This is a genomic window from Pseudomonas sp. NY15374 (assembly GCF_048068255.1).
GTDB classification, from domain to species: Bacteria; Pseudomonadota; Gammaproteobacteria; order Pseudomonadales; family Pseudomonadaceae; genus Aquipseudomonas; species Aquipseudomonas machongensis.
Map to the genome: position 1 here is coordinate 159503 of NZ_JBLUPZ010000001.1, position 115343 is coordinate 274845.

Sequence of the window (115343 nt, forward strand, 5' to 3'; positions counted from 1 at the left end):
GTCCGGACATACAAATCATTGCCAGGCAATGGCTGGTATAGCCTGGCAACGAGACTTTAGAGCCGCGACGCTTGATCTAAATGACGCCGAGCTTCGGCAAATTTCCGATCAAGGGTGCGCTTGCTGAGGCCTGGAGTTTTAGGGAATCCCAGTGTGATCGCTTCGACAATGGCGGTTTGGTTTTTATAGATGGACCGTACTCGTCCGCTCGCAGATTTGCCCACGCTTACCGCCAGAAGTGATCCGATTATTATATAGAGTACGGTAGTATCGGTTTCGCGAGAGGTGTTCACATTGGTGCCGTCTCCTCTATTTGTGTTGTTCATGTCTCTGCAGGCTGAGAGCTCTTGCTCAAGTTGTATCAAATGCTGGCGCAGGCTGTTGAGTTCGGCTGAAGTGGCGTCTAGCCTCGCTTTCTGTGTCAAAAAAATAGCTAGCGGGATGCACGATGCGTGCTTGTCAGAATTATTAAGCAGGAATATTGGTATATCGTCTGGATAGAAACTATCAATCCAAATTCGGAAATCAGCGTGCCGAATGGTTATGTAGGGTTTAATAGCTTCATGGAAACTCTCAACAGGCTTGCCCAAGAAGCTGGCTGGCAGCTCCTGGCGCGCAATGGCATCATATATCCTTTCGACGTAAGTATGTAGTGCAGGCCATTGTGGAAAGTGTGTTTTGAGTTCTTGAGGGTTATAGAGTGCTAAGTCAGTTATCTGGGAGTAGTGCTCCTGCAAATTACTCCAGAGGATGGCTGCATCAAGGGGGCGGTAGAAATTTTTTGAAATCATGGGCTTGGACCCCGCAGCTCTTCCATGAAGTAAACACGCTACCTCGTCCATGACTCTTCCCAATGAGAGGAGGTGTGGTTTTTCGAGGTTACGGAGTCAGTGACATCTACTTGTCGCTAAGGTTCGAGTTGGATTGTAATAAATTAGCCTAAGCTTAGATTTGCTGGTCATGAAGTGTCATCTGTGGGTTTTGTATCCGGCTTTAGTCTATATTTTGCACTGGTGCTGAAAGGCCCGATTTTCAACCGCTGATTATTGGATAACCAAGTCAATGCCTCGGTTATCTGCCCTCACGGGCGCACCTCACCTGCAGCAGGCAATAATTGCCGGCGTACCATCCACAGATTCGATAGGGCAAACAGCGTGGTCAATTGCGCCGTGTTCTTGGCCAAGCCACGGAAGCGGGTTTTCACATAGCCGAATTGGCGCTTGATCACACGAAAAGGGTGTTCGACCTTTGCTCGCGCCCGCGTTTTGATCTTCTCGATCTTGCGGCTGGCTTTGTAGAGCACGCTGCGTTTGTTCTAGCGCTTGTAAGTGCTGCGACGAGTTGAAATCTGCCAAATCACCGGCCAGCCGTCATGCTCCGGCCGCTTTTCCACGCCGGTATAATCCGCGTCGGCAGAGATAGCATTTTCATCGCCATAGTGCAGGGGAGCGACCTGCGTTACATCGGCCACATTCGCCGCTGTGGCATGGACGTTGTGCACCAAGCCCGACTCAGCGTCGGCATCGATATGCGCCTTCATGCCAAAGAAATATTGATTACCTTTCTGCGCCTGATGCATCTCGGGATCGCGTTTGGCTTCCTTGTTCCTGGTTGAACTGGGAGCGTGGATGATGGTGACGTCGACAATGGCACCCTTGCGCAACGATAGACCCTCGTCTCGCAGGTAATTGTTGATGGTTTCCAGAATCCCTGAAGCCAGTTCGTGCTTCTCCAGCAGGTGCTGGGAGACATGATTGTCGTGTCTTCGAGGATCGGAGCACTGAGCGTCAGGCGAGCAAACTCGCGCATCGAAGTGATCTCATACAGCGCCGCGTCCATGGCCGAGTAGCTCAGCGAGAACCAGTTCTGCAGCAGATGAATACGCAGCATGGTGTCCAGTGGGTACGGCTTGCGACCACCGCCGGCCTTTGGATAATGCGGCTCGATCAATGCCACCAAACCGCTCCACGGCACCACCTGTTCAATCTCGGCCTGAAGAACCTCCCGACGGGTTTGATTGCGCTTCCCGGCGCACTCGAAATCGGAAAATCTCATCTGACTTATGGGATGGTGGGCTTGTAGAGGGCAGTTGGACGCAGGGCAATTTCAGCGCGGGTCAGATGGCCTGTGCTGACTTGATCGGAAAATTCTTAGGGGCATCCTATGAAAAATAATTTGCATGTTTGGCCACAAATAAGCGCGCTTCTTCCCTAAGCCAATTTTTGACCATCACGACGGCGGAATGTTCACAGGAACCCAAAGCCGAGAGTAGATAGAAATCACGCCCATCCAAGGCTGGGCCGAACGGTACGCGTAGCAGTCCTTCGTTGAGGTCATCCGCAACAAGAGCAACACTTGAAAGTGCAACCCCTTGGCCGGCAATTGCGGCTTGGATGGTATGAGCTTCATCAGAAAAACCAAGCTCTGGGCCAGACGGGTGTCCCGCCATAGTTGATATAGCCAGCCACTGCGGCCAATCCGGAATGCACTCGTCATTTTTACTGGAACGGAAACGCAATCTCGCAATATTGGAGAAATCATCGCGAGTCTCGGCACTAAGTGAGGGAGCGCAAACTGGCACATATCTGCCAGGAAGCAATACCTCGCTTTCAACACTTGGATCGGGCGGTGTGCAAAATCTAATAGCAAGGTCTGCACTGCCAGCTTTGAGTTGAACTGGCGAATCAGAAGAATGTAGGTGCAAATCGACGTTAGGAATAGCCGCTGCGAGGGCAGGAAGACGGGGCAAAAGCCAACGAGCGGCAAAACCGCAGGTTGTGCTTAATGTAACGGATGGCCTCCGGTCTCGACGTTGCAGCTCCTCGATCGCACTCACGATGCCGGTAAACGCTGTGTGGACAGCAGGATACAAAAGTTGGCCAGCATCGGTGAGGCTGACGCTGCGTACCTCACGCGCGAATAAACGGATATCAAGAGCATCCTCTAACTGTTTGATGCGATGACTTACTGCTGTTGGAGTGATCGACAGCTCTGTAGCCGCTTCCTTGAAGCTCTGCAGTCGTGCCGCGGCTTCAAAAGCGCGGAGCGCGCTAAGAGGTATGTTCCCGAAAATGTGCTGATGCATGAATTTCTATCACCTATCAACTGAGAAAAGATCGTTTGTCGTAAAGCTTTGTCCCGCAGATCATACGCCTATTGGCTGTTCCATGCCTGCAATTGAGAGGGATAGATGAATTATGATTAACGTTCTTTTCCTGGATGGAAGCGCCCGCCCTGGCTCCTCCGCTGAGCATGCTCACGGGTCGCACACCAGGCGGTTAACGTCGCGCTTCGTGTCTAAATGGCACGGCATCCGGCCCCAAGATTCTGTCGTTTACCGAGATCTTGGAAAAGCTCCTCCGGACCAAGTTGACGCGGCGTGGATTCATGCCGCATTTACACCAGATGAGCAGCGAGAGCCTTGGATGGTTGAGCGACTTGCTGAGAGCGACGCATTGATTGACGAACTTCTGCGAAGCGATTTGATAGTGCTCGGTGTACCCATGTACAACTTTGGCGTGCCAACACAGGTGAAGGCTTGGCTCGATAACCTCATCCGCGTGGGTCGTACATTCGGTTTTGATCTGGCTCGTGGCGATGTACCTTATTGGCCGCTCTTGGCCGATCAAGGTCGTCGGGCTGTGCTCCTAAGTTCGCGCGGAGACTATGGCTACGACGCAGGGGGGCGTTTATCTGCTGACAACCATGTCGAGGGTGCCGTAATGGCCGCTCTGCGCTATATCGGAATCAAGGACTTCGATTCAATCGCTATCGAGTTCGATGAGTTTAGGGATGCGCGAGTCGTCGAGTCTATCGAGAAGGCCGAGTTGGCTGTTGATAACCTGGTCGAGAATCTGACCGGCTGGGCTAATACTCAGGAAAGCCTTAATTCCAAAAAGTAAGCACTGGCATATTGGAACTTTCGGTGGTCACTTGATCGACGGACGGAACTAGACACTACTTCCTAGCGGTGAGTGTCTAGTCCCCATATTTTCGTCTCTAATTCTGTTAGCGCTTGAGAACGCCGGTTGACTAGAATCACTAGCGTAAGGCTCGATTTGTCTGCCATCACATTTTTGGTAATTGAGGCGGCCTATTTAAATAAGCCTAATTGCTCCGTAGGTGCCCCCTCAATGCAAGCATAGCGACAGGGTTGACTTAGGAAAGTCCACTTCCTTGGTTTTACAGGGAGCTGTTTTTTTGATGATTTAAGAGGATCTGATGCCAATTGCATTGTTTGCCTTAACGATATGTTCTTTTGCAATCGGCACTGCCGAATTTGTCATTGTGGGATTGATTCCAATCGTAGCAACGGACCTAGGCGTTAGCCTGCCATCCGCAGGCCTGCTCGTCAGCCTTTATGCAATGGGCGTCGCGGTCGGCGCCCCTTTGCTCACTGCGGCCACGGGGAAGGTCCACCGGAAGATTCTGCTTATTTCATTGATGGCGATTTTCACTGCGAGCAACATGTTGGCATGGGCATCGCCGAGTTTTGAGACATTAGTCGCTGCTCGGGTTTTGACAGGATTAGCTCACGGAGTCTTTTACTCAATCGCGACCATCATTGCCGCAGGGCTTGTGCCAAAGGAAAAAGCCGCCAGCGCTATTGCAATCATGTTTACAGGGCTGACCGTAGCGCTTGTCACTGGTGTGCCGATTGGAACCTCTATTGGGCAGATGTTTGGATGGCGCTCGACCTTCCTTGTTGTGGCTGCTTTAGGTGCAATCGCAATATTGGGAACACTTTTATTCGTTCCTAGCAGTATCCCCAGTAGCAAGCCTGCAACATTGAGGCAACTTGCCAACGTGCTAACGCACCCACGCCTGATACTGGCCTATGCAATTACCGCTATCGGCTACGGAGGGTCTTTCGTAGCCTTTACCTACCTCGCGCCAATTCTTGAAGAAATCTCGGGCTTCTCGGCAGCAGCAGTGAGTGGCGTGATGCTTTTGTATGGCGTGTCTGTTGCAGTCGGAAATCTCTATGGTGGAAAGCTTGTAGATCGCTATGGTGCGGTGCCTGCGCTTCGTTCGATATTCTTGGCATTGATAGTTGTCCTTATCGCATTGGCATTCACTGCATCAAGCAAATGGATGATGCTCATCACCGTTCTGATATGGGGTGCTGTCGCCTTCGGAAACGTTCCAGGTCTTCAATTTTATGCCGTTAAACAAGCCGAGCGTTATGTGCCGTCTGCCGTGGATGTCGCTTCCGGGCTGAACATCGCGGCATTCAATTTGGGGATCGCCGGAGGCGCTTCTATAGGGGGGATGATCGTGGCAAGGGGAAGTTTGACATCCACACCTTTGATCGCTGCGATATTCGTATTTTTGGCATTCGGTCTGACGGTATGGGCGGGCTTTCTCGATAGAAGAAAGCGAGCTGATCATTTAGCGGAATGCTGATCCTTTATGCGTGGTCATGTATACAGTCAGAAACCAGCTAAAGCTTAGAACTGAGGCTGGTACTGGGTTATAGCTCGGTTGATATTGTTACGGCTGCTGGGAGCAACTGATTCGTCTTGGGCAGCGTAAGCGCAGTGCGGCGTTGTCCAGGCCGTAGGGAATACGGAGAACGCACCTGTGGCAATTCGTCCGAATCCACAGTATGCAAATGCTGAGATGTGGATGCTATTGCCTCAATGGGCGTAGCAACGCAATACGGAGGCAACGCAATCATTGCGGGGCACAGCATTTTGCACTCCTGCAAATTCGGAAGAAACCACGATATCAGTCGACATTATGAAGAACGAAATAGCGAAAAATCACGGGGTTGTAAGTGTTCGCGGGGCACGGCTTTCGGCACCTTATATGCCGAGTCGCAGCGTCGCTACTTGGAATCAGTTGCGCCTTATGCACGTCGGCTGATCGACCAAGCGGGTACGCCGGATGTGGACGCTATCGACGGTCTGCCACCCGCCGTGGCGCTGCAACAGCGTCGGGGTACACCTACCGCTCGGTCCTCTATTGGGAGTCTGAGCGGCATTTCCAATTTGGTGCGGCTCCTTTACTCCCGTGCGGGCCGGTATCCCGTGGGGCACCCCATGCTGTATGCGGAAGACTTTTCGCCCAACACACCGGAAGGTGCATGCCCGCATTGCCACGGCATGGGCAAAGTCTATGAAGTTACCGAACAGTCGATGGTTCCGGATGACGGCCTGACGATTCGCGAGCGCGCTGTAGCGGCCTGGCCCACTGCGTGGGGTGGGGAGAATCTGCGGGACATCCTCGTCATGCTGGGACACGACGTCGATGTGCCATGGCGAAAGCTTCCCAAGAAATTGCGCGACTGGATTCTTTTTACAGAAGAGCAGCCTACCGTCCCGGTGTATGCCGGAGCCAGCCATGAGGAAGCCAAGGCCGCGCAAAAGACTGGTTTGTCGCCAAGCTACATGGGCACATTCAGCAGTGCGAAGCGGCATGTCTTGCACACCTTCGCACACAGCAAGAGCGCGCGTATGCGCGAGCGGGCCGCGGCATTCATGGCCAGTAGCGACTGCCATGTTTGTGGTGGAAAGCGCATCAAGCCTGAGGCTTTGACGGTCACCTTCTCGGGTCTCGACATCGTTGAGCTCGGGCGGTTGACGCTCGACGAGATGGCAGTGCTCCTTACTCCGGCGGCGGAAGGCAGGCTCGGACAGAAGATCCCAGCAGCCAGCATTCATGCGGGTCTTCCCACCACGGCTGGCGGTAAACGCCGCTCGGGATCGACGACAAAGCCCGTACCTGAATATGCCCAGGAGCAGGTGCTTGCTGCCCAGCGATTAGCCCAGGAAATTATCTCGCGCATCAGCGCGATGACACAGCTCGGGCTTGGGTATCTGTCGCTCGACCGCGCGACGCCATCGCTGTCCTCGGGCGAGCTGCAACGCCTGCGTCTGGCCACGCAACTGGTATCACAGCTTTTCGGCGTCGTGTACGTACTCGATGAACCGTCTGCAGGATTACACCCCGCAGACGGCGAAGCACTGATTGCTGCACTGCATCGGCTCAAAAGAGTTGGCAATTCCTTGTTTGTGGTGGAGCACGATCTGGCCACCATGGGCGAAGCGGACTGGTTGGTAGACGTCGGACCCGACGCTGGCGCCCATGGAGGAGAAGTTCTCTATAGCGGCCCTCCTGCTGGGCTAGCGAAAGTTAGTCGATCCAAAACGGCGCGCTACCTGTTCCCGGCCAAGAGCGACAGAAAGGTTCAAGTTCGCCGGGATGCCCTTGAGTGGCTACGCCTTGAAGGCGTTGTGCGCCATAACCTTAAAGATGTGGACGCCGCGTTTCCGACAGGGTGTCTGACGGCGGTGACCGGAATTTCTGGCTCTGGGAAGTCGAGTCTGGTCAGTCATGCACTGGTCGAACTTGTAGCGCAGGAGCTCGGCACGCCTTTGGTTGACGCCGAGCACAACGATGGCGATAGCTCGCCCAGTAGCGCGCAATCCTTCAGCTACCTGCAAGACGATGATCCGGGTGCTGCCAGCAATAGTGCGGGCGTCGTGACGGCGGGCCGCTTGGCGGGATTGGTCGGTATCAAACGACTGGTTCGGGTTGATCAAAAGCCCATCGGCCGCACGCCACGGTCCAACCTGGCAACTTACACCGGCTTGTTCGACGGCGTACGCAAGCTGTTCGCGGCCACACCTGCAGCACAGCGGCGCCGCTATGGGCCCGGGCGTTTTTCCTTCAACGTCGCACAGGGACGATGCCCAAAGTGCGAAGGCGAAGGCTTTGTGAGCGTGGAGTTGCTGTTCCTCCCGAGCGTGTACGCACCGTGCCCGGAATGCCACGGTGCTCGTTACAACCCGGCAACGCTTGAGATCAAGTGGAAGGATCTGACGATTGCGCAGGTGCTTGACCTCACAGTGAAGGATGCCTGCGAGGTGTTTTCGGATGAGCCTGCCGTACTGCGACCACTGATGCTGTTGCACGACATCGGCCTGGGCTATCTGCGACTGGGGCAGCCTGCGACCGAGTTGAGCGGGGGTGAGGCGCAACGCATCAAGCTCGTCACCGAGTTGCAGCGGCTGCAGCATGGCAACACCCTTTACGTCCTGGACGAGCCCACCACTGGACTGCACCCGGCGGATGTCGATCGCTTGCTCCTGCAACTCGATGGATTGGTCCAGGCAGGCAACACAGTTGTGGTGGTCGAGCACGACATGCGCGTGGTCGCGGCGTGTGATTGGGTCATCGACATGGGACCAGGGGCTGGCAATTCGGGAGGCCGAGTGGTGGTCAGTGGGCCTCCAGAGGTAGTGGCTGCCGTAAAGGCAAGCCGGACAGCGCCTTATCTCTCCAATGAACTGGTAGGCAAACAAACGGCTCGCTTCGTCAGATCAACCAGCAAGGCCTAAGGCCTCCTGCAACCAAGAATGAATGTGAATACTGAAAACGCAAGATTGCTCAAAACGCGCCGGGCATTATTCGGATGTTTCCTCGTGCTCGGCTTTGTCATGGCCTCCTGGATCGTGCGCACGCCCTCTATCCGCGACGCTCTGAGCGCATCCACAGCAGAGATGGGTCTGATCCTTTTCGGGTTCTCGCTTGGCTCGATGGGCGGGATTCTGCTGGCCGGCAACATCGTGGCCCGTATTGGTGCAGATCGTGCAGTCTGCGCTGGCATGACGCTCGCTCTGGCGGGCCTGATCGTGCTGTCGAGCGGTACTCACCTCGCTTTGGCTTGGATGACAGGCTTTGGCTTGGGCCTGGTTGGTTTTGGAATGGCCCAGGCCGAAGTGGCCGTCAACGTGTTGGGGGCGCATGTGGAACGTGGGCTGGGGCGACCCGTGCTGACGCTGGTACACGGCTGCTTCAGCCTGGGTACGACGCTCGGTGCCGTGTGTGGTCTGCTACTGGTTGCAAAAGGCTTGTCCGTTACCTCGCACATGCTCGTCGTCTGTGCGCTGCTGTGTCCGATGCTGGTCTATGTCGCCTACGGTGTGGTCGGATCACACGGCGCACGCGTGACTGATTCCGCAAATAAGCGAGGCTTCATCACGACCATCAAGGATGATCCGAAGCTCATCCTCATCGGTGCAATTGTGCTGGCTGTGGCGCTGGCCGAAGGCTCCGCCAACGACTGGCTACCACTGCTGATTGTGGACGCGCACGAAACCTCTGAAGCCATTGGTTCGCTTCTGTTCGTCGCTTTCGCTGCGACGATGACATTGGGACGGTTCTTGGGAACCGGGGTGCTGAGCCGTTTCGGACCCGTCAACGTAATTCGCGCCAGTGCGCTTATCGGCGCAGTCGGAATACTAATAGTAGTTCTGGCCCCAACCTTGTCTGTGGCAGGTATCGGCGTATTCCTTTGGGGAATCGGTGCATCACTGGGCTTTCCTGTAGCGATGTCAGCCGGTGCCTCCGTTGGACATGATCCATCCGCGCGCATCGCGGTTCTGGCCACGCTAGGCTACACGGCCTTTCTTGTCGGACCTCCGCTACTCGGCTTCATCGGCGAGCACATCGGCCTTCGGCTCACCATGCTTGTCGTTCTAACGCTGTTGGCTCTGCCGTTGCTGTTGGCTCCTACCCTGCAGAGGCATAAGTCATAAGCTTTTGGCACGCTTTGAGCGTTACCTTGACTGTGGTTCTTGTGGTGAGTGGGACTGTTAAATAACCAAGGCTCTTATAGGGACTAACTGGGAAGAGGGGAGACTATGGAACTGCGGCACTTACGGTGCTTCCTCGCTGTTGCGGAAGAGCTTCTCTTTGCCCGAGCTGCGGAAAAGCTGCATACAGAGCAGTCGTCTTTATCGCGCACAATCAGGGAATTGGAGGAAAACCTGAGCGAGCAGTTATTCGTACTCACCAGCCGTAGCACACGACTGACACGGGCACCCGGGACGCTCCGCGACCAGATCACCCATCATCGGTCTATCGCTGTGTCAGTCAAACCATAAGGAACCACTGGCCGGTGCATTTTTACTCTCGGGGTGAATCATCACTTCTTGTTAGGGTTTACGCCGCCACCCGGCGACCAACATCGCTTCGATAGCCAGTTCACTGCTCATCTTGGACTTCACTGACCAACCGATGTCTTGACGAGAAAACAGGTCCAGCACTACCGCCAGGTGTAGCCATTCTTCGTGAGTGTGGATATAGATGATGTCTGTCCCCCAGAGCTTGTTCGGCTCACTGACCTTGAACTGCCGGGCAAGGTGATTGGGCGAGGTCAACAAGCTCGGCCGGTGCAATACCTCCTGACCGTTCGAGCATATCTGCCAGATAGGTGTAGGCACCAAATATGGCTGTGAACACTGCTAGCGATAGTAAAAGGTTGGCGAGGAAGAAGCGGTTTGCTAACGTGGAAATCTGCGCTTTTAAACTCTCCTGGGGACCGGGAAGCAGCTCGGGCATGACCTTGCGCAAGAGAACAGCCATTGCGAGAGACAGCACAGTTAGTGCCCAGAAAGCGCCGCGCCAACCAAAGCATCACCCAGCACTGTGCCCAGTGGAAGACCGAATAGCAAAGCAGAGGTGACACCGAAATATACTTGAGAAATGGCTTTACCTGCTTTTTCCTTTGCGACTAATTTTCCTGCCGCGTCACTCCCTACACCCCAGAATACGGGCAACAATGCTGCTGGGACAATTCTTGCAATAAGTACAGTCCAATAGTTCGGCGCGAGCGCAACCGCGACATTACTCGCCGCAAATGCAACCAGTATCCAAGTGAACAAAAAACGCCGCTCGATACGAGCGAAAGCTGCTGTAAGCGGTGGTCCGGCAAAAACTACAGTAATTGCAAATGCGGTGACCAATTGGCCGGCCATTGGAATTGAAATGCTCAAGTCCCTAGCTAGGGTGGGCATCAGGCCAATAATAAACTCTGTCGTTACGATGACGAACGCTGCCAATGAGAGAATAGCTATTGCCCAATTCTCTACTTCAGTCGGCTTAGTGCTGTGGGTGCTTCCGCATTCGATTGAGTATTTGCTCATGTCGCACCAAAAATTTAGACTTCCTTTGTTCGCTCGACCGCTTAGGTTAGCTTGATTCAGTCATTTCAACCTTGATGCCGATCGCTGTAAATTCGTTTACTGCTGTGTGAGGTAGGTTGTTCTCCACAATTAAGATGTCGATATCGCTGGCTTCGCAGATCTTGAATGGGGCGGCTGTACCAATTTTGTTAGAAGTTATAGGTACTACTATAAGCGAGCTTTGATCTATTAGACATCGTTTGAGCTCGGCTTCTTCAGGGTCGAATGCTGTGATGCCTATAGTCTTGTCTACCCCACAAGCACCAAGAACTAAAATGTCTGCATAGATTTTTTTTGCTTCTTGGATTGCCTGATAACCTAAGCATGCACCCTTGGTTGGGTTGAAGGTTCCGCCCAACACAATGATCTTGCAAAGTGCGTGATCACTTAACGCGACGGCGATTGCAGGTGCATTAGTGATGACCGTAGTTTTGATATTCTTTGGAAGTTCACGGGCGACAGCAATATTCGTAGAGCTGGCATCTATAAAGATTGTTGCTCCATCATTAACATAGGTTGCAACGCGCCTCGCCAACTGATTCTTATTATCAATTGATTCACTCTCGCGCTCTTGAATATTGCCAAAATCTGGAGCTGGAAGGAGTGCGCCGCCGTAAACCCTCCGGCAGAAACCTAGACGAGCCAGTTCGCGTAAATCGCGTCTTATCGCATCTTCCGATACTCCAAAATCCTTTGCCAGCTCTGCAGCAATGACCCTCCCATTCAAGGACAAACGTGTACGAATTCGATCCTGCCTCTCCTGATTCAACATTTATGGCTCACCGATCTATCTTGTTTTAATGTGATTATGCGTATTTTTGCACGTTTATTGGGGTTTCTCAATGCGGTGCGCTTGAATGCCGTGCTGGTGCCGGTTCGGTAGGGACTGCGTAGTCGGCAGGTGTGACGTTGAGGACGTTGAGCCTGATGGTTCACATTTTCCCAAGCGGAAAGGGTTGTGGATCCGGATGGGAGGCAACAAGCCTTGCTTAAAATATACTGATATATTAGTGTACTGAGACGATTTGAACCAAGCGCTGCAGCACCCCTAGTGGCAGCGCTCCATCGACGGGGTCTAGACCCGTAACTTAATAGGTGATTGCATGAGCAGCAGTTCTACCCATCCCGAGACGTTCGGTTCGATTGGGCATTTCATCGATGGCGAGGTCGTTTCGTTCGAGGGCGAGCGGCAGGCCGATGTATTCAACCCGGCGCTCGGCCAGGTACAGGCGCAGGTTGCGCTGGCCTCGACGATGACTGTCAATGAAGCCGTGGCTGCGGCCCGGACGGCGTTCCCGGCCTGGTCGGAACTGTCGCCGCTGCGTCGCTCGCGCATCCTGTTCCGTTTCAAGGAACTGCTCGACCAGCACCATGAGGATTTGGCCCGACTGATTACAGCCGAGCACGGCAAGGTGCTCTCCGACGCCATGGGCGAAGTGACTCGCGGCATCGAAATCGTCGAGTTCGCCTGCGGCGCGCCGTACCTATTGAAAACCGCGTTCACCGACAATATCGGTGGCGGTATCGACAACTGGAACCTGCGCCAGGCCCTGGGCGTGTGCGCCGGCATTACGCCATTCAACTTCCCGGTGATGGTGCCGCTGTGGATGATCCCGATGGCCCTGGCCACCGGTAATACCTTCGTCCTCAAGCCTTCCGAACGCGCTCCGTCGGCCAGTCTGCTGATGGCCCGCCTGCTCAAGGAAGCCGGCCTGCCGGACGGTGTGTTCAACGTGGTCCAGGGCGACAAGGAAGCAGTCGACGCACTGCTCCAGCATGAAGACGTCGAGGCGATTTCCTTCGTGGGTTCGACGCCGATCGCCGAGTACATCCACCGCGAGGCGACCTCTCGTGGCAAGCGGGTACAGGCCCTGGGCGGGGCCAAGAACCATATGATCGTCATGCCGGATGCCGACCTCGACCAGGCCGCGGACGCGCTGATCGGTGCGGCCTACGGCTCGGCCGGCGAGCGCTGCATGGCGATCTCCATCGCCGTGGCGGTAGGCGATGTTGCCGATGAGCTGATCGCCCGGCTGCTGCCGCGTATCGATGCCCTGCGGGTGCGCAACGGTGTCGACCCGCAGGCCGATATGGGCCCGTTGGTCACGGCACTGCACAAGGGCAAGGTGGAGGGCTATATCGACAGCGGCGTCACGGAAGGGGCGAAGTTGATCGTCGATGGTCGCGGCCTGCAGGTGCCGGGGGCGGAGCAGGGCTTCTTCGTCGGCGCGACCCTGTTCGACCAGGTCACCCCGGAAATGACTATCTACAAGGAAGAAATCTTCGGCCCGGTGCTGGGTATCGTCCGGGTGCCGGACTTCGCCAGTGCGGTGAAGCTGATCAACGCCCACGAGTTCGGCAACGGCGTGTCCTGCTTCACCCGCGACGGCAGTGTGGCCCGGGCCTTTGCCCGCAGCATCCAGGTCGGCATGGTCGGTATCAACGTGCCGATCCCGGTGCCCATGGCCTGGCATTCCTTCGGCGGCTGGAAGCGCTCGCTGTTCGGTGAACACCACGCCTACGGCGAAGAAGCACTGCGCTTCTACACCCGCTACAAGAGCGTCATGCAGCGCTGGCCAGACAGCATCGCCAAGGGCCCCGAGTTCAGCATGCCCACCGCCAAGTGATGACCCGGCACGCCGGCGGCTGTCGGCGTGCCTTCCAACAACAAGACAGCGAGCACTGCCATGAGCAAACCCAAGCTGCTGATTACCGGCGCAGCGGGCCGGGTCGGGACCCTGTTGCGTCCGATCCTGCTCGACGACTACGACCTGCGCCTGTGTGACCTGAATCCCATCGAGGACCTGCGCGACGGCGAGCAGGCCCTGGTCGGTGACCTGGCCGATCCGGCCATCGCCAATGCCGCCGTGAGCGGCACCGTGGGCGTGGTCCACCTGGCTGCCGCGGTGTCGCCGGATATCGCCTTTGCCGCGACCCTGGCGCCCAATTACGTCGCCGTTCTCAACCTGCTGGAGGCCTGCCGCGAGTTCGGTGTGGGGCGCTTCATCTTTGCCAGCAGCCATCACGCGGTGGGGCTGCACCCGGTCAGCGACGAGCCCTGGACGGCCAGCGCCGCGATCGCTCCGGACGGTTTCTACGGCCTGAGCAAGGCCTTCGGCGAGGCGGCCTGCGCCCTGTACGCCCACCGCTTCGGTATCGAATGCCTGGCCATCCGCATCGGTAACGCCGACCCGCAGGTGGTGGACGGTCGCCGTGAACGCCTGTGGGTTAGCGCCGCCGACCTGGTGCAGATGATTCGTCTCGGCCTGGAAGGCCAGGGCGAGCCGTTCCGGGTGGTCTACGGCATTTCCAATTGCCCGCAGCCGCTGCTGAAGAACGATGAAGCCTTCGAGCGCCGCTATCGCCCGGTGGACCACTCGCCGCGCAACCACAGCGCCACGTACCGCCCGTTCACCTACCTGACCGAGGAGGAGGGCGCCAGTTTTGTCGGCGGCTTCTTCGCCAAGAGTTCGCTCCCTGATCCGAGGAAAAACTGATGAAGATCGTCAAGGCTGAAGTCTCCATCGTCGAGATTCCCTTCCATCTGCGTGGTACCGGGGTCGGGATCATGCCCACCGCCTGGAAGAGCCTGGAGTTCGCACTGATCCGTCTCGAGGACGAACTGGGCAATGTCGGCTGGGGCGAAGGGTTCGGCTACTTCACCGTGGATGCCACCAAGGCGATCATCGACCGCCTGATCCTGCCCAGCCTGATCGGCAGCACCATCGACGACATCCCGGCGTGGAACCGGAAGATGCAGCGCTCGATCCACATGTTCGGGCGCTACGGCATCACCATCTTCGCCATCGGCGGGGTGGATATCGCCCTATGGGACCTGGCCGCCAAGCGCGCCGGCAAACCGCTTTACCAGCTGCTCGGCGAGGGCCGCCGCGAACAGATCCCGTTCTACGCTAGCATGGTGCGCTACGGCACCGAGGAACTGGCGACCATGACCTGTCGCGAGGTGATCGCCGCCGGGTTCAACAGTATCAAGCTGCACGAGATCGACCTCGACATCATCGAGGCCTGCCGCCGGGTCGCCGGGCCGGACAAGAATATCTGCGTCGACGTGAACTGCGCCTGGTCGGTGGAGTTCGTCGAGCGCAACCGGGAGCGTCTCGAAGCCCTCAACCTGACCTGGGTGGAGGAGCCGGTGTACCCGCCGGAGGACTTCGCCGCGCTGTCCAGCCTGCGTGGTTCGCTGCCGATCGCCGCCGGGGAGAACTGGACCACTTCGTTCCAGTTCGCCCAGGCCTTCCAGGCGGGCGCGGTGGATATCGTGCAACCCAGCGTGACCAAGGTCGGCGGCATTTCCGAATTCCTCGCCATCATCGAGCAGGCGGGCAAGGCCGGTAGCCAGTTGATGCCCCATTCGCCGTATTTCGGCCCGGGCTTCTTCGCCAGCCTGCACCTGGCGGCGGCCAACGCCTCGGTCCAGGCCCTGGAATACAACTTCGTGCAGCCCGACGCCTGGCTGGCGGATGTGGAAGGGCTGCGCAGCGGCGATCTGATCAAGGTACCGCAGGTCCCGGGCCTGGGTTTCGAGCCGGACTACGACGTGATGAACAAGTACCGCCGCGGATGAGCCCGCGGCGCAACGGGAGATACGACTATGCAGCCCAACAAGATCAAGGCGCTCTGGCGCGACGGTCAGCCGGTGGTCAACGGTTTCCTGTCGATTCCCTGTGCGTTCGTCAGCGAGCTGATGGCCGAGCAGGGCTATGACGCGCTGACCATCGACCTGCAGCACGGCGTGGTGGACTACCAGACTGCCGTCGGCATGCTCCAGGCCTTGCGCGCCAGTGGCGTGACGCCCATGGTGCGGGTGCCCTGGCTGGAGCCGGCGAGCATCATGAAAGCCCTGGATGCCGGGGCCTACGGGGTGGTCTGCCCGATGATCAACACGGCGGAACAGGCGGCGCGGCTGGTCTCCTACATGCGCTATCCGCCGGCCGGTGTGCGCAGTTTCGGGCCGACCCGGGCAAGCATTTCCGCCGGCGCCGACTATGGCCGCGAAGCCGATGACAACATGCTCTGCTTCGCCATGATCGAGACCCGCGAGGCGCTGGACAACCTCGCCGAAATCGCTGCGACCCCGGGTCTGGACGGGCTGTACATCGGCCCGGCGGACCTGACCATCGGCCTGACCGGCATGCGTTATCCCACCGGCTTCGACCGCGAGGAGCCGGAAATCCTCGAGGCCATCCAGCATATTCTCGCCACCGCCCATGCCCATGGCATCAAGGCTGCGCTGCATTGCGGTTCGCCGGCCTATGCGCTGCGGGCGCTGCAGTGGGGCTTCGATATGGTCACCCTGGCCAATGACGTGCGCATGTTGACCAACGCCGCCGGCGCTGCCCTGAAACAGGTGCGCAGCGGACTTGGCGATCTGGCCGGAACGGGACAGCCGTTCGGGAGCCAGTACTGATGAGCCTGCTGGAGACCTTGCACCAAGTCGGCCACGGGCCGCACAAGGTGATCGTGGTGCACGGCTGGATGGCCGGTGCCGCGCTGTTCGATCCGTTGCACGGCTGGCTCGACCCTGAGCGTTTCACCTATGCCTTCATGGATTGTCGCGGCTACGGCGCGCGGCGCGAGGCGCCAGGGCCATTCACCGTGGAGCAGATCGCCCGGGATATGCTGGCCCTGGCCGACCTGCTGGACTGGTCGCGCTTCAGCGTGGTCGGCCATTCCATGGCAGGCATGGCAGCGCAATGGCTGCAGGCCCATGCTGCCGAGCGGCTGGTGTCGGTGGTGCTGCTGGCCTCGGTACCGGCCAGTGGCGCGACGCTTTCCCCGGAGCGCAGGGCCTTGCTGGGTGACGCCTTGCACGAGCCGCTGGCGCGTCAGTTGCTGATCTCGGCCAACGTCGGGCATTGCCAGGACGAGGAATGGCTGCGCGGCATGCTGCAACTGAGCCTGCGCACGACCTGGGTGGAAGCGATGAGCCGGTACCTTGAGTCCTGGAGCGGTGATGATTTCGCCGAGGCAGTGAAGGGGGCGAGGGTGCCCACGCTGGTATTGGTGGGCGAACGCGACCCGGGGTGCACCGTGGCCTCGATGAACGACACGCTGATGCGCTGGTTGCCGACGGCCCGGCTGGAGATTCTGCCGGCGGTCGGTCACTATCCGATGCGTGAGGCGCCTGCGGAACTGGCGCGTGTCATCGAGACCTGGCTGTTGGCTCGTGCAGAAAGGTGCTAAAGGACGAAGCGGACACTGTCGGCGGGTTTATCCGCGATTACGAAGGTGGGCTCACTACCGCTATCGCGGGTAAACCCGCACAAGGTCCGCGTAAATCAAAGCGTCATGTCTTGTTCCAGGAGCGTATTCAGAGGGCCCTGTCACGGCATAAAACTGCTGTTCCCCATTCCAAAAAAGAAACCTGAAACACCCTTGATAAGCTGCCAAATCCTGTTATCGTCATTCGCATACCAATATATTGGTATGCAGGAATACCGGAATTCGAGGAAAACCAACAATGAATAGCTCGAAATACCTCGCCTGTGCGGCTGTGGTCCTGACCCTTCTTTTCGGTGCCGGTGCGCACGCGGAGCAGAAGTCGCTGCGTATCGCCACCGAGGGCACTTATCCTCCTTTCAGTTACCTTGAAAACGGTCAGTTGACCGGCTTCGACGTGGATATCGCCAAGGCTCTCTGCGAGCGCATCCAGGCCCGTTGCGAGATCGTTTCCCAAGGCTGGGACGGCATGATCCCCGGGCTGATGTCCGGCAAATACGATGCCGTCGTCGCCTCCATGGCGATCACCGAGGAGCGCAAGCAGAAGATCGATTTCACCGACAAGTATTACGCCACTCCGGCCCGCTTCATCGCCGAGAAGAGCGCCGGCATCAGCGATACCTCGGTCGCCGGCATGGCCGGCAAGGTCATCGGCGTGCAGGGCTCCACCACCCAGGGCAGCTATCTGGAGGACTTCTACAAGGACTCCGAGATCAAGGTCTACAAGACCGTCGACGATGCTGCGATGGACCTGGCCAACGGCCGTCTCGATGCGGTGTTCTCCGACTCGGCGATCCTCTATCCCTGGCTGCAGACCAGCCTGGGTGCGTGCTGTGACTTCGTCGGCCAGGAAGTGCGCGACGACAAGTACTTCGGGGTCGGCAAGGGTATCGGCGTGCGCAAGGAGGATCAGGCCTTGCGTGGCGAGCTGGATACGGCGATCAAGGCCCTGCTGGCCGATGGCACCTACCAGCGCATCAACCAGAAGTACTTCCCTTTCGCTATCTATTAAGAACGCGCCCCCGACGCGTCTCTCAACCCACTGATAGCCCCGTGCGCCGAGCACGGGGGAGGGCCTGATCATGAGCGAATACCTGCAGTTGCTTTCCTTTTCACCCGAAGGCTGGGGTGCGGCCTTGCTGTCCGGCGCCATCCTGACCCTGCAACTGGCCCTGGCCACCTTGCCCCTGGGCCTGGCGCTGGGCCTGACCCTGGCGCTGTGCATGGACAGCAAGCGCCGTTTTCCCAGCCGTGCAGCCACGGTGTTCGTCACCGTATTCCGCGGTCTGCCGGAGCTGCTGACCATCTTCATCATCTATTACGGCGTCCAGTTGCTGGTCAAGGAAGCCTCCGAGGCCATGGGCTTCAAGCCTTTCCAGGTCAACGGCTTCTTCGCCGGGATGCTGGCCCTGGGGCTGGTGTTCGGCGCCTTTTCCAGCGAGGTGTTCCTGACCGCCATCCGCGCCATCGCCAAGGGGCAGCGTGAGGCGGCATTCGCCCTGGGGCTGTCGCGGGTCGACATGTTCCGCTTCGTCACCGCACCGCAGCTCTGGCGCATCGCCTTGCCGGGCCTGGGCAACCTCTGGTTGGTGCTGCTCAAGGAGACCTCGCTGCTCTCGGTGATCGCCCTGACCGACCTGATGCGCCAGACCTACCTGGCGGTGAGCAACACCAAGGAACCGTTCTTCTTCTATGCCGTGGCCTGCAGCATCTACCTGCTGTTCTCCATCGTCTCCGGCCAGGTGCTGCACCTGATGGAGAAGCGCGCCAACCGATTCTACGTGCGGAGCTGAGCATGGAACTGGAACTGCTTTCGACCTACGGCCCGCGCATGCTCGCCGGCCTGGGCATGACCCTGAAGATCGTCCTGCTCTCGGTGGCCCTCGGCGCGCTGCTGTCGCTGCCGCTGGCGGCGGCGCGGATGAGCCGGATCGGCTGGTTGCGGCGCCTGGCGTTCTGCTACACCTACCTGTTCCGCGGCACGCCGCTGCTGGCCCAGACCTTCCTGGTCTACTACGGCGCCGGCCAGTTGCGCCCCGAACTGCAGGAGTTGGGTGTCTGGTGGTTCTTCCGCGATGCCTACTGGTGCACCGTGCTGACCTTCACCCTCAATACCGCAGCCTATCAGGCCGAGATCTGGCGAGGTGCGGTCCAGGCGGTGCCCCAGGGGCAGTGGGAAGTGGCGCATGCCCTGGGCCTGTCGCGACTGTCCGGGATCAAGGACGTGATCGTGCCCCAGGCCTTCGTCGTGGCCCTGCGTCCGCTGAGCAACGAGCTGATCCTGATGCTCAAGTCCTCGGCCATTGCCAGCGTCATTGCCGTGCCCGAGCTGATGGGCATGACCAGCCTGGCGTTCTCGCGCTCCTTCGATTTCCAGGTCTACCTGTGGGCGGCGGTGCTGTACCTGAGCCTGGTGGAGAGCATTCGCCGGCTGTGTGGCTGGATCAGCAACCGTATCACCCGACACATTACTCATTGAGGGCCGCGCGATGATGCGATCACTCCCCATCGACAACAACCTGAACAAGCAAGCGGAGGCGCGAAGCATGGGCGCAGAACAACAGGTCGGAACGGGCAGCGCGCCCGCAGCGCAGGCCGCGACCGGACAACCCGTGGTGGTGATGCGTGACCTGAAGAAGTGGTACGCCGATTTCGCCGTACTCAACGGCATCGATCTCGAGGTGCGCAAGGGCGAGCGCATCGTGGTCTGCGGGCCGTCCGGCAGCGGCAAATCGACCCTGATCCGCTGCATCAACGGCCTGGAGGAATACCAGGCCGGCAAGCTGATCGTGAACGGCACCGAGATCGGCACCAACGGCAGCGGCGTGGACACGGTGCGCAAGGAAACCGGCATGGTGTTTCAGGGCTTCCACCTGTTTCCCCATCTCACCGCCCTGGAGAACTGCATGCTGGCGCCCATGCGCGTGCTGAAAAAGAACAAGGCCCAGGCCCGTGAGCAGGCCCAGGCCTTGCTGGAACGGGTCGGCATGGCGGCCAAGGCCGGGCATTACCCAAGCCAGTTGTCCGGTGGCCAGCAGCAGCGGGTGGCGATTGCCCGGGCGCTGTGCATGAACCCGCAGATCATGCTGCTCGACGAGCCGACCTCGGCGCTCGACCCGGAAATGGTCAAGGAAGTGCTCGACGTGGTCCTGGGCCTGGCCGAAAGCGGCATCACCCTGTTGTGCGTGACCCACGAGATGGGTTTCGCCCGCCAGGCGGCGGACCGGGTGATCTTCATGGACCGCGGGCAGATCGTCGAACAGGCAGCGCCGGACGAGTTCTTCAAGGCGCCGAAGAGCGAGCGGGCACGGCAGTTCCTGAGCCAGATACTGCACTGATCGGGCGCAACGGCGTGCGGAGCGGGGCAGGGTATGCGAGGCATCTTTCATCAGGACATGATCGACCAGGGGCGGCCGAAAGCGGCCCAGGTCTATCAACTGCTGCGCTCGGCCATCGTCGGGTTGCAGTACACCCCGGGCGACGTGCTCGGCGAAAAGGACATCTGCGAGGCACTGGGTGTTTCGCGGACACCGGTTCGCGAAGCGATCCTGCGTCTGGTCGGCGAGCAGATGCTGGTGGTGCGGCCCAACGCCGGGACCTATGTCAGCGCGATCCGCTTGCGCGACGTGCTGGAAGGCCAACTGGTGCGCGAGACCCTGGAAACCCGCTGCGTACGATTGGCCGCGAGGTTCTTCAAGCCGCGTTACGAGGATGAGTTCGAAACCCTGTTCCTGCGCAAGCAAAAAGCCTACGAGCGCATGGAGTGCAACGAGTTCTACGCCTTGGACGAGGCCTTCCACCGGCTGATCTGCGAGTGCGCGGGGTATGCGCACCTGTGGCAGGTGATGCAGGGTGCCATGGGCCCGCTGGATCGGGTGCGGCGCCTGGCGTTTCCGGTGCAGGAACATTTCGACGAGGTGATCGACGAGCATCGGCAGATGTACCGGGCGATCCGGGCGCATGACGAGGAGGGCGCCGAACGCCTGATGACCTTGCATGTGAACAGCATCTTCGAGTCGCTCGAACACCTGGTGAAGGATCAGCGCGGGCTGTTTATCGAAGGCCTGGCCCAGGAGGGCGAGCAGTCTTTGCGGGAACTGGGCCATCGTGTCCGTTGAGGTGCTTGTTTTTTTTTCTGGCAACTAATATATTAGTATTTCGAAGGCGAGGATTTCCTCTTATGAGCAATGAACACAAGCCAGGCGACAGCCATGCCAGCCTGACCACCGAAGCGGGGGAGATCAGCTGCGAGCAGGCCAGGCAGATCGCCGCCACCTGGTTCGGGGTCGAGGCCGGGGCGGTCAAGCGCCTGATCAGCGAGCGCGACCACAACTTCCACCTGCAGGCTGCCGAGGGCGCCTTCGTGCTAAAGATCGCCCACCCGGCGGAAGACCGCCTGCTGGCCAATTTCCAGAGCGAGGCCTTGCTGCATGTCGAGCAGCGCGATCCCGGCCTGCACGTGCAGCGGGTCATCCGGGCGCTGGGCGGCCAGAGCGAACTGGCCCTGGAGTTCGACGGGCAGACCCGCATCGTGCGTATGGTCAGCTACCTGGAAGGCACCTTGCTACGCCACGCCCCGGTCTCGCCCGAGCAGCAGTTCAACCTCGGTGTCGAGCTGGCCCGCCTGGGCGTGGCCCTGCGCGATTTTGAGCACCCTTCGGCCGATCACATGCTGCTGTGGGACATCCAGCACGTCGAGCGCTTGCGTCCGATGTTCGATGTTTTCGAGCCGCTGCACCGGGCCTGGGTCGAGGAGGCCCTGGCGCGGTACGTGGAGCATGCCAAGCCGGTCCTTTCCGGCTTGCGCCGGCAGGTGGTGCACAACGACCTGAACTCCGACAACGCCCTGGTCGATCCGCAGGATCCCTCCCGCGTGGCGGCGATCCTCGATTTCGGCGACATGGTGCGCACCGCGCTGGTCATCGATGTGGTGGTGGCGGTGGCCTATGCCCTGGGCGATGGCGAGCAATTGCTGGACGCGCCGCGGGCGTTCGTCGATGGCTACCAGTCGGTCACGCCGCTGACCGATGACGAGTTGGAGATCTTCCACGACCTGCTCATGGTGCGCATGGCCCAGCGCCTGACCCTGACCGAGTGGCGTGCCAGCCGCTTCCCGGAAAACCGCGACTACATCCTGCGCAACACCCCGCGCACCTGGACCCAGTTCGAGCAACTGCGCGGCCTGTCCCGCGAGCAGGTCGAAAGCGCCCTGTTCGGCGAGCGCGGGCTCAGCGCCCGGGCCATCGAATGGCGCGCCTGAAGCCACCCGCCGACACCGTTTCGTGACACCCGGATACCAGGCCGCCAAGGCCCTACAACAATCGATTTTCTGGAGGTTGAGATGTCTGAGAACTATTCCGCCACTGCCGGCATGCAAAACGGCTTCGACCTGGCCCTGCTGCCCAACCTGAGCGCCCACGAGCAAGCCCTTGTCCAGCGCCGCCAGCGCCTGCTGGGCCCTTGCTACAAGCTGATGTACCAGCACCCGGTGGAGTTCGTGCGTGCCGAGGGTGCCTATATGTACGGCCCGAACGGCGAGCAGTACCTGGACTGCTACAACAACGTTCCGTCGGTGGGGCATTGCCACCCGCGTGTGGTCGAGGCCGTGTCACGCCAGTTGGCGACCCTCAACACCCATACCCGCTACATGGACGAGAAGATCCTCAACTACTCCGAGCAACTGGTGGAGACCTTCGGCGGTGGCATCGGCAGCGTGATGTACACCTGCACCGGCTCCGAGGCGGTCGACCTGGCTCTGCGCATCGCCAAGTTCCATACCGGTGGCACCGGTATCATCGTCACCGACTTCGCCTACCACGGCATCACCACCACGGTCGCCGCCATTTCCACCACCATGGGCAAGTACGTGCCGGTGGACCAGCACGTGCGTACCGTGCGCGCACCGGATGCCTACCATGCCGGCGAGGGCGTGGATGTGGGTGAGCGCCTGGCGGCGGATATCGAGGCGGCGATTGCCGACATGCAGCGCCACGGGATCCGCTTCGCCGGCTTCATCGCCGACAGCATTTTCTCCACCGACGGCCTGCTGCCGGGCACTGCCGGCATGCTGAAGAAGGCCATCGAGGTGGTGCACAAGCACGGCGGCCTGTACATCGCCGACGAGGTCCAGCCGGGCTTTGCCCGCACTGGCCTGAACTTCTGGGGCTACCAGCGCCATGGTATCCAGCCGGACATGGTGGTCATGGGCAAGCCCATGGGCAACGGCCTGCCGATCGCGGGTGTGGCGGTCAAGCCCGAACTGCTCGCCGACTTCGGGCCCAAGGTGCGCTACTTCAATACCTTCGGCGGCAACGCCGTGTGCATCTCGGCGGCCCAGGCGGTGCTCGACGTGATCCGCGACGAGGGCCTGCAGCAGAACTGCCATGACCTGGGCAACTACCTGCTCGACGGCTTCAAGACCATCGCCCGGGAATACCCGCAGATCGGCGATGTGCGCGGCGCCGGTCTCTATCACGCCGTGGAGTTCGTCACCGATCCCGAGAGCAAGGCCCCCGACGCTGCTATGACCAGCAAGGTGGTCAGCGGCCTGCGCGAGCGCAAGGTGCTGATCAGTACCACCGGCGTGGGCGAAAACTCGCTGAAGATCCGGCCATTGCTGTGCTTCAAACAGGCCCAGGCCGACCAGTTGCTCGAAACCTTCGCCGAGACCATGGCGGCGATCCGGGGCTGAGTGTACGGGGCCGCGTTGCAGCCCTTCGCCAAGCCGGTTCCCGGACGGTTCCACGCAAACCGTCGACTGTGGGTGTTGGCTCGCGAAGGGCCGCAACGCGGTCCCAACCCGCCACCTCGCACTCAAGGAGCACACATTGAATATCTGCATGATCGGCCACGGCATGATGGGCACCTGGCATTCGCAGAGCCTGCGCGATGCCGACTGCGTGCTGCACAGCCTGGTCGGCCGCGAGCCGGCTGCCACCGAAGCCTTTGCCCGTGAATACGGCTACCGCCACTGGTACGTGGATTACCGCGAAGCGCTGCGCTCGTCGGAAATCGACATCGTCATTGTCGCCGGCCCCAGCCAGAGCCACGCGGAAATGGCCCTGGCCGCCCTGGAGCAGGGCAAGCACGTGCTGGTGGAAATCCCCCTGGCGCTGAACCTGGAAGACTGCGAACGCATCGTCGACACCGCCGCGCGATGTGGCCTGACGGTGGGCGTGGTGCACCCGATGCGCTTTCGCCGCGAACACCGGCAGTTGCTGGAGCGCCTGCAATCCGGTGCGGAAACCCTGCTCCAGGTGCACTCGCGGCTGTTCCTCCACCGCCGGGAAAACATCGGCTCCACTGGGCTCAAGCGCTGCTGGACCGACAACCTGCTTTGGCATCACGGCGCGCACCTGGTGGATGTCGCGCTGTGGCTGGCCGGCAAGGGTGATCCGACTGCCGCGCAGGTGGCGACGCTGAACGCTTCGCTGCCGGCCGTCGACCCGGTCACCGGCATTCCCATGGAGCTGGCGCTGCTGATGCACACCGAACAACGCCAGGCCCTGGTCTGCACCGGGTCGTACAACTCGCCGGAACGGATCTTCGACATCTTCGTCGTCACCGATCGCGATTCCTATCGCCTGGACATCCTCGCCGGCACCCTCAGGCAGGGTACGCAACTGCTGGAGGTGGACAGCGAACAGGACAACAACGCCCAGGTCACCCAGGACTTCGTCGCGGCGTTGCGCGAAGGACGCGAGCCGCAGGTGCCGGCGCGTTCCGTACTGCCGGCGATGCGCCTGCTGCAGCAGGTAGAACAGGCGCAACTTCCCTAGCCATCAACAGGACAACCCTAATGGCCGAGCACTCTTCAGACGATACCCGCGTCAGCATTCTCCGGGTCGTGCACCAGCGCCCCGAGATCACCATTCCGCCCGGTGCCTGCGACTGCCATGTCCATGTGTTCGGCCCCACCGAGCGTTTTCCGTATTCGTCGTCGCGGCCCTACACCCCGGCGCCAGCGCTGGTCGAGGACCTGATGGCGCACCAGCGCATCCTCGGCCTGGAACGGGTGGTGGTGGTGCAGCCGAGCGTGTACGGCAGCGACAACCGCTGCACCCTGGACGCCATCGCTCGTCTCGGCGAGGGCGCCCGGGGCGTGGCGGTGATCGACCCGCAGACCTCCCTCGGCGACCTGGAAACCCTGGCCCGTTCCGGTATCCGCGGTATCCGCCTGAACCTGGCCGCGGCGGCGGCGGATGCCGCTGCCGCGCTGCGGGTGCTCAAGCATGCCAACGAGGTGGCGGTGCAGTTCGGCTGGCACATCCAGGTGTTCGCGCCCATCGAGGTGATCCAGGCCCTGCGTCGTGAGCTGCGGCAACTGGACGTGCCCCTGGTGCTCGACCACTTCGCCGGGGTGCATGCCAGCGCCGGGGTCAAGAGCGAGGGCTTCAAGGTGCTGGTCGGCCTGCTCGATGGCGGCCACTGCCATGTGAAGGTCTCGGCGCCTTACCTGGTTTCGGAGCAGCCGTCCCTGGACGAAGTCGCGCCGTTGCTGCGTGGCCTGGTGACGGTGGCACCGCAGCGTCTGCTGTGGGGCTCGAACTGGCCGCATCCGCTGGGTGGCGTCGGTGACATCACCCGCGGGCCGGTCTCGATGTTCCGTGAGATCGACGACGGCGCAGCCCTGCAGCGCCTGGCCCGCTGGCTGGAGGACGACACCCTGTTCGCCCGGATCCTGGTGGACAACCCGGCCGCGCTCTATGGATTCAACAACCCGACGTGATGCCCAACGCCTGACGGATGAACACCATGAACAAGAAGAAAGCCGAAGACCTGAGAAGCGCGCGCTGGTTCGCACCTGACAACCTGCGCGGCTTCGGCCACCGCTCCCGGATCATGCAGATGGGCTATGCCCCGGCCGACTGGGCGGGGAAACCCGTGATCGCGATTCTCAACACCTGGTCGGACATCAACCCGTGCCATGCCCACTTCAAGACCCGGGTCGATGACGTCAAGCGCGGCATTCTCCAGGCCGGCGGCTTCCCGGTGGAATTGCCGGCGCTGTCGCTGTCGGAGAACTTCGTCAAACCCACCACCATGCTCTACCGCAACATGCTGGCCATGGAAGCGGAGGAACTGCTGCGCTCCCACCCGGTGGATGGGGTGGTGCTGATGGGCGGTTGCGACAAGACCACGCCCGGCCTGCTGATGGGCGCCACCAGCGCCGGGCTGCCGGCGATCTACGTGCCTGCCGGGCCGATGTTGCGTGGCAACTGGAAAGGTAAGATTCTCGGCTCGGGTTCGGATGCCTGGAAATACTGGGACGAGCGCCGCGCCGGCATGATCAGCGACAAGGACTGGCAGGACATCGAGGGCGGCATTGCCCGCAGTCATGGCCACTGCATGACCATGGGCACCGCCTCGACCATGACCGCCATCGCCGAGGCCATCGGCATGACCTTGCCGGGGGCGTCATCGATTCCCGCCGCAGACGTCAACCATATCCGCATGTGTGCCGAAGCCGGGCGCCGCGCGGTGGAGATGGTCTGGGAGGACCTGGTGCCGGCCCGGGTGCAGACCCGCGGCGCCTACGACAACGCGATCGCCGTGGCCATGGCCATGGGGTGCTCGACCAATGCGGTGATCCACCTGGTTGCCATGGCGCGCAGGGCAGGGCATGACCTGACCCTCGACGACCTCGATGCGGTGAGCCGCTATGTGCCGGTGATCGCCAACGTGCGCCCCAGTGGCAGCCAGTACCTGATGGAGGACTTCTTCTACGCGGGCGGCCTGCCGGCGCTGATGCGGGTGATCGGCAAGTACCTGTCCCTCGACGAGATGACCGTCAATGGTCGTACCCTCGGGCAGAACATCGCCGAGGCCGAGGTGTACAACGACGATGTGATCCGGCCGCTGGACAACCCGATCTACGCGGAGGGCGCCCTGGCGGTGCTCAAGGGCAACCTGGCCAGCGCCGGTTGCGTGATCAAGCCGTGCGCCATGGAATCGCGTCTGCTCCGGCACACCGGGCCGGCCATCGTCTTCGACGACTACCCGGCGCTGAAGGCGGTGATCGACAGCGATGACTTCGAGGTCACTGCCGACCATGTGCTGATCCTGCGCAACGCCGGCCCGCAAGGCGGCCCGGGCATGCCGGAGTGGGGCATGCTGCCGATCCCCGGCAAGCTGGTGAAGCAGGGCGTGCGCGACATGCTGCGGATCTCCGATTCGCGCATGAGCGGGACCAGTTATGGGGCGTGCATCCTGCATGTTGCACCGGAAAGTTACGTAGGTGGCACCCTGGCCCTGGTGCGCAACGGCGACCTGATCCGCGTCGACGTGGACCAACGCAGCATCGAGCTGCTGGTCAGCGATGCCGAACTGGCGGCACGCCGCGAGGCCTTGCCACCACCGCCACCGCGCTTCGGTCGCGGCTATGGCTGGATGTTCGCGCAACACATCCTCCAGGCCGACAAGGGCTGCGACTTCGATTTCCTCGAGACCGGCTTCGGCGAAGCCAGCGGCGAGCCGGCGATCTTCTGATGTCCAACCACTGTCCAAGGGAGTAACCCCCGCACCTGACCAGCATTCGAACAATGGCCTGTATGTTGCAACAAGACTAATATATTAATGTACGGCAAATAAGGTGGTGTCTATGAAACTTGCTAAATGTGTTCTCTTCGTGGCCCTCGGCCTGGGCTCTGCCCTGATGGCGGGGATTGCTTCGGCCGATGAGCTCAAGGAAATCCGCATCGCCACGGAAGGGACCTATCCGCCCTTCAGCTACCTGGACAAGGGCAAGCTGACCGGCTTCGACGTGGATATCGCCAATGCACTGTGCGAACGGATGAAGATCAAGTGCGAGATCGTCGCCCAGGAATGGGACGGCATGATTCCCGGCCTGGTCGCCGGCAAGTACGACGCCATCGTCGCCTCGATGAACATCACCGAGGAGCGCAAGAAGAAGATCGATTTCAGCAATAAGTACTACGCCACCCCGGCGCGCTTCATCACCGTCAAGGATGGCGGCGTGAGCGCCATCACCCCGGCCGACCTGGTGGGCAAGAGCATTGGCGTGCAGGTCTCCACCACCCAGTCCAACTACCTTGAAGAGAACTACAAGGGCTCGGATATCAAGCAGTACAAGACGGTCGACGACGCGGCCATGGACCTGGCCAACGGTCGCATAGACACGGTGTTCTCCGATGCTGCGCTGCTCTACGTCTGGATGAAGACCAAGGATGGCGCCTGCTGCGCCTTCGTTGGTGGTGATGTGGTCAACGAGAAGTACTTCGGGGTCGGCAAGGGGGTCGGTGTGCGCCAGGGCGAAGTTGCATTGCGCGAGCAGTTCAACAAGGCCATCGCCGAACTGCGGGCCGACGGCACCTACGAGAAGATCAACCAGAAGTACTTCCCGTTCTCGATCTACTGAGTGCACCAGGAAACGCCAGCCGGATTGCTCCGCCTGGCGTTTTTCGGCTCAGGCGTAGAGACGCTTGAAGTCTTCCAGGGAGTCGCAGTTGGTGATGGTCGCCGAGTCTTCGGCGAAGAAATCCGGATGCTTCACCGAGAGGACTTTCAGGGTCTCGTAGATGCTGTCGATATGTACGCGCATGGCTTCAACTGCGGCTTCCTCGTCGCTGGCGCGGATCGCATCGGCAATGCGCTCGTGCTCCTCGATCACCTCGGCAAACTGGTTCTGCGCCGGGAAGGCCATGCGCCGTACCCGGTCCAGTTGCCCCTTGGCGCCGTTGAGCAGACGCCACAGGTTGGGGTAGCCGGAGCATTCGCAGATGATCCGGTGAAACTCCTCATCCAGGGCGTAGAACTCATCGACGCTGCGGTGCTCGGAGGCGAACTTCTGGCGCATCAGCAAGGTGGTGAAAGGGTCGATGCGGTCCTTCTCATAGAAGCGCGCAGCCAGGCGCACGGTGCGGTACTCGATGCTCTCGCGCACGATCTGGCCTTCGATCACGTCCTTGAGCTTGATCAGGCTGACGCTGGTGCTGGAGTTGGGCTTGATGGTGATCAGCTTCTGGTTGGCCAGTTGCAAGACCGCTTCACGCAGCGGCGTCCTGGAGATGTCCAGTTGCGCGCACAGCTCCTTTTCGCTGATCACGTCCCCCGGTTGCAGGCGCAGGGAAATGATCGCCGAGCGCAGCAACTCGTAGACCTGGGCTGTCTTGGGCAGGCGGTGGTCGAGCAGCTCGGGATGGAAAACGGGGGCATTCAATGAGAGGACTCCGCGGAGAGGCTGGAAAGATGTACTCGTATATTAGCGAAAGTGCAGGCATTCGTTGAGGGGTTAGTTTCCCTGGGCGGTGCCGATTGTTCAGGCGCGGGTCGTAGGTTCCCGGGAAATCCGCACGCCGAATCCGCCTTGTGTGCCAGCGGCAACCTCCAGCAGGTCCTCCTGGACCCGCGTGGTTTCGATGCACAGCATGCCGCGCCAGGCCTCGGGGTGGAACTGGTCCAGGCTGGCGGCGCGTTCCGGCCCCGGGTTCCAGAGGACGGCGGAGCGGCTATCACGGGGTTGGATCACGATGCGCCGTTGCCAGGCCGGGTCCTCGACGGTCAGGCGATCCGGCAGGCCCTGATAGACCCGTTCGGTCAGGCCGGCGATAGGCGGTTCATCAATCTGCCTGCACAGGGCGCGGTCCTTGAGATTGTCCTGGTAGCGGGTACCGGCGAAGCCCTGAAGGCTGACTTCGCGGACATCGCTGACCGCGTAGTAGCTGTGCAGCGCGGCGGCCATGGCGATGCTCCGGGGCCCCTTGTTGCTGATCTCCAGGTGCAGTTCGAGTGCCTGGGGTTCCAGGCTCAAGTGAAGGCGGGTGGTCAGACTGTGGTGATCGACCGGGGATCGCAGGGTGAGGCGCAGGGCCTGTGGCTCCAGTGAGGTGTGTTCGAGCCGCCAATCGACTTGCCGGACCAGGCCGTGGAAGGGTGGCTCGGCACATTGCCAGGCGTCGCGCACTGCCTGCGGGTTGGTTTCCACGGCAGTGAACCAGGGCCAGCACACCGGTACCCCGCCACGGATTGGCTGGCCCGGGATAAATCTGGCATGCGCGTTGTTCCAGATCACTGCGGGTTCGCCGTGAAAGCCGTATTCGAGCAACTGCGCGCCCTGAGCGCTGATCAACGCGAAGGCGTCGCCCAGCTCCAGGCGCCAGGCGGGGAGGCCATTGATCTCGACGGCATGAATGGCTGCGGTGGCTGGCATGGATAAGGCTCCGGGGCAGTTGTCAGGAAGGACTGAAATTGCTACTAATATATTAGTATAACGATAACAATGCAAAAGTCTGCGCAAGGCACGGAGCGAACCGATGAAAGTGTTGCAATGGGGTATTTCCGCGACGGAACGGCTGTCGTTCTCGCGCAAGTTCCAGGTGCTCATGCTGGTGTTCCTGATCCCTCTGGGATACGGCTTGTGGGCGTTGTGCAGCGGTTACCGCAGCGAATTGAGCGGCATCGAGGCGGAGCGCCGGGGAGTGGCCTTGCTGGCGACCCTGGGTGCCGGACACGCCGGGGCGGCCTCCGGGCGCAACCTGGCGGCGCGCTGGCGTGCCACGGATGTAGCCGCACGTGGTGACGGTGCATCGCTGAGCGACATGACGCTGTGGCTAGGCGATCAGGACGAGCGCCGCGAGCAACTGCAGGCGCTGCTGGACCAAGGGTCATTCGAGGCGTCCGGGAGATTGGAGCGGGCGCTGGCCAGCGAAGTCGAGTCGCTGTCCAGCGAGCACCAGCGGCTGGAGCGTGCCCGCCAGGATCCACAAGCGCTGGCCAGTTGGTGGGCCGATGCCCACAACGCCGCGACCCGTTCGCTGCAGGCCATGGGCAAGCTGATCGAACTCGCCGCCAGTGACCATGGCTTGCGGCGCGATCCCTGGGCGGACACCTCGGAACTGATCGATATCATCACCTTCCAGGTGCCGGGCCTCACCCGCCAGTTGAACGCAGTGGGCAGCACCGGACAGGGGGTGATCGGCTCCGGCGGTTTCAACCTGCTGACCCGCTCGCAACTTCGGGAAGCGCTCGCCGCGACCCAGGCGACGCTCGACACGCTGGCACAGAGCACGGCCAGTACCGCCATTGCACAGGCGCAGGGGGAGGACTGGCAGCACGCCACTCAGGCCGGGCTGGCGCAGATAACCGAGGTGGTCAGGCAACTGGAGCAGGCGTTCTTCCGCCGCGATATCGCCTCATTGCAGCCGATGGCCGTCAGCAGTCAGATCGCGCAGGCACTGACGCTGGCGAACAGCTTGCAGGCCAGCACGCAGCGTTACCTTGACCAACGCTTGAGCCTTTATCAGGCGCGAGCCTGGCAGAGTGGATTGCTGGCACTGTCGCTGTTCAGCGTGATGACGCTCCTGGCCTTGTACGGATTGCTGTGTGTGCAGGTCTCGATCCGGCGAACCACCGCAGGCATCACCCGGATGGCGCGTTCGCTCAGCGAGGGCGATCTGCGTTCCCGGGTGAGTGTGCTCGGCAAGGACGAACTGGCTACTATCGGGCATGGACTCAATGCCGCCCAGGAGCAGTTGCAGAGTGCGATCCACGGGATCATCCAGCAGACCCATGGCGTCACTGCCACGGTCTCGGTGCTGGATGAGCAGGCCGGCGCCTCGCTGCAGGCGGCGGACAATCAGCGTCAGCAGGTGGCGTTGATCGCCGCTGCGGCCGTGGAGCTGGCCAGCACCGCGCGCAGCGTGGCGCAGACGTGTAGCGAGGCGGTCGTTCACTCCGCCGAGGCGCGCAACCTGGCTAGTGCCGGCCAGTTGCGCAGCCAGCAGACCACCCAGGGCATGCAGCAACTGACCGGGCGCCTTGACGAAGCGGCGGTGGCCCTTAAGCAACTGCGCGAGCGGACCCAGCGGATTGACGTGGTGGTCGCGGTGATCAGGAACATTGCCGAGCAGACCAACCTGCTTGCGCTCAACGCCAGCATCGAGGCGGCCCGGGCGGGGGAGCACGGGCGGGGCTTTGCGGTGGTGGCCGACCAGGTCCGCGAGCTGTCGGCGCAGACCCAGGCCTCGACTGCCGAGATCGGCAGCACGGTGGCGGCGTTGCAGGAAGGCGTACGGGTGACGGCCAACTTCATGCAAAGCGCATGCGAGCAATCCAAGGGCGATGCTGGTGAGGTGATTCGTTTGGGCGAGCAATTGCAATTGATCGCCGGCGCGTCGCGACAAGTTGGGGATATGCTTGAACAGATCGCGGCAGCGGCGGATGAGCAGGCCGGCACGGCGCAAGCGGTCACTGCGAATATCATGCAAGTCGACGAGGCTTCAACGCTGATCCTAGAGAGCGCCCGTGAAGTATACGGCGTAGCATTGGGATTGAAATCCGGGTGTGCATCTTTGAAGGACAATACTCAGCGTTTCCGTCTTGATGTAGCGGGCTGAAATCGCGACTTCGACTCTGCGTGTCAGTAGCAGCGATGTTCGCCCAGTTGCCGGGCGAACATCGCTGCTACGCACATCGGACCCACGGTGTGCGAGCTTGAAGGGCCGATGCCGACCTTGAACAGGTCAAATACGCTTATTATCATGTCAAATCCTATGCAGGCGTCTTTTTAGGAGGGCGGTCCTGTTGCAGAACCGCGATGCCCACTGGTCATTCAATCCGCGCGCCAAGTGGGCCTCAGTGGACGTCATTTTTCGCGGAGCCTTGTAGAGCCAGGCTTTGACAGGGGCCAAAAGGTCCGGTGCATAGCGCTTGAGCGTCCCTTTCTCACCCATGCGATGATGCCGGCTCAGTCCTGAGAAGCGCATGACCGAGCCGTCGCTGTCACGATCACGTCCGGAAGCTGGACATCAGCCGCTGCTGTTCATTGGCCAGTTCATTGAGGCTGGTGCCAATGGCGGCGGCATGCTCCGACTGCGTCGCCAGCTCCTTGGTCACGTCCCTGATCGCGATGACCGTCTTGCTGACCTCCTCGGACACTGCACTCTGTTCCTCAGCGGCGCTGGCGATTTGCAGGTTCATGTCGTTGATGACGGCCACCGCGCCATTGATCTCTTCCAGCACTTTGCTCGCCCGCCGCACCTCTTCCACACTGCTAGTGGCCTGGGCGTGACTGCGTTGCATGGCTTTGACCACTACATGCGTACCGGCTTGCAATTGTTCGATCACGCCGCGGATCTCGCTGACTGAATCCTGGGTGCGTCGCGCCAGGTTGCGAACCTCGTCGGCCACCACGGCAAACCCGCGACCGGACTCTCCAGCTCTCGCAGCCTCGATCGCTGCGTTGAGGGCCAGCAGGTTGGTCTGCTCGGCGATCGAGCGAATGACCTCCAGTACGCCACCAATCTCGTCGCTGCTGGTCGCCAGCCCCGAGACATCCTGCTGCGCCTGGTCGATATGTCCGGCAAGTTGGACAATCACGTCGTTGGTATGGCTGATGGCGCGCAACCCCTCCTGCGCCGCTGCATCCACATCCGCCACGGCGTTGGCGGCCTGGGCGGCGCTTCGCGTCACTTCGTGGGAGGTAGCGGTCATTTCCTGAGAGGCCGTCGCGACCAGGTCGATCTCCCTGAACTGTTGTTGCATACCGGACAACCCCGTGGCCGCTACCGAGGCCGCCTGGTCAGCGGTAGCCCGGGTGTCATTCACCGAGCGGGTGACGGCGGCGATGACCGGTTGCAACTTGTCGAGGAAGCGGTTGAACGCACTGACCAGCCGTCCAATTTCATCGTTTTGGTGATGCCTCAGCCTGTGTGTGAGGTCACCGTCGCCGTCGGCGATATCACCGAGTGCAACCGCCACCCGCGTGATTGGCTGGCTGATCGCATGACCCAGCCAGGCGATCAACAGCAGGGCAGCCAGTGCTACGCCGCTGCCAACCAGCAACTGGATCTGCATGCTATGTGTGGAAACGCTGTCAAGCTGCGCTCCCAATTCCCGGGAAGGTGCAAGGAGATGGCTCATGGGGACGGAGACAAGCGACGTCCACCAAGTGCCATCGGGCGCCTGGAAGGGTGTGACGGCAAGCATGTTGTCGCCTAGCTGGAGGACCTTGGCCCCTCCAGGGCCCGGGGCAGCTTCCAGTAATGTGCCGAAATCCGCTTCCACCGTCGTCAGGGGCTTGCCCAGGTGTTCTCGGGAAAGACTGTCGGCGGCCACCTGGCCATCCGGGCTTGCCAGCAACACTCTGCCATGTCCGCCATACAGCTGGTCGGAAGCCGTCATGACGCGGCTTTGCAGGCTGGCCAGGCTGATATCGACGCTCATCACGCCTTCGGCCGGCCCGGTGATGCGCAGCGGTACGGCGATCGTGGCCATCAGGGTGCTGACACCTGAAGCGTCGGTATAGGTATAGGGGTTGGTGAGGCAGACGACCGAGCGCTGCATGGCGCAGGTGTACCAGTAGGTCGCTGTCGTTCCGTCGTCGATGATTTCTTTTTCAGGGATGGTGTAGCTGGGTATATGAGTCGAGCGGTAGACCGCGAAGCGGCCACGTTCGTTGCCTTCGGCGCCCTTGTTGATGAAGGCCTGATCCTGGTCGGCCGGTTGCAGCGCTACTCCCACGCCAAAGGGCAGCGGGTTTTCCTTCACCTGCATGGCCAGGGCTTTACCGATAGCGATGCGGGTCTCGCTTTCGCTCGCTTGCAAGGTTTTTTTGTTCTCGCGCTCCAGCATGAGCTGGCGACTCAAGGTCTGGCCGAACTCCGCTGCCTGGAGAAAGAACGCTTCGGTTTGCCTGGCCTGGGCGCGCCCGACCTCGCTCAGGTAGGTTTGCGCATCCTGCTGGAGCATGTCGGCGCTGGCTTGTTTGACCATGAGTACCGAGCGGTTGGAAAGATACAAGGCGCTGCCAATCAGGGCGGCAACGGTCGCGGTGATGCACAGGCCGGCCAACAGACAGATCCGTGCTCTGATCGAAAGACTGCTGAAAACTTCCATGAGCGTGTTCCATCGAGCCCGTCGGGCTCTCATCAATGTGACGACTGGCGAGCATGAAAAAGGCCGCAATCGCGGCCTTCTTCATCAATGGCGAGAAATCACTGAGCTTTGCATTCAGCCCAGAGGTAAGGCGCGATGGCCGCCTGATCCAGGGTGACGCCCAGCCCGGGCTCGGCGGTGATGCCAAGCTTGCCATCGGCGATTCGCTCTTCCGGAGCACCCTGCACAACCTGCACGTACTTCGGTGAATCGCTGAAGTACGGGTAGATCTCCATGGTCATGAAGTTTGGCAGCGTCACAGCCACCTGCATGGTCGCCGCAGTGCACAGCGAGCTTGCGCAGTTATGCGGGGCGACGCGCATGTTGTAGGCCTCGGCCATGGCCGCGATCTTCTTCGTTTCGCCCAGGCCACCGGTGTTGCCGACATCTGGCTGGACGATATCGACGATCTGCTTCTCGATCAGGCGGCGGAAGCCCTGGCGGGTGTACAGTCGCTCGCCGGCCGCCATCGAGGCCTGGGTGGCGTTGGCGATCTTTTCCATGGCGCCGACGTCGAAGGCATCGCACGGCTCCTCGATCCAGGTGATGCCCAGATCCTCGTAGCGCTTGCACAGGCGGATGGTTTCGGCAGTGGTCATGCCGCCGCTGAGGTCGATGTACACCTCGGCTGCGTCACCGGTGACTTCCACCAGTTGCTTGACCCGCTGATAGGCCAGCTCGGTGAAATCACGATCATGTGCCCGACGCTGCACATGCTGCAGGCGGCCTTTGTCGTCCTGTGTAGCCAGCGGATAGCACTTGAGTGCTTTGTAACCGTCCTTCATCGGCCGCTCGGCAGCCTGTGCCCAGGACGCGGCGTCGAAGCAGTGATAGTTCCAGCCGTTGGCGTAGACCGGTACTTCATCGAAGACCTTGCCGCCGAAGAATTCGTAGATCGGCAGGTTGGTTGCTTTGGCCTTGATGTCCCACAGGGCGGTCTCGATGGCACTGATCCCGGCAAAGACGATGGCGCCGCCGCCCTTGGCCCAGAAGGAATTGTCGTACATCTTCGAGTACAGCTCTTCGATGCGGAACGGGTCGGCACCGATGATGACGCGCTCGCACAGGTCCTTGATCATGCCGGCGGCGGCGGTGGCACCCAGACCGTAGGCGATGGCCGCTTCACCGATACCGGTGATGCCCTGGTCGGTGGTCAGTTCGACGATGATCGGTTTGACGTAGCCGCTTTCTACCAGGAAGACTTTTGCTGCGATGACTTTCATGTGAGCTCCAGTGTTGTTGTGCTCTGCAAGACCGGGCTTGCAAGGGGGGTTATTGGAGAAGCAGGTGATCCATGGCACTGAGCAAGGGCGGATGGTCGGCGCACAGCCGATCCACGCTGGCGATGGCCAGGGTTACGGTTTTCAGGTCGTGGCGTTGTTGCAATGTGCTGCCGATGGCGCTGGCCAGGTGGGCGCACGCCTGGGGACCCATGCCGCGTGCGCTGACCGGCAGGGTGCAGAGCAACAGGCTTGTGGTTTCGAGATCTGAGCGTCGTTCCAGGCTGATGCCCAGGCGGCCCAGCGCTACGTTGGCCTGGCGGCCGGTCAACCCGAGGGCAGCGGAGTCCAGCACCACGGCCTGGATGTCGGTTCCGCCGAATAGCACGTGCAGCTTCTGGTTGTTGAAGACCTCGGCCATGGCACGGGCGTTATCCAGTGCCAACTGTTGCTGGGCGATCTGCAGTGGCGATCTCGCCAGTTGCAGGCAGCGCAGCAACCCCAGTTGCACCCGTTGCGGCATGACGGTACCGAAACGCTGGTCGAAGACTGTCTGGAATCGCCGGAACAGCGCCTCGTCCCGGGTCATGAAGAAGCCGCCGCGCGGCCCTTGCAGGGATTTGTGAGTAGCGCCGGTCAGCACGTCTGCCCAGGCCAATGGACTGGGATGCAAGCCTGCGGCGACCAGGCCCGCGACCCTCGAAATGTCGATGACCAGGAGCGCGCCGACCCGATCGGCCAGTGCGCGCAACGCCCGGTAGTCGTGATGACGGGTGTAGCTTGAATATCCGGCGACAATGCAGCGTGGCGGGTCGGCCAGCACCTGATCGATCAGGGCTGGGTAGTCCACCAGGCCATTGGCAAGACGCACTGCGCGCTGGCGTACCAGGCGAGGCGTGGTGGCCGAAACGTAGAGCGCGTCCAGCGTGGCTTCCAGTTCGGCATCGGGCAGGCACAGCACCCGATCTCCCGGTTGCAGCAGCGTCCGGAATACCGCCTGGTTGGCCTGGGTCGCGCTGCAGGCTGCGAAGCTGGCGAACGGTGCTTCGAACAGGCGCCGGGCCAGGGCTCGCAGGTCGCGAGCCACTTCTTCAGGCCCCAGGCGGTAGACCCGCTGTCCAGGCATGCAGCGAACATCGCTGACCAGCCCGCGCTGGGCCAGGCTGTCGGACGGGCCGAGGTTGAGCCGACCGCGTTCGGCGCGCCAGCCGATCTTTACGGTCGACAGCAACTCCTGCATCAGCCCGGGCAGCGGGGTGGCCATCAAGGTCATGCTCAGTGCTCCCAGGCGCTCAACGATTGGCCACATACTCGACCGCCTGGTGCAGGCCGCGGCCTTTCCAGAGCAGGCACTCGTTGAGGTCCGCCTCGCACAGCGCGATCGACTCGATCAGGCCGACGAAGATGGTGTGGGAAAAGCCGTCGAAGCAGTTGCCGATGCGGCACACCAGGCCGACAGGGGCGTTGTTCAGCACCGGTGCCTTGCCGTTGTCCAGGACCCAGTCGTCGAGGTCGAAGCGCTCGGCACCCTTGGCACTGTTGAAGCGGCTGACCACGTGGGCATGGGCCGGAGCCAGCAGGCTGACGCCGAAATAGCCATTGTTGAGGATCAGGTCGTGGGCCGAAGCCGTCTTGTTCACGCACACGATCACCGAAGGCGGTTCGCACGACAGGCTGCACACGGCCGTGGCGATCAAGCCGGCCGGTTGTTCGTTGGCGAAGGTGGTGATGGCGGTGACGGCGCCGGCGAACCGGCCCATGGCTTCTTTGAATTGTTGTTCGATCATGGCGGTGTCCTCGATAAAAGCCGGCTGCGACGGCAGCCGGCCTGGGGGTCAGGCGTGCAGGCAGGAAACGAAATGGGTGTGCAGGTAGCCGTCTAGGGCTTCGCTGCCACCCTCGGACCCATGTCCGGAATCCTTGATGCCGCCGTACGGGGTCTCTGGCAGGGCAAGGCCCAGATGGTTGATGGTGAGCATGCCGGCCTCCACGCCCTGGGTCAGGGCGTGGATATCGGCTTGGCGCCGGGTCCAGGCGTACGAGGCGAGGCCGAAGGGCAGGCGGTTGGCTTCCTCGATGGCTTCGTCGAGATGACGGAAGCGGATGAACAGTGCCACTGGACCAAAAGGCTCTTCGTTCATGATCGCCATCTCGCTGCTGACGTTGCTCAGCACCGTCGGCGCATAGAAGTGGCCCGAGCGGTCCAGGCGAACGCCACCGGTTTCCAGGCGCGCGCCCTTGGTCACGGCATCGTCCACCAGGCGTTCCACGGCCTGCAGGCGGCGTTCGTTGATCAACGGACCGACCTGGGTCGACGGATCAAGGCCGTCACCGACCTTCAGTTGGGCCGCTGCATCCCGGAACATCTCGACGAAACGGTCATGAACACCGTCTTGGACCAGGAAACGGGTCGGAGAAATGCACACCTGGCCGGCATTGCGGAACTTGAAGGCGATCAGTGCGGCGCAGGCAGCTTCAAGATCGGCGTCGTTGCAGATGATCACCGGTGCATGCCCGCCCAGTTCCATGGTGGCTGGCTTCATATGCTGGCCGGCGAGCGCGGCGAGGTGTTTGCCTACCGGCACCGAGCCAGTGAAGGACACCTTGCGGATGATCGGGCTGGGGATGCAATGATCGGAGATCTCCGCTGGCACGCCATACACCAACTGCAGCGTGCCTGCGGGCACGCCGGCGTCGACGAAGCAGGCGAACATCGCGGCGGGTGCTGCTGGCGTTTCCTCGGGGCCTTTGATCAGCATCGAGCAGCCGGCGGCCAGTGCCGGGGCGATCTTGCGCAGGATCTGGCTGACGGGGAAGTTCCAGGGGGTAAAGCCGATGGCCGGGCCAACCGCAACACGGATCGCCTGCTGGGTGACATTGCTGGCCCGCGACGGAATCAACCGGCCATAGGTACGTCTGGCTTCCTCGGCAAACCAGTCGACCAGGTCGGCTGCGCCATTGACCTCCATGCGTGCCTCGGCAAGGGGCTTGCCTTCCTCTACGGTGATCAGGGTGGCGATGGCTTCGCTGCGTTCACGCATCAGGCCGGCAGCCTTGCGCATGATCTTGCTACGGTCGAAGACCGAGATCGCTTGCCAGGCCTTGAAGCCGGCCTGGGCAGCCAGCAACGCTTCGTCCAGGTCGGCGCGGCTGGCATGGGCGAAGCTGCCGATGATCTCGCCGGTGGCGGGGTTGCTGACTTCACCCCGCGCGGCATCGCCGCCGTTGCGCCATTGACCGTTGATGAGCAGTTTTACTTCTGGGTAACTCATGGCATCTCCTGATCGTTCAGTGCATCCCCGGGAATCGCGGGACTTCTTGTTTAGTCAGGAAGTAGCAATCGCTATGCCATGTTTTTTATCCTTTTAAATCAACTAGTTGCTGGATTTTCTCGTTGATTTCTCAAGAATGAGAAGGCGTTCTCACCCGGTTGGCAGGCCGCGTGTCAATGCTGGTCGGGCAAACAGGCACAGCACAAGCAGGGTTGCGGTCAGGCACCAGAATGCAGTGTGCAATGACGTCAGTTCGGACAGATGGCCGATAAAGCCCGGGCCGAGCAGGATCCCTAGGTAGCCGATGGTTGCTACCGTGCTCAGGCTAGCTGCTGAGGGCATGCGATTCTGGATCAGCGCGGCGCGGAACAGGATCGGTACGGCGTTGGCCATGCCGAGTCCGGCGAGCGCGAAGCCTGCGAGCGCACCGGTGAGCGACGAGGTCTGGGCGAGTACGAAGCCGAGCAGGGCGAAGGCGCTGCCGCCGATCAGCAGTACGCTGTCGCCGAACCTGCGCGCCAGCCGATCCCCGACCAGGCGTGCGCAGGTCATTGCCAGGGTGAACACGCTGTAGGCAATGCCTGCCGACTCCAGTGGCACGCTGTGAACCCCCTTGAGGTAAAGCGCGCTCCAGTCGAGCATGGCGCCTTCGATCAGCAGGCAAATGAACGCCAGTGCAGCCATCAACAGTACCACGCCCCTGGGCCAGAGAAATGCTGCGTTGTCCAGGGCGTCGAGTTGGCGAATCTGATGGCTGCGCGCCAGCAACAGGATCACCAATGCAACCAGCGCCGCCGTGAGTGCTGCCCAGAGGGGCGTGGCGCCCTGGTTCAGCAACAGGGTCACGCCTGCCGCTCCGGCGAAGGTTCCGGCGCTGAACAGCCCGTGAAAGCCCGACATCAGCGGTTTCGCTGCAGCTTTCTCGACCATGGCACCTTGCAGGTTGACGCAGATGTCGCCCAGCCCCAAGCATGCGCCGAAGACGAAAAGCGCTACGGCGAACTGCCAGGCAGAGGAAATCACCGCAAGGGCAACCAGAGAGGCACAGAAACAAGCGCCGGAGAGTTGCATGAGACGCCTCAGGCCAATGCGTTGGGCGATCCGGCCGGCGAAGGGCATGCTCAACAGCGAGCCGAGGCCGAGGCACAGCAACAGGCTGCCGAACAGGCCGTCGTCGAGCATCATGCGTTGCTTGGCATAGGCCACCAGCGGCGCCCAGGCCGCCATGGTGAAACCGACGGCGAAGAACGTCAGGCGCGTAGCGCGTTGGTAGGCGGTAGTTCCGAACATCGATTGCATGGAGAATTCCTTGAAGAAAAAAGGCCACCCGAGGGTGGCCTTCGTCAGTGAAGAAGCAGGCTCAAACGTGAGCCTTGGCTGGCTCGGCTTGCACCTGGATCGCGTCTTGCCGTGATTGCGGGAGCAGCGAACGACGGCCCTTGATGAAGTCGGCCAGGCGCTCGCCGAGCATCATCGACGGGGCGCTGGTATTACCCGAAACAAGCGCCGGCATTGCCGACGTATCGCACACCCGCAGGCCTTGCAGGCCATGCACGCGGAACTCCGGATCGACCACCGCCATGGCGTCGGTGCCCATTTTGCAGGCGCCGGAGGGGTGCAGGGCGCCCTGGGCTGTTTCACGGACGAAGCGCACACGTTCCTCGTGGGTCGCCAGCGGGTGCCGTGGGCGATGTACATGTGCAACGTACGGCTTGAGGGCGGGTTGCTCCATGATCTCCATGCCCAGGCGCACCGCTTCGGCAAGCTGCTCGACATCGTACGGATCGGACAGGTAGTTCGGGTCCACCCGCGGCGGGGTGTCCGGGTTGCCGTCGCGCAGGCGCACCGTGCCGCGCGAGCGCGGGCGGGTCTGGTACACGTTGACCGTGCAGCCATTGCCGCTCGGGGTGGTTTCCGCTCCTTCCTCGACACCGGCGCCGGGCAGGAAGTGGAACTGCAGGTTTGGCAATGGATCATTCTTGTCGCCGTACCAGACCAGACCGCCTTCACAGATGTTCGAGGTGATGGGGCCGTTGCGGAACAGGAGGTACTGGAGACCGGCCCAGGCCTGCCAGTGCAGCTTCTTGTACTTGTCGTAGCTATGCGGGCCGGTCAGTTCGTAGATCAGGAACATGTCCACATGGTCCTGGAAGTTCTCCCCGACGCCCGGCAGGTCGTGGACCACCGGCACGCCAACCGAGCGCAGGTGCTCGGCCGGGCCGATCCCGGATCGCAGCAGCAGGGTCGGCGAGCCAACCGCACCGGCACTGACGATGACTTCCTTCTCGGCGCGCAGCACCTTGACCTGGCCGCCCTGGCGGTACTCCACGCCATAGGCGCGACCGTTCTCGACTAACACCCGGAGGACCTGGCAGCCCGTACGAATCTTCAGGTTGGGGCGCTTGCGTGCCGGGTTGAGGTACGCCACCGCAGCGCTGCAGCGCAGGCCGTTGCGCATCTTCACCTGGTAGAAACCGACGCCTTCCTGCTTGCCGGAATTGAAGTCCGCGGTGAAGGGGATCCCCATTTGCTGCGCGGCCTTGACCCAGCTCTTGGTGAGGTAATGGGTCGCCCGCTGGTCCGACACACCCAGCGGCCCGCCCTGGCCATGGGCTTCGCCGGCGAAGCGCTCGTTGTCTTCGCTGCGCTTGAAGTACGGCAGCACTTCCTTGTACGACCAGCCAGGGCAGCCCATGGCCTCCCAGTTGTCGTAGTCCTCGGGGCAGCCGCGCATGTAGACCATGGCGTTGACCGAGCTGCCACCGCCGAGCACGCGCCCCTGGACCATTTCCGGGGTGATGCCGTTCTGTTCACGCTGTGGTTCGAGCTTGTAGCGGGTCAGCAGGTTGCCCTTGGCCGTCTTGAAGTAGGTCACGGGCATGTGGATATAGGGGTTCCAGTCCCGCGAGCCCTGTTCGAGCAGGGTGACCGAAACGTTCGAATCTTCCGTAAGCCGGGAAGCCGCTGCGCAAGCAGCAGGGCCTCCGCCTACCACGATGTAATCAACCAACTTGGGTACTCCTTTCTTATTGCTGTAATAGGGGGGCGATCAGTGGGTCAGTACCACCACGGCCTCATCGGGCCACGACAGCCGGACCCGACTGCCGGGGGCATGCTCGATGCCGGTGACCGGGCGCGCCTGCTGGCAGGTGAACAGGCTTTCGCCGTGCCTGACCTGGTAGACCACGCGATTGCCGATGAACATCACGTCTTCGATATCTCCCGTCAGGGCGTTGTGGCCGGGGGCGGCGGCGCCCGGTGCAGCGGCGTCGAGGCGGATGGCTTCGGGACGGATCGACACCGATACGCTGGCCCCGGCACTGGCCCGGCGCACTGCACCACGGGCGCTGAACAAGGCAGTGGAAATGTCAGCCAGGCCATCGCTGACCCCGCCGACATGGCCCTGGACGATGTTGGTGTCGCCGAAGAAGCGCGCGCAAAACAGCGACTCGGGCGCGGCATAGAGGTCCTGGGGCGAGCCGAGCTGTTCGATCTCACCCTTGTTCATCAGCACTACGCGGTCGGAAAGGATCATCGCTTCGTCCTGGTCATGGGTGACGTACACGAAGGTCGTGCCTGTCTCCTCGTGGATGCGCTTGAGCTCCTTGAGCATGTGGTGGCGAATCTTCAGGTCCAGGGCCGCCAGCGGCTCGTCGAGCAGCAGCACGTCCGGACGGTTGACCAGGGCGCGGGCCAGGGCCACGCGCTGGCATTGGCCACCGCTGAGCTCGTTGATCCAGCGGTTGGCGAAGCTGTCCAGTTGCACCAGGTGCAGCATGGCGTTTACCTGCTCCTTGATCTTCGCCTTCGACACGCCCTGCAGGCGCAATCCGAAGGCAACGTTGTCGAACACATCCAGGTGCGGGAACAGCGCATAGCGCTGGAACACCATGTTCACGCTGCGTTTCTCCGGTGGCAAGGCCACCGCATCGTTGCCGGCGATCAGCAGGCTGCCGCTGGTCGGTGCCTCGAAGCCGGCGATGATCCGCATCAGCGTCGTCTTGCCGCAGCCGCTGGGGCCGAGGAGGGTGAGGATCTCGCCCTGGCGGATATCGAGGTTGATGTCATTCAAGGCCTTGAAGGGGCCGAACGACTTGTGCACGTTCTGCAGTTGCACGATCGGACGGTTCATGGGCATCGACTCCAGTGGGCGAGGTACGGTAGGAAGTTTTTGCACGGCGCTGCAGCCAGAAGGCGGCGCCGGCGGCGAGTATCACGATCAGCGACAGGGCGAAGGCGACCATGGAGGCGGCGTTGATGGTCGGGTCGACCGTGCGCCGCATCATCGACCAGACCATCATCGGCAGCGTGGTCTCGTTGCCGCTGACGAACACGGTGATGATCAGTTCATCGAACGACAGGGCGAACACCAGGATGGCCGCACCGATCAGGCTCGGTCGCAGGATCGGCAGGGTCACCATGCGAAACGCCTGCAACGGGCTGGCGCCGAGGTCGCGAGCGGCTTCTTCGAGGGAGGGGTCGAAGTAGTCGATGCGCGAGCGCAACGTGGCGACGAAGAACGGCAGGGCATACAACGTGTGGGCGATGGTCACGGTCAGCAGCGAACGGTTCAGGCCCATCTGGGCGAAGGCGCTGAGCAAGGCGATACCGAGGAACAGGCCGGGCAGGGCGATGGGCGCCGAGCAGAGCGTCGCCACCGCTTCGCGCACCTTGCCCTTCATGCGGATCAGCGCCAGTGCCACGCTGGCCCCGAGCAGGGTGGTCGCCAGCGAGGCCAGGCTTGCCACCAGCAGGCTGTTGTACAGCGAACTGCGGAAGGTCTGGCTGGCGAAGATCTGCTCGTACCAGCGCAGGCTCCAGCCTTCGAACGGGAACACCAGAGAGGCCGAACTGTGGAAGCTGAACATGCCGATGACCACGATCGGCGCATAGAGGAACAGCAGGTAGAGCCAGAGATAAAGCCTCAGCATGATTTCTGCTCCTGCTCGTGGAAGCGCAGCCCCGGCGCCAAGCGCAGTGCGCGCAGCAGTTGGGTGAAGGTGATGTAGATACCGATGAACAGGACCAGGGTGATGAATGCCATCGCCGCGCCCAGCGGCCAGTTGCCGGCGCTGCGGAACTGGTTGGCGATCAGCAGGCCGTTGGTGACACCGTCGCGCCCGCCCAGCAACTGCGGGGTGATGTAGTCACCGGCAGCGAGAATGAAGGTGAACATGAAGGCCGAGACGATGCCTTTGTAGGCCATCGGGATGATCACCCTGAGCAACACCTGGGTCCGCGTCGCGCCCAGGTCGCGGGCCGCGTCGAGGTAGTCCTGCTTCACATCGCGCAGTGCCGAGACCAGCAACAGCAGGGCGAAGGGAAACATGATGTGGACCAGGGTGATGATCGAGGCGAAGGGGCTGAACAGGAGGAACTCCAGCGGTTGCTGGATCAGCCCCCATTGCATCAGCGTGCTGTTGATCAGCCCGTTGGTGCCAAGGATGGTCCGCCAGGCATAGACCCGTACCAGGTAGCTGGAAAACCAGGACAGCAGGATCAGGTAGAACGCCGCGTTGCCGCGTGCTCGATAGACGATGTAGTAGGCAGCGGGAAAGCTCATTACCACCGATACGATGGCCGTCCAAAGCCCGTTGTTCAGCCCGGTGAGGCCGGTGCGCCAGAAACCGGCCGCAGTGAGTGTGCGAGCGTAGTTGTCGAGATTGAAGGTCGGGTCGATCACGAAGGACCGGGCCGTCCAGAAGCTGTACAGCAACAGCAACAAGCAAGGAAAGACGAAGAACACCAGCATGAACATGATGGACGGTGCTGCGAGCACCGAACTGAGTACGGTCTGGCGTTGGGTAATGTTCAGACCCATGGCAACTCCTCGGCCGCAAGGCCACAGCAGCCTCGCCCGTGTGGGCGAATTGATCGAAACCTCATTGTTGTAATGGGTACTCCCCGGTGAAGGGGAGCACCGTGCTTCTTCGGCAGTTCAAGGTGAAACCGATCGGGCGACTGCTCCGGTCGCCTTGGCCGGGCTCAATGGCCCGGCCTTGCTCAGGCTACGTGCTTGAGGGTGGCGCAGTAGTCGCGCAGCTTCGGCATGACCGATTCGCTGAGCAGACGCAGCGACTTCTGGTGCAGGGCAGGGTTTTCCCAGTCCTTCTGGGTGGTCAGCAGGGTACCGAACGGCACGCCGACGTAGTCGACGAAGGCCACCAGCTTGTCCAGCACGGTTTTCGGCGAACCGGACATGACCATCCAGTCCAGGCAGTTTTCACGGGTGACTTCGCTGTCCGGGATCTCGGCGGAAGGTTTGAGGATGCGCTTCATGTTGAACGCTGCCATGTCTTCGACGATGTAGTCGTAGTACCAGCCGTAGGAGCTGTCCGGACGGGCCAGGTAATCGGCGGCTTCCTGGTCGGTGTCGGTGACCAGGATCGAACGGGCGATGCGCCACAGGTTCGGATCTGGGCGGCGGCCGGCTTTCTCGCAGCCGATGACGAACTGTTCCCAGTGCGACTTGACGTGGACTTCCGGGATGAAGTTGGCACTGACGATACCCCAGCCGCGTTCACCGGCCTGGCGCGCACTGCTCGACGACGGGCTCATCACCGAGATGGCCAGCGGTGGGTGTGGCTGCTGGAAGGGTTTGAGCATCGGTCCGAAGCCCAGCGACGGGATGATGTTCTTCTCCAGCTTCACGTTCCAGTACTTGCCCTGGATGTTGTAGGGCGGATCGGAGGCCCAGATCTTGTGGATGATGTCGACCGACTCGGTAGTCATCTCGGCGCGGTTGAGGTCCTGGGTGCCGAACAGTTCCATATCCGAAACCAGGCCGCCAGGGCCAACACCCATGATCAGGCGGCCGCCGCTCAGGTGGTCGAACTGGGCAACATCGCCAGCGACGGTGGCCGGGTGGTGCTGGGGCAGGTTGAGGACGCCGGTGGCGAACTTGATGTTCTTGGTGGCGTCGAGCAGGGTGGCGAAGAATTGCAGCGGGTTGGCCACTGGCTCGGAACTGCAACTGTAGTGTTCACCCACCCAGACTTCACTGAAGCCAAGTTGGTCGGCGAGGATCGCGGCTTCGCGGTCCTGTTGCAGCATTTCGGTGTAGTTACGCCGTGGGTCGTGCAACGGCATCATGAACAGACCGAGTTCCATAGTATCTCCTGGCTTCGCTTGTTATTGGTGGTGTAGACGTCAGGGCAACCTGGCGATGCGTGGTCGCCGGAAGCCGTCCGTACAGGGGTTTTGCAACAAGGGTGCCAAGACCTTATTTATTTTTATCTCTTTGATATTTAACGTTTTATTTTTTATTTTTGAGGGTTTCTCGGTGTTTGGCGCATTGCTGAGACGAGGCCCGGAGCGGGCTTCTCGATAATGAGAAAAGTGCTTTGCGGTTGCGCAAAAGCACTGCGGAACGCGTCCGCTCCCGACAACCCTCCCGTTATCCTGGGGAGGCTTGCGAAAGCGGGCGCGTCCCGCGTTTTGGAAGATGACGTGAACGGCGGTCAGACCGCGGCCTGCAAGGCGATCTCCACCAGGATGCTCTCCGCTGCAAGGTTGGCCTCGACGGTAGCGCGCGCTGGCAGGGCGTGCTCCGGGATCCACTGTTCCCAGACCTCGTTCATGGCGGCGAAATCCTTCACGACATGCTTGAGCCACACCTGGGCGAAAAGAATCCTGGACTTGTCGGTCCCGGCGATAGCCAGCAGCTCGTCGATACGCGCGAGGATCTGGCGCGTCTGTCCGGTAATGTCCTGGCTGCGATCAACCGGTGTCTGTCCGGTGACGTAGGCGATGCCGTTATGAACCAGCACGTGGCTGAGGCGTTTGCCGTTGGGTTCGAAGCGCTGAATCATGGTTTTTCCTCTGGTAGCGTTGGGGGGCGTTAGCGCACGCCAATGCGCAAGCCCAGCAAGGCGGGCAATGCGGCAACGGTTTGCGCGGTGCAGGAGGCGCGCCGCTCGACCTGCTCGGCTTCCTCGCAGGCGAGGATGGCCCGGCGGATGGCGCAGGCGCCCAGGTATTTGAACGGTTCGGGTGGCAGGCGCGGGACCTGGCGTTGGCAGAACGGCGAGAGGAACCATTTGTCCTTCTGCTCCAGTACCAGCGACGAAAGGCATTGCCCGGCGATCCATCCGGCCTGGACGCCATGTCCCGAGAATCCAGCGGCGTAATGGATACCCGGTTGGTGGGTCTTGAAGAACGGCACCCGATCCGCCGAAACGTCGATGGGCCAGCCCCAGCTCTGCGCAAAGCCGGCCCGTGCCACGCCAGGCAGCAAGCGTTGCAGGCCCGCCCGCGGGCGTTCCAGGCTGGCCGGATCATGGCGCAACTGCGGCGCGCCGGCGTCGTTGCCCCAGCCGATCGGCCCTGACCCCGAGCCCATCAGGACGCGGCCGTCGCGGGTCTGGCGGAAGTAGTGGAGGAACATGCGCGCGTCGTTCATGCCCATCGCCTTGCTCCAGCCCAGTTGCTGCAGGGCATCTTCATTGCGGTTGGACATGGTGGCGTAGCTGGAGAACAGGCTCATCCGGCTGCCGATACCCGACACCCCGGCCAGCCCCACGTTGGTCGCCAGCACGACATGCCGGGCGATCGCGATACCGCCATCCACCTTCACGCGATGCGGCTTGCCTTCCTCGATACGGGAAACCGGCGAGTTTTCGTAGAGGGTCACACCGGCCTCGAGCGCCGCTGCCTTAAGGGCAAGTACCAGGCGCCCGGGATGCACGTTGCCGGCCTCGGGAAAGTAGATGCCCGAGCCGAATACCGGACTTCCCACCAGTTCACGCACCTGTGGAGCGGACAGGGGCTGGACATAGTTCTCCACGCCAAGTCCGGCGCAGCCGTCGAGGAATTTGCGCAGGGCAGCTTCCTGCGCTGGGCAGGTCGCCACCCGCAGGTTGCCTTCTTCCTTCCACCACACATTGCGACCGGGCGCTGTGACGAAGGTCTTGAACGCCTGCTGCGCCTCGCTGCCCAGTCGGGCCAGTTCCAGCGCCGTGTCGGCGCCGAATGCGCGGATGTTGGCAGGCAGGGACTGCCAGTAGCCATGAACAATGCCCCCATTGCGGCTGCTTGCACCGTCGCCGACCCGGGAAGCCTCCAGCAGCCCTACCTTGAGGTGAGGGGCGCGGGATTTGAGGATAATCGCGGTCCACAGGCCGGCGAAGCCACCGCCGACGATAGCCACGTCCAGTGCCACCTGGCCTTTCAAAGCTGGCTGGGCAGGGCCGTGGTCGCGCTCGATGTCCTCCCGCCACCAGGACCAGTTCGCCCGGTCCGTGGCGGGTACTGCCGCTTGCAGTTTCATCTCGTCAGCCTCCTTAACGGGCTACCGGCATGGCAAATTCCGCACCTTTCTCGATGCTCTCCGGCCAACGCTGCATGATCGATTTCTGCTTGGTGTAGAAGCGCACGCCTTCAGTGCCGTAGGCGTGCATGTCACCGAACAGGCTCTTCTTCCAACCACCGAAGCCGTGCCAGGCCATCGGGACCGGCAAGGGCACGTTGATTCCCACCATGCCAACCTCGATCCGTCGGGCGAATTCGCGGGCGATGTTGCCGTCGCGGGTGAAGCAACTGACGCCGTTGCCGAATTCATGGTCGTTGATCAATCGAACCGCCTCGCCGAAGTCCGCTACCCGTACGCAAGCCAGGACCGGGCCGAAGATTTCCTCTCGGTAGATGCTCATGTCCGGGGTGACATGGTCGAAGAGCGTGGCACCGAGCCAGTAACCGTTCTCCAGGCCGGCTTCGGCAGGGCGGAACCCGCGCCCGTCGACTACCAGTTTCGCGCCCGATTCCACGCCCTGGCCGATGTAGCCGGTGATGCGTTCCAGCGCCGCACGGCTGACGATCGGGCCCATTTCTGCCTTGAGGTCACGACCGTCGGTAATGCGCAGATCCCGGGCGCGGGTGGCCAGTGCTTCGACCACCTTGTCCGCGACATCCCCGACCAGCACAGCCACCGAGATCGCCATGCAGCGTTCCCCGGCACTTCCGTAGGCCGCGCCGATAAGTGCGTCGATAGTCTTGTCGATGTCGGCGTCCGGCATCACCACCAGATGGTTCTTCGCACCACCCAGACCCTGCACACGCTTGCCGTGACGGGCACCGGTCTCGTAGATGTACTGGGCGATCGGCGTAGAGCCCACGAAACTCAATGCTTTCACGTCAGGGTGCTCGATCAGCGCATCCACTGCTTCCTTGTCACCCTGCACGACGTTGAATACGCCAGCGGGCAGGCCGGCTTCCTGCAGAAGGTCGGCCATGAACAGCGAGGCGCTCGGGTCAGTCGGGCTGGGCTTGAGAACAAAAGTGTTACCGGCCGCCAAAGCGATGGGGTACATCCACATCGGGACCATGACCGGGAAGTTGAAAGGGGTGATACCGGCAACCACGCCCAAGGGTTGGCGCATCGTCCAGTTATCCATGCCGCGGGAAACCTGATCGGTGAATTCACCCTTGAGCAAGTGCGGAATACCGCAGGCGAATTCGAGGATGTCGATCCCGCGCTCCACCTCACCTTGGGCATCGGTGAATACCTTGCCGTGTTCGGCAGTGATGATGCGCGCCAGGTCGTCCTTGCGCTCCTGGAGCAATTGCAGGTAACGCTGGAGTATCCGTGCGCGACGGATCGGCGGGGTTTCGCTCCAGCGTTCGAACGCAGCCTTGGCGGCGGCCACGGCCTCGTTGACTGTGGCACGACTGGCCAGCGCGACCTGGCCTGATTGTTCGCCGGTGGCCGGGTTGAACACCGCCTGATGACGGTCGTCTCGGGAAACGTGGGTGTGGTTGATGTAGTGCTCAATCATGCTGGGCATCGTGGACATTCCATACGGGGCTGGACGGGTGGCCAGCGACGAGCTCACGATAACCTCGGTTTTTGTCCTGAACGAGACCATAGTCAAGAACTCATTGTCCGTATCCGAGAACAATCAGAAATCATGGAAACCAACGAGATCGAGAAGCTGTGGGCGCACATCCACTGGCTATCAATACTGGAAGAGCAGGGCAGCTACACTGCGGCGGCAGCGCGTCTGGGTGTCAGCAAATCGGTGGTCAGCCAACACCTGTCGGACCTGGAAAAGGCCACTGGTACCCAATTGGTTACGCGCACCACTCGCAGCGTGCGCCTGACCGAAGCGGGCAAGTCGCTGACCCGCGAGGTCCGCAGTGCCTACGCGCATATCGCCCGCAGCTTTTCGTCGGTACGCGACTCAGCCGCGACGGTGCAGGGACTGGTTCGACTGACCGCCCCCGTGGCGTTCGCCCGTCAGCATCTGGTACCGCATTTGTCGGGATTCCTCGCCCTGTATCCACAGGTGCGAATACACCTGGACGTCTCGGACTCATTGAGCACCATCGCTGCCGACGGCTACGACCTGGCCGTGCGCCACAGCTTCCGGATCCCTGAAACCCATGTGGCCTGGAAGCTGTGCAAGACCGCTTCGGTGCTGGTGGCGACCCGAACTTACCTGGATCGTGCAGGCGAACCGCAGACGCCCGATGATCTGGGACGACATAGCTGCCTGTATTACCCGCGGGGTCACGAGAGCCCGGTCTGGAACCTGGAACGAGGCACTGAACGACTGATCGTTCCCATTACCGGTAGCTTCGCCACCAACAACAGCGAGGCGCTGCGCGATGCGGCACTGGACCACCTGGGGATTGCCTTGCTGCCCGACTTCAGTGCACACGACGCGCTGGCCGATGGGCGTCTGGTGCGGGTTCTGCAAGACTGGGAACTGACCGGTGCATTCGCCGCCGAGATCTATCTGGTGCGGCCCTATTCCGCCCATGTTCCACGGGCTGTCAACGTTCTGGTCAACTACCTGAGGGAGAAGCTGTTCAGCGGCTTTGCACTTTGATCTGCAGTGCGCGACGGGCTGTGCGCAGGCCCGGAAAAAATGGTCGATACTTCTAGTCATGCTCCCGCACTGATGGCATCTTCAGTGTGATTGGCGTTGTACCAGGGAGGGTAGTCGCGATGCCCGGGCGCTCTATCAGGCGTTCCGGCCCGGGAGGCTGGTGAATGAACCAGGCAGCTTCACTGGTTTCATTCTTGCATGATTTTCCTGAAAAGCTGTCCGGTAACCCGGACCGGTAATCCCTGGATGTTCAGCAGGTACAATAAAAATGATGAGCGTGCAGCAACACCTGGCCAGGATTCGTTCCGGCGCTGACGGTAATTCGCATGAGCTCGATCACGAGCCATCTGGCGGCCCATCCGTCATCCATCGCGAGCATTGCAGTCAATCCTGGCGGCGTTGCCTGGAAGTGGGGCTTAGCCCCGACCAGCAACTGATGGTTCCGGTGGTCGAGGCCAGTGAAGTCCGCCGCTTGCAGCAGGCTTTCGGTGAGCAGGCTTTCGAGCATGCGGTGAACACGCTCAACGGTCTGATGAGCGTGCTCAGCGACGTGGGTTACCACGCGAGCCTGGCCAATGCCGATGGCGTGATCATTGCCGAGAGCATCAAACCGTCGCAGGCCTATTACTGCGAGAGCGATCGTATCGGCTCGATCTGGCGCGAGGAGGTAGGTGGTACCAATGGTATCGGTACCTGTATCGCCGAGCAGCGCCCGGTTGCGGTCTTCCGTGACGATCACTTCTATTACGATCTCTCGGAGCAGGCCTGCGTCGCGGCGCCGTTCTACAACCCCGACGGCCAGTTGCAGGGGGTGCTGAACCTGACAACATGCAACCCCAACGTCGATGTCAACGCCCACCACATCGCCTACAAGCTGGCGACCCAGAGTTCGAACAAACTGGAGCAGCGCCTGTTCCGCATGCATTTCGAGGACTGCTTCATCCTCCAGGTCTGTGGCACCTCCGGTCTGGCGGCATGGATTGCCGTTGACGCTGGCGGGCTGATCCTCGGCGCTACCCATGGCGCTCGTCGGTTGCTGGGCCTGGAGCCGAATCAGTTGGGCAAGCGCCGCTTGTGGGAGGTGATCGATTGCCCCCAGTCGGCCATTTCCCTGGAAATCTTCCGCAGCGTGGCTACCGCGCAACTGCTCCACTGCGCGCAGTATCTGGATTTCCTCATGGTTGCAAGCCCTGCGCAATCCGCGCGCACTGCCGAAGTCGAGCGGGTGAAGGCACGTCCGCGGGCAACGCGGGAAGTTGCCGGTTCCCTGGCGCGCTGCGCCGGACAGGACTCGCGCATGCAGGACAACGTGCGCCTGATCCGCAAGGTGATGAACAAGAACCTGCCTCTGTTGCTGTTGGGCGAGACCGGTGCCGGCAAGGACACCCTGGCCAAGGCCATCCATCAGGAAGGCGAACGCAGCGCGGCCCCCTTCGTTGCGTTCAACTGCGCCTCGGTCCCCGAATCGCTCATCGATAGCGAGTTGTTCGGCTACAGCAAGGGCGCCTTCACCGGGGCCAACAAGGAGGGCAGCCAGGGCCGGTTCATGGAGGCTGACGGGGGCACGCTGTTCCTCGATGAGATCGGTGATATGCCGCTCGCCCTGCAAACCCGTCTTCTGCGTGTGCTGGAAAGTGGCGAGGTGTCACCACTGGGTGGCGGCAAGGCAGTGCGGGTGGACGTGCAGATCATCGCGGCGACCAATCAGCGCTTGCATGAAAAAGTTGCGGCTGGCGAGTTCCGCGAAGATCTGTTCTTCCGTTTATCAGGGATGATCATCGATCTGCCACCACTGCGTGAAAGGGAAGACAAGGCGCAACTGATCGAGACGGTGCTGCAGGGTGTATGCGGGGACGATCCGGTGCCGGTCCTCAAGCCTTCTGCCTGGAAAAAGCTACTGGAATACCCATGGCCGGGCAACGTTCGGGAACTGCGCCATGTGCTGCACCGTGCCACCCTGTTCGCCGAGAGTGGGGAAGTGCGTGCCAGCGATATCGTGCTGCCGTTCGAGAACCGTATCCGCCCGTTTGCCGAGCGCCTGGCGTCCGCGGCAGCGGAGCCGGTGGCACCTGCGCACGGCGTGGTTCCGGTCGATGCCGAAGCGCTGGATGACGCTGCCGACCTGGTGGTGCATGTCACCGGCGTGAACGCCCGTACCACGCTGAGCCAAGTGGAAAGCAAGGCGATCAGTCAGGCCCTGGCCGCCAGTGCCGGCAATGTCGAGTCGGCCTGCAAGGCGCTGGGCATGAGCAAGGCCACGCTCTACCGCAAGGTCAAGCGTTACGGTATCCGCCTGTAGAGAATCTACCGTTGCAAAAATGAGCCTGCTGTCTCAATCCTGAAAGACAGCAGGCTTTTTTGTTTTAACTCATTGTTTTAATTGGATATTTTTTGATGGCACGGCGCTTGCTCCAATGACTTCGAGTTCACCTTCGGAGTAGAGCGCAATGTCCACCGCATCGCTGCCCACGGTTTTGCTGACTGATCCTGACAGCGCCGAGCTGCTGGCCCTGATTCGCCAGGGGCATGCAGGTCTGCCGCTGCGCACGCGAGACGATATCGACGCGCATGTCGAGTGCGATGTCTGGCTGGGCTCTCCGGAACATGTCATCGAACTGCTGGGGCGAGGCCTGCGGCCGCGCTGGGTGCAGCTGACCTGGGCCGGAGTGACCCCGATGCTCGATCCCCGGGTGCCGCGCGGTTACCAGCTCACCCGTGCTGGCGAGGTATTCGGTGCATCGATGCTCGAATACGTCCTGCATCACATGCTGGCTCATGCCTGGAAGGCGGCGGACTATCCATTTGCCCAGAGTCGCTTCAGTTGGCGACCGGCGAGTTCGCAGCGGCTTTCCGGCAAGCGCGTGCTGATCGCCGGTCTCGGCAGCATCGGTGCACATATCGCCTCGGGGTTGAGCGCCCTTGGCATGCGCGTATCAGGTATCCAGCGCAGTCCGCGCACGACCGCCAACGTCGAGCTCGTGGGCAGTCTTGATGACCTGATACCCCTGGCGGCGCAGGCGGACTATGTCATCAACGTCCTGCCCGATACCCCGCGGACCCATGACCTCTTCGACAGCGCCTTCTTTGGCGCACTGCCGGCCAACGCTCTGTTCATCAATATTGGCCGCGGCAATGCGGTAGTCGATCAGGCGCTGGTGCATGCGCTGGAACAGGGGCAACTGGCCGGCGCGGTGCTTGATGTATTCCGCAAGGAGCCCTTGCCGCCCTCGCACCAGTTCTGGGTGACGCCCAACCTGGTACTCACCCCCCATATCGCCGGGCCTACCGATCCCGTGGCGATGATCGATTTCTTTTTGCGCAACCTGCGCAAGTACCAATCCGGCCAGCCCCTCGACGGGCAGGTCGGATTCGAGCGCGGCTATTGAGACCCGAGCGCCCGATGCAACCTTCGGAGATAACGACAATGATGAGCCCGATTCTTTCTCGCCACCGTAACGTCAAGGCCGCCGTCGACGCGTATCGACGCGGTCAGCCCGTGATCCTGCTCGACGACGACGATCGCGAGAACGAGGCCGACCTGGTAGTCGCGGCGCAGAACATGACTGTGCAGAGCATGGCCATGATGATCCGCGACGGCAGTGGCATCGTCTGCCTTTGCCTGGACGAGGCCACGGTCGACATGCTGCGGCTCAAGCCCATGGTCCCGCACAACGAGTCGCGGTACACCACCGGTTTCACCGTAAGCATCGAGGCGGCGGACAACATCACCACCGGCGTGTCGGCCCAGGATCGCCTCACTACCGTGCAGGCGGCGCTGTCTTCGACGGCCCTGCACCGGCGCATCGTCAGCCCCGGTCACATGTTTCCGCTACGGGCCAGGCGTGGCGGGGTGCTTGAGCGTCGCGGGCATACCGAAGGCAGTGTGGAGATCGCCGTGCTGGCCGGCATGCGCCCGGCCGCTGTGCTCTGCGAGCTGATGAACCCTGACGGCACGATGATGCGCGGCGCCGCCATTGATGCCTACGCAGCCCGGTACAACCTGCCGATCCTGACCATCGCCGACCTGGTGGCCTGCCGCCTGGAAATGGAGGTGGGCACCCGGATCGAACAGACCGAAGTCCCTGCTCTGCGCATAGCGCTGAGTGTTTGAAGCCCAAGTACCTGATCAACAACAACTCCAAGAGGAAAGACCCCATGAGCGTGCGTTTCACTCCCGATCACGAATGGCTGCGCCTGGAAGACAATGGCGAGCTGACTGTCGGCATCACCGACTATGCGCAATCGGCCCTGGGCGACGTGGTCTTCGTCCAGTTGCCGGACCTTGAAACCTACCAGGCCGGCCAGGAAGTGGTAGTGCTGGAGTCGGTCAAGGCCGCCAGCAACATCACCATGCCGCTTACCGGCCAGGTGGTTGCCGTCAACGAGGCCGTGGCCCAGGAGCCGGAGCTGGTCAACGCCTCTCCCGTTGACCAAGGCTGGTTCTTCCGTTTCCTGCCGACCGACGCCAGTGGCCTGGCCAGCCTGATGGATGAAACGGGTTACCAGGATTATCTGCGCCAGCAGGAGTGACAGTACTCATGAGCAATACAGTACAACTCGACACCCGCCATGAGTTCGTGGGGCGTCATATCGGGCCGGACGAGCGGGCGATCCAGGTCATGCTTCAGGTGGTGGGATACGACAGCCTGGATCAGTTGATCGCCAGCGTCGTGCCGGACACCATCAGTGGCACCAGCGTGCTCCCATTGACCGTGGGGCAGGGCGAAGCCGAGGCCCTGGCCGATTTGAAGCAGATCGCCAGCAAGAACAAGCTGTTCAGCCAGCACATCGGCCAGGGCTACCATCCCTGTTTCACGCCAGCGCCGATCCTGCGCAATCTGCTGGAAAACCCGGCGTGGTACACCGCCTACACGCCCTACCAGCCGGAGATTTCCCAAGGCCGCCTGGAAGCGTTGCTGAACTTCCAGACCCTGGTCAGCGACCTGACCGGGATGGACATCGCCAACGCGTCGCTGCTGGACGAGGCGACCGCCTGCGCTGAAGCCATGACCTTCTGCAAACGCCTGGCGCGCAACAAGGCGCCGGCATTCTTCGTCTCTTCCCACTGCCATCCCCAGACCATCGATGTACTGCGCACCCGCGCCGCGCCGCTGGCTATCGAAGTGGTAGTGGGGGATGAGTTCGAACTGGCCCCGGAAGACCTTGGTGCCTACTTCGGTGTCTTGCTGCAATATCCGGCCAGCACCGGCGCGGTTCATGATCATGCCGAGTTGGCGGGCCAGGTGCGGGCTGCTGGCGGGTTGCTCGCGGTGGCAGCCGATCTGCTGGCCCTGACCCTGCTGACCCCACCCGGCGAGTTTGGCGCCGACGTGGTGATCGGCAGCGCCCAGCGCTTCGGTGTGCCGCTGGGCTACGGCGGCCCTCACGCAGCGTTCTTCGCGACCCGTGACAGCTTCAAGCGCGACATGCCCGGCCGCCTCGTCGGTATCTCGGTGGATCGTCACGGGGCACCGGCCTTGCGCCTGGCCATGCAGACCCGCGAGCAGCATATCCGTCGCGAGAAGGCTACCAGCAACATCTGCACGGCCCAGGTGCTGCTGGCCAACATCGCCAGCATGTACGCCGTCTATCACGGCCCGCAGGGCTTGAAGGACATCGCGCGGCGCACCCACCGGCTGACCGCCATCTTGGCAAAAGGCCTCGAACACCTGGGGCAGACTGTCGAGCAATACCATTTCTTCGACACCCTCAGCGTGATGGCGACGCTGCCGGCCAGCGAGCTGCACCAACGTGCCGCCAAGGCTGGCATCAACCTGCGTTTCATCGACGATCAGCGCGTTGGCATCTCGATGGACGAGACCTGCACGCCAGCTTCGGTGCTGCGGTTGTGGGCGTTGTTTGCCGGTCAGGCAAACACTGTCCCGGCCTTCGATGACATGGCCGATCTGGCCGGCGGGCGCTTGCCCGAGCAGTTGCACCGCCGCTCGGCGATTCTGGCCCACGCCGTGTTCAACCGCTATCACAGCGAAACCGAGCTGATGCGTTACCTGCGCCGCCTGGCCGACAAGGACCTGGCCCTGGACCGCAGCATGATCCCGCTAGGCTCCTGCACCATGAAGCTCAACGCCGTCAGCGAGATGATCCCGGTGACCTGGCCTGAGTTCGGCAGCCTGCATCCCTTCGCTCCGGCCGATCAGGCCGAGGGCTACAAGGCAATGCTGGACGAGCTGGAAACCATGCTCTGCCAGGCCACCGGTTATGACGCCGTGTCGCTGCAGCCCAATGCTGGCTCGCAGGGCGAGTATGCCGGGTTGCTGGCCATTCGTGCCTATCACCAGTCGCGTGGCGAGGGCGGGCGGGACGTCTGCCTGATTCCCTCGTCCGCACATGGCACCAACCCGGCTACTGCGCAGATGGCCGGCATGCGCGTGGTAGTGGTCGCCTGTGACAGCCGCGGCAACGTCGATGTCGACGATCTGCAGGCCAAGGCCTTGCAGCACAGCGACAAGCTGGCGGCGCTGATGATCACCTATCCCTCGACCCACGGTGTGTTCGAGAGCCGTATCGGCGAGATCTGCGACATCGTTCATGCCGCGGGCGGCCAGGTATATATCGACGGGGCGAACATGAACGCCATGGTCGGCCTGTGCGCCCCGGGACAGTTTGGCGGCGATGTCTCGCACCTGAACCTGCACAAGACGTTCTGCATTCCCCACGGCGGTGGCGGTCCGGGGGTTGGCCCTATCGGTGTGAAGTCGCACCTGGCGCCGTTCCTGCCGGGACACGCTCATTTGCAGCAGAAGGAGGGCGCCGTGTGCGCTGCGCCTTTCGGTAGCGCGAGCATCCTGCCAATCACCTGGATGTACATCCGCATGATGGGCGGCGTTGGGCTGCGCGAGGCCTCGAGGGTGGCGATACTCAATGCCAACTACATCGCCCGGCGCCTGGAGGAGCATTACCCGGTGCTCTACACCGGTGAAAATGGCCTGGTCGCTCACGAGTGCATTCTTGATCTGCGCCCGCTCAAGGACAGCAGCGGAATCAGCGTCGAGGACGTTGCCAAGCGCCTGATCGACTTCGGCTTCCATGCCCCGACCATGTCCTTCCCGGTGGCCGGCACGTTGATGGTCGAACCGACCGAAAGCGAATCGCTGGAGGAGCTCGATCGTTTCTGCGAGGCGATGATCGCTATTCGCAAGGAAATCCATGCGGTCGAAAGTGGCTTGCTGCACCGTGATGACAACCCGCTGCGCAATGCACCGCACACGGCTCATGAGCTGGCCGGTGAATGGAATCATGGTTATGACCGCGAGCAGGCGGTTTTCCCGGCCGGGCATTCGAATGACAAGTACTGGCCCCCCGTGGGGCGTGTCGACAATGTCTACGGCGACCGCAACCTGACTTGCGCCTGCCCTTCGATCGAAAGCTACCAGGACGTCTGAATCAGCTTCGGAACACCGGCGCCGGTCCTGCCCGCGCCGGGTTCCCCCACATCCAGGAAAAATCCCATGTTCCACAAAAGTCTGACCCTCAACGACTTCGACCCCGTCCTGGCCGCTGCGATCGACAGCGAAACCCGGCGCCAGGAAGATCACATCGAGCTGATCGCGTCGGAAAACTACACCAGTCCCCAAGTGATGGCCGCTCAAGGCACGGCGCTGACCAACAAGTACGCCGAGGGCTATCCGGCGAAGCGCTACTACGGTGGTTGCGAGCACGTCGATGTGGTCGAGCAACTGGCCATTGACCGCGCCTGTGCACTGTTCGGCGCCGACTACGCCAATGTGCAACCGCACTCCGGCTCCTCGGCCAACGCGGCGGTATACCTGGCGCTGCTCAGCGCGGGCGATACCATCCTGGGCATGAGCCTGGCCCATGGCGGTCACTTGACCCACGGGGCCAAGGTCAGCTCTTCCGGCAAGCTGTACAACGCCGTCCAGTACGGCATCGATGCCAAGGGGCTGATCGACTACGACGAAGTCGAGCGCCTGGCGCTCGAGCATCGTCCAAAAATGATCGTCGCGGGGTTCTCCGCCTATTCCCAAGTCCTGGACTTCCAACGCTTTCGCGACATCGCCGACCGGGTGGGGGCCTACCTGTTCGTCGATATGGCCCACGTCGCCGGCCTGGTCGCTGCCGGGCTCTATCCCAACCCGGTCGGCCTGGCGGACGTGGTCACTACCACTACCCACAAGACCCTGCGCGGCCCGCGCGGCGGCCTGATCCTGGCTCGCAGCAACCCCGATATCGAGAAAAAGCTGGCCTCGGCAGTGTTCCCCGGAGCACAGGGTGGACCGCTGATGCATGTGATTGCTGCGAAGGCGGTGTGTTTCAAGGAGGCGCTGGCCCCGGACTTCAAGGTCTACCAGCAGCAAGTACTGGACAACGCCGTGGCCATGGCGGAAATGTTCAAGGCGCGGGGTTATGACGTCATCTCAGATGGCACTCGCAACCACCTGTTCCTGGTCAGCCTGATCCGCCAGGGAATTACCGGCAAGGACGCGGATGCAGCGCTTGGTCGGGCACGCATCACGGTGAACAAGAACGCCGTCCCCAATGATCCGCAGTCGCCTTTCGTAACCTCGGGTATCCGCATCGGAACACCGGCGATCACCACCCGAGGCCTCGGCGTCAGTGAAAGCCAGGACCTGGCCGGCTGGATCTGCGACATCCTCGATCACCTCGGCGACGCCGATGTCGAGGCCCATGTAGCGCAACAGGTAGCACGCCTGTGCTCCGCCTTCCCTGTCTACGGACTGTGACGCCGAGGACTGATGCCATGACACTCAAGCAAACCCCCTTGCATGACCTGCACCTGTCCTTGGGTGCGAAAATGGTGCCCTTCGCCGGCTATCAGATGCCGGTGCAATATCCGCTGGGCGTGTTGAAGGAACACCTGCATACCCGTGCCCGGGCGGGCCTGTTCGATGTGAGCCACATGGGCCAGGTCCGCCTGGTCGGCAAGGGCGCCGCGATGGCGCTGGAGACCCTGGTGCCGGTGGATATCGTCGATCTGCCGGTGGGCATGCAGCGTTACGCGCTGTTTACCAACGAGCAGGGCGGCATCCTCGATGACCTGATGGTGGCCAATGCCGGGGATCACCTGTTCCTGGTGGTCAATGCCGGTTGCAAGGAGCAGGACCTGGTACACCTGCAGCAGTTGCAGGACCAGTGCGAAGTCATCTCGCTGTTCGACACCCATGCGTTGCTCGCCCTGCAGGGGCCGCTTGCTGCACAGGTGCTGGCGCGCCTGGTGCCGAGCGTGGCACAGATGACCTTCATGCAGTTCGCTGCCGTTGAGATTCGTGGGATTGCCTGCCATGTCAGTCGATCGGGTTATACCGGTGAAGACGGATACGAGATTTCCGTGCCGGTCGAGCACGCCGACACCCTGGCGAGGCTGCTGCTGGACCAGCCGGAAGTCGCCCCGATTGGCCTGGGCGCTCGCGACTCGCTGCGTCTGGAAGCCGGTCTGTGCCTTTACGGGCATGATATGGATAGCGCTGTTACCCCGATCGAAGCCAGCCTGGGCTGGGCCATCTCCAAGGCGCGGCGTGAGGGTGGCGTGCGCGCAGGAGGCTTCCCGGGTTACCAGCAGGTGTTCGCCCAGCAGCGCGAAGGCGCCTACCGCAAGCGTGTCGGCCTGGTGCCGCTGGATCGGGTCCCGGTACGCGAGGGGGTCGAACTGTTCAGGGAGGATGGCGAGCTGATTGGCAAGGTGACCAGCGGTGGCTTTGGTCCAAGCTTCGGAGGTCCGCTGGCGATGGGCTTCGTGGCGGCCCCCTACGCGGTGTTGGACACGGTGGTTTACGCCCAGGTGCGGGGCAAGGCCATCCCGATGCGCGTGAGCAGGACACCGTTCGTGCCACAACGCTACTACCGTGGCTGACGAGGCGACGATGACCCGACCTGACCTTGCAACACAAGCGCCAAGGCCGGTGATGACCGGAGTCAAGCTGCGCGGCGCCGACAAAGTGGCGCGCATTCCGGTCAAGATCCTGCCGACCGAGGACATTCCGCGCAAACCGGAATGGATCCGCGTGGAAATCGCGGCTTCGCCGGAGGTTTCCCGGATCAAGTCACTGCTCAGGAAGCACCGGCTGCACAGTGTCTGCGAAGAGGCTGCCTGCCCGAACCTGGGTGAGTGTTTCAGCGGCGGTACGGCGACCTTCATGATCATGGGCGACATCTGCACCCGGCGTTGCCCGTTCTGCGATGTCGGCCATGGACGGCCCAAGCCGCTGGACGTGGACGAGCCGCGCAACCTGGCGATCGCCATTGCCGAGCTTCGTCTCAAGTACGTGGTGATCACCTCGGTGGACCGGGATGACTTGCGCGATGGCGGCTCGGCACACTTCGCCGCCTGCCTGCGGGAAATCCGCAGTCGTTGCCCGCAAGTCCGTATCGAAACCCTGGTGCCGGACTATCGCGGGCGAATGGATATCGCCCTGGCAGTGACTGCCGAAACACCCCCCGACGTGTTCAACCACAACCTGGAAACCGTACCGCGCCTCTACCGTGCGGTGCGCCCGGGATCGGACTTCGAATGGTCACTGGACCTGCTCGCCGGCTTCAAGGGGCGCGTGCCCGGGGTGCCGACCAAATCCGGCCTGATGCTGGGGCTGGGTGAAACCGACGACGAGGTGATCGAGGTGATGGCGCGGATGCGCGAACATCAGGTCGACATGCTCACCCTGGGCCAGTACCTGCAACCCAGCCGCAACCATCTGCCCGTTCAGCGCTATGTTCATCCTGACCAGTTCGCCCGTTTCGCGCAGATCGGTCTAGAGATGGGCTTCGACAATGTCGCGGCGGGACCGTTGGTGCGTTCGTCCTACCATGCCGATGAGCAGGCCCGCCTGGCCTGACTCGACAGCGCGTCACCAAAACCCGCCCGTGGCAGTCACCGGCGGGTTTTTCATGGGGCTTTCTCAGCAATGAAAACCCTGGCTCGCATTCCTGAGAAAGCCCGGATGTGGCGTCGTAGGCGCGAATAAAAAACTCATTTAATTCAGTGCCTTACAGGTTCTTGAAAACTTGGCACCCGTCTTGCTCCCTTGGTTTACGGCGATCAGACCGGCCCAACAGAGGCGCGCAGACGCCAAAGCGTGACGAACAGCTTCAGTCCTGCCAACAACAATTCTTCAGGATAGGAATGCGCCAATGTCAGCAGATCACAGAGATCCGACCCGTCTTCCAGGAGTATCCCCCTTCAATCCCCATCTGAGCCGGCGCACGCTGATGCTGGGTGCTGCAGCCGCCGCCGCCGGTGCAACGCTCGGACGCTGGATTCCCGAGGCCCGCGCCGCGGTTGGTGGCCAACTGGACATCATGACCTGGGAAGGCTACACGCTGCAGAACGAAGCGGCGCAGTGGATCAAGCAGAACAACCTGCGGGTCAACGCCAGCATCATGGGCAGCCAGGACGACGTCACCGCCAAGCTCATGGGCGGTGGGGTAAGGTTGGACCTGTCGGAGTATTCCAACGGCTATAACGAGCTGTACAAGGGCCTCGGGCTGCTCAAGCCGATCGATGCCACGCAACTGCCCAACTACAATCCCACCGACATCATCACCCGCTTCTACGACGGCGACATGTGGTTCTGGGATGGCCAGCGCTTCGGTATTCCGTGGACCTGGGGCGTGGACACCATCGTCCTCAATCCGCAGGAAGTGAAGGAGCCGGTCACCAGCTTCAAGGACTTGCTGCGCCCCGAATTCAAGGGTCGCCTGACCTTTCTCGACAACCCCCTGACCGTATGGCCGCTGGCGGCCAAGGTGACCGGGCACGGCGACAAATTCCCGAATGTCTCGCGCGAGGAACTGGCGGACATCTGGGATCAGATGATTCCTTACCGCGAACAGTGCCGCACCTTTGCCTCCAGCAACGGTGACGTCGCCTCGCTGTTCGTCGCCAAGGAGATTTCCGCCTGCTTCTGCACCTGGACGGCGGCAACCCTGCAAACCGCCAAGCAGGGCGTAAAGACCGAATACGTGTTCCCCAAGGAGGGTGGGGCGGTCTGGGCGGACGCCTGGTTCATCCCGGTGACTTCGGTCAACACCGAGTCGGCGCTGGCCTTCATCAACCAGGCTCTGGACCCGCAGGTGCAGGCCGAGATGAGCAAGGCGGCCAGTTCCGCCGTGGTCAATCGCAAGGCCGTGCAGTACATGGATGCCAGTACCCGCTCGCTGTTCGATTACGACCGCATCGACGAAGTGCTGCAGCAGTCGCCGCTCAAGGGGCAGCCGCCTCGCGAGTCGGAACTGTATGCCACCTATGACGACTGGTTGCAGGCCTGGGCATCGTTCCGCGCCGGCTTCTGATTTCCCTGCCGGGGAACAGACGTTCCGGCAGTTCCGTTCCGTTGCCGATCGGCGGCGGTGTATCCGTCAGAATGTAGCGGTCCTGCTGTGAGATCGATGTCATTCTGTATCTGTTGTGCGTGCAAGTGAGAACAATAATGACTGATAAGACTTACGACCCGGTGCACTCACCGAAAAACATCTCCCGAGCGTTCCTCGTGTGTTGGATTTCGCTATTCGCTGCAGGCTTCGCAATGATGCTCAAACTATCATCCGCCGCGACGCTCAAGGCCGTCTTCTTCGACTCTACGTCGCCGCTCACATCAGCAGCGTTGATTGGTGGGATTTTGGGTATCACCTATCTCGGTTTCACCGTCTGCAACACGGTGCTGCCACCGTTCATCGATGCCTTGAAGATCAAACGCGTACTGTTCGCCGGACTGGTAATCTTCAATGCCGGCTTGATAATCATGATCATGGCTATACCCGGCAGCGCGCAGGCCTATGACACCTTATGGCTGGGTGCCTTGTTGCATGGCATCGGCTGGGGTTGCATTGAGTCGGTGGTAAACCCGGTGGTCCCATCCCTGTATCCAGACGATAAGGCGGGCAAGCTGAACCGCCTTCATACGAGCTGGCCATTGGGCTGGATGCTCGCCGGCTTGCTGGCCGTGACCTTGGAGTCGGCGAGCTTCGACTGGCGTTATCTTTTTGCCTTGTCGCTGCTGCCAGCGTGCTTTGCCTTGGTCATGCTGCTCTTCGTGCAGTTCCCGCCGACAGAACGGGTCAGCAATGGTGTCAGTTTCATGGGCATGTGCAAAGAGCTGTTCGTGAAGCCGGGGATTTTCGTGCTCATTGGTATCATGTTCTTCGCCTTGGCGTGTGAGACCGTTCCGCAGAATTGGCTGGATATAGTGGTCGGCCAAATATCCGGGATCAAGGGTACTTGGCTGCTTATCTACGTGGCCGTCGCCTACCTGTTTGCCCGATGCCTGGCGGAGTTCGCCCTCAAACATGTACACGCGGTGACCATCCTTTTGTTTGCATGCCTGGCGATCTTCGTCGCAGTGTTGGGTCTCGCCCTCGCCAGTAATCCCTTCGTAACTATGGCTGCCACGGCTTTGCTGGGTGCGGGAGCTGCGCTGCTTTGGCCGAACATGCTGGCCATGGTCTCCGAACGCTACCCCAATACTGGCTCTCTGGGGATTGGTTTGATGTGTGCGGCCGGAATGGCGTCCGGCTACGTCGTAGTCCCGTGGATGGGGGAGTTGTATGATGGCTTCAAGGTGGCAGCCGCCGGTGGCAGTGAGGCTTTCCAGGTGCTGGCAGCGGAATCGCCAGAATGGCTGCAGGCCAATGCCTATGCCGCCACGCGCTCTTTCGAGCTGTTCTCGATATTGCCCCTCGCACTGGCTGCTTATTTCATGATCGATTACCTTTTCAAGGTACGCAGAAAGCGCCAGGCGAAAAGTTTAGATAGCAGTTTTAAACTCCGCTACGTCAAATAGATACAACTGAGTAGTTAGCTTCGGCAGAAGCTAACCTTTAACGCGCGGATAGCACTCAAGGGTAATCCCTTCGCGGACGAGTACAGATCACTTATGGATAAGACCTCCTGGCGACCTTGGATTATTTGTATGTACACAGCAGTGTCCGAAAAGCGCTGGCGTCGCCACTGGTCGAGCGTGTGCAGCGCGATGTGCCTGAGGTGAATTCCACCAGCGAACTGGTGAGCAGCTTGTCAAAATTGGGGGCAACCTAAGGAGGCGCTGAACAATTTACCCGTCCGTACTGTCCCCATTTCCAAGTCGTTTTTTAACCTACCGGCCTTGTTTTATATTTTCAAGGCCGGTTTTGCCCTAATTTTTCTGATTTACGGCTCCATCCCACCCTTCAGACGGATTTATCCCGCTGTGTGTTGCAATTACCGCTTGGCCAGCATCTGATTGGCCAATCAGAACATACTGAATAACTGCGCCGTTTTCTTTCCCTGCCCGGGGTAAGGTACTTTGCGATAATTGAAGCGCACTTGATCACTGGGAGCGGATAATCTACCTTCGCTCGCTGCCCTGCCTTGGCGTAGTAGATGTTGCGCTTGACCCAGATCACGCCAAGCATCCAGTGGTTGGAGGCAGGCGCACAGCAGCCGCAGTACCTGATGGCTGAGATGTAGTGATGAGCTCGGCCTACAAGGGCCGGATCCATGCCCCCAGGTCCTGTGGTGCGAATTTGCGTGTGGTGTGGACGGCAATCTCTACCAAATTGATGGCAAGGCCACCCCACGGGCACGCCGAACCCGGACGCGGCTTACGATTTCCATGTCGTTCGCCATGCGGCCGGAGCAACAAAAGCTCTACACCGAGAAAATGTCCTAGGACTATCCAACCTGGCGGCAGCGGCACCCGACCAGCATGAAGAACGCCCTGCAGATTGACGTGAACCTCTGGATCGACCATGGCGAGGCGCTGGAAGAGCTCTTTATTGCCTGGACGAAAGGTCTTCAGACAGCGGCAGTGAAGGCGCCATCGTTTCTGCAGTAGCGATCATCACCGTCGAAAAGTAGGTAGTTATAGTTGATTTATCCTATCTGAGTGCCGTAGAGCGACATGGGGCGGTGTTCTAGAGTACCGGTCTGCCAGTGTCGTCTTCCGTCTCGAAGACGACATCGACGCGACCGTGCTGACCGTGCTGATGACCCAGAAGGCTTCGCCCATGACCAAGAGCAATCCCGTCCCCCTCGACCTCAATCTGCTCCTCAACCTGCGCCAGAAACTCGCGGCAGAAACGACAGCGGAAATTCGCTTCGACGCAGCGTCACGGGCGGTCTATGCCTCGGAGGCCTCCAACTACCGGCAAGTGCCGATCGGCATAGTGATTCCTCGCACCCTTCAGGACATCGTTACCACCGTCGCCCTGTGCAACGCCGCCGGGTTGCCCTTGCTGCCACGAGGTGCGGGCACCTCCATGTGTGGCCAAGCGGTGAACGCCGCCGTGGTGATCGACACCTCGAAGTATCTGCACGGCATCGAATTCATCGATGCCGAACGCCGATTGGCCCGGGTGCAGCCGGGGGTGATCTGCGATCAGCTCAAGGACGAGGCCGCCAAGGTTGGCCTGACCTTCGGCCCGGACCCCGCGACCCACAGCCGTTGCACCCTGGGCGGCATGATCGGTAACAACTCGTGCGGCGCGCATTCGGTCATGGCGGGGAAGACCGTCGAAAACATCGAGCGGCTGGAGGTCCTGACCTACGGGGGCGAGCGCTTCTGGGTCGGCCCTACGGATGAGCAAACATTCCGCGAGCATATCGAGGCCGGTGGCCAGCGCGCGGCGATCGTCCAGGGACTCAAGGATTTGGTGGACCGCTACGAGGATGAGATTCGCCAGGGCTTTCCGAAACTCAAGCGTCGCGTCTCCGGCTACAACCTGGATCAACTGCTGGCCGAAAACGGCTTCAACATCGCTCGGGCACTGGTCGGCGTGGAGGGGACCTGTGTAACCATCCTGCAGGCGGAAACCCTGCTGGTGAAGAACCCCACGCACCGGGTGCTGGTAGTGCTCGGCTACGAGGAAATCTACTACGCCGCCGACTCGGTACCGCAACTCTTGCCGCTGAGCCCCATTGCCATGGAGGGGCTGGATGACGGCATCATCGGCGGCCTGAAAGAGCGCGGCATGAAGCTGGCCGATATCGCCGAGCTGCCGGCCGGTAACGCCTGGCTGATGATCGAGTTCGGCGGCTTGTCCATCGAGGAGGCCACCGCCATGGCGCGTCGCGCGGTGGACATCGCGCCGCAGCTGCCGGGTCAGCCAAGCATGCGCCTGGTCACAGACGAAGGGTTGATGAACCGGATCTGGACCATTCGCGAAACCGGCGCTTCCGCGACCTCTCTCGGCCTCGACCCCAATGCCCCTGATCCGGTAGTCGGTTGGGAAGATGCCGCCGTCGAGCCAGAGCACCTTGGCAAGTACCTGCGGGAGTTCCGCGCCCTGGTCGGACGCTACGGCTACAAGACCAACCTATACGGGCATTTCGGCGACGGCTGCATTCATTCGCGAATCACCTTCGACCTCAAGTCCGACAGCGGTGTGCAGAACTGGCGCGCCTTCCTCGACGAGGCGGCGCACTTGGTGGTGCGCTACGGCGGCTCGTTGTCCGGTGAGCACGGGGACGGCCAGGCCAAGGGCGAATACCTGCACATCATGTACTCGGTGTCGATCATGCAGGCTTTCGCCGAATTCAAGGCGCTGTGGGACCCGCTCAATCGAATGAACCCGGGCAAGCTGATCCACGCTATGCCGGTGGACGCGAACCTGCGTATGGGGCCGGACTACATCCGTCGTGATGTCGACAGCCAGTTCACCTACGACCCGCGCCTGGGCAGCAAAGGGCTTGCCCGTGAATCTGAGCGCTGCATCGGCATGGGCAAATGCCGATCCCTGGACGGTGGCACCATGTGTCCGAGTTTCCGTGCGACCCGGGAAGAGAAGTACTCGACCCGTGGCCGTGCCCGGCTGTTCTTCGAACTGCTCAAAGGCGAGGTGATCGATGACGGCTGGCTGAGTGAAGAGGTCAAGGACTCCCTTGATCTGTGCCTGAGTTGCAAGGGCTGCAAGACGGACTGTCCGACCAATGTGAATATCGCGCGCTACAAGACCGAGTTCCTGAACCGCTACTACGCCAACAAACGCCGCCCGGTTATGGACGCGATGATCGGTCGGATCGGCGAGTGGCTGCCCCATGCCAGCAAAATGTCGCCGGTGCTGAACTACGCCATGGGCAATCCGCTCGTGCGCACCGCGGGGGCCTGGTTCGGTCTGGCCAGGGAAGTCAGATTCCCGCGGATCGCTTCACGCAGCTTCCGCTCCGGCGCGACGGCACAGCGAGTCCTGAAAAACCACGGAACCAGCAGTGGCACTGATGTGCTGCTGTGGGTCGACAGCTTCAACAACGGCTTCACCCCCAAGGTGCTGGAGGCCGGCGTGCAGGTACTGGAACTGCTGGGTTTCACCGTGAAGTTGATGAAGCGCCATGTGTGCTGCGGCCGTCCTTACTACGACGTGGGGATGATCGACCAGGCCAAGGCCAATCTGACGCAGATCCTCGACCAGCTTGAACCGGCGTTGGACCAGGGCATGCCGGTGCTGGTGCTGGAGCCCAGCTGCCTCTCGGTGTTCCGCGACGAAATGCCGGGCCTTTTCCCCGAGGATCCGCGAGCGAAAAAGCTCGAGAAGTCCATCATGACCCTCAGCGAGTTGATCCGCAGCCGGGTCCTGGAACTACCCGCGATCAACGAGGATGTAAGGATTCACGGGCACTGCCACCAGAAGTCCTGCGGTGGAATGGCGGGCGAGCAGAGCGTGCTGGAGAAGCTCGGTGGCAAGGGCAAGGTCATCGCGGCCGGTTGCTGCGGCGTGGCCGGTGCCTACGCCTACCACACTAAGACGGCACCCATTGCCAAAGTCATTGGCGAGCAGGAGTTCAAACCGCATATCGACCAGATTCCAGAAGGCACGCCGGTAGTCGCGGATGGATTCAGTTGCCGGGGGCAGATTCGCAACGTCAGTGGTCGCGAGGCAATGCACCTTGCCGAGTATCTGGCCAAGATCCTTGGCTAGCGTTACCTGACGAGTTCCAGGCTGTTATGGTCGTCCCACGACAGGCAGCCTATTGCCTTAAATCCTCTTTCAGGAAAGTCCGTCAATGAAGCTCGATGCCGCAATTGAACATACGGTACTGCGTGAAGCCACGGTAGTTGCAGGCGCGGGAGTGATGGACCGGGAAATCACCTGGGTGCATATCGTCGATCATCCGGAGATCACCAACTGGCTGAAACCCGGGGAACTGCTGCTGACCACCGGGTACAACTGGCCCGAGGCCGATGTCGAGTGCCGTGACATGGTGCGGCGCCTCAGCGAGATCGGCCTGGCTGGCGTAGTGTTGGCCGTACCGCATTTTCGCGAGCATTTCACCCAGGCTGCGATCGACGAGGCCAACCGCTGCAACCTGCCGCTGCTTGAGCTACCCTGGGAAATCCAGTTCAGCGAAATCATGCATGACGTGCTGGCCCGCATCATCAACATCCAGGCGGAAACCATCCGCCGCTCGGACCTGATCCACCGCACGCTGACCGAAGCTGCGCTGGAGATGAACAATCTCGAAGGGCTCGCCAGGGCGTTGCATGCAGCGCTGGACAAGACCGCTACGGTGGTTTCCGTCGATGGCACGCTGCTTGGTAGCTCGGACCCGCAGGTGAATGAGGAGGGCGAGCGCGCGGTGATCCATCGACTGACCGCACAGAATAGCTTGGCCGCTTTGTTCAGGGACAATGCACCAGTAATCCTGCCAACCGGGCATAGCTCCGGCGGTTCGCGCTTGGGTGGTGTGATCAAGCTGCGCGGGGAGATTGCGGCCATCGTCTGGCTGGAAGGCGATGAAGCTCAATTCGGCGAGCTTGAGATCCGCGCCCTGGAGCACGCGGTGGTCATCGCCGCCTTGCACCTGGCCTACCAGCGACAGCTGTCCGATCAGGAGACCCGACTTGGCTATGCCTTCGTTGCCGGTCTGCTCGAAGGTAAGTTTTCTGCAACACCCAGCGCCATCGAGCGCGCACGCGCCTCTGGCTGGAGCGAAAGCCGCCAATATAGGGTCTGCCTGGTCCTAGTCAACGAGCCCATCCCGCTGTCCGTCGAAGGTTTCAATCGCCGGGCAAAACTGGCCGAGCGCATTGCAACTGCCATGCAGGCGTTCAATGTGGCACCGTTGATCTCGGTGTCTCTGAACCAGATCAGCTTCCTCCTCCCCGCCGAGGTGGCCGCGGAGTCCATCTGGAAGGCCATACGCACCGAGGGCAGTGCGCTGGCAGTGAGTCGGGTTCATCAAGGTACGAACGGGATGGCCCAGGGGTCAGAGGACGTAGCGGCGCTGCTGCCGTTGTTGCGGCCCGGTAAAATCCATGATTTCGACGAGGTGCTGTTCCCGCGGGCACTGATGGGCGATGCCGACGCGCGCCGCTTGTTGCTGGAACGCTTGATCGTGCCGCTGGAGCACCCGAAGCGGGGCAACTCGCTCACCGAAACTGCACTGTGCCTGGCTCGCGAAGGCTTCCAGTTGCTGAACACCGCCAAGGCATTGGACATCCATATCAGCACCTTACGCTATCGGGTCGAGCGCATCGAAAGTCTTCTCGGGATATCCCTGGACAACCCGGAAGATCGGTTCAAGCTGCAGGTCGCGGCCCAGATGCACAGGTTGGTCTCCGAGGAGCTATGAGCCGCAGCCATCGGCTGAGCAAGCGTCGTCGTTTAAGGCTAGTTACGGGCTCGGCTGCACTGGAAAACACCGCGCGTGATAAATTGCTGGCCAAATTGCCGCTGGGTGACCCTGACACCTGGCGGAAATGTCCCACAGTGCTTCTGCCTTTTCACCTGACTGAGATCATCTGCTGATGTCGCCGGACTTCACTCATTCCAGCTTTTGCAACTCGACTCGCTACAAGCACCTGCTGCTGATCGATACCGTGGCACGTACGCGCAACATGGATGCGACCGCGACGCGCGCGTATCTCAGCCAGCCGGCTTTGAGCAAGATGCGACCGAACTGGGGGAGCATGTGATGCGTTATGCGCATAGTGCCTTGGCGGAGTCGCAGCAGTTCGTCGACCAGGTCAATCGCCTGCGCAATGGCGAGCACGGTTTCATCCGCGTCGGCGGTGTCTTCACGGCCATTGCAGTGGTGTTGCCGCTAGCCATCGCCACTACAAGGTGCGCAACCTCTTGCTATCGATCAAGGTGGTGGAGAACTCCGGTGATCACCTGCTGAGCATGCTTGAACAGAACAAGCTTGACATGATGATCGGTCGCTTCATCGAGGAGCGCTTCGGGCAGTAGTTCGATTTTCAGTTTTTGGAACCGGAACCCTTCAGTCTGGTGGTCAATAGCGAACATCTGCTCAATATGCGGGAGACAACGCCGCTCGATGCCTTGGGCAACTGGTCCTGGGTGCTGTATCCGGTGGGCACACCGATTCGCAACCGGCTGGAACAGGCTTTCAGGTTGGCCAGGATTTCAATGTCTGCGGATAGCGTCAGTGCCGACACCCGTATCGCAAAGGGTCCGACCACAGTGTAGCGAATCGGTAAAGCCTACACCCCGGATAGCTGGATGCTTGACCAATCCCTCGCCAACGCTGGCACCGTGATCATGTGGAACACGCCTTGCGGTACGCCGCTGGCAGTCACGGCCCGGTCGATTGCGCACGCAACGTGCGCTGCAGTCAGCATGTGCCAGCAGTGTGCCTTGACCACGACAGGGCAGCCCGCAGCCAGCGTGGACGGGGTATCGCCCCCGGCAGTGGAGAATGCCAAGGGGAAATTGCTCGCGCCGAACACCGCCACTGGACCGATGCCCATTCGATATTGACGCAGGTCCGGCCGCGGCTGTAGCGTCCGTTGCGCCAAGGCTCGACCTATCCGGGCTCCGAGAAGATCACCACGACGCACCACACCTGCGAAGAGACGCAACTGGTTGCTGGTACGCGCTCGTTCTCTGTGGATACGCGCTTCCGGCAAAGCGGTTTCGCTCATTACGCAACGAAAGAAATCATCGTCGAGAGTGTCCAGTTCCTTTTCGGTGGCATCGAGGAACTCCGCGCGCTGTGCAGGGCTTGTACTGCGAAAATCCAGATACGCCGCTTCGGCAGCAAGCACGGCGGCCTCGATCTTTTCCAGTGCTGCCTGGTGGAAGGCGTAAGGCAGGCGCTCGTTGGTCTGGGCGCTAATGCTGTGCCGCAGCACCTGGCCGTCGCCGCGGAGTTGACCGCCGATATGGTTCAGATAATGTTCGATCGTCATGGGGTTTCCTGCTACTAAGGGTTTTCGAAAGTTGACCCACGACTGTATCGAGCAGGAAGCGAGGCGAATAATGATTAATGCTGATCATGCGATAGTGCAGGGTTCAGTCAAACGACCAAAGTGTTTCATAAGTTTGGTCGTTGATCGGGGCGGGCCAGGTCTAAAATGGCGGTAACTGAATCTTTCCAACCTTTCGGGCGGTGGCCATTGCGTTGCTGGTAGCGGTAGCCACCGCACTGGTCGGCCCCCTGGCTTTCCTCGGGTTGCTGGCCAGCAACATGGCTTACTGGATGATCGGCTCCCACAAGCATCGGCATACGCTGCCGGCCGCAACCGGTTGCGCAGTGATCATATTGGTGGGGTGCCAGGCGCTGCTGGAACGGGCGCTCGGGTTACGCCTTCCAGTAACGGTGCTGATTGATTTCCTGGGTGGTCTGCTGTTCCTGATACTGATAATGAAGCGAAAGAGCTGTGATCGAAATCGATGAAGTTTCCATGCAGTACGGAACCGGCTGGTGGTCAACGACGTGTCGTTGGATATTCCCGGCGCAGGCATCACTGTACTGATCGGCCCTAACGGCGCAGGCAAGTCGACATTGCTTGCTTTGATCAGCCGCCTGCTGGAGCCTACCGCGGGCCGTATAGCACTCGATGGGATGAATGTGCATACCGCGAACCCGAGGGCGCTGGCCAAGCACATGGCCGTTCTGCGACAGGATAACTCGGTGCAGGTGCGAATCAGCGTTCGCGAGCTGGTAGCGTTCGGCCGTTTTCCGCATAGCGCAGGTCAGCTGACGCAGGCAGATCATGCTGCCATCGACCAATCGCTTGCTTATCTCGGGCTGGGACAGCTTGCTGATCGAATGCTTGACCAGCTATCCGGAGGCGAGCGGCAGCGTGCATTCATCGCCATGGTGCTCTGTCAGGACACGCCCTACGTGTTGCTGGATGAACCCTTGAATGGGTTGGACATGAAACAGTCCGCAGCAATGATGAAAGTGCTGCGCCGAGCTAGCGACGAACTTGGCAAGACCATGGTCCTGGTGCTGCACGACATCAACTTCGCCTCGTGCTATGCCGATTACATGATTGCCATGCGCAAGGGCAGGGTGGTCCATCACGGCGGGCCCGCCTCGATCATTGACTCGCAGCTACTGACAGAGCTTTACGACACACCGATAAGGGTAATAGAAACCGATGGTATGAAACTCTGCATGTACTACCACGGCACCTGAAATCTCCGCTTGTCGGATGGCGTCACGCCAAATGTTTGGCGTGACGCCGGCCAGGTGCTTCAGTTAGCCATGATCGCCTGTTGCAAATGCATCCGGTAGCCGTCCTTCACCGAATCGACATCCGGGGACTTGATGCAATCATTCACCATGAAGGTCGGCAACTGGTCCAGACCGATGAACTGCTGGGCCTTGTGGAACGGGAAATAGACTGCATCGACGCCCTTGCCCTCGAAGAAGTTGCCCGGTTCGTTGAAGGCAGCCTCAGGTGCACTCCAGGTCACCGACAACATGTATTTGCGGTCTTGCAGCAGACCGCCGGTACCATATTGCCGGGTGGGATCGGTGCGCGAGCGTCCGTCATTCTCGTAGAAGGAACCATATCCAGCGATGAGCACTTCGTCGATGTACTTCTTCAGTGTCCAGGGTGCGCCCATCCACCAGGCCGGCATTTGATAGACAATGATGTCCGCCCAGAGGAACTTCTCAACTTCCTGAGCAATATCGTAGCCTCGCTCGATAACGGTTTCCTTCACTTCATGGTGGGGAAGCAAGGTTTCCACAGCCGTAGTATGAAGTGTGCGGTTCAGTTCGCCATTCGATGTCGAGAACGTCGAGGCGCCATTGATTAGAAGTATATTCAAGAGAGATCCTGCCTTATTGATACGTTCCTGATCTGTAGAGAGCCAGGTGTTAACGTTGAGTGATATTGAGATTTTCATGAGGATGACGAAGTCGCCCGGCAACTTCGTCGAGAGATCAGGCGAAGGTCAGCGGATCCGGGCCGATTCTCGTGCCGTTGTCCAGCCTGGCGATGGCTGCCAGATCCTGGCTATCGAGAGCGAAGTCGAACACCGCCGCATTGGCACTGATGCGCTCTGGTGTGATGGATTTGGGAATCACCACCAGGTGTTGCTGCACATGCCAGCGGATGATTACCTGTGCCGGGGTGCGCTGATGCTTTTGCGCGATACTGGTAATGACCGGATCCGTCAAAGCGCTACCTTGACCCAGCGGACTCCAGGACTCGGTGCGGATTCCCAGACGGTCATGAGCTGCCCGCAAGGCGTTCTGCTGCAGATAGGGGTGCAACTCGATCTGGTTGATCACCGGCACAACCCGTGTAGCCTCGATCAACTGGTTCAAATGTGCTTCGGTGAAATTGGAGACGCCGATGGACTTTATCTTTCCTTGCTGCTGTGCCTGGATCAAGGCAAGCCAGGTCTCGATGAACAGCCCCTTCTGCGGACACGGCCAGTGCACCAGCATCAGGTCCAGGTGGTCGAGCTTCAGGCGTTTGAGGCTGGCGTCGACGGCGCGAATGGCCGTGTCGAAACCCTGTTCGGAGTTCCACACCTTGCTGGTCACGAAGATGTCGTCCCGCTTGACACCCGATGCGTGAATACCTTGGCCTACGCTTTCTTCGTTGTCATACGCAGCAGCAGTATCGATATGTCGATACCCGCAGCTCAACGCATGGGCTACAGCATTTGCGGCATCTTCATTAGTTGCTTTCCACAAACCCAGCCCAAGTTGTGGAATGCGGTTTCCGTCTGCAAGTTGGATGTAGGATGAATATACGGTCATTGTTGCCTCTCATGACAGATAAAATAGCACGGGAGTGATGGGGTACAAGAAATAGCGGGCTGAAAGTACCAACATAGTCGGTTTGCCTGGTTTTTGTAAATTGCTTACCGAGAGGGAAGTTGCTTCACTAATGGTTAGTACTTTACTTCGGGTTAGCGCGGCGTCGGAGCTACTCTGTCCATCCTGCTGCTACACGGTGCCCGCATTGGGCACTACCAGCCCCTGACCATGCTACCCAGAGTGCTCAAAATCCAGCTGTTTATCCTATTTCGGGTAGGTAGATGAAGGAGGGTGCATTGCATACGATTTACTTCAAGCGAATGGCCGGAGCTTCATCTCATGAAGCCGGCCCTTGATTGTAACGAGTAACGCATTCTCCTTCGTTTTTTGCGCGAAGATTGTTCTTCTAACCGTTTACGAGTCTCTTAGGGGGTTTTATGAGTTTCAAGTTGCAGCGCGAAGATCTGGTGGTCACCAGGAACTTCATTGCCGGGGTGTGGCAGGGCGCAGCCTCGGGAGAAACCATCCCGGTCAATAACCCGGCTACGGGGGAGACGTTTGCTTTCGTTCCAAACAGCAACGAAGAAGATGCTCGCGCGGCAGTTGAAGCGGCAGTGGAGGCCTTCGATGCCTGGCGTGCGACGCCTGCCAAGCAGCGCGCTGCGATTTTGAAGCGCTGGAATGACCTGATCATGGCGTGCGCTGACGACCTGGGCAAGATCATTTCCTCCGAGCAGGGAAAGCCACTGGCCGAAGGCATTGGTGAAATCGCCTACGCTGCAAGCTATGTCGAGTGGTTCGCTGAAGAAGCCACTCGGGCAAACGGCGACATCATTCCCCAGGCCGTGCGCGGCCGCAAGATGGCGGCCTACAGGGAGCCCGTTGGCGTCGTAGCAGCCATCACCCCCTGGAACTTCCCCGCAGCGATGATTGCCCGGAAAATCGCTCCGGCCCTGGCTGCAGGCTGTACCGTTGTTTGCAAACCCGCATCGGAAACTCCGATTACTGCTTTGGCGCTGGTCAAGCTTGCTGAAGAGGCGGGCGTTCCTGCAGGCGTGCTGAACATCGTGAACACCGGTTCGTCGAAGAAGGTTGCCGATGTCTGGCTGGACGATGCGCGTGTTCGCAAGATCACCTTCACAGGTTCGACCCCGGTGGGTAAGCACCTCGCTCACGAGTCCTCTCGAACCCTGAAGAAACTGGCGTTGGAACTGGGTGGCAATGCACCCTTCATTGTGTTCGAGGACGCTGATGTCGACGCAGCAGTAGAAGGCCTGATGGCTGCCAAATTCCGCAATGGCGGCCAGACGTGCGTCTGCCCAAACCGTGTTTACGTCCAGTCGAAAATCTACGGCCGTTTCCTGGAGAAACTGACCGAACGCGTCGCCGCCCTGGTCGTTGGCCCGGCGAGCGATCCGGCGTCGCAGATCGGGCCAATGATCAACGCCAAGGCGATTGCGAAAATCGAAGAGCATGTCAACGATGCCGTGGCCCGTGGTGCCAGGGTTCTGACCGGGGGCAAGCGTCTCTTCACCGAACAGCGAGCCGAGTCGACCTACTACGCGCCAACCGTTCTGGCAGACGTAGATCTTTCCGCTAAGTGCTTCCATGAGGAAACCTTCGGTCCTGTTGCGCCTGTTACTCAATTCGAGACCGAGGAGGAGGTGATCAGGCTGGCCAACGACTCGCCATTCGGATTGGCCTCCTATTTCTACAGCAATGACATTCGACGTGTGCATCGGGTTACCGCTGCATTGGAGTGCGGCATCGTTGGCGTCAACGAAGGTGCGGTGGCTGCCGAAGCGGCGCCGTTCGGTGGCGTGAAGGATTCGGGCTACGGCCGGGAAGGTTCCGTTCACGGCCTCGAAGAGTACATGCACATCAAATACGTCTGCCAAGGCGGATTGGATTGACCACAACCCGGCTCGCCGAGTACCGAAGGCCCGCCTGGCAACACCAGGCGGGCCTTTTCTGCAGTGCGCAATCCGGTAGGTGGAACGCCTCCCGGCAAGCTCACCCGGATGTGGAGGGCGAGGATATAGCGACACCACGAGCCGATGATTTTTTCATACTTTCAAAGGGGAATATCGGCGCGACCTTCCTGTTTCGAGTGCGTATCTGCGATCAGGGTTGCTGGATAGCATTTCATCAATGACAACCAAAGGTGAACGCCATGTCCTCTCAACAAAAACCTCCAGTCTCCGCCCGTACTCAGCACATCTCCAACGGTATTGCCACCGCCCACCCAATCACGGTAGCCCGGGCTGCCGGCGCCTATCTGTGGGATGACCAGGGCAAGAAATACCTGGACTTCGTGGGTGGCATCGGCGTGCTCAACGTTGGCCATAACCACCCGCGCGTTGTCGAGGCGGTACGCAAGCAACTGGATACGTTCTCGCACATCTGCTTTCAGGTCGCGGCCTATGACCAGTACATCGACCTGGCTGCCCAGCTGAACCAGATGGTCGGAGGCGCAGAGCACTACAAGTCGGTGTTCCTGACTACCGGTGCCGAAGCGGTCGAGAATGCCATCAAAATCGCCCGTGCCCATACCAACCGCCCTGGGGTGATCGCTTTCCGCGGAGGCTTCCACGGCCGCACGCTGATGGGCATGAGCCTCACCGGCATGAGTCAGCCATACCGCCAGAACTTCGGACCGCTGGCACCGGACATCTACCACATCCCGTACCCGAACGAGTATCGCGGTGTGAGCACTGAGAAGGCCCTTGTCGCTCTGCAGGAGGTGTTCGACACCCAGATCGCCGCCGACCGTGTCGCCGCGATCATCATCGAGCCGGTTCAAGGGGACGGTGGTTTCATTGCCGCGCCTGCCGAGTTCATGCGGGCCTTGCGCAAGAAAACCGAAGAGCTGGGCATCATGCTGATCTGCGATGAAATCCAGACCGGCTTTGGACGAACCGGCAAGCTATTCGGCTTCCAGCACTCGGGCATCCAGCCTGACCTGGTCACTGTTGCGAAGAGTCTGGCTGGTGGCTTGCCGATCTCCGGGGTCGTTGGTCGTGCCGAATTGATGGACGCGCCACTGCCCGGCGGGCTCGGTGGTACCTATGGCGGTAACCCGCTGGGCTGCGCGGCTGCGCTGGAAGTGATCAAGATCTTTGAATCGGAGAACCTCGTCGAGCGCAGCCGTGCGATCGGTGAGCAACTACTGGCCGGTTTCGAAGTGCTGGAAAGCCGTTTCAAGAGCATCGGGCATGTGCGCACCATCGGTGCCATGGCCGCAGTCGAATTCGTCACCGATCGCACCAGCAAGGAACCGGATGCGGCAATTGCGCAGCGTGTGATCGATGCCGCGCGTGAAGAGGGCCTGCTGGTGATCAAGTGCGGTGTGTACCGCAACGTGGTGCGCTTCATTTGCCCGCTGGTGATCTCCGAACAGGATGTCGCCGAGGCACTGGGTATGTTCGAGCGGGCCCTGGTCGCTGTGAAAGCCTGAGCCCCTTGCACAATCGTGAACACCCCACGCCCGGCCTGGCTTTCGCCAGCATCGGGCGTGGTTCTCATAATAAGAAAACCGGAGAATAATAATGAGAGCATTTCATTCACCGAGCAGCCTGCTGCATGCGCCCTCCACGTACTTTCGTCGTGGCAAGGCCATCCCTCACCTGGAGCAGCCGGCGCGCTACGACCTGTTGCTGGCCGCTACCCAGCATTCTGGACACGACATCGAAATCGCCGCCACCTTTGGCGTTGACCCGATCTTGCGGGTGCATTCCGGCCGCTACCTGAACTTCCTGAAGCAAGCCTGGGACCGCCGCGCCGAGATCGAGCCTGGACTGGAGCACATCCTGCCGTCGCACTTCAAACGGCCCGAAATGCATCATTACCCCACCCATATCATCGGCCAGGTCGGCTTCCACATGGCCGACCTGTCGACTCCCATCCATGCCCAGACCTACGCGGCGGTGATGGCCAGCGCAGACGTGGCGTTGAGCGCAGCGCGCCACGCCGCCAACCATGGGCATGCCTACGGCCTGTGTCGGCCGCCAGGCCATCACGCCTCGGTCGAGAGCGCCGGCGGCTTCTGCTTTGTCAACAACACGGCTGTCGCTGCCGCGTACCTGCGCGACACCTTGAACTGCCGGGTGGGCGTGATCGACATTGACGTTCATCACGGCAATGGCACCCAGCACGTTTTCTATGGCCGTGACGATGTGGTGACCGTATCGATCCATGCCGACCCATCGAACTTCATGCCGTACTACGCAGGCTATGGCGACGAAACCGGCGAACACGGCGGTCTGGGTTACAACCTCAACCTGCCTTTGCCCCACGGTTCTGGCGACGACGTCTACCTGGCAGCCATCGAGCATGCGCTGGAGTTTTGCCAGCGGCTGGGCGTGGAAGCGCTGGTCATTGCCCTGGGCCTGGATGCTTCCGAGCAGGATCCGAACGGAGTCCTGGCGGTGACCACCGAAGGCTTCCGTCGGGCAGGCCAACGACTGGGCAGCACCCGCTGGCCAACCGCGCTGATCCAGGAGGGCGGTTACCTGAGCGAGATCCTCGGTGACAACCTCAAGGCTGTGCTGGATGGATTCGACACCGCCCGCAGCCTGTGAACGGAGGACTTTCAATGAACACTATCGATATCGTCGTAGCCCCTGGCCCGTGGGACCCCGAACCCTGGCGCAAGGCTTTCGAAGCGCGCTGCGGCACGCGCAAAGTGCACCTCTGGCCCCATGACGGCGAGGAGGTTGATTCGGAGCGTTATGTCATCTGCGCCTGGAAGGCCGGCGAGCAGGTCTTCGAAGTGCTGAACCGGCCCGAGGCTGTGTTTTCCATGGGCGCGGGGGTGGATCACCTGGCGTGCCTGGCCAGCCAGCCCAACCTGCCGATCGGCCGCATCCGCGACCCCGACCTGACCATGCGCATGGTCGAATACGTGACCTTCGCTACGCTCTACCTGCACCGTCAGATCGCCCACTACCAGGCCGAGCAGGCGGCGGGGCGTTGGGCCCCGGTCACGCAGGCGGCTGCCAGTGACGTGCGCATCGGTATCCTCGGTGTCGGTGTGCTGGGCAAGGCATGCGGCTTGTTCCTGCAGCAACTGGGCTTTCAGGTCGCCGGCTGGGCACGCTCGTCCACCGAGGTCGGCTTCAAGGTGTTCAACGGCCGCGAGGGCCTGGTGGAACTGCTGCAGCAGACCGACATCCTGGTGAACTTGCTGCCCAACACTCAGGAAACTCACGGCGTGATCGACCGGCAGGTCTTCGAGAACCTGAGCCGCAGCGGCAAGCAGGGCGCGCCGGCGTTTATCAATGCCGGACGTGGCGAGGCGGTAATACACGCCGACCTGCAAGCCGCACTGCGTGAAGGAACTCTGTCGGGTGCAGTGCTCGATGTGTTCGGGGTGGAACCCTTGCCCTCCGATGATCCGCTGTGGTCGATGCCCGGCGTGCTGCTCACCCCCCATGTAGCTGCCGATTCAGAACCCGACGTGGTGGTCGGGCAGATCCTGCATGACGTGTTCCGGCTTGAAGCCGGACAACCGCTCGAACATCCGGTCGACCTTGGCCGCGGCTACTGAGCGCGAAGCTGACAAGCACAACAAAAACTACAAGCGTGGCAGCAGGAGGCAGCGCTCTCCCGCGGTCGCGCAGCTGTAACCAGCTCCCCTCAGTCCTCTTGACCGGCAAGCGCCGGAGGAGACAAGCAAGTGAATACAGAACAACAAATGGGTGCTGCCGCGTTGACGGCTGGCTCCCAAGGTTCACAAACCGCCGACGCAGCGTCTGCAGGCAGACAGCCGATCCGCGCCGCGATGGGCGCTTTCCTGGGCACCATGATCGAGTGGTACGACTTCTTCCTGTTCGGCACTGCGGCGGCGCTGGTGTTCGGCGATGTGTTCTTCGCCTCGGATGACCCTGCCGTAGCCGCTCTGGCGTCGCTGGGCACCTTCGCGGTCGGGTTCTTCGCACGCCCCTTCGGTGCCCTGGTGTTCGGTCACCTTGGCGACCGCATCGGCCGTAAGGCAAGCTTGCTAGTCACGCTATGGATCATGGGCGCTGGCACCACGCTGATGGCGTTCATCCCCAGTTACGATCAGATCGGCATCAGCGCGACCATCATTCTCGTGTTCCTACGGCTCCTGCAAGGAATTGCAGTGGGCGGGGAGTGGGGCGGCGCGGTGCTGATCGCCAGCGAGCACGCACCGGCGCGCTGGCGCACCTTCCTCGCGGCTGCGCCGCAGTACGGCAGCCCCGTGGGGCTGATCCTTTCGACCTTGATGTTCAGGCTCGTCTCGAGCTTGCCACAGGAGGACTTCATCGCGTGGGGCTGGCGTATACCGTTCTTGGCCAGCGCGTTGCTCGTGATCATCGCCATGTTCATCCGGCGCTCGGTCAACGAGAGCCCCGAGCTCGTAGAACGCAAGGCGAAGGGGGATATCAGCCAGATCGCACCGGTCCGCCTGGTGTTCAGGACGCACAAAAAGGCCTTGTTCGCGGGTATCGGCTTGTGCCTGCTGTCGAGCGCAGGGTTCTACTTCCTGACGACCTTGATGATCACCTATACGACAACGTTCCTGCATGTGCCAAAGCCCGACATCCTCAACGTCATCGCATGGGTCGGCGTGGTGGAGCTGATGGCGCTGCCGGTGGGCTCGTGGATTGCGCATCGCTTTGGCGAACGCAAGTTCCTGATGTGGGTGACCGCCGCCTCCGTGGCGTGGGCGATTCCGCTGATGTACCTCGTCGGGACCGGGAGTGTGATGAACATTGCCATCGGCATTCTCGTGGCGATAGCACTGCTCGGAGCCTATTACGCCGTGGTGCCGGCCTTCCTGCCGCGCGCGTTCCCCGTGCAGATGCGCTACACCGGGATCTCCCTGTCGTTCCAGCTCTGTGGCGCGATCTTCGGCGGCACGACCCCGGTTCTGGGCGTCTGGCTGGCCAAGGAGTACGGTGGTGACTGGCTACCGCTGGGCTTCCTGTTCCTTGCGCTGTGCGCCGGCAACTTCCTCGCCGCCGCATTCCTACCGGTCGAGGACAGCGAGAAGCAATCACTCTAAGCGAGCAACACCCCGTGCCCCAGGCTGTCTGGGGCACTGCTCCGTGGTTAGTTCGAGACCCAATTCATTGTTGAAACCATCAGTCATTCAGTAATCAAAACTGACTTCTGGATGCACGGCGATATCTGCGCACGAAAATAAAAAACACAGCAATTGGAGTATTATTCATCTATCGATCCACTTGGGCTCTGGCGATCGCTTCGAACGTGCTCGCACAACAAGCAAACGCCGCCGGTTTCATCGAAGGCCACCCTCGACCAGCGCAACGGCAGCGTCGATTTCGGTCTTGATGCCATCGGCCTGCTGGGCTTGCGTCTGGATTCGGGCGGTGGCATCAACGGTAGGGCGAATGCTACTTCCTGCGTTAGTACCGTCTTCCGGAGCAAGAGAAACGGCGAAGCGGTCGATGACGTCTTCAGCTAGGGCTTGACCGCAGAGATCAAGGTTTCCACAGCAAGCTGAGACTTGAACTTTCCAAACCACTAGCCGATATGGTTACCCGAGAAGGCGAGGTTCTACAGGATGGAAGCACTAGTAGTTACCTCGCCAACTTTGTCTTTTGTGGCATCGAATCAGCCTTGAACGAACGTATAAAGGCCAAGGCACTCAAGTGTTTCCGTTTCGCAGATGACATCACAATGTCCAGCAAGGCTGCCATGCCACAAGAGGTGGCCACTCAAGTTATTGGCTCCGTAACATGAATACTGAATCAGGAGTGATACCGGCCCAAGAGCAACAGACTGCGTGTGCGCAATCGCGGCCAGACCCTGATCTCCGGTGAGAAAGTGGATGCCGTGACGGCCACTGGCTTGGTTGTAGGTTGCTCTTCTCCTGGCCTGCCCAAGAAGGGGAGAATGGCGACCTGGATTAACCTTTTGCTAATCGTTATGACTCATCCAGTACGCTCATCCAGTGCGGTCTTTTTGTTGCTCTGTGCTTTTTGGTGATTGGCGGGTTTCCTGTCACCCACAACTGAGCAGCCTGACACCGCTGGGCTAGCTTTTTCCGCAATCGTGGTCAGCACCTTCTGGAGCGGTTCGCCATTGCGTAGGCGCGCCAGCAGGTCGGGCTCATTGAGATCGGATTGGAGCGCTTTATCGATCACCGTTGTGAGTTGTTCTGCCGGCAAGATCAACACGCCGTTGTCATCGGCCAGGACAAAATCACCGGGATGCACCTTCACTCCAGCGCAATTCACGGGCCCGTTCACCTGGCTTGTCGGGCTGCCGATCAGCTTGGTCGTCAGCTGAGTTGTGCCACGAGCGAACACCGGCAGCTGGCAGGTACGCAGTTCGTTGATGTCGGTGACTACGCCGTCGACGATGATGCCGGCGGCACCGGCGCAGCGAGCTGCGAATTGCGTGACCGCACCGACACAAGCGTGGGTATGGTCACCTGCCATGTCGATCACCAGAACGTCGCCTGGCTGCAGGGCGATCAGGGCACGATTGACTGCGATGGCATCCGGTTCGGCCAGTCGAAGGGTCACGGCCTGTCCAACAATGCGGCCGCCCGGCACCATGGCGCGCACTTCGTGGCTGACGAACCCGCTTTCGAGGAAGTGGCCCAGTGTGGCAAAGCTGACCTCTCGCAGCTTTGCGATCAAATCGTTGTCGCTCATTTTCCACGCTCCATGTCGATCAGCTCGGCTACACAGTCGATTTCCAGGCTCACTCCCCACAACTGCACGCAGACGGTTGTACGTGCAGGTGGTGCATGGCCAAGGATTTCCTTGTACACCTCGTTGAAGGGCACCAGTTGATCGGGGTCTGTCAGGTAGGCGTTCACCTTGACGATGTGGGAAAGGCTGGAGCCCGCCGCTTCGAGGATCGCGGCAAGGTTGGCGAAGGTCTGCCTGACCTGGTCTTTGAAATTGTCGGGCTGCTCTTCCAGGCTGCCCAGCGATGGGATCTGGCCGGCGGTGAACACTAGGTGGCCGCTGACCACTGCTTGGGAATACGGGCCTACTGGGCTGATGGTGCCAGGGGCACTGTGGATACGTTTCATTGAGGACTCCTTGAAGCGAATGTGTGCCGCCGGCTCGCCGGCAGCACTTGGTCAGAAATCAGAAAAGCGCCAGGGTGTAGCTGACGATGAGTCGGTTCTGCTCCTGATTAGGGGCGATCTCGGAGTGCAGCAACCCATGGCGCCAAGCCAGGCCGAGGCCTTTGAGCGCACCGTCCTGCACGACATAGTCCAGTCCTATATCCCGCTCCCATTCGCTCGTGTCATTTCCGCTGGTGGTGCGGATGTCGTCACCCTTTAGGTACACCAGGGAGAACTTCAGGCCAGGTACGCCGGCAGCGGCGAAGTCGTAGCTGTACTGGGCGAACGCGGTACGCTCGCCCGCTCGGTTGAAGCTCGCGAGCATCCGGTCGGTGTAGAGGTAGACACTGGCACCACCTGCGCCCTTGCCGCTGAGGGAGCCCTGGTTCGGCTGGACGAAGTTGCTTCCATTCGACACCTCTTGATAGCCAGCCATGAGCGCGTGGCCCTGGACGGAGTAGGTCAGTGCGGCGCTCCAGGTGTGGTTATCGATCTTGCCGTCACCGTCCTCGGTGTAACCGCCCACGCGGTATCCACTTGCGCGACCCGCAGCAGAGTCGTTGGCTCCATCGGCGAAGGTGCGGAAGTAGCGCAGATCAGTCCGCAGCGATTGCCCTTCGGAGAGTGGAAGCGTGTGGGTGAGGCCTACGAAGTGTTGGGTGTAATAGTCCTCAAGGTTGGCAACGTAGTATTGCGCCGTGAGTTGTTTGCCGATTCGGTAGTCGCCACCCGCGAAGAGGAACTGGTCGCTCTCACGGGTGCCGCCGGCTACGACCAGTCCCGTACGGTCACTGGAGGCACGGCCCGTAGCACGATTAAGGCGCCCGCCGGTAAGGGTCAGGCCATCCAGGGCGGTTGAGGTGATCTGGGCCCCCTCGAACGTTTGGGGCAGCAGGCGACCATCGTTGTAGGTCAGCACCGGCAGCTTGGGCATCAGCGTGCCGTATCGCAGTTCGGTGTTGGCGAATTTCAGCTTGGGTGTCAGGCCTAGGCGACTCCACTGTTGGGCCGCGCCACTGCCGTCGTCGGGGATCATGCTGCTGTCCCGGTGGCGACCATCGCCGCTATCAAGCGTTACGCCCATTAAGCCCAACGCATCTAGGCCGACCCCAATTGGCCCATTGGTAAAGCCGGATTTGAAGTCGAGAACGAAGCCCTGGGCCCACTCTTCGGTTTTGCTCTGGCCGAGGCTGCCGGCCTGATCGCGGAAGTCGTTGTTGAAGTAAAAGTTGCGCAGGCCAAGGTTTGCATGGCTGTCGCCCACGAGATCGGCTTGAGCGAAGGGGGACAAGGCGAATACGCCTGCACTCATCAGGTATTTTTTCATCGGGAAGCTCTTCAAACGGAAGTAGATAACACTCGCCTGGTTGGCGAGAGAAACTCGGGGGTACAGCACGGGATTACTGCCGTGCTTGGTCGATATCCCGTTTGAAGGTCTCAGTGAGTAGCAGCAGCGCGATCAGAGAAACAACGGCTGAGCCGATCATGTACCAGGCAATTGATGAGCCTTTGCCAGTCCACGACAGCAATGCGGTGGTAACCAGAGGAGTTGCGGCGCTTCCGAGCAGGCCGGAAAGCATGTAGCTGATCGACAGGCCCGAGTAACGAACTCGAGTGCCGAACAACTCCGCGAGGAATGTGGCAATGGGGCCGTAGTTGGCCGCGAATGCCGTCATCATCAGCATGTAACCGGCAAACGCTAAGCCGAGAACCTTGGAATCCATCAGCCAGAACATCGGGAAGGCCACGAGCGCCTCAGCGATGATCCCGCCGATTATGATCGGCTTTCGACCAATCTTGTCGGACAACGCGCCGAAGAACGGCAGCATGGCGATGCAGGCGGCGCAGGAAACCAACACCACTGTCAGCATTTCACCACGTGTGAAGCCCAGGGTCTGGGTGCCGTAGGTCAGGCCGAAAGCCACGATGAGGTTGTAGGAGGTACCCGTGGACATTGTTGCCACACCACCCAGGATTACCTGCTTCCAGTATTTGCGGAACACTTCGAACAGCGGCACTTTGACTTGGGTGCCTTTGTTCTCCACCGCTTTGAACGACGGTGTTTCATGGATGTTGAGGCGGATGTACAAGCCCAGTCCGATCAGCAGAACGCTGAGCAGGAACGGGACACGCCAGCCCCAGTCCAGCAACTGCTCGTTGGTCAGCGTGGTGGCGAACATCAGGAACACGAGGTTGGCCAGCATCGTCCCCGCTGGTACGCCGATCTGAACCCACGAGCCGTACAGTCCACGCTGATGTTTGGGAGCGTGCTCCACGGCCATCAGAACAGCGCCGCCCCATTCCCCACCCAAGGCCAGGCCCTGGATGATGCGCAGTGTCAGCAACATGATCGGTGCCCAGATGCCAACCGACTCGTAGCTCGGCAACAGGCCGATGGCGAAGGTTGCCGCGCCCATGGTCAGCAGCGAGATGAGCAGCATCGACTTTCGGCCCAGGCGGTCACCGAAGTGACCAAAAAGCGCGGCGCCGATCATTCGGGCGCCATAGGCTGAAGCAAAGGTGCCGAAAGCGAGGAGGGTGCCTACCAGGGGATCAAAGCCTGGGAAGAAGATTTTGTTGAATACCAGGGCCGAGGCCGTGGCGAAGAGGAACAGGTCATACCACTCGACGGTGGTGCCGATCACACTGGCGACCGCGACTTTTTTCATGTCGGCGGTGCGTTGTGGTTGCGCGCTGGCAACCTCGGTGTACGCAGGGCTGGTCATTGCCATTTTCTCCCGAAAGATGGGTTCTGGTTGTTATTGGCAGCTGAAGGCGGAGCGGCTGTTTCTTGTTTTTGGGCAAAGCGTTCCCGTGGGCCCAGCTTTCTTGAATTGGCTGGGCGCCTGGGTGGATCTGGTTAAGTCAGCGTCTGTCGGCGCGGGTCAGCACGGCGTTGAGCAGTACGTCGCAGCCCATGGTCACGTCGTTGGGCAAGGCGTCTTCGGCTTCGTTATGGCTCAGGCCGCCGACGCAAGGGATGAACACCATGGTGGTCGGACAGTGGCGGGCGAGATGTATCGCATCATGGCCGGCGCCGCTGACGATTGGCTGGTACGGGTAGCCCAGGCCTTCGATGGCCTTGCGTACTGCATCGATGCAGGCCGGGTCGAAAGGCGTGGCCGGGCTCAGCCAGTGGCGGTTGATCTGAACTTCTAAGCCACGTTTGGTGGCGATCTGGTCGATCAGTGCACGGGCGCTGACTTCCATGTCAGCGATGGCGGCGTCTTCGTGATGGCGAAGGTCGAGGGTGAACGCCACGTGGCCAGGTATGGTGTTGCGGGAAGAGCGGGCGATCTGCAATTGGCCAACGGTAACAAGCCCTTTGGGGGCGAAGTCGCGTGACAGTTGTTCCAGGGCGGTGATCATTTCTCCTACGCCGAACAAGGAGTCGCGGCGTAGAGGCATTGGCGTGGTGCCTGCGTGAGCGGCCTGGCCACTGATCTCGATGTCCAGCCAGCAAATCGCTTGTCCACCCGTCACCAACCCGACGGGCAGGCCGGCGTCCTCCAGGATTGGGCCTTGCTCGATGTGTGCTTCGAAGTACGCGTCGAACTCACGGCCCAGGGGAAGCTCACCTGCGTAGCCGGTTTGTTCCAACGCTTCGGCCACGCTGACGCCTTCAGCATCGCGGCTGGACAGCGCCTGGTCGAGGGGCAGCTCGCCCGTGAACACCGCCGAGCCAAGCATGGCAGGCGTGAAGCGAGCGCCTTCTTCGTTTGTCCATACCGCAATTTCCAGTGGGCGCTCGAGTTGCAGGCCCTTGTCCTGGAGGCTGCGTACCACTTCCAGGCCGGCAAGCACGCCGTAGATGCCGTCGAAGCGTCCACCTTTTGGCTGGGTGTCCAAATGGCTGCCCATGACCACAGGGGGCAGGGCGTCATTGCGGCCAGGCAGACGGGCGAACAGGTTGCCGATGGCATCGACATGGAGGCTCATGCCGGCCTTGCGGCACCAGCCTGCAAACAGCTCGCGTCCATCTTGATCTTCTTTCGACAATGCCAAGCGGCAGTTGCCGCCTTTGGCGGTTGGGCCGACCTTGGCCATGTCCATGAGGCTGTCCCACAGCCGTGTGCCGTTGCATGTATGCATGATGTGAATCCTCAAACAGGCGGTGGGGTCAGTAACCGAGCGCGGGGTCTACTTGGTTCAGGAGTGGTTCAGCGCAGGCCAGACGACGGGCGTTCTCGGCCACTTGTTGTGCAATGCAGTCGTGGGAGGCGCATGAGGCCATGTGCGGTGTGACGATAATTCCAGGGGTACTCCAGAGGCGGCTGTCCAATGGCAGCGGCTCTTTCTCGAACACATCGAGTAACGCACCGCGCAGCCGGCCATGGTTGACGGCGTTGACCAAGTCATCCACCTGCAGGTGTTGCCCACGTCCGCAGTTGATCACTGCCGCATTTGGCGCCAAGGCTTCAAAGGTCTGCTGGCAGAGGATGCCGCGAGTGGCATCGGTCAATGGCAGCAGGTTGATCAACAGGTCGAGACCATCGAGGAATTGATCGAAATCCGCAGGGCCCGCGAATGTGCTCACACTGTTCAACTGTCTGGCACTTCTCGACCAACCTCGGACTGCATAGCCGGCCTCGGCCAACTCGCCGGCGATAGCTCCTCCAAGGGAGCCGAGCCCCATGACGCCGATGCGGTAATCACCAGCGAGACGTTGAGGGTGACGTTGCCATACCTGTTGCTGCTGTTGGGCCATCGCTCGATCAAAGTCTCGGTGATAGTGGATGACCGCCCAGCGGACATACTCCGCCATACCTTGGCGGTGCGCGGGGTCTACAACCCTGCACACCGGCAACGCCGGCTGGCTCGGGTCGTTGGCCAAGTGGTCAACGCCTGCGGCCACTGAGTGGATCAGCTTGAGGTTGCGCAACGCGCTGAGGCTACCCGCGGGGGGGAACCAACAAGCGGCAACTTGCGCCTCCTGGGCATCGGGGTCGTTGGCCAGCACTACACGCAGTTGAGGTGCACTGCGCGCGAAAGCTGATTGCAGTTGGCCCAGGAGTGCTTGGTCGGTTGACAGCAAAACCAGCGGTTTCATGAGCAGTACGACTCGCGTTGGTGTTCGATCAAGGTCAGGGCGGCGTCCCAGCTTAGACTGATGATTTGTGCTGACTCGTCGCGTTGGAACTGCGCGGCGGTGTGGCGGCAAACTTCTTCGCTGGGGTAAATAAGCTTGCTTGCGCCAGCCAATGCCTGCACTTGTGCCTGGCAGGCGCGCTCCAGGAAGTGAATTTCGTGGAATGCCTCGGCAACATTGGCGCCGCCGGCCAGCAGGCCGTGGTTGCGCAGGATCATCGCTTTGTGGGTGCCGAGGTCGGCGATCAGACGCTCACGTTCATCCAGGGACAGCGCGATGCCTTCGTATTGGTGATAGGCCAGCTTGCCGTAGAACTTCAGCGCATGCTGGCTGATCGGCAGCAACCCGTGCTCCTGAGCCGAGACGGCGATGCCGGCTGCGGTGTGGGTGTGGATCACACAGTGCATGTCCGGTCGTGCCATGTGGATCGCCGAGTGAATCACGAAGCCAGCCGCGTTCACCCGGCGCTCGCCATTGGCCTGGTCAACCACATTGCCATGTTGGTCGATGCGTACCAGATCACTGGCGCGCATCCGGTCGAAGATCACGCCGTACTGGTTGATCAGAAAGTGATGCTCCGGCCCAGGAATGCGCAGGGTGATATGGGTGTCGATCAGGTCGGTCATGCGAAAGTGCGCCACCATTCGGTACAGCGCGGCCAGTTCGCAGCGTGCCTGCCATTCGACATCGCTGATGTTGTGCGGCTTGCTCATGAAAACTCCTGGTTTAACGTGCGATGGCGGGGGTGGGGTGCTGCTGCTCGCCACGCAGGCGAGAGAGACCACAGACGCCGATCAAGGAAAGCGTGGAGAGCGCGGTGAAGAACACGGCGAGTGGCAGCCACTGGCCGGCGTAGCGGTCGGCCAGCAACGTGCCGATTATCGGGGTGCTGCCCCCGGCGATGGCGCAGATCAACTGGTAGGCCAGAGAGATACCGGAGTAGCGCAGGTGAGCGGGGAAGGCCTGCGTCATGTAGCCGGCGATCACTGCATACAGTGCTGAAAGTGTGACTACGGCCATAGCGATGCCAGCTGTCATCAACACCAGATTCTGGGTGCCGACCAGCATGAACATGGGGTAGGGCACAGCCATGCACAGCAGGGCCACCAGCTTGAGGAAGCGCCCTTCGCCAATACGCTCAGCGAGCAGCGCGGCCAGTGGCTGGGTCATAAATTGGAGAATAGTGACCAGGAACAGGCAGTCGAGGATGGTTGCTCGAGGGATGCCCTGGTAGGTGGTGACGTAGGTGATCATGAAGGTGTTCGTGAAGAAAAAGCCTGCGGAGCCGATGGTCACTGCTAGCGCGGAGAAGAGGATCTGTCTCCAGCATTCACGTACTACTTCCAAAACTGGGTATTTGACGACCTCTTGCTTAGCCTTCGCAGCCTGGAACTCAGGGCTTTCTTCCACTCCAAAGCGTATCGCCAAGCCAACAAGCATCAGCACACCGCTGGCCAGGAAAGGCAGACGCCATCCCCAGCTCAGGAAATCTTCAGGCTCGAGTGTAGAAACCAGACGGAATGCGATCAGGGCCAGCAGCAAGCCTGCGGGGCTACCAAGTTGGGCAAATGATGCGTAGAACACTTTGCGTTTGGCTGGAGCGTGTTCGCTTGCCATTAGCACGGCGCCGCCCCACTCACCACCGACGGAGATCCCTTGGACGATCCGCAGGGCAATCAGTCCAATTGGGGCCCAGATGCCAGCGCTCGCGTAACTCGGTAGCAGGCCGATTCCAGTGGTGGCCAAACCCATCAGAACCATAGTTACCAACAGCATTTTTTTACGGCCCAGGCGATCGCCTAGATGGCCAAACACCATGCCTGCCATTGGCCGGGCGATGAAGCCCACAGCGAAGGTGCCGAAAGCCGCCAGTGTGCTGAGCAATGGATTGCTGCTGGGGAAGAACACCTGACCGAGCACAAGTGCAGCTGCCGTGGCGTAGATGTAGAAGTCGTAGAACTCGATGGTGGTACCGACAAATGCGGCAGCCGCCGCCCGACGCGGCTGGTTTGACGTATGCATGCAAGGCCCTTCTTACAGTTATAGGCAGGTGGGCAGGTTTGGCTAAGCGGTCGCGCTCTGTTTGGCGCTTTCGGGATTTATCGCCTTGGGGCTATGATTAGTCAATTTGCTATATCTTATTCGTCGTATTAGCAATGCTACTAATGAGCACCCAAATGAATCCGCCAAGCTCTAGAACTGACGCATTGATCAACAAATGGGAGGGGCGTCGATTCCTGAACGATCGCCTGGACTGGAACCTGCTGCGCACTTATCTCGCCATTGGCCAAGAGGGGAGTATCAGCAGGGCAGCAGCGAGATTGCACGTGACCCAGTCGGCAGTCAGTCAAGCGCTCAAGCGACTAGAGGAACAGCTCGGTTGTGCTTTGGTTGTTAGAGGTGGGTCGCGTTTCGATCTGACTGCTGCAGGAGAAGATGTGCTGCGCATCGCTATCGATATTTATGGCGACGTATCACGCATCAGTGCGGCGGTAGAGAAGGAAAGCGATGAAGTTGTAGGCAAGGTGAGGTTGTTGAGCGTCAGCCGAGTTCAGTCACAGGTTTACGATGACTTCCTCGGTGATTTCCATGAGGCACATCCACGTGTGGAGCTGGAAATCGATGTCATGCGCAGTGCTGACATCATCAGCTCTCTGCTGCAGAAAACTGCCACAGCCGGTGTTGGCTTGTGTCGAATTCCACAGCCCAAGCTGGAACAGCGCTTGCTGATAAGCCAGCGTTATGCCTTCTTCTGTGGCGTGCGGCACCGTTTATTCGGGCGCAGCGATGTGACCCTCGAGTCGCTTCGCGGAGAGAACTTCGTGAGTTTCGTCAGTGATCAGTTGGGGGGGAATCTGTCGCCACTTGCGATGTTCCGTGACCAGCATGGGTTCACCGGGCGCATCGTAGCTTCCTCTCCTAGCGTTGAAGAAGTCCAACGGCTCGTCTCTGCCGGTTTCGGGGTAGGCTGCATGCCTGAGCACCTCCTCCATGAGGATGTCGAGAAGGGGTTGCTATGGCGTTTGCCGCCAGCCGAAGGCATCGTCAACGCGGATCTGCATTTGCTCTGGAACAGAGAGCAGAGGATGACCATGGCGGAGACCATGTTCTTGGAAAGCTTTCAGCACTCCCTCGCCCAGGCCTCGCTGGTTTGAACCCAACACGTTTTGCAATCGCGGCTGCTCTTGAGCCCAAATGAAACGACCGCAGTGTTTGGCTGCGGTCGTCATTTCCATTAGTCGACGTTCAGCAATTGCTGTCGGCCCAGGACGCTGTTCAATCGACCATCGTTGTCTAACTCGGTCTCGCTTAGCATATCCGCAACGCCGGCACCAGACTCAACTCTCTCCAGCCAATAGAGCACTGCCTTCTTCATAAACCAGTGAGGGGTACGATCCAAGAGGCCAGCGGCCTCCTTTATTCGCTCCTTGGTCGGCGCGTCGAGTTTGATACCTGTCGTTGTCGAGCTCACCAGCGCCTCCTTACGATGCAGTCACAGCTACATTGCCTTGCGTTTTGGCGCTTCGTTGATACGCCAGCAGCAGTCCGATGTACCAGAACGGCATGATGTACAGAGCTGTCCGAGTATCCGCCTCTAAGGAGAGCAGGCAGAGTACGAACAGGAGGAAGACCAGAGAAAGCACCGCAGTGAGCTTACCACCAGGCAGCTTGAAGTTTGAGCGCTGGTGAGCTTCTGGGTCAGTCCGGCGGTAAGCCAGGTAAGAAAGCAGGATCAAAGACCAGGTGACAACTACCATGACCGCCGAGATTGTCGAAACCAAGGTGAATACACCCATGACATCCGGAATCACGAAGAGCAGCGTCAGAGCGATAGTCATGCACAGACCTGAGAACATCAGTGCACGGATTGGAGTGCCCGAGCCGGACAAGCGTCCGAAGGCATGCGGAGCCTGTTTGTTGTGAGACAGGCCGTAGAGCATGCGTGAGCCAGAGTAAACGCCGCTATTCGCTGAGGAGGCAGCTGAGGTCATGACTACAAAGTTGATCATTCCAGCAGCAGCAGGCAAGCCTCCCAAAAGGAAGAGCTCCACAAATGGGCTACGGTTCGCTGGCACATGAGACCAGGAAATCACGCTGATGATGCATGCGAGAGCGGCCACGTAAAATAGCAGTATCCGCACCGGGATGGTGTTGATCGCTTTGGGCAATGTCTTCTCGGGATTGTGAGCTTCAGCTGCAGCGGTGCCGATTAGCTCAGTTCCCACGAAAGAGAAGATGGCGATCTGGAAGCCCGCGAGGAAGCCGAGCACCCCATGCGGCATCATCACCCCAGGCTCAACCAGGTGGCTGAACGTCGCAGTGACACCATCGGGAGAGGTGTAGGAGGTAGCAATCATGAAGAGGCCGGTGAGTACCAGCGCTACGATTGCAATAATCTTGATCAGACCGAACCAGAACTCAACCTCACCAAAGGCTTTAACAGCCAGCATGTTGAGCGCTACGAGCAGGAACATGGTTCCGAAGGCTGGTATCCACGTAGGAAGGTCGGGGAACCAATACTGCAGAAAGCCAGCGACTACCACAACATCGCCTACGGCAACGACAATCCAGCTCAGCCAGTATGACCAGGCGAGGATGAACCCGGCACGGGGGCCCATATGGTGGTGGACGAGCTCTGCAAACGAGCCCATTTCCAGGTTGGCGAGGAGCATCTCACCCATCGCCCGCATGATGCAGAAAACAAAGAAACCAATGATCGCGTAGACAAGTAGGATCGAAGATCCAGACATGGCTATCATTTTTCCCGACCCCATAAAGAGGCCTGTCCCAATAGCTCCACTGATGGCAATCAACTGGATATGCCGATTTTGCAGTCGACGCTTGAGTTCTCGGCCATCACCGCTATTCGCTTCTTGCAAGTTGCACGTCTGATGCATATATAACCTCTTATTCTTTTTCTGTGAAAAACCGTTACCCTCCCTCTAGTTAGAAGGTGCATTGCTAAGTGGGCTGTAGACGTTGAGCCCCTCATAGCGGAGGGTGGGGCGGTACATACGCAGACGATGAAAAAATGAACTCAATTGAGTTCCTTCATCAAGCTGGTTAAGTAATTAGAAATAGTCCCAAGCTAGGTGCTCATTCCCCTGTGAGTTCCCGCATCTGCGGTTCAGAAGCGCCATTCTGCCAGCCATAGTTGCCAATCGGAACGCTACAAATTGGTATGCCATAAGCTAATAGCTATCACATTGCTCAAAAATCAGAGCAAACTGCCAAGTTGCACTGACGTGGTGCGAAACTGGGTGCATCGACTACATCTTGATGCTCGATAGAAGGATGCTTGTCTCGGTGTTTTCGATGTGCTGGATCGAGCGGATGCTGTTCAAAGCTTTGTCAAAGGCCTCCAGCGTATCGGCTCGGAGCTCGGCCATCAGATCCCAGCGACCGTTGGTTGTATGTATGGCAAAAACGTTGGGATGCCCGCGCAGCGCGTGCTTGACCTCAGCAGCGTGGTGCCCGCTGATGCTGATGCTGGTGATGGCTCTGACCCCACGGTCTATCTCATCGGACTGGAGGCGGATGGTGTAGCCCATGATGATGCCTTGCTCTTCCAGCCTAGCGAGCCGGTTTTGAACCGTGGCACGGGCCACCTTCAATTTCTTAGCTAGCGTCATCACAGGGGTACGTGCGTTGTCCCGCAGAAGCGCGATGAGTTCGCGATCAGTGTTATCCATGAGCTCCGACCATCCACATTGCTTTGAAAAGTGAGCAGATTGTCTAGTAGCTGGCGAAATCTGGCAACCTGTACACTTCAATTTGCACCAATATTTCATCAGAATTTCGGAGGTCGAAAAAAATCATAACCAGCGTTCGCCCATGCACTGGCTTGAGGCGCGCGCACTTCCAAGGTGCATAACATGACGCATTTCATTGATGTCCCTACAATGGCCGATCTCGTTAACGATATCGGCGTAGTGGATTTCCTGGGTGAGCTGGCAGAGGTCATTCGTGCTGACTTCAAGCGCTGGCCTGAGTTTGATAAGTCTGCTCGAGTGGCCAGTCACTCAGAGGTGGGCGTGATCGAACTTATGCCTGTGGCTGACACGAGCCAATATGCGTTCAAATATGTGAATGGTCACCCATCTAACACATTCAAGGATCTTCACACCGTGATGGCCTTTGGCGTGCTGGCCGATGTCCAAACGGGGTATCCAGTGCTGCTTTCTGAGCTTACCATCGCGACAGCTCTGCGTACTGCGGCAACATCTCTGATGGCAGCCAAAGCGTTGGCTCGTCCAAATTCGCGCAAAATGGCTCTCATCGGTAACGGCGCCCAGAGCGAGTTCCAGGCCCTCGCATTCCACAAGCATCTGGGCATCCAAGAAATCGTCGCATATGACGTCGACCCTCAGGCAACCGCCAAGCTCGTTCGAAACCTGCAGGAATACACCGACCTCAAAATCACACGTGCCCAAAGCATTGCTGAGGCAGTCCGCGGTGCTGACATCGTGACTACAGTCACTGCCGATAAAGCGTATGCCACGATCATCACTCCGGAAATGCTAGAGCCTGGCATGCACCTGAATGCTGTCGGTGGCGACTGCCCAGGTAAGACCGAACTGCATGCCGACGTGCTGCGGGAGGCGAGGGTCTTCGTTGAGTATGAGCCGCAAACTCGTATCGAAGGTGACATCCAGCAGCTTGAAGCTGACTCAACGGTAGTTGATCTGTGGCGTGTGCTGACCGGCGAGCAGGAAGGCCGTCAGAGCGATGAGCAAGTTACCGTCTTCGACTCGGTTGGTTTCGCCTTGGAAGACTACTCGGTGCTGCGTTACGTCCTGGAGAAGGCCGAGAAACGTGGTGTCGGTACCAAAATCGATCTCGTCCCGTGGGTTGAAGATGATCCGAAAGACCTGTTCAGCCATACCCGTGGCCGCTCCGCCAAAAAACGTGTTCGACGCGTTGCATAACTCTAAGATCAGCATCCCAAATCGGTATTACTGAATGGCACTTCCTACTCGTTCGATTCAAGCACCTGCAGCAGTGGTGATGGTCAGGCCGCACGCCTTCACACCTAATCCGGAGACCGCTGCTGACAACTCGTTCCAAAGCTCAAGCCCCGACATTGCTGCAAACACCGTCTCCGAGATTGCTCGAGATGAGGTCACCCAGGCTGTGGGTCGCTTGGAGGCTGAGGGAGTCCGGGTCCATCTGTTTGATGACTTCGGCGACAACGACACCCCTGATTCAGTGTTCCCGAACAACTGGTTCTCTACGCACCCGGGTGGCCACATCGCTATTTACTCGATGTACTCGCCGAACCGTCGACGGGAAAGGCGTAGTGACGTGATTGAGATGCTCAAGCAGGAATACCGGGTACAGGATGTGATCGACTATTCCGGCCTCGAGCAGGATGAGCTTTTCCTGGAAGGCACCGGGGCTATGGTGTTTGATCACATGTCTCGTGTGGCCTACACCGCCCGTTCCAACCGTGCAGACCCGATTGCCCTAGAGCGCTTTAGCACTCACTTCAACTTCGAGCCGATGGTTTTTGACACTGCGGACGAGAAGGGCACGCCGATCTATCACACCAATGTCCTGATGTGTGTGGCCACCGAGTTTGCGCTCGTAGGGTTTGGCACCTTCACGAGCAAGGCCCGTGCTGAAGAGGTGCGCATGCGACTTGTAGAGTCAGGTAAGGATGTTATCGACTTGACCAACCAGCAGATAGGAGAGTTTGCTGGCAATGCCATTGAGCTCTCGGGGCGGGATGGGCGGATACTGGCCCTATCGCGTCGAGCCTTCAACAGCCTGACGGCAGAGCAACGGGAGCGCGTTGAGCGTTCGGCCAGGCTGGTGCCTTTGGACGTTCCTACTATTGAAATGGCGGGTGGCTCAGTGCGATGCATGATCGCGGGAATCCACCTGTCTCCTCGGCGGTAGCAATCGAGAAAATCCCCACCTCTAGAGGTGGGGATTTTTACCCTCAGCTCACCACGCTGTCGTAGCCCTGGAGCGTGGTGACCGAGTTGATGCCGACCTCATCAACCTTGTAGCCGCCCTCCATCACAAAGAGGGTAGGGATAGCGGCTTAGCTATGGCCTGTCCCATCTGGATGAAGTTTTCACTGGTCAAGCGGAAGTGACTGATCGCATCATGCTCGAAGGTGTCAACGCCCAAAGAAATTACGAGGAAGTCGGCTGTGGGCTTGGACGCGTTTGGGTGAGTCTGCAAAGGGATACAGAAGCCTCTCAGCGAGTGCCCTTTGGCAGTGGGTAATTGGCATTGAAGCCCACTCCCTCGCTGGCCCTCTTTCAGCTGCAAATCCTGATAAGTAGGGGGTATAACACACCGGGACCCCATTGATTGACCTGAAGAAGACATCGTTGCGGTCGTAGAAGATGATCTGTGTGCCGTTTCCGGGGTGGTAGTCGACGTCCAGGATGGCTACTCGTTTCGCACCTCGGCGCAGGCAGCGTTCAGCAGCAATTGCGGAGTTGTTGAGATAGCAGTACCCACCATGTACTCGTGAGCAGCATGGTGTCCTGGTGCATAGGGAGAAAGCGACTCTGTCGCCATCAATACCCCGCTCCATGCTGGTCAGGACAACATCAGCGCTGCTGCGAACGGCTTCCAACGTACCCTGAGTGATCGGTGAACCGGCATTCATGGTATTAAAACCAAGCTTGCCATCGATGAAGCCTGGCTCTGTCGCTCAATGAATTGTATCGATGCGATCTGGTTGGCCACCGAGACGATGGACATGCGCGCCGGAAGCGAGACGGCGTCAGCCCGGGTGATCACAGTGTTCGGTGCGGCGAAGCCGCGCAAGCAAACCCGCCGCGAGCGCTTCTAGGCCAATCAGCAGGTCGCACCGTGGGAAATGGGCTGATGGCGCTGATTGAGCCGAACTACCAAAAGGCAGGTGGTGCTCGCAAGCCGTATCCACAGGAAATCATGCTGCGTATTCACCTGCTGTGAAATTGGTTTTTGCTGAATGATTCGGCCATGGAAGAAGCACTGTACGAAATCACTTCGATGCACCAGTTTGCTCGACTGACGCTCAGCGCGCTGATTCCCGAAGACACGACGCTCATGAATTTCCGACACCTGCTGGAGATGCATCAGTTTGCGGCAGGAATTCTGGAAACCATCAACAACTACCTGCAAGACAAGGGCCTGTCGCTGTGCCGGGGCACCATCGTCGGTGCCACACTGATCCACGCACCAGGTTCGACCAAAACAAGGACGGAAAGCGAGGGCGGAAATGCACCAGACTAAAAAGGCAACCAGTATCACTTCGGCGCGAAAGCCCACATGGGTGCCGACGAGGAATCGGGCCTGGTATATAGCGTGGTGATTATGGCGGCCAAAAATTCGGACATCCCTCAAGTTGACCAACTGCTACGGGGCGAAGAACATGTGGTGTGCGCTGACTTCGAGTATACCGAGGTCGAGAAGCGTCCTGAACATGAAGGTCGTGCCGTCATCTGGCAGATCGTGGCTGGGCGCAGTATCTACAAGAAACACGGCAAGTGCAGTGCCTTGTACAAGGCGCTGCGCAAGATCGAGAAGGCCAAGGCCAAGACCCAGGTCCCTGCCGAGGTTGAGCAGCCATTCCGCTTGATCAAACGGCAGTTTGGCTACATGAAGGAGCACGTCCGAGGATTGGCCAAACATGCGGCGCAGATGGTGACGCTGTTTTCCCATGTCGAATCTGTGGATGGCCCACCGACATTTGCTGGCCACCGCAAGAGAGGTGCGCCTGTAAAGCGGAAAATGGCTACGGTAAAGTGCTGGCGGTACGGAAAAGGTAGAAAAGATCGGCTGATCTGAGTGTTTCGGATCAGTGGGGCGCTTTTGAAATCGGAGGACGTTGAAGTCAGTCAGAGAAGCGTGGCTACTTCAGAACATGCATAAGAATCTTATTAATAAAATTCTCGAAAAATGGTCACGTAGGCGTTCGCAATACCGGAAAATTGTTGCTGAAGTGTCAATTGCACTGATTTTAATGGGTCTAATGGTATCGCTGAGGTTTTACCAGGTTTGGCATGTGAATTGTAAGGGACTACGGTGCCGCTGGACTTTCCAGGTATGTCCCAATGTCCCGAGCTATATCAATAAGAGGTTTTTCATGACTCAATTTTCCGGTAAATATGCTGCTTTCAACCAACAATTCATTGCTGGAGTTTGGCGCGACGGGCGCGATAATGCGGTGCTGCAGGTAAACAACCCGTTCGATGGCAGTCTGCTGACCCAGATCATTCAGGCCGATCGAGAAGACCTTGATGAGGCCTATCGCAAGGCCGCCGAGGCACAGAAGCTATGGGCCGCGGCCGGCCCTGCAGAGCGGGCAGCGGTACTGCACCGAGTGGTGCAGATCTTCGACCAGCGCCGCGAAGAAATCATCGACTGGATCATTTGCGAGTCCGGTAGCACCCGCCTCAAAGCCCAGATCGAGTGGGGCGCGGCGCGGGGTATCACCCTAGAGTCGGCGTCGTTCCCCGCCCGCGTCCATGGCCGGATCCTGCCGTCCAACATCCCGGGCAAGGAAAGCCGGGTCTACCGCGAGCCGCTCGGCGTGGTGGGGGTCATCAGCCCGTGGAACTTTCCCCTGCACCTGAGCCAGCGTTCAGTGGCTCCTGCGCTGGCGTTAGGTAACGCGGTGGTGATCAAGCCGGCAAGCGATACCCCTGTCAGCGGTGGGCTGCTTCTGGCACGCATCTATGAAGAGGCTGGGTTGCCAGCCGGACTGCTGAGCGTACTGGTCGGGTCGGGTACCAAGATCGGCGATGCTTTCGTGGATCATGAAGTGCCGAAGTTCATTTCTTTCACCGGCTCGACTCCCGTAGGCCTGAACATCGGGCGGCTGGCCAGCGGTGGCAAGTACCTCAAGCATGTGGCGTTGGAGTTGGGTGGCAACAGTCCGTTCGTGGTGCTGGCGGATGCCGATCTGGAGCAGGCAGTGAATGCTGCGGTGATGGGCAAGTTCCTGCATCAAGGGCAAATCTGCATGGCGATCAACCGGATCATTGTCGAAGATGGCCTATACGACGCGTTTGTCACACGCTACACCCAGCGGGTGAGCACGCTCAAGGTCGGTGATCCCCATGAGGACGACACGGTAATCGGGCCGATCATCAATGCCCGGCAGTTGCAGAGCCTGGTGGCCAAGATCAATCGCGCCAAGGAAGAGGGCGCGCGGGTCATGGTGCAAGGTGACGTCGTCGGACAGTTGCTGCCACCCCACGTATTTGCCGATGTCACCGCTGATATGGAAATTGCCCGGGAAGAAATTTTCGGTCCGCTGGTCGGTATCCAGCGTGCACGGGATGAAGCCCATGCGCTGGAGCTGGCGAACCACAGCGAGTTCGGTCTTTCCAGCGCAGTGTTTACCAGGAGCCTGGAGCGCGGCGTCCGCTTTGCTCGTCAGGTGAAGGCCGGTATGACCCACGTCAACGACATCCCGGTGAATGACGAAGCCCATGCGCCGTTCGGTGGTGAGAAGAACTCGGGGCAGGGGCGCTTCAATGGCGAATGGGCAATTGAAGAGTTCACCACTGACCACTGGGTCAGTGTTCAGCACACCCCACGTCACTACCCGTTCTAAGCACGGCCGGAGAATATTTCATGTTGAACAACAAAACGCTGGTCATCACCGGTGTCGCTTCAGGTATCGGTGAAGAGACCGCACGCGTCGCCCGCCAACAAGGTGCCCGTATCATTGGCGTGGACATCAATCCACCGAAGATTGAAGTCGATCAGTTCATCGCTGCCGACCTGTCTTCGCAGGATTCGATTGATGCGTTGCTCGCACGACTGCCCAAGGGAATAAATGGCCTGGCGAATATCGCTGGGTTGCCGCCGACCCAGAGCGCCGACCGGGTGATCAAGGTCAATCTTGTCGGCCTCAAATACCTGACCCTGGGGCTGTTGCCCAAGCTCGCGGACAACGCCTCCATCGTCAACCTCGCCTCGCTGGCGGGCGTGGGCTGGCCGGATGCCGTGGCGACCATCAAGGCCGCCGACGGTCTGAGCTTCGCCGATACCGCCGCTTTCTGTGAACAGCACGGGATCGTCGGGCCGCGCAGCTACTTCTTCTCCAAGGAAGCTCTGATTGCCTGGACCCTGCAGAATCGCTGGACCTGGCGCGAGCGCGGCATCCGCATGAACGCGGTCAGCCCCGGGCCGGTGGATACGCCCATTCTCAAGGACTTCATCGAGACCCTTGGCGCCCGCGCCGAAGAAGATATGAAGACCATGGATCGTCCGGGCCGTGCCACCGATATCGCGCCCGCAGTGGTGTTCCTGCTCGGCGATGGCTCGATCTGGATGCGCGGCACCAACCTGGCGGTGGACGGTGGCATGCACTCGCATATCCTTACCTCTAAGCACGGCCTGTAACCCCAGATCGGCTACGGCTCCGTGTCACCTGTGTTCGATTACCGAACGCTAAGGGCGCTATTGCCTAGGCAGTCGTCGCGGCGGGTGGGATGATAGAGTCCATCCAACTCCAGTGTTTGCCGGCCCTGTGCAGGGTGCGTCAAACATAAGGAAAGCCGCGATGATTCAGCCTAAAAACAATAATTCAGCTGCTTCTGATACCACCCCGCCGACCATTCCGAATCTGCTCGCCGATCCCCAGGATCACCTCACCCTGGGCCACACGCCAACGCTGGAGCAACTGGCCGAGACCGTAGCCTTTTCCCCGGAAGACGGCAGCATCTGGATGTGCGGCCAGCGCGTCATGCTCATGCACAGCTCGGCGCTGGGGGCGCTGCGCCGTGAGCTGGCAGAGACCATCGGTCTTGACAAGACCCGTGGCTTGTTCACCCGCCTGGGCTGGATGGCTGGTGCGCGCGATGCGCAACTGGTCCGCGAGCGCTGGCCGGATGGCGACCACGCCGCGCTGTTCTCCGCCGGTCCACGCCTGCATGCACTCGAAGGCCTGGTGAAAAACGAGGTAATCCGTTTCGAGTTCGATAACGCCCATGGCCACTTCTACGCCGAGTTTCTCTGGCACAACTCCATCGAGGACGATAGTCATATCGCCGCCCATGGCATTGGCAGCGAATCGGCGTGCTGGATGCAGATCGGCTATGCCAGCGGCTATGCCTCATCGCTGCTTGGCCGTCTGATTGTCTATCGCGAGGTCGAGTGCCGCTCCACGGGCCAGAGTCAATGCCGGATCATCGGCAAGCCGGCCGAGCAATGGCCGGATGTGCAGAACGATCTGAACTACTTCAACGCCGAAGACTTTCTCAGCCGGAGCGCCTACAAAGGCACCAACACCGTCATCGAGCCGTCAGGCAGCGACGATTCCGATAAACACATGGTTGGCGTATCCTCGGCGTTCACCGCTGCCTGCCACATGCTGCGGCGGGTGGCCTCGACCCAGGCCACCGTGCTGTTCATCGGTGAGTCGGGGGTGGGCAAGGAACTGTTCGCGCACATGCTTTACACCATCGGCCCGCGCAACGGTAAACCCTTCGTCGCACTCAACTGCGCGACCCTGCCAGAGAACCTGGTGGAGTCCGAACTGTTCGGTGTCGAGCGGGGCGCCTTCACCGGTGCCGACCGTTCACGCAGCGGGCGCTTCGAGCGTGCCCATGGCGGCACGCTGTTCCTCGATGAAATCGCCACCCTCAGCCTGTCCTCCCAGGGCAAGCTGTTGCGGGTCTTGCAGGAGCGGGAAATCGAACGGGTTGGCGGCAGCAAGGCGATTCCGGTGGATGTGCGGGTGGTGGCGGCGACCAACCTCGATCTGCTCGAGGAGGTCAAGGCCGGGCGCTTTCGCGAAGACTTGTATTACCGGCTGAATGTCTACCCAATCCATCTGCCGCCCCTGCGTGAGCGCCGTGACGACATTCCGCTGCTGATGAACTACTTCCTGCGCAAGTTCTGCAAACGACACGAACGTAACGTGACCGGCTTCACCAGCCGTCTCGTCAACGCGTTGCTGGCCCACCCGTTTCCGGGAAACATCCGTGAACTGCAGAATCTGATCGAGCGCGGGGTCATCAGCGCGCAGGACGATGAACTGATGGATATTCACCACCTTTCCCAAGGCGGGCTCAACCCCATCAGCGATGCGATTGGCCTCAATGCCCAGGGCCAGTTGGCGATGGCCTCATCGGTGCCGGCGGTCGCTACGCAGAGACCTCAGGCGCCTAGGGTGGAAGTGGGGGGAGAGCCCTCGGTAGCGCGGCTGCGCGCCTTCCTGCGTGGCGATCAGACCACACTGGGAACCTCCCTGGAGGAAATCGAGAGCCTGCTGGTGGAGACGGCCATGCAGCGCAGCCACGGCAACTACACGCTGGCTGCGCAAATGCTGGGGATGACCCGGGCGCAGTTGAGCTACCGGGTCAAGGGCCGCTAGGTTTACGTACAAAACTGGCTCACCAACTCCCGCAAATCGCCCTGCAGATGGGCCAGACGCTGGTTGGCCTGAACAATGCTCCCGGCAGTGCTCACACTGTCGTTGGCCAACCTGCGAATGCTCGCCAGGTTGCGGTCGATCTCGCGGCTAACCTGAGCCTGCTCGTCAGCAGCGCTGGCAACCTGCTGATTGCGCTGGTTGATCCGGGCAACCGAATCACCGATGACTTCCAGCGCAAGTTGAGCCGACTCGCAGGTGTGCCGGGACTCTTTGGCCTGGGCATTGGCCGTTCTGGCGGACAGCAAGGCACGCCGGGCTTCGCTACTGACACCGTCGATCATGCGCTCGATTTCCACCGTCGACGATTGAGTGCGCAAGGCCAGTGCCCGCACTTCGTCGGCAACCACTGCAAATCCTCGCCCTGAATCACCAGCCCTGGCCGCTTCGATTGCAGCGTTGAGGGCCAGCAGATTGGTCTGTTCGGCTACTGCATGGATGACATCCAGCACCTTGTGAATCCCGCCGACCTGGCTCGACAACCTCCCCATAACGCCTTGCATTTCGTCCAGATCACTGCAGATTCGCGCGATCGCGGCTACTGATGCCAAGGCTCGTTCATGACCCTGATCGGCGGCTGCCTGCAAGGACTCAGTGGCGCTTGCCGTGTCCTGGGCATGGCGCGCTATCTGTTCGGCACTGGTGCTCATCTGGTTGACGGCGGTGGCGGCCAGTTGCAACTCGACGCTCTGCGCATCGAGTTGACGCGCACCGTGTTCGGTCAGTCCACCCAAGGTTGAGACGGCGCCATCGAGCTGGGTGGATGCCTGGGAAATCCGTCGGATTGCCGATCTGAGGGTGTCCTGCATCTTGCCTAGCGCCTTCAGCAACACGCCCAATTCACCTGTTGCGCCAACGGCCGGCTGTTGGTCCAGATGGCCGGCCGAGATGTCCTCCGCCAGTCGCCCGGCGGCGGCCAATGGTCCCGTGAGAGAACGCAGCAGCCACACGCCGGCGCCGAGGCAGATCAACATGCTGGCCAGCACGGTCAGCAATGTCGCATCGATCGCCGTGCGTTTGCTCTCCAGCGACGCGTGATAGGCTGCCTGGGCACCCGCTGACTGCAGTTGAAACAGGCGGCGAAAGACCGCCCGCTGTGCCAGGAAAGCGCTGTCCAGCGGGCCACTCAAGATCGCCAAGGCGCGGTCGAAGTCATTGGCCTGGAACACCGCCACGGCTTTATCCATCTGTTCGATGAACACACGGTTGGTGTTCTCCAGCTCGCCCATCAGCGCTTGCTCCTGAGCGCTTTTCGGCATGCTTCGATAGCGTTCCCAGAGGTCGACGACTTCAGCGCGCAACGGCATCACGCGCTCGACGATCTGGCGGGTTTTCGCTTCATCCCGCTCAATCGCGCCGAGCAGGACAGGGACGCGTGCCGAACTGTTGATCTCCAGCATCCGTCCGAGGCTTTCAATGTTCAGCAGCTTGGTGGCGTACATGTCTTCAAGGCTCACGCTGACCCGTTCGAGGTTGTAGAGGCTCCAGGCGCCGAGCAGCGCCAGGAGCACGTTCAGTAATACCAGCAAGGCCCACAAGCGAGCCTTGATGGTGCTCAACAGCGGCGTCATGGCTGATCCGGCTGGCTATGGGCGAGGTAGGCCCGCTGCAGCGCCTGAGGGTCGTCCTTGATGCGCTGGGCGTCGCCTTCCAGGGCCACACGGCCCTGGTTCATCACATAGACGTAGTCCGCCAGCCGCAGGGCGACCTGGGTGAACTGCTCGATCAGCAGAATCCCGCTACCGCGTCTGGCCAGCAGCTCGATCACTCCTTCCAGGCGTTTGACGATCACCGGCGCCAGCCCCAGGGACATCTCGTCCACGAGGATGAACCGCGGTCTGGCCATCAGCGCGTGGCCCAGGGCAACCATCTGCTGCTGGCCGCCCGAGAGCGTCTGGGCCGGTTGGGCGTGGCACTTGGCAAGCTCCGGAAAAACCTCGAACACCTCCGTCAGGGCGTTATCCATTTCGCTGCTGGAGAGCAGGTTGCCGGCGGCCTTGAGGTTGTCCAGCACGCTCAGCCCGGGGAACACCTGGTGCCCTTCGGGAACCGCAGCCACGCCCGCGCGGCGGATACGTTCGGCCGCCAGGCCGGTCAGTGACTGCTCGCCCAGCGACACAGAACCGCCCAGCAACGGCAGCGCCCCGGCGATGGCCATGACCAGGCTGCTCTTGCCGGCGCCATTGGGTCCGAGCACCGCGGTGATGCGACCGGGCTGGATGTTCATGTCGATCTGGTTGAGCACCCGTTTGCCGCCACGGGCCAGGCTCAGCCCGCGGATATTCAGTGAGTCGGTCATTACAGTTCCTCGTCGCCCAGGTAGGCAGCTTTCACTCGTGGGTCCTGGAGCACCTGCGCGGTCGGTCCGTAGGCGATCAAGGTGCCGAAGTCCAGCACCAGGGTCTTGCTGCAGGTGCTGGCGATCAGTTCGACATCGTGGTCGATCATCAGCGTGGCGGCAGAGAAGCGCGGCCCTATACCCAGCACGATGCGTTGCAGTTCCGCCATCTCGTCGCCGCTCAGGCCGCCGCCGGGCTCGTCGAGCAAGACGAGGCGGGGTTTGCCGACGAGGGTCTTGGCCAACTCGACGCGACGCCGCTCGAAGCCATTGAGACGTTCTCCCTGCGTGTCGGCCATGTCGCTGAGGCCGGTGAAGTCCAGCACATCGTCGATCAATGAGCGCTTCTCCGCGCGACTGCCCGGCAAGGGGTCGAGCATGGCCCGGATGTTGTCGAGCACGCTCAAGTCCTCGACCACCAGCTCGCGCTGAAAGGAACGCCGCAGGCCCCAGCGTGCCCGCCGGGCCGGGGACAGAACACCGAGGTCGGTGCCGAATGCGTACAGGCTGCCGGTGCGTGGCGTGATGAAGCCGCTCAGGACGTTGAGCAGCGTCGTCTTGCCGGCGCCATTGGGGCCGATGATCCCGACCAGCGGAGCATCGATGCTGACGCTGACATTCTTCAGCGCCTGCACGCCGCCAAACCACACTGACAGGTCATTGAGCTCGATCATGGCCGGGTCCTCCGTTTTTGCAGACTTGCGAGCAATTGACCGGCGATGCCCTGAGGCGCGGTGACCAGCGTGTGCAGCAAGGCGACGCCGAAAATCACATAGGACAGATCGCCCGCCAGCCCGAGGCTGTCGAGAAAAGCCGGAAACACCCGATACAGAACCCCGGTGATGATGGCGCCGAGAAAGCTGTAGGCCCCGCCGACAATGCTCAGGGCCGCGAGCATGATCGATTCGCTGGCCGGAAAGGAGCGCGCATCCAGCGTGCCCAGGCTGGCCGCAAGCAACGCGCCAGCGCTCCCCGCGAGAAAACCCGCCAGGCCGAACGCCCAGCTTTTGTAGAGCGAGACATTGATCCCCGCCGCCATGGCACAGGCCTCGCCCTTGCGAATCAACGCCCAGGCACGTCCGGGGCGGCTGCGCCGGTGCCACTCGATCAACAGGAAGCCCAGACCGGCGACGACCACGCAGTAGCGGAACATGCCGATGTCGCTCTGCCCGAACCAGGGCCGGGCCATCAACACACCCCCTGCCGGGCTGAAGCCACGCAAGCCTTCGCCGCCGTTGGGAAACTGCATGGCGTTGAGCAGCACACTGAAGCCTGCGGCCGCCATCAGCGTGATCAGCGCCAGGTACAGGCCACGCAGGCGCAAGGCGGGCAGACCCACCAGCATTCCGGTGAGCCCGGCGGCGGCTCCGCCCGCCAGCAGGCTCAGCTCGAACGGCCAATGACCGCTGTGGGCGACACGCAACGACACCCATCCACCCACACCGACCAGCGCCACCTGGGCCAGTGAGACCAGACCCAGGCGGGCATACAGCAGGTTCAGCGAAGCGGCGGCGAGGGTGTAGATCACAGCGGTGGTCGCGACCCGCAGCCAATAGGCACTCAGGCCTTCGGGCGCGAATGCCAGCAGCACTGCCAGGCCACCGAAAGCCAGCCATTTCAGCGATTTGTGTGCATCGGTGGCGCGTGCCACGGCGAGGTTTTGCACTGTGTGAGTCATCATTCCAGGCCCCTTATTGATGGCTGGCGAACAGCAGACGGTTGTTGCGTTGCAACCAGAAAATGGCGAGCACCGCGAGGACGAACGGCGTTGCCGAGCGATAGGGCGATAGTGCCGGCAGCAAAGTGCACATCGACTCGATCACGCCGATGCACAGCCCGGCGGCGAGGGTCAGCGACAACGACTGCAAGCGGCCGATGATCGCCGCCGCCAGCGCCGGGATGACCAGGAAGGTCAGTGCCCCGGCATCCAGCCGGACCAGCGCGGCCAGCAGAATCCCGCTGATGCCGGCCATCACCCCGCTGATCGACCAGGCCAGCACCTCGACCCGGATCACCCGGATTCCGACGATGGCCGAAAGCTGCCGATGGCTGGCCAGGGCGCGCATGAGCAAGCCGATGCGGGTTCTGGCCAGAAACAGCGTGATCGCGGTGGTCAGCAGCAGGGTGGCGATGAAGGCCAGCAGTCGGGTCAGGGTCAGGCGCACGCCCATCAGGTTGAACGCTACGCCATCACTGGGCAGGACCAGCCGGCGCGGGTTGGCCGGCCACAGGCTGTACAGCAGACCCAACAGGATCAGCAGTACGCCTAGGGTCGCCATGGCCTTGATCACCGGTTCACGGTGTTCGAGCCGTGGCGAGATCAGCAGGCCATAACCCAGGGAAATCAACCCGGCCACCGCGACCCCGAGCAGCCAGCAAAGCGGCGCGAACCCGCCCCACTGGCCCAGTTGCCAACTGATCAGCGCCGCTGCCGCGCCAATAGCGCCGTAGGCCAGATTGAGCACACCCGTGGCACGGTACAGGAGCACCAGGCCCACTCCGGACAGCGCATAGATCGAGCCGATTGCCAGGCCCGCCAGGAGAAAGATCAGATAGCTGTTCACGCGTCTTTTCCCGATTCGGCCTGACGATAGATCGCCGGAATCTCGACCTCGAAGCAGCCTTCCAGGTCGCTGTAGCCGAGCTCTTTGACCTGCACCATCATCCCGGCGTGGTTGGCCATGTGCTTGTCGCCGGAGCCAAAGGTCCAGGGCGCGCAGAGCAGGTCGGTGCGGTAGTTCTTGACGCTTCGCAGGGCTTCTGTGACCGAAGCCCGGTCGATCTGGTTCGGGTCCAGTGTGCGTAGCGCCTCGACGAAGATGTTCGCGGAGACGAATCCGGCCTGGGAGAAGGTATCGATGCGATTGCTCGCCCGGCTGTCGCCCACCCCGTATTTGCTCATCAATGCCCGCCAGCGTTTGGCGTCCGGGCCTTGGCCGTCGAGACGGGTCAACTCGATCTGCACCGCCAGGTGACCATCCCAGTAGTCGCCCAGGGCTGCGGGAATCTTGTTGTCATAGAGCGGGGTGGCCGCAATCCACTTGTACTGATCGCGCAGGTTCTGTTCCTGAGCCGCCTTGAGTACACCCAGGCCAGCGCCTGCTGGCAGGTTGAGTAGGATGGTATCCGGGTTGGCTGTCATGGCTTCGAGGATCACCCCGGTGAAGTCCGCCGCCGCCGGATCGAAGACTACCGATACACCTTCGAGGCCTTGCTGCTTGAGCCAGTCATTGACCGCATCGCAGGACCAGACGCCATTGCTCGGGATGTTCAGTCCGATACAAGCAACACGCTTGCTGCCTTGTTTGCGCACCGACCACTGCGCCGCGCCGAGGTTGCTCGGCAGCGGGCCCTGGTTGGTGGTCGCGATATTGCGTGCTTCAAAGCATTCGCGAACGGCACAGCCAGAGGCCATGGAAATGACGTTTTCCTGTTCATAGAGCCTGGCGTTCACCGACATTTCGATAAAGCTGGCGCTGCCGACCAGGGCGACCACCTTGCGGTCCTTGACCAGTCTGGACGCCGCCTGGGCGGCGGTTTCCGGGTTCCACTTGTCGTCTTCGATAGCGTACTCGATGGGGCGGCCACCGATCCCGCCGTTGTCGTTGACGCATTTGAAATAGGCACGGACGGCGGCGGCGGCCGAACTGAAATCATCCGGACCGGTCTTTCCGACGATGGCACCGACCAGGATGGGCGTGCCGCTTGCGGGGGCCGCACCGGACGGGCCACAGAGTGTCGGTTCGGCGGCCAGCACCTGGCATCCGTACAGCAGGCCGAGCAGGGGCAGCGAGCGAAGCCAGGTTTTCGAGATCACGGTTTTCATAGAGTGCTCCACAAACAATAGGCGTAGGCATCCCCGGGCAGGCGAGCGCCCAGGACGTGGTCACAAGGCCGCAAGACTGCGCTTACGGTCTGGAATCGGGTTTCATGTAGTGGCTGAGGTCAGAGCGGGAAGACCAGCTTCAGCCAATATGCATCGCCTTCGGCGCGGTTGCGCACGTTGCTTTCCTGTTGCCATTTGGCACTCAGGAACCAGCCCTTGCCGCTGTCGTACTTGACTGAAGGACCGATAGCGAATGCTCGGCCTTTGTTGTCCGTGAGTTGGTCACCGTCGACGCGGTCGTCGGTGGTCTGGCGATAGAAATAGCCGCCCACGCCGACCACCCAATTGGGCGATACCGCCCAGCCGACGGAATAGTCGAAGTGGAATTCCTGCCCGGAGCGATAGTCCGTGGCACGGTTCTCCATGTTGAAGTCGTACTTGATCTTGATGTCGGCGTTCAGACCCGTAGGGTCGATGTACGAGGCCGCGACGACGGGCTCGATCACCCAGTAGTTGCGCCCGATATTAGCCAGATCATTGCGGTCGTATTCACCGGTCGGGGCTATCACGTCGAGCGCGACCAGCGTGTGCAACTTGTCGCTCGGATGAAAGCCCAGGGCTGAGCCGAAGTACATGTCACCCAGGCCGCGCTTGCTCTGGGACTGGCCGTTGAGATCAATCTTCATGTCCACCAGGGGCATGATCGAGTGAAACGCCAGCGCTCCCCCGAGTAGCGTCTGCTCGGTGACCCAGATCAGCCGCGGCGAAATGGCATCGGCCTGTACCGAGAAGTCCATCGGCACCTTGTCGCCACGGTTGTCACGCAGTGAATCGGCGCGATAGTGGCTTCCGAAGATCTGAGCGTAGAAACCTGGTGGCGGCATTGCCGCGATCGCCCAGTTGTCCGAGCCCATCGGTGCGCTTGAACCTCCGCCTTCGGTGGCCATAGTGGCTTGACTGGAAAGTAATGCAAAGGAGGATAGGCAAGCGAAACGCAAAGCGTTGAGACGTGGCATTGACATGATCAGTGTTTCCTTATTTTTGTTTTTTTGCCTTGTCGGCAGGTAGTGCGATATCAATTCTCATGCCAAATCCATGAGGCTGCGAAAAGCTAGTAAAAGGTCCTAATAAACAACAGCTTGTGCATGAGGAATGAAACGATCTAGCTCACCAGAGACAGGCCTTGATCAGTATTTTCTTAAGGAAAATAGACACGCTAACTAAGTTTTAACGCTGCATAAGGTGCGGACATTAGGCGCTGTATGAAAAGTGGTGTCGTACACTCCGCCGCGAGCAGACCAATGTGAATATCGCCGTTAATTTGTTGCGAGCTTGAAGTAACAGGTTGCCAGGCGGCGATGCTCCTTTAGCCGGCTAAGCAGGCGCTCAATGTCGGTATTGGAGCTTGTCGAATAGATTGGGCGAGCCGGGCTTCGGATTCTGCTTCATCGCGCTATAAATCACCCGCCAGCTGTACTATGAGGCAGAGCTGCCACTGGTCATCGGCGAGGGTGGTAAAAACATTTCCAAAGCTGATTCCCTGAACCAGGTCTACCGCAACACCGTGGTAAACCATGTCAGTACTCGCGACCTTCAAGTTCGTCACCAGCGGTGTGATCTATGTAAGTCGCGAGACGCCTTCTGTCCAATGGGGCCTTGGTTGTTCACCGCTGACGAGCTTGATGGTTGCAAGAGCCGCGTACGTTGCTGGTCAATGGCGAGCTTCGCAAAGATGGCCGATTGAAAACATGATCTTCGATATCCCAACGCTGACCGAGAACTGCTCGCGTGGCATCACCCTGGGTCTAGGTGACATCATTGTGACCAGCACCTCTGCTGGCGTTGGGATGGGCTTCAATCCACAACGTTTCCTGAAGTCGGGAGATGTCATACGGATTGAGATCGATGGTCTCGGCGCTATCGAAAACGGCTTCGAGTAATTTCGCAACAGTGTTATGTTGGTGAGGTTTTTTCCGCCTTACGGAGCGATCTTCTTGCTTCGGCCTTCCGAAATTCGTCGTCAAGCAGGTTGGCAAGAGCAACCCATTGCTGCATTAAGCCATATCCCGATGTAAGATTTTTTTGCGAGGTCAGAGCAGTCAGTATTCCCGGTGTTGTGAAGTCGGATAGAGCTCAGTAGCCTTGAATAAAACGCGATCCATGGGAATAGGATCCCAGAGAATCGTTAGGCCATTTTAGTCAAGGCTATGCAAGGCACTAGCACCTCTGCTAATCAGGCCTTAAGGGACTCTGCGACAACGACGGCTAAAGGCGTGGTGGGTCGCTGCAGCAGCCGTGACAGTTGGTGTCCATCATCGAATAGCCCGTCCTTCGATGCACCAGTGTCCCAGGATGCAAGCCCTTCCGCCAAAGTTTCGGGCAAGCCAGCTCCCTTGAGAGCAGCAGCGTAATCAGCTTCGGCAATATTGGTATAGGGAATGGAGCGATTGGTCTGCTTGGATATTTCCAAAGCAAGCTCGGTCAGAGTATAAGCTTCATCGCCGGCTAATTCGTAGACCTTACCTGATTGATTTGGGCTGGTAAGGACTACAGCGGCTGCCTCGGCGTAATCGGAACGAGGTGCTGACGAAATCCGGCCTTCGCCCGCGCTGCCATAGAAAGCCCCATTGGCCAACGCTGCTGGGATCGCCGCGGTATAGTTTTCTGTGTACCAGCCGTTGCGAAGAAGTGTATACGGCACACCCGATGCTTTCAGCGTGGCTTCAGTCTGGATATGTTCTTCAGCCAGATTCAATGGTGAGGTATCCGCATGCAGCAAGCTAGTATAGACGATAAGCTCAACCCCGGCCTTTTTCGCTGCTGCGATGACATTCTCGTGCTGCGGCACGCGGTGTCCCACTTCGCTGCTGGAAATTAGGAGTAGCTTTTTCACACCACTAAGTGCCGATTCAAGTAACCCGGGTTTGGTATAATCAAATGCCCGTGTCGTGACTCCAAGATCAGAAGCCTTGGCAGGGTCGCGCACCAGTGCAACGATGTCAGTTGCGGGCAATTTGCGCTTTAGTTTCTCGATTACAAGTCGTCCAAGGTGGCCGGTCGCCCCTGAAACTGCGATAGTCATAAAAATAGCTCCTCACATGATTGGAAATAACCGCTGAGTTGAGTATCTACAAACAAATAGCGTGGTACCTACATAATTATGGTGCTTGATGAGGCCTCAGTATTGGCTATCGAACGACAATGAACTAGCATCAGCCACTCACCGTTTTTAGCGGCTGCCGCTTCTCGCAAAATTAAGCCGGGTTGATGCGCGACATGTTCGCTTCCTGCAGCGCTATCTACCCCAGCGAATTCGGCGTAGCTCACACCGTTCTTCATAGCAAGGGTAGCCACCTCAATAGTGGTTTTTCTGCTATTGCGGGTTGTGCGCTCGCGTGTGCAGTAAGTTTAAAAACAACGCACACGGTAGCGATAAAATAAGGTAGCTTGGATCGACTCATAGATATTCCCCTTCATTTCAGTAAACCGACTGCTCGGTTGAGTTACGTGGACAGCGTTTACACATTACATCCGCTGCTCGTTTTTTGTAAGTACTTACAACAATGTAAGCCATAAGAAATCCTGAAGAAAACTTCCCAAACCTAATGAAATACGCCGATCCCGTTGCCCGAGTTCTCCGATGAAGCAGATGACCTTCTCTGACGCCGAGTGCGCCGCTAAGCGCAAGCAAACCCGCAAGGAATTGTTTCTGATCGAGACGGATCAGACGGTAACGTGGAATGGGAGCCCTGATTGAGCCGCATTATCCGAAGGGCGATGCTGCGCGTGCACCTGATGCAGAACCGGTTCGGCTACAGCGATCCGGCGATGGAGGAAGCGTTGTACGAAACCACCATCCTTCGCCAGTTTTCTAGGCTGAGCTTGGAGTGGATCCCTGACGAAGAGACCTCACTTCCGCCACCTGCTTGAAAAAACATGAGTTGCCGTCTGGAATTCTGGCCGTGATCTTCTGCTATCTGGGGGATCGCGGCCTGTCGCTGTGCCAGGGCACCATCGTCGATGCCACACCGACCCACGCACTACGTTCGACCAAAAACAAGGACTGCAAGCGGGGTACGGAAATGCCCCAGACTAAAAAGGGCAACCAGTATCACTTCGGCGCGAAAGCCCACATTTGGCAGATCGTGGCTGGGCGTAGGTCCTACAAGAAACACGGCAAGCGCAGTGCCTTGTGCAAGGCGCTGCGCAAGATCGAGAAGGCCAAGGCCCAGGCCGTGCCGAGGTTGAACACCTATTCCGCGTGGTCAAACGGCAGTTTGGCTATACGAAGGAGCGCGTCCGAGGATTGGCCAAAAATGCGCCGCGGATGGTGACGCTGTTTGCTCTGTCGAATCTGTGGATGGCCCGCCGACATTTGCTGGCCAGCGCAAGAGAGGTGCGCCTGTAATGCGGAAAGTGGCTACGATAAAGTGCTGGCGGTACCAAAAAGGTAGGAAAGCGCGGCTGATTTGAGTGGTTCGGATCAGTGGGCGCTTTTGAGATCGGCAGATGCTGAAGTTAGCCATAGATGCATGTCTACGTCAGATCAGCCTTAGATGTACACTGATTTTTTTACTTGGAGCTATCGTCTATACTGCGCGCGGCACTACGACGGTTCGCGAGTAATATTGGTCAATCAGTCAGACCAAAGCCACGTCAAAGCTGAATCGATTATTTCAGCTAAGTGCACATAATTATGTCCTCCCGGACCCTGTATGACTATAAATTTATAGTCACGGTACTCGAATGATGAGGCGAGTTGCTCATTGGCAAGCCACCAGTCACCAAAAATCGTACTAAGATCATTAGTGCCGTCTTGTAAATAAATTTTCAACGGTTTTTTCTCAGATTTTCGGACTAAATTGATATAAGTATCTCCTCCTCGGATCCCAACATAGCTGCCTATCGCTGATATGACTTTTCTAAACTGATCGGGCCTATGCCAGGCCACGCCAAGGCGGCGACGCCTCCCGAGCTTGCGCCCATTATGCCTCTATCGTCCGGGTGGTCGCTTATGTTAAATCTTGTTCTCAAGGCCGGAATTATTTTATTGGTCAAGAAGTTCGCATAATCTACGGACGCTGTATCATACTCCAGGCTGCGGTTGTCAGTCCCGCCGTAATGTGGATAGCCCGGGCCGTTGATAGCTGGATCGATGAATGCAAAAATCAATTGAGGAATTTTCTTTTCAAAAAATAGACGATCCAAGATGGGCGTAATCGGAAAAGAAAATGGGGACAGCCGATGGTTCAGGAAACT

At 60.3% G+C, this 115343-nt stretch carries 92 protein-coding genes and 13 pseudogenes (1 of these 105 cut by a window edge); 55 read left to right on the top strand and 50 right to left on the bottom strand.

Features of this window, described 5'->3' with window-relative positions:
* Positions 1-56 precede the first annotated feature (56 nt).
* The 3 genes and pseudogenes from ACNFHO_RS00965 to ACNFHO_RS00975 form a co-directional block, all read right to left on the bottom strand.
* A complete protein-coding gene (locus tag ACNFHO_RS00965; RefSeq protein WP_157223005.1) occupies positions 57-842 on the bottom strand; it encodes a hypothetical protein in 786 nt (261 codons plus the stop codon).
* Between the two features lie 239 nt (positions 843-1081).
* Positions 1082-2064, bottom strand: a pseudogene (locus tag ACNFHO_RS00970) (IS5 family transposase).
* A gap of 97 nt (positions 2065-2161) precedes the next feature.
* A complete protein-coding gene (locus ACNFHO_RS00975) occupies positions 2162-3085 on the bottom strand; it encodes a LysR substrate-binding domain-containing protein (protein ID WP_416764831.1) in 924 nt (307 codons plus the stop codon).
* 112 nt (positions 3086-3197) lie between these two features.
* On the opposite strand from ACNFHO_RS00975, the gene ACNFHO_RS00980 reads away from it, so the two are divergent.
* The 5 genes and pseudogenes from ACNFHO_RS00980 to ACNFHO_RS01000 form a co-directional block, all read left to right on the top strand.
* Positions 3198-3902 (top strand): FMN-dependent NADH-azoreductase, encoded by a 705-nt coding sequence (locus tag ACNFHO_RS00980; RefSeq protein ID WP_026020468.1) that lies wholly within the window; start codon positions 3198-3200, stop codon positions 3900-3902.
* Between the two features lie 319 nt (positions 3903-4221).
* A complete protein-coding gene (locus ACNFHO_RS00985; RefSeq protein ID WP_019098982.1) occupies positions 4222-5406 on the top strand; it encodes an MFS transporter in 1185 nt (394 codons plus the stop codon).
* A gap of 389 nt (positions 5407-5795) precedes the next feature.
* Positions 5796-8345 (top strand): annotated as a pseudogene (locus ACNFHO_RS00990) (excinuclease ABC subunit A); the annotation flags it as partial.
* 24 nt (positions 8346-8369) lie between these two features.
* On the top strand, positions 8370-9545 hold the full coding sequence (locus ACNFHO_RS00995; protein WP_416764834.1) for an MFS transporter: 1176 nt from the start codon (positions 8370-8372) through the stop codon (positions 9543-9545).
* A 105-nt stretch (positions 9546-9650) separates the two neighbouring features.
* Positions 9651-9830, top strand: a pseudogene (locus ACNFHO_RS01000) (LysR family transcriptional regulator); the annotation flags it as partial.
* A 117-nt stretch (positions 9831-9947) separates the two neighbouring features.
* On the opposite strand, the pseudogene ACNFHO_RS01005 reads toward ACNFHO_RS01000, so the two are convergent.
* From ACNFHO_RS01005 to ACNFHO_RS01020, 4 genes and pseudogenes are all read right to left on the bottom strand, one after another.
* Positions 9948-10163, bottom strand: a pseudogene (locus ACNFHO_RS01005) (DDE-type integrase/transposase/recombinase); the annotation flags it as partial.
* Complete coding sequence (locus ACNFHO_RS01010; protein WP_416765413.1) at positions 10126-10362, bottom strand: hypothetical protein; 237 nt, start codon at positions 10360-10362, stop codon at positions 10126-10128. The gene ACNFHO_RS01010 and the pseudogene ACNFHO_RS01005, both read right to left, overlap by 38 nt.
* Before the next feature lie 29 nt (positions 10363-10391).
* Positions 10392-10934, bottom strand: a complete 543-nt coding sequence (locus tag ACNFHO_RS01015) for an MFS transporter (protein ID WP_050547875.1) — start codon at positions 10932-10934, stop codon at positions 10392-10394.
* Between the two features lie 46 nt (positions 10935-10980).
* Positions 10981-11745, bottom strand: coding sequence for a DeoR/GlpR family DNA-binding transcription regulator (locus ACNFHO_RS01020; protein ID WP_416764836.1), 765 nt, complete (start codon positions 11743-11745; stop codon positions 10981-10983).
* A gap of 331 nt (positions 11746-12076) precedes the next feature.
* Here ACNFHO_RS01020 and ACNFHO_RS01025 point away from each other — a divergent pair, with 331 nt between their 5' ends.
* The 16 genes from ACNFHO_RS01025 (at position 12077) to ACNFHO_RS01100 (ending at position 28590) form a co-directional block, all read left to right on the top strand.
* Positions 12077-13600, top strand: coding sequence for a CoA-acylating methylmalonate-semialdehyde dehydrogenase (locus ACNFHO_RS01025; protein WP_019098978.1), 1524 nt, complete (start codon positions 12077-12079; stop codon positions 13598-13600).
* Between the two features lie 60 nt (positions 13601-13660).
* Positions 13661-14470 (top strand): NAD-dependent epimerase/dehydratase family protein, encoded by an 810-nt coding sequence (locus tag ACNFHO_RS01030; protein WP_019098977.1) that lies wholly within the window; start codon positions 13661-13663, stop codon positions 14468-14470.
* The gene (locus ACNFHO_RS01035) at positions 14470-15558 is read left to right on the top strand and encodes a mandelate racemase/muconate lactonizing enzyme family protein (protein WP_019098976.1); all 1089 of its coding nucleotides are present in this window, start codon (positions 14470-14472) and stop codon (positions 15556-15558) included. Before ACNFHO_RS01030 ends, ACNFHO_RS01035 begins: the two co-directional genes overlap by 1 nt.
* 27 nt (positions 15559-15585) lie before the next feature.
* Positions 15586-16401, top strand: a complete 816-nt coding sequence (locus tag ACNFHO_RS01040) for an HpcH/HpaI aldolase family protein (RefSeq protein ID WP_019098975.1) — start codon at positions 15586-15588, stop codon at positions 16399-16401.
* Complete coding sequence (locus ACNFHO_RS01045; protein ID WP_416764837.1) at positions 16401-17177, top strand: alpha/beta fold hydrolase; 777 nt, start codon at positions 16401-16403, stop codon at positions 17175-17177. Before ACNFHO_RS01040 ends, ACNFHO_RS01045 begins: the two co-directional genes overlap by 1 nt.
* Before the next feature lie 277 nt (positions 17178-17454).
* Positions 17455-18225 (top strand): lysine/arginine/ornithine ABC transporter substrate-binding protein, encoded by a 771-nt coding sequence (locus tag ACNFHO_RS01050; RefSeq protein WP_019098973.1) that lies wholly within the window; start codon positions 17455-17457, stop codon positions 18223-18225.
* Between the two features lie 70 nt (positions 18226-18295).
* Positions 18296-19006 carry an ABC transporter permease gene (locus ACNFHO_RS01055; RefSeq protein WP_019098972.1) on the top strand — a complete coding sequence of 237 codons (711 nt, stop codon included), beginning with the start codon at positions 18296-18298 and terminating at the stop codon, positions 19004-19006.
* 2 nt (positions 19007-19008) lie between these two features.
* Complete coding sequence (locus ACNFHO_RS01060; protein ID WP_019098971.1) at positions 19009-19692, top strand: ABC transporter permease; 684 nt, start codon at positions 19009-19011, stop codon at positions 19690-19692.
* A gap of 67 nt (positions 19693-19759) precedes the next feature.
* The gene (locus tag ACNFHO_RS01065) at positions 19760-20551 is read left to right on the top strand and encodes an amino acid ABC transporter ATP-binding protein (protein ID WP_050547877.1); all 792 of its coding nucleotides are present in this window, start codon (positions 19760-19762) and stop codon (positions 20549-20551) included.
* A 33-nt stretch (positions 20552-20584) separates the two neighbouring features.
* Positions 20585-21331 carry a GntR family transcriptional regulator gene (locus ACNFHO_RS01070; RefSeq protein ID WP_019098969.1) on the top strand — a complete coding sequence of 249 codons (747 nt, stop codon included), beginning with the start codon at positions 20585-20587 and terminating at the stop codon, positions 21329-21331.
* Positions 21332-21393: 62 nt separating this feature from the next.
* Positions 21394-22473, top strand: a complete 1080-nt coding sequence (locus tag ACNFHO_RS01075) for a phosphotransferase (RefSeq protein WP_019098968.1) — start codon at positions 21394-21396, stop codon at positions 22471-22473.
* 81 nt (positions 22474-22554) lie between these two features.
* Positions 22555-23904: an aspartate aminotransferase family protein gene (locus ACNFHO_RS01080; RefSeq protein ID WP_019098967.1), complete on the top strand. Its 1350-nt coding sequence runs from the start codon at positions 22555-22557 to the stop codon at positions 23902-23904.
* 136 nt (positions 23905-24040) lie between these two features.
* The gene (locus tag ACNFHO_RS01085; RefSeq protein WP_157223004.1) at positions 24041-24991 is read left to right on the top strand and encodes a Gfo/Idh/MocA family protein; all 951 of its coding nucleotides are present in this window, start codon (positions 24041-24043) and stop codon (positions 24989-24991) included.
* Positions 24992-25011: 20 nt separating this feature from the next.
* A complete protein-coding gene (locus tag ACNFHO_RS01090) occupies positions 25012-25941 on the top strand; it encodes an amidohydrolase family protein (RefSeq protein WP_019098965.1) in 930 nt (309 codons plus the stop codon).
* Between the two features lie 26 nt (positions 25942-25967).
* On the top strand, positions 25968-27701 hold the full coding sequence (araD, locus tag ACNFHO_RS01095) for an L-arabinonate dehydratase (RefSeq protein WP_313854570.1): 1734 nt from the start codon (positions 25968-25970) through the stop codon (positions 27699-27701).
* 112 nt (positions 27702-27813) lie between these two features.
* Positions 27814-28590 (top strand): lysine/arginine/ornithine ABC transporter substrate-binding protein, encoded by a 777-nt coding sequence (locus ACNFHO_RS01100; protein ID WP_416764843.1) that lies wholly within the window; start codon positions 27814-27816, stop codon positions 28588-28590.
* A gap of 48 nt (positions 28591-28638) precedes the next feature.
* On the opposite strand, the gene ACNFHO_RS01105 is transcribed toward ACNFHO_RS01100, so the two are convergent.
* A complete protein-coding gene (locus ACNFHO_RS01105; protein ID WP_019098962.1) occupies positions 28639-29391 on the bottom strand; it encodes a GntR family transcriptional regulator in 753 nt (250 codons plus the stop codon).
* A gap of 99 nt (positions 29392-29490) precedes the next feature.
* Positions 29491-30381: a D-hexose-6-phosphate mutarotase gene (locus ACNFHO_RS01110; protein WP_416764845.1), complete on the bottom strand. Its 891-nt coding sequence runs from the start codon at positions 30379-30381 to the stop codon at positions 29491-29493.
* 1216 nt (positions 30382-31597) lie between these two features.
* Here ACNFHO_RS01110 and ACNFHO_RS01115 point away from each other — a divergent pair.
* A pseudogene (locus ACNFHO_RS01115) lies at positions 31598-31696 on the top strand (HAMP domain-containing protein); the annotation flags it as partial.
* A 147-nt stretch (positions 31697-31843) separates the two neighbouring features.
* Positions 31844-32566: a methyl-accepting chemotaxis protein gene (locus tag ACNFHO_RS01120; protein WP_416765395.1), complete on the top strand. Its 723-nt coding sequence runs from the start codon at positions 31844-31846 to the stop codon at positions 32564-32566.
* A 44-nt stretch (positions 32567-32610) separates the two neighbouring features.
* Here the strand turns inward: ACNFHO_RS01120 and ACNFHO_RS01125 are convergent.
* The 16 genes and pseudogenes from ACNFHO_RS01125 to ACNFHO_RS01200 form a co-directional block, all read right to left on the bottom strand.
* A pseudogene (locus tag ACNFHO_RS01125) lies at positions 32611-32712 on the bottom strand (serine dehydratase beta chain); the annotation flags it as partial.
* Between the two features lie 245 nt (positions 32713-32957).
* Entirely contained in the window at positions 32958-33713 is a 756-nt protein-coding gene (locus ACNFHO_RS01130) for a methyl-accepting chemotaxis protein (RefSeq protein WP_416765397.1), read from the bottom strand.
* 102 nt (positions 33714-33815) lie between these two features.
* A pseudogene (locus ACNFHO_RS01135) lies at positions 33816-35099 on the bottom strand (HAMP domain-containing protein); the annotation flags it as partial.
* Positions 35100-35164: 65 nt separating this feature from the next.
* Entirely contained in the window at positions 35165-36328 is a 1164-nt protein-coding gene (locus ACNFHO_RS01140; RefSeq protein ID WP_019098958.1) for a mandelate racemase/muconate lactonizing enzyme family protein, read from the bottom strand.
* A gap of 49 nt (positions 36329-36377) precedes the next feature.
* Entirely contained in the window at positions 36378-37634 is a 1257-nt protein-coding gene (locus ACNFHO_RS01145) for a hypothetical protein (protein ID WP_416764847.1), read from the bottom strand.
* Positions 37618-38112, bottom strand: a complete 495-nt coding sequence (locus ACNFHO_RS01150) for a flavin reductase family protein (RefSeq protein WP_019098956.1) — start codon at positions 38110-38112, stop codon at positions 37618-37620. Before ACNFHO_RS01150 ends, ACNFHO_RS01145 begins: the two co-directional genes overlap by 17 nt.
* A gap of 48 nt (positions 38113-38160) precedes the next feature.
* A complete protein-coding gene (locus ACNFHO_RS01155) occupies positions 38161-39597 on the bottom strand; it encodes an NAD-dependent succinate-semialdehyde dehydrogenase (RefSeq protein WP_416764849.1) in 1437 nt (478 codons plus the stop codon).
* A 150-nt stretch (positions 39598-39747) separates the two neighbouring features.
* Positions 39748-40896 (bottom strand): MFS transporter, encoded by a 1149-nt coding sequence (locus tag ACNFHO_RS01160; protein WP_392502672.1) that lies wholly within the window; start codon positions 40894-40896, stop codon positions 39748-39750.
* Positions 40897-40957: 61 nt separating this feature from the next.
* Positions 40958-42607, bottom strand: a complete 1650-nt coding sequence (locus tag ACNFHO_RS01165; RefSeq protein WP_019098953.1) for a GMC family oxidoreductase — start codon at positions 42605-42607, stop codon at positions 40958-40960.
* A gap of 39 nt (positions 42608-42646) precedes the next feature.
* Complete coding sequence (locus tag ACNFHO_RS01170; RefSeq protein ID WP_019098952.1) at positions 42647-43729, bottom strand: ABC transporter ATP-binding protein; 1083 nt, start codon at positions 43727-43729, stop codon at positions 42647-42649.
* Entirely contained in the window at positions 43662-44528 is an 867-nt protein-coding gene (locus tag ACNFHO_RS01175; protein ID WP_019098951.1) for an ABC transporter permease, read from the bottom strand. Before ACNFHO_RS01175 ends, ACNFHO_RS01170 begins: the two co-directional genes overlap by 68 nt.
* Positions 44522-45418, bottom strand: coding sequence for an ABC transporter permease (locus ACNFHO_RS01180; RefSeq protein ID WP_392502670.1), 897 nt, complete (start codon positions 45416-45418; stop codon positions 44522-44524). The genes ACNFHO_RS01175 and ACNFHO_RS01180 overlap by 7 nt, the downstream gene beginning before the upstream one ends.
* 182 nt (positions 45419-45600) lie before the next feature.
* Positions 45601-46707 (bottom strand): LLM class flavin-dependent oxidoreductase, encoded by a 1107-nt coding sequence (locus ACNFHO_RS01185; RefSeq protein ID WP_019098949.1) that lies wholly within the window; start codon positions 46705-46707, stop codon positions 45601-45603.
* Between the two features lie 350 nt (positions 46708-47057).
* Positions 47058-47408, bottom strand: a complete 351-nt coding sequence (locus tag ACNFHO_RS01190; RefSeq protein WP_019098948.1) for a RidA family protein — start codon at positions 47406-47408, stop codon at positions 47058-47060.
* Between the two features lie 29 nt (positions 47409-47437).
* Positions 47438-48865, bottom strand: a complete 1428-nt coding sequence (locus tag ACNFHO_RS01195) for an NAD(P)/FAD-dependent oxidoreductase (protein ID WP_064491516.1) — start codon at positions 48863-48865, stop codon at positions 47438-47440.
* A gap of 13 nt (positions 48866-48878) precedes the next feature.
* Entirely contained in the window at positions 48879-50378 is a 1500-nt protein-coding gene (locus tag ACNFHO_RS01200) for a CoA-acylating methylmalonate-semialdehyde dehydrogenase (protein WP_416764852.1), read from the bottom strand.
* A gap of 123 nt (positions 50379-50501) precedes the next feature.
* Between ACNFHO_RS01200 and ACNFHO_RS01205 the strand changes: the two genes are divergently transcribed.
* The 15 genes and pseudogenes from ACNFHO_RS01205 to ACNFHO_RS01275 form a co-directional block, all read left to right on the top strand.
* Complete coding sequence (locus tag ACNFHO_RS01205) at positions 50502-51425, top strand: LysR family transcriptional regulator (RefSeq protein ID WP_019098946.1); 924 nt, start codon at positions 50502-50504, stop codon at positions 51423-51425.
* A 268-nt stretch (positions 51426-51693) separates the two neighbouring features.
* Positions 51694-53724, top strand: coding sequence for a sigma-54-dependent Fis family transcriptional regulator (locus tag ACNFHO_RS01210; RefSeq protein WP_042943809.1), 2031 nt, complete (start codon positions 51694-51696; stop codon positions 53722-53724).
* Between the two features lie 148 nt (positions 53725-53872).
* The gene (locus tag ACNFHO_RS01215; RefSeq protein ID WP_019098943.1) at positions 53873-54811 is read left to right on the top strand and encodes a D-2-hydroxyacid dehydrogenase; all 939 of its coding nucleotides are present in this window, start codon (positions 53873-53875) and stop codon (positions 54809-54811) included.
* Between the two features lie 38 nt (positions 54812-54849).
* Positions 54850-55536 (top strand): 3,4-dihydroxy-2-butanone-4-phosphate synthase, encoded by a 687-nt coding sequence (gene ribB / locus ACNFHO_RS01220; protein ID WP_019098942.1) that lies wholly within the window; start codon positions 54850-54852, stop codon positions 55534-55536.
* A 44-nt stretch (positions 55537-55580) separates the two neighbouring features.
* A complete protein-coding gene (gene gcvH / locus ACNFHO_RS01225; protein WP_019098941.1) occupies positions 55581-55955 on the top strand; it encodes a glycine cleavage system protein GcvH in 375 nt (124 codons plus the stop codon).
* 8 nt (positions 55956-55963) lie between these two features.
* Entirely contained in the window at positions 55964-58828 is a 2865-nt protein-coding gene (gene gcvP, locus ACNFHO_RS01230) for an aminomethyl-transferring glycine dehydrogenase (protein ID WP_064491518.1), read from the top strand.
* A 66-nt stretch (positions 58829-58894) separates the two neighbouring features.
* Positions 58895-60148, top strand: coding sequence for a serine hydroxymethyltransferase (gene glyA, locus ACNFHO_RS01235; protein WP_019098940.1), 1254 nt, complete (start codon positions 58895-58897; stop codon positions 60146-60148).
* Positions 60149-60165: 17 nt separating this feature from the next.
* The gene (gene gcvT / locus ACNFHO_RS01240) at positions 60166-61275 is read left to right on the top strand and encodes a glycine cleavage system aminomethyltransferase GcvT (RefSeq protein WP_019098939.1); all 1110 of its coding nucleotides are present in this window, start codon (positions 60166-60168) and stop codon (positions 61273-61275) included.
* Between the two features lie 10 nt (positions 61276-61285).
* Entirely contained in the window at positions 61286-62254 is a 969-nt protein-coding gene (gene lipA / locus ACNFHO_RS01245; RefSeq protein WP_019098938.1) for a lipoyl synthase, read from the top strand.
* Positions 62255-62549: 295 nt separating this feature from the next.
* A complete protein-coding gene (locus tag ACNFHO_RS01250) occupies positions 62550-63710 on the top strand; it encodes an ABC transporter substrate-binding protein (RefSeq protein ID WP_026020462.1) in 1161 nt (386 codons plus the stop codon).
* A gap of 137 nt (positions 63711-63847) precedes the next feature.
* Positions 63848-65197: an MFS transporter gene (locus ACNFHO_RS01255; RefSeq protein ID WP_019098936.1), complete on the top strand. Its 1350-nt coding sequence runs from the start codon at positions 63848-63850 to the stop codon at positions 65195-65197.
* Between the two features lie 903 nt (positions 65198-66100).
* Complete coding sequence (locus ACNFHO_RS01260; RefSeq protein WP_019098935.1) at positions 66101-66229, top strand: hypothetical protein; 129 nt, start codon at positions 66101-66103, stop codon at positions 66227-66229.
* Positions 66230-66365: 136 nt separating this feature from the next.
* Entirely contained in the window at positions 66366-69308 is a 2943-nt protein-coding gene (locus ACNFHO_RS01265; protein WP_416764857.1) for an FAD-binding and (Fe-S)-binding domain-containing protein, read from the top strand.
* A gap of 85 nt (positions 69309-69393) precedes the next feature.
* The gene (locus ACNFHO_RS01270; RefSeq protein ID WP_064491521.1) at positions 69394-70962 is read left to right on the top strand and encodes a PucR family transcriptional regulator; all 1569 of its coding nucleotides are present in this window, start codon (positions 69394-69396) and stop codon (positions 70960-70962) included.
* A 175-nt stretch (positions 70963-71137) separates the two neighbouring features.
* Positions 71138-71777, top strand: a pseudogene (locus ACNFHO_RS01275) (LysR substrate-binding domain-containing protein); the annotation flags it as partial.
* 15 nt (positions 71778-71792) lie between these two features.
* Here the strand turns inward: ACNFHO_RS01275 and ACNFHO_RS01280 are convergent.
* A pseudogene (locus ACNFHO_RS01280) lies at positions 71793-72541 on the bottom strand (aldehyde dehydrogenase family protein); the annotation flags it as partial.
* A 200-nt stretch (positions 72542-72741) separates the two neighbouring features.
* Here ACNFHO_RS01280 and ACNFHO_RS01285 point away from each other — a divergent pair.
* Positions 72742-73029, top strand: a complete 288-nt coding sequence (locus tag ACNFHO_RS01285; protein WP_019097978.1) for an iron chelate uptake ABC transporter family permease subunit — start codon at positions 72742-72744, stop codon at positions 73027-73029.
* A 27-nt stretch (positions 73030-73056) separates the two neighbouring features.
* Positions 73057-73776 carry an ABC transporter ATP-binding protein gene (locus tag ACNFHO_RS01290; protein ID WP_019097977.1) on the top strand — a complete coding sequence of 240 codons (720 nt, stop codon included), beginning with the start codon at positions 73057-73059 and terminating at the stop codon, positions 73774-73776.
* Positions 73777-73835: 59 nt separating this feature from the next.
* Here the strand turns inward: ACNFHO_RS01290 and ACNFHO_RS01295 are convergent, their stop codons facing one another.
* Positions 73836-74417 carry an NAD(P)H-dependent oxidoreductase gene (locus tag ACNFHO_RS01295; protein ID WP_019097976.1) on the bottom strand — a complete coding sequence of 194 codons (582 nt, stop codon included), beginning with the start codon at positions 74415-74417 and terminating at the stop codon, positions 73836-73838.
* 115 nt (positions 74418-74532) lie between these two features.
* Positions 74533-75360: an aldo/keto reductase gene (locus ACNFHO_RS01300; protein WP_416764860.1), complete on the bottom strand. Its 828-nt coding sequence runs from the start codon at positions 75358-75360 to the stop codon at positions 74533-74535.
* A gap of 437 nt (positions 75361-75797) precedes the next feature.
* Here ACNFHO_RS01300 and ACNFHO_RS01305 point away from each other — a divergent pair, with 437 nt between their 5' ends.
* From ACNFHO_RS01305 to ACNFHO_RS01325, 5 genes are all read left to right on the top strand, one after another.
* Positions 75798-77273: an NAD-dependent succinate-semialdehyde dehydrogenase gene (locus ACNFHO_RS01305; RefSeq protein ID WP_416764862.1), complete on the top strand. Its 1476-nt coding sequence runs from the start codon at positions 75798-75800 to the stop codon at positions 77271-77273.
* Between the two features lie 260 nt (positions 77274-77533).
* Positions 77534-78817, top strand: coding sequence for a 4-aminobutyrate--2-oxoglutarate transaminase (gene gabT / locus ACNFHO_RS01310; RefSeq protein WP_416764864.1), 1284 nt, complete (start codon positions 77534-77536; stop codon positions 78815-78817).
* 91 nt (positions 78818-78908) lie between these two features.
* The gene (locus tag ACNFHO_RS01315; protein ID WP_416764865.1) at positions 78909-79940 is read left to right on the top strand and encodes a histone deacetylase family protein; all 1032 of its coding nucleotides are present in this window, start codon (positions 78909-78911) and stop codon (positions 79938-79940) included.
* Between the two features lie 14 nt (positions 79941-79954).
* Positions 79955-80908 (top strand): 2-hydroxyacid dehydrogenase, encoded by a 954-nt coding sequence (locus ACNFHO_RS01320; protein ID WP_416764867.1) that lies wholly within the window; start codon positions 79955-79957, stop codon positions 80906-80908.
* 129 nt (positions 80909-81037) lie between these two features.
* Complete coding sequence (locus tag ACNFHO_RS01325) at positions 81038-82390, top strand: MFS transporter (RefSeq protein ID WP_416764868.1); 1353 nt, start codon at positions 81038-81040, stop codon at positions 82388-82390.
* A 1012-nt stretch (positions 82391-83402) separates the two neighbouring features.
* Here ACNFHO_RS01325 and ACNFHO_RS01330 read toward each other — a convergent pair.
* From ACNFHO_RS01330 to ACNFHO_RS01365, 8 genes and pseudogenes are all read right to left on the bottom strand, one after another.
* Positions 83403-84011 (bottom strand): annotated as a pseudogene (locus ACNFHO_RS01330) (RraA family protein); the annotation flags it as partial.
* A complete protein-coding gene (locus ACNFHO_RS01335; RefSeq protein WP_019097968.1) occupies positions 84008-84397 on the bottom strand; it encodes a RidA family protein in 390 nt (129 codons plus the stop codon). The gene ACNFHO_RS01335 and the pseudogene ACNFHO_RS01330, both read right to left, overlap by 4 nt.
* Positions 84398-84455: 58 nt before the next feature.
* Positions 84456-85763 (bottom strand): OprD family porin, encoded by a 1308-nt coding sequence (locus ACNFHO_RS01340; RefSeq protein ID WP_416764870.1) that lies wholly within the window; start codon positions 85761-85763, stop codon positions 84456-84458.
* A gap of 73 nt (positions 85764-85836) precedes the next feature.
* Positions 85837-87162: an MFS transporter gene (locus tag ACNFHO_RS01345; RefSeq protein ID WP_019097966.1), complete on the bottom strand. Its 1326-nt coding sequence runs from the start codon at positions 87160-87162 to the stop codon at positions 85837-85839.
* 139 nt (positions 87163-87301) lie between these two features.
* Positions 87302-88528 carry a Zn-dependent hydrolase gene (locus tag ACNFHO_RS01350; protein ID WP_392502076.1) on the bottom strand — a complete coding sequence of 409 codons (1227 nt, stop codon included), beginning with the start codon at positions 88526-88528 and terminating at the stop codon, positions 87302-87304.
* 28 nt (positions 88529-88556) lie between these two features.
* Positions 88557-89486: a 2-hydroxyacid dehydrogenase gene (locus ACNFHO_RS01355; RefSeq protein ID WP_392502075.1), complete on the bottom strand. Its 930-nt coding sequence runs from the start codon at positions 89484-89486 to the stop codon at positions 88557-88559.
* Positions 89483-90238 (bottom strand): class II aldolase/adducin family protein, encoded by a 756-nt coding sequence (locus ACNFHO_RS01360; protein WP_392502074.1) that lies wholly within the window; start codon positions 90236-90238, stop codon positions 89483-89485. Before ACNFHO_RS01360 ends, ACNFHO_RS01355 begins: the two co-directional genes overlap by 4 nt.
* A gap of 13 nt (positions 90239-90251) precedes the next feature.
* The gene (locus ACNFHO_RS01365) at positions 90252-91547 is read right to left on the bottom strand and encodes an MFS transporter (RefSeq protein ID WP_392502073.1); all 1296 of its coding nucleotides are present in this window, start codon (positions 91545-91547) and stop codon (positions 90252-90254) included.
* Positions 91548-91702: 155 nt separating this feature from the next.
* Here ACNFHO_RS01365 and ACNFHO_RS01370 point away from each other — a divergent pair, with 155 nt between their 5' ends.
* A complete protein-coding gene (locus ACNFHO_RS01370) occupies positions 91703-92680 on the top strand; it encodes a LysR family transcriptional regulator (protein WP_019097962.1) in 978 nt (325 codons plus the stop codon).
* Between the two features lie 80 nt (positions 92681-92760).
* Here ACNFHO_RS01370 and ACNFHO_RS01375 read toward each other — a convergent pair whose 3' ends face one another.
* From ACNFHO_RS01375 to ACNFHO_RS01385, 3 genes are all read right to left on the bottom strand, one after another.
* Positions 92761-92997, bottom strand: coding sequence for a hypothetical protein (locus ACNFHO_RS01375; protein ID WP_019097961.1), 237 nt, complete (start codon positions 92995-92997; stop codon positions 92761-92763).
* A gap of 10 nt (positions 92998-93007) precedes the next feature.
* A complete protein-coding gene (locus tag ACNFHO_RS01380; protein ID WP_064490821.1) occupies positions 93008-94423 on the bottom strand; it encodes an amino acid permease in 1416 nt (471 codons plus the stop codon).
* 372 nt (positions 94424-94795) lie between these two features.
* Positions 94796-95218, bottom strand: a complete 423-nt coding sequence (locus tag ACNFHO_RS01385; protein WP_416764874.1) for an Lrp/AsnC family transcriptional regulator — start codon at positions 95216-95218, stop codon at positions 94796-94798.
* Positions 95219-95401: 183 nt separating this feature from the next.
* Between ACNFHO_RS01385 and ACNFHO_RS01390 the strand changes: the two genes are divergently transcribed.
* Both ACNFHO_RS01390 and ctlX read left to right on the top strand, forming a co-directional pair.
* Positions 95402-96454, top strand: coding sequence for an ornithine cyclodeaminase (locus ACNFHO_RS01390; RefSeq protein ID WP_416764876.1), 1053 nt, complete (start codon positions 95402-95404; stop codon positions 96452-96454).
* Between the two features lie 34 nt (positions 96455-96488).
* Positions 96489-97427, top strand: a complete 939-nt coding sequence (gene ctlX, locus ACNFHO_RS01395; protein WP_416764877.1) for a citrulline utilization hydrolase CtlX — start codon at positions 96489-96491, stop codon at positions 97425-97427.
* A 226-nt stretch (positions 97428-97653) separates the two neighbouring features.
* Here ctlX and ACNFHO_RS01400 read toward each other — a convergent pair whose 3' ends face one another.
* Positions 97654-98154: a hypothetical protein gene (locus ACNFHO_RS01400; RefSeq protein ID WP_416764879.1), complete on the bottom strand. Its 501-nt coding sequence runs from the start codon at positions 98152-98154 to the stop codon at positions 97654-97656.
* A gap of 93 nt (positions 98155-98247) precedes the next feature.
* Between ACNFHO_RS01400 and ACNFHO_RS01405 the strand changes: the two are divergent.
* The 4 genes and pseudogenes from ACNFHO_RS01405 (at position 98248) to ACNFHO_RS01420 (ending at position 103863) form a co-directional block, all read left to right on the top strand.
* A pseudogene (locus ACNFHO_RS01405) lies at positions 98248-99255 on the top strand (IS5 family transposase).
* 363 nt (positions 99256-99618) lie between these two features.
* Positions 99619-101094 (top strand): aldehyde dehydrogenase family protein, encoded by a 1476-nt coding sequence (locus tag ACNFHO_RS01410; protein ID WP_392502069.1) that lies wholly within the window; start codon positions 99619-99621, stop codon positions 101092-101094.
* Between the two features lie 20 nt (positions 101095-101114).
* Positions 101115-101888, top strand: a complete 774-nt coding sequence (locus ACNFHO_RS01415) for a coniferyl-alcohol dehydrogenase (protein ID WP_416764881.1) — start codon at positions 101115-101117, stop codon at positions 101886-101888.
* A gap of 160 nt (positions 101889-102048) precedes the next feature.
* Positions 102049-103863 (top strand): sigma 54-interacting transcriptional regulator, encoded by a 1815-nt coding sequence (locus ACNFHO_RS01420; protein WP_416764883.1) that lies wholly within the window; start codon positions 102049-102051, stop codon positions 103861-103863.
* Positions 103864-103865: 2 nt separating this feature from the next.
* Here ACNFHO_RS01420 and ACNFHO_RS01425 read toward each other — a convergent pair whose 3' ends face one another.
* From ACNFHO_RS01425 to ACNFHO_RS01460, 8 genes and pseudogenes are all read right to left on the bottom strand, one after another.
* Entirely contained in the window at positions 103866-104729 is an 864-nt protein-coding gene (locus ACNFHO_RS01425) for a methyl-accepting chemotaxis protein (RefSeq protein ID WP_416765400.1), read from the bottom strand.
* Positions 104724-105491 (bottom strand): annotated as a pseudogene (locus ACNFHO_RS01430) (MCP four helix bundle domain-containing protein); the annotation flags it as partial. The gene ACNFHO_RS01425 and the pseudogene ACNFHO_RS01430, both read right to left, overlap by 6 nt.
* Entirely contained in the window at positions 105488-106219 is a 732-nt protein-coding gene (locus ACNFHO_RS01435; protein ID WP_392502066.1) for an ABC transporter ATP-binding protein, read from the bottom strand. The gene ACNFHO_RS01435 and the pseudogene ACNFHO_RS01430, both read right to left, overlap by 4 nt.
* A complete protein-coding gene (locus ACNFHO_RS01440; RefSeq protein WP_392502065.1) occupies positions 106219-106932 on the bottom strand; it encodes an ABC transporter ATP-binding protein in 714 nt (237 codons plus the stop codon). The genes ACNFHO_RS01435 and ACNFHO_RS01440 overlap by 1 nt, the downstream gene beginning before the upstream one ends.
* On the bottom strand, positions 106929-107939 hold the full coding sequence (locus ACNFHO_RS01445; protein WP_392502064.1) for a branched-chain amino acid ABC transporter permease: 1011 nt from the start codon (positions 107937-107939) through the stop codon (positions 106929-106931). The genes ACNFHO_RS01440 and ACNFHO_RS01445 overlap by 4 nt, the downstream gene beginning before the upstream one ends.
* 10 nt (positions 107940-107949) lie before the next feature.
* Positions 107950-108822, bottom strand: a complete 873-nt coding sequence (locus tag ACNFHO_RS01450) for a branched-chain amino acid ABC transporter permease (RefSeq protein WP_416764886.1) — start codon at positions 108820-108822, stop codon at positions 107950-107952.
* Positions 108819-110084, bottom strand: a complete 1266-nt coding sequence (locus tag ACNFHO_RS01455) for an ABC transporter substrate-binding protein (RefSeq protein ID WP_416764888.1) — start codon at positions 110082-110084, stop codon at positions 108819-108821. Before ACNFHO_RS01455 ends, ACNFHO_RS01450 begins: the two co-directional genes overlap by 4 nt.
* 119 nt (positions 110085-110203) lie before the next feature.
* The gene (locus ACNFHO_RS01460) at positions 110204-111106 is read right to left on the bottom strand and encodes a SphA family protein (protein ID WP_392502061.1); all 903 of its coding nucleotides are present in this window, start codon (positions 111104-111106) and stop codon (positions 110204-110206) included.
* 500 nt (positions 111107-111606) lie between these two features.
* Between ACNFHO_RS01460 and ACNFHO_RS01465 the strand changes: the two genes are divergently transcribed.
* Positions 111607-111828 (top strand): fumarylacetoacetate hydrolase family protein, encoded by a 222-nt coding sequence (locus ACNFHO_RS01465; protein WP_416765401.1) that lies wholly within the window; start codon positions 111607-111609, stop codon positions 111826-111828.
* Complete coding sequence (locus ACNFHO_RS01470) at positions 111767-112024, top strand: fumarylacetoacetate hydrolase family protein (protein ID WP_392502089.1); 258 nt, start codon at positions 111767-111769, stop codon at positions 112022-112024. Before ACNFHO_RS01465 ends, ACNFHO_RS01470 begins: the two co-directional genes overlap by 62 nt.
* Positions 112025-112317: 293 nt before the next feature.
* On the opposite strand, the gene ACNFHO_RS01475 is transcribed toward ACNFHO_RS01470, so the two are convergent.
* Positions 112318-113166: an SDR family oxidoreductase gene (locus tag ACNFHO_RS01475; protein ID WP_416764890.1), complete on the bottom strand. Its 849-nt coding sequence runs from the start codon at positions 113164-113166 to the stop codon at positions 112318-112320.
* Between the two features lie 558 nt (positions 113167-113724).
* Between ACNFHO_RS01475 and ACNFHO_RS01480 the strand changes: the two are divergent.
* A pseudogene (locus ACNFHO_RS01480) lies at positions 113725-114492 on the top strand (transposase).
* Between the two features lie 494 nt (positions 114493-114986).
* Here ACNFHO_RS01480 and ACNFHO_RS01485 read toward each other — a convergent pair.
* Positions 114987-115343: the 3' portion of an alpha/beta hydrolase-fold protein gene (locus ACNFHO_RS01485; protein WP_392502088.1), read on the bottom strand. Its footprint extends 93 nt past the window's final position; only the last 357 of its 450 coding nucleotides appear in the window; its start codon lies off the right edge, out of view; its stop codon occupies positions 114987-114989.

Coding starts and splice junctions, on each gene's coding strand:
- ACNFHO_RS01065 (WP_050547877.1), top strand. CDS start 19,760: ATGGGCGCAGAACAACAGGTCGGAACGGGCAGCGCGCCCGCAGCGCAG.
- ACNFHO_RS01455 (WP_416764888.1), bottom strand. CDS start 110,084: ATGAAAACCGTGATCTCGAAAACCTGGCTTCGCTCGCTGCCCCTGCTC.
- lipA (WP_019098938.1), top strand. CDS start 61,286: ATGACCCGACCTGACCTTGCAACACAAGCGCCAAGGCCGGTGATGACC.
- ACNFHO_RS01205 (WP_019098946.1), top strand. CDS start 50,502: ATGGAAACCAACGAGATCGAGAAGCTGTGGGCGCACATCCACTGGCTA.
- ACNFHO_RS01040 (WP_019098975.1), top strand. CDS start 15,586: ATGCAGCCCAACAAGATCAAGGCGCTCTGGCGCGACGGTCAGCCGGTG.
- ACNFHO_RS01140 (WP_019098958.1), bottom strand. CDS start 36,328: ATGAAAGTCATCGCAGCAAAAGTCTTCCTGGTAGAAAGCGGCTACGTC.
- ACNFHO_RS01440 (WP_392502065.1), bottom strand. CDS start 106,932: ATGATCGAGCTCAATGACCTGTCAGTGTGGTTTGGCGGCGTGCAGGCG.
- ACNFHO_RS00985 (WP_019098982.1), top strand. CDS start 4,222: ATGCCAATTGCATTGTTTGCCTTAACGATATGTTCTTTTGCAATCGGC.
- ACNFHO_RS01260 (WP_019098935.1), top strand. CDS start 66,101: ATGAAGAACGCCCTGCAGATTGACGTGAACCTCTGGATCGACCATGGC.
- ACNFHO_RS01075 (WP_019098968.1), top strand. CDS start 21,394: ATGAGCAATGAACACAAGCCAGGCGACAGCCATGCCAGCCTGACCACC.
- ACNFHO_RS00975 (WP_416764831.1), bottom strand. CDS start 3,085: ATGCATCAGCACATTTTCGGGAACATACCTCTTAGCGCGCTCCGCGCT.
- ACNFHO_RS01015 (WP_050547875.1), bottom strand. CDS start 10,934: ATGAGCAAATACTCAATCGAATGCGGAAGCACCCACAGCACTAAGCCG.
- ACNFHO_RS01055 (WP_019098972.1), top strand. CDS start 18,296: ATGAGCGAATACCTGCAGTTGCTTTCCTTTTCACCCGAAGGCTGGGGT.
- ACNFHO_RS01070 (WP_019098969.1), top strand. CDS start 20,585: ATGCGAGGCATCTTTCATCAGGACATGATCGACCAGGGGCGGCCGAAA.
- ACNFHO_RS01150 (WP_019098956.1), bottom strand. CDS start 38,112: ATGATCGAACAACAATTCAAAGAAGCCATGGGCCGGTTCGCCGGCGCC.
- ACNFHO_RS01420 (WP_416764883.1), top strand. CDS start 102,049: ATGATTCAGCCTAAAAACAATAATTCAGCTGCTTCTGATACCACCCCG.
- ACNFHO_RS01360 (WP_392502074.1), bottom strand. CDS start 90,238: ATGAGCAAGCCGCACAACATCAGCGATGTCGAATGGCAGGCACGCTGC.
- ACNFHO_RS01170 (WP_019098952.1), bottom strand. CDS start 43,729: ATGAACCGTCCGATCGTGCAACTGCAGAACGTGCACAAGTCGTTCGGC.
- ACNFHO_RS01345 (WP_019097966.1), bottom strand. CDS start 87,162: ATGACCAGCCCTGCGTACACCGAGGTTGCCAGCGCGCAACCACAACGC.
- ACNFHO_RS01255 (WP_019098936.1), top strand. CDS start 63,848: ATGACTGATAAGACTTACGACCCGGTGCACTCACCGAAAAACATCTCC.
- ACNFHO_RS01425 (WP_416765400.1), bottom strand. CDS start 104,729: ATGCAGGACACCCTCAGATCGGCAATCCGACGGATTTCCCAGGCATCC.
- ctlX (WP_416764877.1), top strand. CDS start 96,489: ATGGCACTTCCTACTCGTTCGATTCAAGCACCTGCAGCAGTGGTGATG.
- gcvH (WP_019098941.1), top strand. CDS start 55,581: ATGAGCGTGCGTTTCACTCCCGATCACGAATGGCTGCGCCTGGAAGAC.
- ribB (WP_019098942.1), top strand. CDS start 54,850: ATGATGAGCCCGATTCTTTCTCGCCACCGTAACGTCAAGGCCGCCGTC.
- ACNFHO_RS01415 (WP_416764881.1), top strand. CDS start 101,115: ATGTTGAACAACAAAACGCTGGTCATCACCGGTGTCGCTTCAGGTATC.
- ACNFHO_RS01090 (WP_019098965.1), top strand. CDS start 25,012: ATGGCCGAGCACTCTTCAGACGATACCCGCGTCAGCATTCTCCGGGTC.
- ACNFHO_RS01370 (WP_019097962.1), top strand. CDS start 91,703: ATGAATCCGCCAAGCTCTAGAACTGACGCATTGATCAACAAATGGGAG.
- ACNFHO_RS01305 (WP_416764862.1), top strand. CDS start 75,798: ATGAGTTTCAAGTTGCAGCGCGAAGATCTGGTGGTCACCAGGAACTTC.
- ACNFHO_RS01045 (WP_416764837.1), top strand. CDS start 16,401: ATGAGCCTGCTGGAGACCTTGCACCAAGTCGGCCACGGGCCGCACAAG.
- ACNFHO_RS00980 (WP_026020468.1), top strand. CDS start 3,198: ATGATTAACGTTCTTTTCCTGGATGGAAGCGCCCGCCCTGGCTCCTCC.
- ACNFHO_RS01350 (WP_392502076.1), bottom strand. CDS start 88,528: ATGCATACATGCAACGGCACACGGCTGTGGGACAGCCTCATGGACATG.
- ACNFHO_RS01020 (WP_416764836.1), bottom strand. CDS start 11,745: ATGTTGAATCAGGAGAGGCAGGATCGAATTCGTACACGTTTGTCCTTG.
- ACNFHO_RS00965 (WP_157223005.1), bottom strand. CDS start 842: ATGGACGAGGTAGCGTGTTTACTTCATGGAAGAGCTGCGGGGTCCAAG.
- ACNFHO_RS01435 (WP_392502066.1), bottom strand. CDS start 106,219: ATGACCGACTCACTGAATATCCGCGGGCTGAGCCTGGCCCGTGGCGGC.
- ACNFHO_RS01180 (WP_392502670.1), bottom strand. CDS start 45,418: ATGGGTCTGAACATTACCCAACGCCAGACCGTACTCAGTTCGGTGCTC.
- ACNFHO_RS01190 (WP_019098948.1), bottom strand. CDS start 47,408: ATGATTCAGCGCTTCGAACCCAACGGCAAACGCCTCAGCCACGTGCTG.
- ACNFHO_RS01400 (WP_416764879.1), bottom strand. CDS start 98,154: ATGAATGCCGGTTCACCGATCACTCAGGGTACGTTGGAAGCCGTTCGC.
- ACNFHO_RS01470 (WP_392502089.1), top strand. CDS start 111,767: ATGGTTGCAAGAGCCGCGTACGTTGCTGGTCAATGGCGAGCTTCGCAA.
- gcvT (WP_019098939.1), top strand. CDS start 60,166: ATGACACTCAAGCAAACCCCCTTGCATGACCTGCACCTGTCCTTGGGT.
- ACNFHO_RS01050 (WP_019098973.1), top strand. CDS start 17,455: ATGAATAGCTCGAAATACCTCGCCTGTGCGGCTGTGGTCCTGACCCTT.
- ACNFHO_RS01110 (WP_416764845.1), bottom strand. CDS start 30,381: ATGCCAGCCACCGCAGCCATTCATGCCGTCGAGATCAATGGCCTCCCC.
- gcvP (WP_064491518.1), top strand. CDS start 55,964: ATGAGCAATACAGTACAACTCGACACCCGCCATGAGTTCGTGGGGCGT.
- ACNFHO_RS01390 (WP_416764876.1), top strand. CDS start 95,402: ATGACGCATTTCATTGATGTCCCTACAATGGCCGATCTCGTTAACGAT.
- ACNFHO_RS01185 (WP_019098949.1), bottom strand. CDS start 46,707: ATGGAACTCGGTCTGTTCATGATGCCGTTGCACGACCCACGGCGTAAC.
- ACNFHO_RS01160 (WP_392502672.1), bottom strand. CDS start 40,896: ATGCAATCGATGTTCGGAACTACCGCCTACCAACGCGCTACGCGCCTG.
- ACNFHO_RS01025 (WP_019098978.1), top strand. CDS start 12,077: ATGAGCAGCAGTTCTACCCATCCCGAGACGTTCGGTTCGATTGGGCAT.
- ACNFHO_RS01030 (WP_019098977.1), top strand. CDS start 13,661: ATGAGCAAACCCAAGCTGCTGATTACCGGCGCAGCGGGCCGGGTCGGG.
- ACNFHO_RS01445 (WP_392502064.1), bottom strand. CDS start 107,939: ATGATGACTCACACAGTGCAAAACCTCGCCGTGGCACGCGCCACCGAT.
- ACNFHO_RS01270 (WP_064491521.1), top strand. CDS start 69,394: ATGAAGCTCGATGCCGCAATTGAACATACGGTACTGCGTGAAGCCACG.
- ACNFHO_RS01340 (WP_416764870.1), bottom strand. CDS start 85,763: ATGAAAAAATACCTGATGAGTGCAGGCGTATTCGCCTTGTCCCCCTTC.
- ACNFHO_RS01155 (WP_416764849.1), bottom strand. CDS start 39,597: ATGAGTTACCCAGAAGTAAAACTGCTCATCAACGGTCAATGGCGCAAC.
- ACNFHO_RS01315 (WP_416764865.1), top strand. CDS start 78,909: ATGAGAGCATTTCATTCACCGAGCAGCCTGCTGCATGCGCCCTCCACG.
- ACNFHO_RS01365 (WP_392502073.1), bottom strand. CDS start 91,547: ATGCATACGTCAAACCAGCCGCGTCGGGCGGCGGCTGCCGCATTTGTC.
- ACNFHO_RS01300 (WP_416764860.1), bottom strand. CDS start 75,360: ATGACCGTATATTCATCCTACATCCAACTTGCAGACGGAAACCGCATT.
- ACNFHO_RS01250 (WP_026020462.1), top strand. CDS start 62,550: ATGTCAGCAGATCACAGAGATCCGACCCGTCTTCCAGGAGTATCCCCC.
- ACNFHO_RS01210 (WP_042943809.1), top strand. CDS start 51,694: ATGATGAGCGTGCAGCAACACCTGGCCAGGATTCGTTCCGGCGCTGAC.
- glyA (WP_019098940.1), top strand. CDS start 58,895: ATGTTCCACAAAAGTCTGACCCTCAACGACTTCGACCCCGTCCTGGCC.
- ACNFHO_RS01060 (WP_019098971.1), top strand. CDS start 19,009: ATGGAACTGGAACTGCTTTCGACCTACGGCCCGCGCATGCTCGCCGGC.
- gabT (WP_416764864.1), top strand. CDS start 77,534: ATGTCCTCTCAACAAAAACCTCCAGTCTCCGCCCGTACTCAGCACATC.
- ACNFHO_RS01320 (WP_416764867.1), top strand. CDS start 79,955: ATGAACACTATCGATATCGTCGTAGCCCCTGGCCCGTGGGACCCCGAA.
- ACNFHO_RS01100 (WP_416764843.1), top strand. CDS start 27,814: ATGAAACTTGCTAAATGTGTTCTCTTCGTGGCCCTCGGCCTGGGCTCT.
- ACNFHO_RS01195 (WP_064491516.1), bottom strand. CDS start 48,865: ATGAAACTGCAAGCGGCAGTACCCGCCACGGACCGGGCGAACTGGTCC.
- ACNFHO_RS01130 (WP_416765397.1), bottom strand. CDS start 33,713: ATGCAACAACAGTTCAGGGAGATCGACCTGGTCGCGACGGCCTCTCAG.
- ACNFHO_RS01035 (WP_019098976.1), top strand. CDS start 14,470: ATGAAGATCGTCAAGGCTGAAGTCTCCATCGTCGAGATTCCCTTCCAT.
- ACNFHO_RS01335 (WP_019097968.1), bottom strand. CDS start 84,397: ATGAAACGTATCCACAGTGCCCCTGGCACCATCAGCCCAGTAGGCCCG.
- ACNFHO_RS01410 (WP_392502069.1), top strand. CDS start 99,619: ATGACTCAATTTTCCGGTAAATATGCTGCTTTCAACCAACAATTCATT.
- ACNFHO_RS01080 (WP_019098967.1), top strand. CDS start 22,555: ATGTCTGAGAACTATTCCGCCACTGCCGGCATGCAAAACGGCTTCGAC.
- ACNFHO_RS01475 (WP_416764890.1), bottom strand. CDS start 113,166: ATGACTATCGCAGTTTCAGGGGCGACCGGCCACCTTGGACGACTTGTA.
- ACNFHO_RS01355 (WP_392502075.1), bottom strand. CDS start 89,486: ATGAAACCGCTGGTTTTGCTGTCAACCGACCAAGCACTCCTGGGCCAA.
- ACNFHO_RS01145 (WP_416764847.1), bottom strand. CDS start 37,634: ATGTGGCCAATCGTTGAGCGCCTGGGAGCACTGAGCATGACCTTGATG.
- ACNFHO_RS01385 (WP_416764874.1), bottom strand. CDS start 95,218: ATGGATAACACTGATCGCGAACTCATCGCGCTTCTGCGGGACAACGCA.
- ACNFHO_RS01175 (WP_019098951.1), bottom strand. CDS start 44,528: ATGCTGAGGCTTTATCTCTGGCTCTACCTGCTGTTCCTCTATGCGCCG.
- ACNFHO_RS01460 (WP_392502061.1), bottom strand. CDS start 111,106: ATGTCAATGCCACGTCTCAACGCTTTGCGTTTCGCTTGCCTATCCTCC.
- ACNFHO_RS01215 (WP_019098943.1), top strand. CDS start 53,873: ATGTCCACCGCATCGCTGCCCACGGTTTTGCTGACTGATCCTGACAGC.
- ACNFHO_RS01200 (WP_416764852.1), bottom strand. CDS start 50,378: ATGCCCAGCATGATTGAGCACTACATCAACCACACCCACGTTTCCCGA.
- araD (WP_313854570.1), top strand. CDS start 25,968: ATGAACAAGAAGAAAGCCGAAGACCTGAGAAGCGCGCGCTGGTTCGCA.
- ACNFHO_RS01380 (WP_064490821.1), bottom strand. CDS start 94,423: ATGCATCAGACGTGCAACTTGCAAGAAGCGAATAGCGGTGATGGCCGA.